The 87,507-nt window shown below is 35.3% G+C and carries 73 protein-coding genes, 6 tRNA genes, 1 riboswitch and 2 other annotated features; of the genes, 68 read left to right on the top strand and 11 right to left on the bottom strand.

Going from position 1 to position 87,507, the window contains the following annotated elements; translation table 11 throughout:
- Position 1: 1 nt before the first annotated feature.
- The 7 genes from NFR82_RS03890 (at position 2) to NFR82_RS03860 (ending at position 3,595) form a co-directional block, all read left to right on the top strand.
- Positions 2-74 (top strand) — tRNA-Asn (locus NFR82_RS03890).
- Between the two features lie 6 nt (positions 75-80).
- A tRNA-Ser gene (locus NFR82_RS03885) sits at positions 81-171 on the top strand.
- Positions 172-200: 29 nt separating this feature from the next.
- A tRNA-Val gene (locus tag NFR82_RS03880) sits at positions 201-273 on the top strand.
- 349 nt (positions 274-622) lie between these two features.
- A tRNA-Glu gene (locus NFR82_RS03875) sits at positions 623-694 on the top strand.
- Between the two features lie 4 nt (positions 695-698).
- Positions 699-771: transfer RNA gene (locus tag NFR82_RS03870), tRNA-Val, on the top strand.
- Between the two features lie 64 nt (positions 772-835).
- Positions 836-919, top strand: a riboswitch (SMK box riboswitch).
- On the top strand, positions 917-2,116 hold the full coding sequence (gene metK, locus NFR82_RS03865; RefSeq protein ID WP_251716976.1) for a methionine adenosyltransferase: 1,200 nt from the start codon (positions 917-919) through the stop codon (positions 2,114-2,116). Its footprint overlaps the riboswitch before it by 3 nt.
- A gap of 18 nt (positions 2,117-2,134) precedes the next feature.
- A complete protein-coding gene (locus tag NFR82_RS03860) occupies positions 2,135-3,595 on the top strand; it encodes an MDR family MFS transporter (protein WP_251716975.1) in 1,461 nt (486 codons plus the stop codon).
- 40 nt (positions 3,596-3,635) lie between these two features.
- Here NFR82_RS03860 and NFR82_RS03855 read toward each other — a convergent pair whose 3' ends face one another.
- A complete protein-coding gene (locus NFR82_RS03855) occupies positions 3,636-4,298 on the bottom strand; it encodes a phosphatase PAP2 family protein (RefSeq protein WP_251716974.1) in 663 nt (220 codons plus the stop codon).
- 296 nt (positions 4,299-4,594) lie between these two features.
- On the opposite strand from NFR82_RS03855, the gene leuS reads away from it, so the two are divergent.
- The 3 genes from leuS (at position 4,595) to NFR82_RS03840 (ending at position 10,261) form a co-directional block, all read left to right on the top strand.
- On the top strand, positions 4,595-7,009 hold the full coding sequence (gene leuS / locus NFR82_RS03850; protein ID WP_251716973.1) for a leucine--tRNA ligase: 2,415 nt from the start codon (positions 4,595-4,597) through the stop codon (positions 7,007-7,009).
- 96 nt (positions 7,010-7,105) lie between these two features.
- Positions 7,106-8,752 carry a putative polysaccharide biosynthesis protein gene (locus NFR82_RS03845; protein WP_251716979.1) on the top strand — a complete coding sequence of 549 codons (1,647 nt, stop codon included), beginning with the start codon at positions 7,106-7,108 and terminating at the stop codon, positions 8,750-8,752.
- Positions 8,753-9,394: 642 nt separating this feature from the next.
- Complete coding sequence (locus NFR82_RS03840; RefSeq protein ID WP_251716972.1) at positions 9,395-10,261, top strand: hypothetical protein; 867 nt, start codon at positions 9,395-9,397, stop codon at positions 10,259-10,261.
- 39 nt (positions 10,262-10,300) lie between these two features.
- Here NFR82_RS03840 and NFR82_RS03835 read toward each other — a convergent pair whose 3' ends face one another.
- Both NFR82_RS03835 and NFR82_RS03830 read right to left on the bottom strand, forming a co-directional pair.
- A complete protein-coding gene (locus NFR82_RS03835; RefSeq protein ID WP_251716971.1) occupies positions 10,301-10,531 on the bottom strand; it encodes a PspC domain-containing protein in 231 nt (76 codons plus the stop codon).
- A 159-nt stretch (positions 10,532-10,690) separates the two neighbouring features.
- Positions 10,691-10,774: transfer RNA gene (locus NFR82_RS03830), tRNA-Leu, on the bottom strand.
- 92 nt (positions 10,775-10,866) lie between these two features.
- Here NFR82_RS03830 and NFR82_RS03825 point away from each other — a divergent pair.
- The 5 genes from NFR82_RS03825 to NFR82_RS03805 all read left to right on the top strand — a co-directional run bounded on the left by NFR82_RS03825 (position 10,867) and on the right by NFR82_RS03805 (position 16,694).
- The gene (locus NFR82_RS03825; protein ID WP_251716970.1) at positions 10,867-12,168 is read left to right on the top strand and encodes a serine hydrolase; all 1,302 of its coding nucleotides are present in this window, start codon (positions 10,867-10,869) and stop codon (positions 12,166-12,168) included.
- 1 nt (position 12,169) lies between these two features.
- Entirely contained in the window at positions 12,170-13,012 is an 843-nt protein-coding gene (locus tag NFR82_RS03820) for an NAD(P)H-hydrate dehydratase (RefSeq protein WP_251716969.1), read from the top strand.
- Positions 13,013-13,064: 52 nt separating this feature from the next.
- Positions 13,065-13,724, top strand: a complete 660-nt coding sequence (locus tag NFR82_RS03815; protein ID WP_251716968.1) for a L,D-transpeptidase — start codon at positions 13,065-13,067, stop codon at positions 13,722-13,724.
- Positions 13,725-13,989: 265 nt separating this feature from the next.
- Positions 13,990-15,675, top strand: a complete 1,686-nt coding sequence (gene argS, locus NFR82_RS03810; protein WP_251716967.1) for an arginine--tRNA ligase — start codon at positions 13,990-13,992, stop codon at positions 15,673-15,675.
- A gap of 107 nt (positions 15,676-15,782) precedes the next feature.
- On the top strand, positions 15,783-16,694 hold the full coding sequence (locus NFR82_RS03805) for a class II fructose-bisphosphate aldolase (protein WP_251716966.1): 912 nt from the start codon (positions 15,783-15,785) through the stop codon (positions 16,692-16,694).
- A 57-nt stretch (positions 16,695-16,751) separates the two neighbouring features.
- On the opposite strand, the gene NFR82_RS03800 is transcribed toward NFR82_RS03805, so the two are convergent.
- Positions 16,752-17,591 (bottom strand): RluA family pseudouridine synthase, encoded by an 840-nt coding sequence (locus NFR82_RS03800; protein WP_251716965.1) that lies wholly within the window; start codon positions 17,589-17,591, stop codon positions 16,752-16,754.
- A gap of 88 nt (positions 17,592-17,679) precedes the next feature.
- Between NFR82_RS03800 and NFR82_RS03795 the strand changes: the two genes are divergently transcribed.
- The 5 genes from NFR82_RS03795 to NFR82_RS03775 are packed head-to-tail and all read left to right on the top strand — an operon-like array spanning position 17,680 to position 24,799.
- Positions 17,680-19,749: a PBP1A family penicillin-binding protein gene (locus NFR82_RS03795; protein WP_251716964.1), complete on the top strand. Its 2,070-nt coding sequence runs from the start codon at positions 17,680-17,682 to the stop codon at positions 19,747-19,749.
- Between the two features lie 14 nt (positions 19,750-19,763).
- The gene (locus NFR82_RS03790) at positions 19,764-20,114 is read left to right on the top strand and encodes a YlbF/YmcA family competence regulator (RefSeq protein WP_251716963.1); all 351 of its coding nucleotides are present in this window, start codon (positions 19,764-19,766) and stop codon (positions 20,112-20,114) included.
- Between the two features lie 9 nt (positions 20,115-20,123).
- A complete protein-coding gene (locus NFR82_RS03785) occupies positions 20,124-21,332 on the top strand; it encodes a metallophosphoesterase family protein (RefSeq protein ID WP_251716962.1) in 1,209 nt (402 codons plus the stop codon).
- Positions 21,322-23,829, top strand: a complete 2,508-nt coding sequence (locus tag NFR82_RS03780) for an ATP-binding protein (protein ID WP_251716961.1) — start codon at positions 21,322-21,324, stop codon at positions 23,827-23,829. Before NFR82_RS03785 ends, NFR82_RS03780 begins: the two co-directional genes overlap by 11 nt.
- Complete coding sequence (locus tag NFR82_RS03775; RefSeq protein WP_251716960.1) at positions 23,822-24,799, top strand: 3'-5' exoribonuclease YhaM family protein; 978 nt, start codon at positions 23,822-23,824, stop codon at positions 24,797-24,799. The genes NFR82_RS03780 and NFR82_RS03775 overlap by 8 nt, the downstream gene beginning before the upstream one ends.
- A gap of 43 nt (positions 24,800-24,842) precedes the next feature.
- On the opposite strand, the gene NFR82_RS03770 is transcribed toward NFR82_RS03775, so the two are convergent.
- The 3 genes from NFR82_RS03770 to NFR82_RS03760 form a co-directional block, all read right to left on the bottom strand.
- On the bottom strand, positions 24,843-25,745 hold the full coding sequence (locus tag NFR82_RS03770) for a peptidylprolyl isomerase PrsA (protein WP_251716959.1): 903 nt from the start codon (positions 25,743-25,745) through the stop codon (positions 24,843-24,845).
- Between the two features lie 111 nt (positions 25,746-25,856).
- The gene (locus tag NFR82_RS03765) at positions 25,857-26,192 is read right to left on the bottom strand and encodes a hypothetical protein (RefSeq protein WP_251716958.1); all 336 of its coding nucleotides are present in this window, start codon (positions 26,190-26,192) and stop codon (positions 25,857-25,859) included.
- Positions 26,193-26,201: 9 nt separating this feature from the next.
- On the bottom strand, positions 26,202-26,639 hold the full coding sequence (locus tag NFR82_RS03760; RefSeq protein ID WP_251716957.1) for an HIT family protein: 438 nt from the start codon (positions 26,637-26,639) through the stop codon (positions 26,202-26,204).
- A gap of 88 nt (positions 26,640-26,727) precedes the next feature.
- Between NFR82_RS03760 and NFR82_RS03755 the strand changes: the two genes are divergently transcribed.
- The 28 genes from NFR82_RS03755 (at position 26,728) to NFR82_RS03620 (ending at position 61,311) form a co-directional block, all read left to right on the top strand.
- Positions 26,728-27,471, top strand: a complete 744-nt coding sequence (locus NFR82_RS03755; protein ID WP_251716956.1) for an ABC transporter ATP-binding protein — start codon at positions 26,728-26,730, stop codon at positions 27,469-27,471.
- Complete coding sequence (locus tag NFR82_RS03750) at positions 27,464-28,660, top strand: ABC transporter permease (protein WP_338146993.1); 1,197 nt, start codon at positions 27,464-27,466, stop codon at positions 28,658-28,660. The genes NFR82_RS03755 and NFR82_RS03750 overlap by 8 nt, the downstream gene beginning before the upstream one ends.
- Before the next feature lie 12 nt (positions 28,661-28,672).
- Positions 28,673-29,323, top strand: a complete 651-nt coding sequence (gene trmB, locus NFR82_RS03745; RefSeq protein WP_251716954.1) for a tRNA (guanosine(46)-N7)-methyltransferase TrmB — start codon at positions 28,673-28,675, stop codon at positions 29,321-29,323.
- Positions 29,324-29,399: 76 nt separating this feature from the next.
- Positions 29,400-29,720: a thioredoxin family protein gene (locus NFR82_RS03740; protein ID WP_251716953.1), complete on the top strand. Its 321-nt coding sequence runs from the start codon at positions 29,400-29,402 to the stop codon at positions 29,718-29,720.
- A 17-nt stretch (positions 29,721-29,737) separates the two neighbouring features.
- Positions 29,738-30,385 (top strand): YtpR family tRNA-binding protein, encoded by a 648-nt coding sequence (gene ytpR, locus NFR82_RS03735; protein WP_251716952.1) that lies wholly within the window; start codon positions 29,738-29,740, stop codon positions 30,383-30,385.
- A gap of 90 nt (positions 30,386-30,475) precedes the next feature.
- Complete coding sequence (gene murC, locus NFR82_RS03730) at positions 30,476-31,789, top strand: UDP-N-acetylmuramate--L-alanine ligase (protein ID WP_251716951.1); 1,314 nt, start codon at positions 30,476-30,478, stop codon at positions 31,787-31,789.
- A gap of 142 nt (positions 31,790-31,931) precedes the next feature.
- Positions 31,932-34,595, top strand: coding sequence for a DNA polymerase I (gene polA, locus NFR82_RS03725; RefSeq protein WP_251716950.1), 2,664 nt, complete (start codon positions 31,932-31,934; stop codon positions 34,593-34,595).
- A gap of 8 nt (positions 34,596-34,603) precedes the next feature.
- A complete protein-coding gene (gene mutM, locus NFR82_RS03720) occupies positions 34,604-35,434 on the top strand; it encodes a bifunctional DNA-formamidopyrimidine glycosylase/DNA-(apurinic or apyrimidinic site) lyase (protein ID WP_251716949.1) in 831 nt (276 codons plus the stop codon).
- Positions 35,431-36,033: a dephospho-CoA kinase gene (coaE, locus tag NFR82_RS03715; RefSeq protein WP_251716948.1), complete on the top strand. Its 603-nt coding sequence runs from the start codon at positions 35,431-35,433 to the stop codon at positions 36,031-36,033. The genes mutM and coaE overlap by 4 nt, the downstream gene beginning before the upstream one ends.
- A 2-nt stretch (positions 36,034-36,035) precedes the next feature.
- Complete coding sequence (gene nrdR, locus NFR82_RS03710; RefSeq protein ID WP_251716947.1) at positions 36,036-36,506, top strand: transcriptional regulator NrdR; 471 nt, start codon at positions 36,036-36,038, stop codon at positions 36,504-36,506.
- Positions 36,506-37,852 (top strand): DnaD domain protein, encoded by a 1,347-nt coding sequence (locus NFR82_RS03705; protein WP_251716946.1) that lies wholly within the window; start codon positions 36,506-36,508, stop codon positions 37,850-37,852. Before nrdR ends, NFR82_RS03705 begins: the two co-directional genes overlap by 1 nt.
- 8 nt (positions 37,853-37,860) lie before the next feature.
- A complete protein-coding gene (gene dnaI / locus NFR82_RS03700) occupies positions 37,861-38,760 on the top strand; it encodes a primosomal protein DnaI (protein WP_251716945.1) in 900 nt (299 codons plus the stop codon).
- Between the two features lie 288 nt (positions 38,761-39,048).
- Positions 39,049-40,983 carry a threonine--tRNA ligase gene (gene thrS / locus NFR82_RS03695; protein ID WP_251716944.1) on the top strand — a complete coding sequence of 645 codons (1,935 nt, stop codon included), beginning with the start codon at positions 39,049-39,051 and terminating at the stop codon, positions 40,981-40,983.
- A gap of 223 nt (positions 40,984-41,206) precedes the next feature.
- On the top strand, positions 41,207-42,769 hold the full coding sequence (locus tag NFR82_RS03690) for a glycosyltransferase family 4 protein (RefSeq protein WP_251716943.1): 1,563 nt from the start codon (positions 41,207-41,209) through the stop codon (positions 42,767-42,769).
- Positions 42,766-44,253, top strand: a complete 1,488-nt coding sequence (locus tag NFR82_RS03685) for a glycosyltransferase (protein ID WP_251716942.1) — start codon at positions 42,766-42,768, stop codon at positions 44,251-44,253. The genes NFR82_RS03690 and NFR82_RS03685 overlap by 4 nt, the downstream gene beginning before the upstream one ends.
- 86 nt (positions 44,254-44,339) lie before the next feature.
- Positions 44,340-52,475, top strand: coding sequence for a YSIRK-type signal peptide-containing protein (locus tag NFR82_RS03680; RefSeq protein ID WP_251716941.1), 8,136 nt, complete (start codon positions 44,340-44,342; stop codon positions 52,473-52,475).
- A gap of 108 nt (positions 52,476-52,583) precedes the next feature.
- Positions 52,584-52,694 (top strand) — a sequence feature (ribosomal protein L20 leader region).
- Between the two features lie 25 nt (positions 52,695-52,719).
- Positions 52,720-53,253, top strand: coding sequence for a translation initiation factor IF-3 (infC, locus tag NFR82_RS03675; RefSeq protein ID WP_251716978.1), 534 nt, complete (start codon positions 52,720-52,722; stop codon positions 53,251-53,253).
- Between the two features lie 20 nt (positions 53,254-53,273).
- On the top strand, positions 53,274-53,474 hold the full coding sequence (rpmI, locus tag NFR82_RS03670) for a 50S ribosomal protein L35 (protein WP_251716940.1): 201 nt from the start codon (positions 53,274-53,276) through the stop codon (positions 53,472-53,474).
- A 45-nt stretch (positions 53,475-53,519) separates the two neighbouring features.
- The gene (rplT, locus tag NFR82_RS03665; protein ID WP_251716939.1) at positions 53,520-53,876 is read left to right on the top strand and encodes a 50S ribosomal protein L20; all 357 of its coding nucleotides are present in this window, start codon (positions 53,520-53,522) and stop codon (positions 53,874-53,876) included.
- A 104-nt stretch (positions 53,877-53,980) separates the two neighbouring features.
- Complete coding sequence (locus NFR82_RS03660; protein WP_251716938.1) at positions 53,981-54,505, top strand: YqeG family HAD IIIA-type phosphatase; 525 nt, start codon at positions 53,981-53,983, stop codon at positions 54,503-54,505.
- Positions 54,498-55,607, top strand: coding sequence for a ribosome biogenesis GTPase YqeH (gene yqeH / locus NFR82_RS03655; protein ID WP_251716937.1), 1,110 nt, complete (start codon positions 54,498-54,500; stop codon positions 55,605-55,607). Before NFR82_RS03660 ends, yqeH begins: the two co-directional genes overlap by 8 nt.
- An 8-nt stretch (positions 55,608-55,615) precedes the next feature.
- Positions 55,616-56,254, top strand: coding sequence for a nicotinate-nucleotide adenylyltransferase (locus NFR82_RS03650; RefSeq protein WP_251716977.1), 639 nt, complete (start codon positions 55,616-55,618; stop codon positions 56,252-56,254).
- Complete coding sequence (gene yqeK / locus NFR82_RS03645) at positions 56,247-56,840, top strand: bis(5'-nucleosyl)-tetraphosphatase (symmetrical) YqeK (RefSeq protein ID WP_251716936.1); 594 nt, start codon at positions 56,247-56,249, stop codon at positions 56,838-56,840. The genes NFR82_RS03650 and yqeK overlap by 8 nt, the downstream gene beginning before the upstream one ends.
- Before the next feature lie 12 nt (positions 56,841-56,852).
- Positions 56,853-57,200: a ribosome silencing factor gene (rsfS, locus tag NFR82_RS03640; RefSeq protein WP_251716935.1), complete on the top strand. Its 348-nt coding sequence runs from the start codon at positions 56,853-56,855 to the stop codon at positions 57,198-57,200.
- Between the two features lie 2 nt (positions 57,201-57,202).
- Positions 57,203-58,354 (top strand): nucleotidyltransferase, encoded by a 1,152-nt coding sequence (locus NFR82_RS03635; RefSeq protein ID WP_251716925.1) that lies wholly within the window; start codon positions 57,203-57,205, stop codon positions 58,352-58,354.
- A 2-nt stretch (positions 58,355-58,356) separates the two neighbouring features.
- Complete coding sequence (locus NFR82_RS03630) at positions 58,357-58,908, top strand: DUF177 domain-containing protein (RefSeq protein ID WP_251716923.1); 552 nt, start codon at positions 58,357-58,359, stop codon at positions 58,906-58,908.
- 143 nt (positions 58,909-59,051) lie between these two features.
- The gene (locus NFR82_RS03625) at positions 59,052-59,765 is read left to right on the top strand and encodes a response regulator transcription factor (RefSeq protein ID WP_251716922.1); all 714 of its coding nucleotides are present in this window, start codon (positions 59,052-59,054) and stop codon (positions 59,763-59,765) included.
- The gene (locus NFR82_RS03620) at positions 59,746-61,311 is read left to right on the top strand and encodes a HAMP domain-containing sensor histidine kinase (protein ID WP_251716920.1); all 1,566 of its coding nucleotides are present in this window, start codon (positions 59,746-59,748) and stop codon (positions 61,309-61,311) included. The genes NFR82_RS03625 and NFR82_RS03620 overlap by 20 nt, the downstream gene beginning before the upstream one ends.
- 43 nt (positions 61,312-61,354) lie before the next feature.
- Here NFR82_RS03620 and yidC read toward each other — a convergent pair whose 3' ends face one another.
- Together yidC and NFR82_RS03610 are read right to left on the bottom strand one after the other, a co-directional pair.
- Positions 61,355-62,323, bottom strand: coding sequence for a membrane protein insertase YidC (gene yidC / locus NFR82_RS03615; RefSeq protein WP_251716918.1), 969 nt, complete (start codon positions 62,321-62,323; stop codon positions 61,355-61,357).
- Positions 62,324-62,353: 30 nt separating this feature from the next.
- Positions 62,354-62,629: an acylphosphatase gene (locus tag NFR82_RS03610; RefSeq protein ID WP_251716916.1), complete on the bottom strand. Its 276-nt coding sequence runs from the start codon at positions 62,627-62,629 to the stop codon at positions 62,354-62,356.
- A gap of 109 nt (positions 62,630-62,738) precedes the next feature.
- Between NFR82_RS03610 and NFR82_RS03605 the strand changes: the two genes are divergently transcribed.
- The 6 genes from NFR82_RS03605 (at position 62,739) to NFR82_RS03580 (ending at position 69,203) form a co-directional block, all read left to right on the top strand.
- Entirely contained in the window at positions 62,739-63,506 is a 768-nt protein-coding gene (locus tag NFR82_RS03605; RefSeq protein ID WP_251716914.1) for a TrmH family RNA methyltransferase, read from the top strand.
- A gap of 78 nt (positions 63,507-63,584) precedes the next feature.
- On the top strand, positions 63,585-63,938 hold the full coding sequence (locus NFR82_RS03600; RefSeq protein ID WP_251716912.1) for a winged helix-turn-helix transcriptional regulator: 354 nt from the start codon (positions 63,585-63,587) through the stop codon (positions 63,936-63,938).
- 42 nt (positions 63,939-63,980) lie between these two features.
- Positions 63,981-64,186: a binding site (T-box leader), on the top strand.
- A 35-nt stretch (positions 64,187-64,221) separates the two neighbouring features.
- A complete protein-coding gene (pheS, locus tag NFR82_RS03595) occupies positions 64,222-65,271 on the top strand; it encodes a phenylalanine--tRNA ligase subunit alpha (protein WP_251716911.1) in 1,050 nt (349 codons plus the stop codon).
- On the top strand, positions 65,271-67,685 hold the full coding sequence (gene pheT / locus NFR82_RS03590; RefSeq protein ID WP_251716909.1) for a phenylalanine--tRNA ligase subunit beta: 2,415 nt from the start codon (positions 65,271-65,273) through the stop codon (positions 67,683-67,685). Before pheS ends, pheT begins: the two co-directional genes overlap by 1 nt.
- Before the next feature lie 81 nt (positions 67,686-67,766).
- Positions 67,767-68,243, top strand: a complete 477-nt coding sequence (gene greA, locus NFR82_RS03585) for a transcription elongation factor GreA (RefSeq protein WP_251716907.1) — start codon at positions 67,767-67,769, stop codon at positions 68,241-68,243.
- Positions 68,244-68,294: 51 nt separating this feature from the next.
- Entirely contained in the window at positions 68,295-69,203 is a 909-nt protein-coding gene (locus NFR82_RS03580) for an L-lactate dehydrogenase (RefSeq protein ID WP_251716905.1), read from the top strand.
- A 59-nt stretch (positions 69,204-69,262) separates the two neighbouring features.
- On the opposite strand, the gene NFR82_RS03575 is transcribed toward NFR82_RS03580, so the two are convergent.
- Together NFR82_RS03575 and NFR82_RS03570 are read right to left on the bottom strand one after the other, a co-directional pair.
- Complete coding sequence (locus NFR82_RS03575) at positions 69,263-70,186, bottom strand: N-acetylglucosamine kinase (RefSeq protein ID WP_251716903.1); 924 nt, start codon at positions 70,184-70,186, stop codon at positions 69,263-69,265.
- A 67-nt stretch (positions 70,187-70,253) separates the two neighbouring features.
- On the bottom strand, positions 70,254-72,845 hold the full coding sequence (locus tag NFR82_RS03570; protein ID WP_251716901.1) for a YfhO family protein: 2,592 nt from the start codon (positions 72,843-72,845) through the stop codon (positions 70,254-70,256).
- 155 nt (positions 72,846-73,000) lie between these two features.
- Between NFR82_RS03570 and NFR82_RS03565 the strand changes: the two genes are divergently transcribed.
- From NFR82_RS03565 to NFR82_RS03500, 14 genes are all read left to right on the top strand, one after another.
- The gene (locus NFR82_RS03565) at positions 73,001-75,034 is read left to right on the top strand and encodes a peptidoglycan D,D-transpeptidase FtsI family protein (protein WP_420908732.1); all 2,034 of its coding nucleotides are present in this window, start codon (positions 73,001-73,003) and stop codon (positions 75,032-75,034) included.
- Between the two features lie 75 nt (positions 75,035-75,109).
- Positions 75,110-75,259: a 50S ribosomal protein L33 gene (rpmG, locus tag NFR82_RS03560; protein ID WP_004046092.1), complete on the top strand. Its 150-nt coding sequence runs from the start codon at positions 75,110-75,112 to the stop codon at positions 75,257-75,259.
- A gap of 59 nt (positions 75,260-75,318) precedes the next feature.
- Positions 75,319-75,885 (top strand): 5-formyltetrahydrofolate cyclo-ligase, encoded by a 567-nt coding sequence (locus tag NFR82_RS03555; protein WP_251716898.1) that lies wholly within the window; start codon positions 75,319-75,321, stop codon positions 75,883-75,885.
- Between the two features lie 13 nt (positions 75,886-75,898).
- On the top strand, positions 75,899-76,579 hold the full coding sequence (locus NFR82_RS03550) for a rhomboid family intramembrane serine protease (RefSeq protein ID WP_251716890.1): 681 nt from the start codon (positions 75,899-75,901) through the stop codon (positions 76,577-76,579).
- Positions 76,579-76,797, top strand: a complete 219-nt coding sequence (locus NFR82_RS03545; RefSeq protein ID WP_251716888.1) for a YqgQ family protein — start codon at positions 76,579-76,581, stop codon at positions 76,795-76,797. The genes NFR82_RS03550 and NFR82_RS03545 overlap by 1 nt, the downstream gene beginning before the upstream one ends.
- Before the next feature lie 61 nt (positions 76,798-76,858).
- Positions 76,859-77,260, top strand: a complete 402-nt coding sequence (locus NFR82_RS03540) for a rhodanese-like domain-containing protein (RefSeq protein ID WP_251716886.1) — start codon at positions 76,859-76,861, stop codon at positions 77,258-77,260.
- A 64-nt stretch (positions 77,261-77,324) separates the two neighbouring features.
- Positions 77,325-78,245 carry a tRNA (adenosine(37)-N6)-dimethylallyltransferase MiaA gene (gene miaA / locus NFR82_RS03535; RefSeq protein WP_251716884.1) on the top strand — a complete coding sequence of 307 codons (921 nt, stop codon included), beginning with the start codon at positions 77,325-77,327 and terminating at the stop codon, positions 78,243-78,245.
- Between the two features lie 266 nt (positions 78,246-78,511).
- Positions 78,512-79,849: a type I glutamate--ammonia ligase gene (glnA, locus tag NFR82_RS03530; RefSeq protein WP_251716882.1), complete on the top strand. Its 1,338-nt coding sequence runs from the start codon at positions 78,512-78,514 to the stop codon at positions 79,847-79,849.
- Between the two features lie 206 nt (positions 79,850-80,055).
- A complete protein-coding gene (locus NFR82_RS03525; protein WP_251716880.1) occupies positions 80,056-83,271 on the top strand; it encodes an SEC10/PgrA surface exclusion domain-containing protein in 3,216 nt (1,071 codons plus the stop codon).
- 172 nt (positions 83,272-83,443) lie between these two features.
- Complete coding sequence (locus tag NFR82_RS03520) at positions 83,444-84,859, top strand: DHA2 family efflux MFS transporter permease subunit (protein WP_251716878.1); 1,416 nt, start codon at positions 83,444-83,446, stop codon at positions 84,857-84,859.
- Positions 84,860-85,047: 188 nt separating this feature from the next.
- A complete protein-coding gene (locus tag NFR82_RS03515) occupies positions 85,048-85,860 on the top strand; it encodes a Cof-type HAD-IIB family hydrolase (RefSeq protein ID WP_251716876.1) in 813 nt (270 codons plus the stop codon).
- A gap of 124 nt (positions 85,861-85,984) precedes the next feature.
- Positions 85,985-86,452: a DUF2798 domain-containing protein gene (locus tag NFR82_RS03510; RefSeq protein WP_251716874.1), complete on the top strand. Its 468-nt coding sequence runs from the start codon at positions 85,985-85,987 to the stop codon at positions 86,450-86,452.
- A gap of 87 nt (positions 86,453-86,539) precedes the next feature.
- On the top strand, positions 86,540-87,001 hold the full coding sequence (locus NFR82_RS03505) for a hypothetical protein (RefSeq protein WP_251716872.1): 462 nt from the start codon (positions 86,540-86,542) through the stop codon (positions 86,999-87,001).
- Between the two features lie 157 nt (positions 87,002-87,158).
- Complete coding sequence (locus NFR82_RS03500; protein ID WP_251716870.1) at positions 87,159-87,404, top strand: hypothetical protein; 246 nt, start codon at positions 87,159-87,161, stop codon at positions 87,402-87,404.
- The last annotated feature ends 103 nt before the right edge of the window (positions 87,405-87,507 follow it).

Raw genomic sequence — 87,507 nt, 5'->3', positions numbered from 1 at the left:
TTCCGGCTTAGCTCAGTTGGTAGAGCGCTTGACTGTTAATCAAGATGTCGTCAGTTCGAGTCTGACAGCCGGAGCTAGATGGAGTCTTGTCCGAGTGGCTTAAGGAGCATGATTGGAAATCATGTATACGGGTTTAAACCTGTATCGAGGGTTCAAATCCCTCAGACTCCGTTGAACTTTTAATAATATAAAAGTTAATTGGAGGATTAGCTCAGCTGGGAGAGCATCTGCCTTACAAGCAGGAGGTCACAGGTTCGAGCCCTGTATCCTCCATTTTTTATGGATTACCTATTGGGTGATCCTTTTTTGTTACATTAATTTCATAATATCGTATAAATTAGCATTCTTTTATTTGTGGTTTATAGCTCATTAATTTACATGTCTTTACATTATGAAAAGCTAACTAGTTCTATAATTAAGATGAAAAAAATTGTTCATAACGAACTAATTGACTGAAATAAAATTAATTTCAAAAAAGCTAAAAAATCACTTGCAATCTAAAAAGGTATCCTGTATTATTAATATCGTTGTCGGATGAATAGTTAAAGAAAACGACAAATAAAAAACGTCTTGACAAGATTTGATATTTAAGATATTATAATTAAGTCGTCAAATTTGTTATGACCCGTTGGTCAAGTGGTTAAGACACGGCCCTTTCACGGCCGTAACATGGGTTCAAATCCCGTACGGGTCACTATGGAGGATTAGCTCAGCTGGGAGAGCATCTGCCTTACAAGCAGGAGGTCACAGGTTCGAGCCCTGTATCCTCCATCGTTCTAAGACTACCGGTTATCGGTAGTCTTTTTTTATTTTAAAATTTAGAACGAATGTATAATATCGGTTCAGGTCCTGATAGGATTCATTATATGAAGATGCCTTGTAACCGAATAGCTATTGTCTATATAGGGGGACTATTATGGAAAAACGTTTATTTACTTCAGAATCTGTTTCTGAAGGACATCCAGATAAAGTTGCTGATCAAATTTCTGATGCAATTTTAGATGCAATGCTTGAAAAAGATCCAAATTCTCATGTTGCATGTGAGACAATTGTAACTACCGGAATGGTAATGGTATTTGGTGAAATTTCTACTAATGCATATGTTGATATTCAAAGTGTTGTAAGAGATACAGTTCTTAAAATTGGATATGATCGTCCAGAATTAGGCTTTGATGGTAACAACTGTGCTGTTCTAGTTGATATTGATGAACAATCTCCTGATATTGCTGAGGGTGTGGATAATTCATTAGAAGTAAGAGAGAATTCTTCTGATTCAGATACACTTGATCAAATTGGTGCAGGTGATCAGGGATTAATGTTTGGTTTTGCTATTAAAGAAACTCCAGAATTAATGCCACTTCCTATTTCTCTTGCGCATAGGTTAATGAGAAGAGTTGCAGCATTGAGAAAAGATGGAACTTTGGATTGGCTTCGTCCTGATGCAAAGGCACAGGTTACTGTTGAATATGATGAAAATAATCTTCCAAAGCGTGTTGATACCGTTGTTATTTCAACTCAAACGGATGATAAAGTATCAAATGAAGAAATTCGTCGCGCAATGATCGATTTAATTATCAAGGAAGTTATTCCTGCAAAATATCTTGATGATGAAACCAAATATTTAATCAACCCATCTGGTAGATTTGTTATTGGTGGACCTAAGGGAGATTCAGGATTAACTGGTAGAAAGATTATTGTTGATACTTACGGTGGTTATGCCCGTCATGGTGGTGGTGCTTTTTCAGGTAAGGATGCTACTAAGGTCGACCGTTCAGCTTCATACGCTGCTCGTTATGTAGCCAAAAATATCGTTGCTGCCGGATTAGCATATCGTTGTGAAGTTCAGCTTGCATATGCTATAGGTGTGGCTCACCCGGTCTCAGTGATGATTGATACTGCTGGTACAGGTAAAGTTTCTGATGAATTATTAGTTGAAGCAGTTCGTAACATTTTTGATTTACGTCCGGCTGGTATCATTGAAATGCTTGATTTACGTAAGCCTATTTATGAACAAACAGCTGCTTACGGACACTTTGGTAGAACAGACGTTGATTTGCCATGGGAAAGAACCGATAAAGTTAATGAATTAAAGAAATATGTAGAAGAACATCAATAATATGAGAGGGAGTAAGTAATGAAAAAAACAAACGTGCCATTTGTCACGCTTGCAATTTTTATGACAACTTTTATGACTGCTATTGAAGGGACAATTGTTTCTACTGCCATGCCAACAATTGTTGCTGATCTTGATGGATTAGAGATAATGAACTGGGTAGTTTCAGTGTTCCTTTTAATGACTGCAGTTTCGACTCCTTTATATGGAAAATTGGCTGATAGTATTGGACGAAAGCCAATTTTTTTATTTGGAATTGCATTGTTTGTCATTGGATCATCGTTATGTGGCCTAGCTCAAAATATGGTAGAACTAATCATTTTCAGAGTCATTCAAGGATTAGGTTCAGGAGCGGTTCAGCCGGTAGCTGTAACAATTATTGCTGATTTATATAAATTAGAAAAAAGAGCAAAAATGTTAGGACTTAACTCAAGTTTTTGGGGAGTGGCTTCGGTTATTGCGCCACTTTTAGGTGGTTTTATAGTCCAACATTTATCTTGGCATTGGGTTTTCTATATCAATGTGCCTATTGGAATTGTTGCTTTTTTACTTATAGTATTTTGTTTAAAAGAAAGCAAACATTCCTCAGAATCAAAATTAGACTTACAAGGTACTATTTGGTTAATGCTTTTTTTATTAACCTTAATGATCTTTTTGCAAAATTTAGATTCAAATACTAATTTCTTCATAACGACGCTCTTAATCATTTTTATTCTTTGCTCGGTAGTCTTATTCTTCAAGGCCGAAAAACGCGCTGAGGATCCAATAATGCCGCTCAGCATGTTAAAAAATAAAGAGTTCTTGGCAATAAACTTGATCACCTTGCTTATATCAGGAGTTGTAATTGGATTCGAATTCTATATTCCAACTTGGATGCAGGGAATTAATGGAACTAACGCTTCACTTGCTGGTTTTGCCGTAACGCCTAGTTCATTAATGTGGATAGTTGGTTCATTCCTAATTGGAGGAATGCTAGGAAGATGGGGGATAAAAAAGACGTATGATTATATGTTAATCATACTTTTGCTTGCTGATATGGCGCTGATTTTTGTCCCAATTTATACTTCTTTCTGGGTATTTTGTGTGATTGCAGCCTTTAACGGAACCGCATTTGGTTCAATTATGACTGCTTCACAAGTTCGATCACAACTTTTAGTGGATAAAACTGAAATTGGTGTAGCTACAAGTTTTAATACATTAATGAAATATTTGGGACAAACAATGATGGTTTCAATCTATGGAATTGTCTTTAATTCAATTATTGCTCAGGGATTAACTAAGAATCCGCAACTAACTCAATCGATGATGAATAAAATTGTTTCTGCTGAAAAGGCAAAGACATTACCAATTGAATTAATTCCGCAGCTTAGACAAGTTTTGTTAAGTAGTTTAAGAGGAGTTTATGTTGTATCGCTAGTTGTTATACTTGTATCTATCGTTCTAAATAGATTTTATAAAGACAATAAGAAATTAAAAATGTAAATGAAAAAGCCTAGGTTCAAAAATGAACTTAGGCTTTTTATCACGAATTATTTATCTCATACATTCTAGGTTCAATGTAGTAATGATAAAGAATTGAATAAGCAATTAAAACAAATGTAATTCCTTCAAGCCAACCACCAACAACATCTGATGGGTAATGAACATGAAGAAAGATTCTAGTATAACCAATTGTTAAGGGAAATAATGCCCAAATGATTACTAAGATTGCTTTAAGTGCTCCACTCCTTATTAGTAGTAGGGTCAAAATAATTAATACCCCAAAAAGACTTGCACTGCCAACTGAGTGTCCAGAAGGGAAGCTATACCCATCAGCGTAAACAAGATGATGGACAGTTGGACGAGGACGCTGAACAACATGTTTCAGTATCCAATTAAATCCATTTGCGGCTGCAATTGTTGCTGCAGTAAATAAAGCATATATATTTTGTCTAAAAATTAATAAAAGAACTACTAAAACGATGGTTTCAAATACTATTGTTTTGGTATTTCCTAATACAGTAAATGTCTTAGCAAAAGATATATTTGCAGGATTTCTATTGCAGACTAAATTGATGATAGTTTTATCAAAGGTTTGAATAAAATTAGATTGAATAGTAACCAAAATTATCCAAACTGAAAATATAAAAGTAAAGATAGCACCAGGAATTAGTGTATCTTTGGGTGGTCTTTTTGTATTTATCAAAATTACTTCTCCTCTTGTATTTTTTTGCATTTGTGGTAAATTATAATCATTATTGATTAGAAAATAAAGGTTAGGAAGTATTAACAAGGAATTTTTTTCAGAGAGAGGTCATTTGCTGTGAGACCTTAAAAAGGAATTGTGAACTCGTCCTAATATAGAAAACCTATCGTTTTGCTATCCGCGTTAAGGAGCAAATAAGTGTCACATTATGTGGAACTTAGGTGGTACCGCGATTATTCGTCCTATGATTAAAAATAAATCATAGGACTTTTTTATTTTTAGAAAGAGAGAAGTTTATGTACAACCACAAAGTTGTTGAAAAGAAATGGCAAGAATATTGGGCTAAGCATGATACTTTTAAAACTGGTAATGATCCAGAAAAGAAAAATTATTATGCCTTAGATATGTTCCCATTTCCTTCTGCTAAGGGACTTCACGTAGGTCACCCAGAAGGTTATACTGCAACAGATATTATGTCTAGAATGAAGCGCGCACAAGGTTACAACGTGCTTCACCCAATGGGTTGGGATGCATTTGGTCTTCCAACTGAACAATATGCTCTTAAGACCGGTCAAGATCCAGCTGTTGTGACTAAGGACAACATTGCTAATTTCAAAAAGCAACTTAACAAGCTGGGGTTCTCATACGACTGGGATCGTGAAGTTGCAACTAGTGATCCAAACTACTACAAGTGGACTCAATGGGTCTTTGAACAAATGTACAAAAAGGGACTTGCTTATGAAGCTGAAGTTCCTGTTAACTGGTCACCAGATTTGGGTACCGTTGTTGCTAACGAAGAAATCGTTGATGGTAAGACTGAGCGTGGTGGTTTCCCAGTATATCGTCGTAATATGAAGCAATGGATGCTCAAGATGACAGCATATGCTGATAGACTTTTGGAAGATTTAGATGATTTAGATTGGCCAGAACCTGTTAAGGAAATGCAACGTAACTGGATCGGCCGTTCTGAAGGTGCTCAAGTTACCTTTAATGTAAAGGGCAGCGACAAGACTTTTGATGTCTTTACTACTCGTCCAGATACTTTATTTGGCGTAAGCTACACTGTTCTTGCTCCAGAAAGTAAACTTGTTCAGGAAATTACTACACCTGAACAAAAAGAAGCAGTAGATGCATATATTAAGAAGATCGAATCAAAATCTGATCTTGAAAGAACTGATTTAAATAAGGATAAAACAGGTGTATTTACTGGTGCTTACGCAATTAACCCAGTAAATGGCAAGGAAGTTCCAATTTGGATTTCTGACTATGTTTTGGCAAGTTACGGTACTGGTGCTGTTATGGCGGCTCCAGCTGGAGACCAACGTGATTATGATTTTGCTAAAAAATATGACTTACCAATTATTCCTTTCATTGAAGGTGCTGATCTTTCTAAAGAAGCTTTTGGTGGTGATGGAAAACACATTAATTCCGACTTTTTAAATGGGCTTAACATTGAAGAAGCTAAGAAGAAAATGATTGCCTTCCTTGAAGAAAACGGATATGGTAAGCAAAAAGTCAACTATAAGCTTCGTGATTGGGACTTCAGTCGTCAAAGATACTGGGGTGAACCAATTCCAGTTATTCATTGGGAAGATGGCACAACTTCACTTGTCCCAGAAGACGAATTACCATTACGCTTACCACATGCAACTAATATTAAGCCATCTGGTACTCCAGAAAGCCCACTTGCTAACTTGACTGATTGGGTAAATGTGGTTGATGAAAACGGTAGAAAAGGTAAACGTGAAACTAACACTATGCCTAACTGGGCAGGTTCATCATGGTATTACCTTCGTTATGTTGATCCACACAATGATAAGGAATTAGCTGATTACGATCTTCTTAAGAAGTGGCTTCCAGTTGATCTTTACATTGGTGGGGCAGAACATGCAGTTCGTCACCTTCTTTATGCAAGATTCTGGCACAAGGTTCTTTATGATCTCGGTGTTGTTCCAACTAAAGAACCATTCCAAAGATTATACAACCAAGGTTTAATCTTGAAGGATCACGAAAAGATGTCTAAGTCACGTGGTAACGTGGTTAACCCAGATGACGTAATAGATGAATATGGTGCAGACTCACTTAGAATGTACGAAATGTTCATGGGTCCACTTGATGCCTCAATCGATTGGGATGATAACGGTCCAGCTTCAACTAAGAAGTTCCTTGATCGTGTATGGCGTATGATGGTTAACGATCTTGATTTACAGGCAATTCCTAATGAAAAGATTGTTGATGAAAATGATGGATCTCTTGACAAAGTTTATAACGAAACGGTTAAGAAAGTTACTGAAGATTTCGAAGCTCTTCACTTTAATACTGCAATTAGTCAAATGATGGTATTTGCAAATGCTGCTCAAAAGGCTAAAACAATTCCACGTGAATATGCTGAAGGATTTATCAAGTTACTAGCACCTGTTGCTCCTCACATGATGGAAGAAATTTGGTCAATTTTCGGCCACGATGAATCAATTTCATACGCTAAGTGGCCAGAATTTGATCCTGAAAAACTTGTTGAATCAACAGTTGAAATTATGGTTCAAGTTAACGGTAAACTTCGTGGTAAATTCCAGGCTGCCAAAGATACTGATAAAGATACTTTAGAAAAAGATGCTTTGGCACTTGATCACGTTCAAAAGTTCTTAGAAGGTAAGGACGTTAAAAAGGTCATCGTAATTCCTAATAAGATTGTTAACATTGTGGCCAAATAAGTTTAATTTTTCCTAAAAGAATAAGTTGATTGTTGTTTCTTATTCAGTAAAATATCAAAATGAATAAGTAATACTATAGTATAGGAAAATTAAATGATAGAAAATGAAAGTAATTTAGAGAATAGTAATACCCAAGATACCTTTATAAAGGGATCGGCGTGGATGACTTTTGGGTCGATTGCTTCACGTATTCTGGGTGCTTTATATATCATTCCCTGGTATGCCTGGATGGGAAATTATGGAAATATTGCAAATGCATTAACTGCAAGAAGTTATAACATCTACAGTATTTTTATTTTGATTTCTACTGCAGGAATTCCAGGTGCAATAGCAAAACAGGTTGCTAAATATAATGCTTTAAATGAGTATGGGATTGGTAGGAAGCTTTTTAGAAAAGGTTTGTTGCTGATGGCAATTCTTGGAATTGTTTCTGCAATGGTCATGTATTTTGCGGCACCGATCTTGGCTTCCAATGGTAGTCAAAGCGATCCTCGTCAAGTTGCAGTAATGAGAAGCTTGTCTTATGCAATTTTGATTATTCCAATTTTGAGTATTATTAGAGGATATTTTCAAGGTTACGCCGATATGATGCCATCAGCTGTTTCACAATTTGTTGAGCAGCTTGCAAGGGTTGTATGGATGCTTTTAACTGCTTTTGTAATTATGCAAATGCAACATGGCTCATATGTTCATGCAGTAATCCAATCAAATTTAGCTGCAGCTATTGGTGCTGTATTTGGAATTGGTGTTTTAGTGTGGTTTTTATTGGCGAGAAAAAATCAATTAGATTCACTTGTTGCAAATTCAAATAATGAAATTAATGTTTCAACAGGAAGCTTGTTTGCTGAAATTATTGAACAAGCTATTCCATTTATCATTATTGATTCAGGAATTCAATTATTCTATTTAGTAGATCAATATACGTTCCACCCAATGATTGCACAATTTGTTAGCGCTAGTTCGGATACAATAGAAGGCTGGTATGCTTTATTCTCATTAAATGCCAACAAATTAATTATGATCATTGTCTCCCTGGCAAGTGCGATGGCTGTTACAGCAATTCCGCTCTTATCGGCTGCACATACACAGGGTGATCATAAAAGCATTTCAAAACAAATTAGTAATACGATTGATTTGTTTTTATTCGTAATGGTTCCGGCGTCATTTGGAATGGCAGCTATTTCTACTCCAATTTATACAGTATTTTATAGCTATGATCCTTTAGGTTCCAGTGTGCTATATTTATCATCATTTACAGCAATAAGTTTAGGTTTATTTACTGTTTTGATGGCGATTTTGCAGGGGTTATCAGAAAATGGTCTTGCAATTAAATATTTAGTATTGGGTTTGATTTTAAAAGCTATTTTGCAATTCCCAATGATTTATTTATTTAAAGTTTATGGTCCATTAGTTGCCACAAACTTGGGAATGCTAGCAATAATCTATTTAGCAATTAAGCATTTAGAAACAAAATATCGTTTTAATTTGGCTAGAACAGGTAGAAGATTTTTAGGAATCACAGTATTCTCAATTGCAATGTTTTTAGTTGTTATGGGAGTAGAAAAGATTTTAATGATCTTTTTAAGTCCAGCCAGAAGATTTTCTGCTTTAGCTATCGTTGTCATAGCTGTAGTAATTGGCGGAATTTTATATGCATACTTAACCTTAAAGACTAAACTTGCTCAAAAAGTTTTAGGTCAAAAGGTCGAAAGTATATTGGCCAAATTACATATAAGGGTATAAAAAAGACTTCAGGATTTCCTGAAGTCTTTTTTATAATTAAATTAATTAATACAAGCTAATGCGAAAACACCAATTAGTTCAAGTGCTAAGAAGCTTCCGCCAATAATTGTTGCTAACATGATCATGCATCTCCTTCGAGATAATCAATCACCTTTCTTATACTTAAACTATAGCATATATTTCCAAATTAAGAAAGCGCTTACTATCAGAAATAAAAAATAAAAGTCGCTCAAATTTTCAGCTTAATTTGAGTAACTACATAGCACAGATACAAACTTATATAAGTTAATCAAGATGTTTTTTCCTTACACTAGTCACAGAAATGTAGAAAAATAAAGAGCAATATTGAGAAACCAAAAGATTATTTATTAACAGTTGATAGTAGTTGTGAAAAGTACGATTTATACTTATATGGTAGTAGTTCCACGGAATATAGCAATAGATTTTTATATTTGTAGGAAATGAAATCGATAACATAAGTAAATAAAGTACTTGAAAATTGTTTCTCGCGTTGTGGATATCTAGCGAATCACTGCTATTAAGGGATTTATAACAAATATTATATTTCAATTAAATATTTGGATTAATATTTCAAAATAAGTTATTATATAGCAGTAAGTTTAATAATAAGGACGGATTAATATGAAAAAGAAGAGTTTATTTACAGCTTTAGCTGCTGCTGTTTTATTAACTAGTGCTGGTACTGAAGTACTTGCTGGTGGAAGTACCGCCGTAACTCAAGCTGCAACTAAAAAAGCAAAGAAGACCACTAAGAAGACTAAGAAAGCTTCAAAGTATGCAACTATAAACATTAAAAGGGGAGCTCGTGTATACAAGATCGTTTTCAATAAAAGCGGTTCAAAAGTTAATAAAGTTACCCTTCTAAAGAATAAGCAGGGTAAACAAATGGCATTAAAAGGTGGTAAGGCATCAGCCATTTGGTCAACCAAGTACAAGGGTGTAACCTACTACTACATCGGTGGTGCTTCTTATGCTGTAAGAGCTAAGGATGCTAAGCGTACTAGCAAGAAGAAGGTTCCTTCACTTACATCACTCATTAAAGCTCGTAAGGCGAAAGTAGATGCCGCAAATAATGAACTTAAGGCTAAAGTTAATAGCTGGAAGGGTCAAATTGACGCAGCTATGCCAAAGAAATTTACTGGTACAGTAAATACTGAAACAGAGTACTTTAAAGTAGATGAAAATGGTAAGGTATCCAAGGCAACCGATAAGTTAGCTAAGGATACTAAGCTAACTGTTTTATTCAAGATGAATGATGTTTTGAGTAATGGAGATAGTAATATTCCAGCATACTTTGCTTTAACTAGCGATAATCAAGAAATTATTCTTGCTTCTCAAGTAGTAACCATTGATAATAATGCTGCTTCACAGATTCCTGACCAAAAGGGTTACGAAGATAGTGTTAAGAAGTACAATGATTTGAACACTCAGGCTAAGAATGATCTTGAACAAACTAAGAAAGATTTAGAAAACAAATTAGCTAACTAATAGATAATAAAAAAGAAGTTTCAAATGAAACTTCTTTTTTTACTCTTTTTTCTCAAATTTACCATCCATAGTAGGTGTTGAAGAACCGGAATCAGGCATTACTATTGCAGCAACTAAATATAATAATGATCCAGGAAAGAATCCGGTGAAAATAATAATTGCGGCTCCTATAATTCTCACAATAGCTGGATCTAAATCAAAATAGTCAGCAATCCCTCCGAAAACACCCGCTAAAATTTTATTACGTGATTTAGTTAGTCTCTTTTTCATAAAAATCACCTCATGTCTCTTATATCTCTATTATACAGTAATTGTTGAATCAAAAGAAAACTATTTGTGTACTATTCGTTTTTAATCTTACCAATAATAGATCTAATAATTATTGATATTACTTGACTTGAGGTACTAACCTAATAACTAGTTAAATGATGCCCCGGAAAAGGTTCGAACTTTCACTCAGTTGCCTGAACAGCGACCTGAACGCTGCGCGTCTGCCAATTCCGCCACCGGGGCAGGAATTTCAAATTCATGATTAATCATACCAAATATTTGGTAAAATGTAAGCATAAAATTCATTTTGTTAAATATCGAAAAAGGATGGTTTAATGTTTTTTACTAAAAAAATCAAAAAGGCGATAATTGCCGTTGTCGCTGCTGTTACGCTTGTTACATGTGGTGTTGGAATGTATGCAGCACCCGTTAATGCTGAGACTGTCAACTCTTATCAAGATCAAAATTTAAATCTTAATGTAAAGTCTGCTATTGCAATAGACAGTAATAGTGGACAAATTTTGTATGCTAAGAATGCCAATAAAGTTTTACCGATTGCTTCAATGACAAAGTTAGTTACTATTTATTTAACTTTAGAAGCAATTAAAAATAAACGTATTTCTTGGAATACTAAAGTTTCCCCAACAGCTAACATTGTAAAAATTTCAAATAATAAAGATTTTTCAAATGTTCCATTAAAAAAAGATCATACATATACTGTTAGACAACTTTATCAAGCAACTTTAATTGAATCTGCAAATGGTGCTGCCATGTGCTTAGCGCAAGTTATTGGCGGCAGTCAAAAGAATTTTGTCGATCAAATGCGTACACAATTAAAAAAGTGGAATATTAATGATGCAAAAATTTATACAGTATGTGGATTACCAAATGGTAGTTTAGGTAAAGATGCATATCCAGGCATTGGTAAAAATGCTGAAAATTCAATGTCTGCAGCCGATATGGCAATTGTTGGTCAACATTTGCTTAAAAAGTATCCAAGTGTAGTGAAGACTACTAAGTTGGCTCATAAAGCATTTAAAGATGAAAATGAAACTACAATGATGGATAACTTTAACTGGATGTTAAAAGGACTATCACAATATAATGCTAAGTATCCAGTAGACGGATTAAAAACAGGAACAACTGATGCTGCGGGTGCATGTTTTATCGGCACAATTAAGCATAATGGCGGCCGACTAATTACTGTTGTAATGGGAGCACAACATAAAGACGGTACTGATCCATCACGTTTTGTTCAAACTAAAAAACTTTTAAAATATCTTTTTAAATCATACACACCTGTTGTTTTAGAAAGTAAGGCAACTTTTAAAGGTGCAAATTCTGTCAGAGTTCCTGATGGTAAAAGTTTAACTACAAATGTTGGTTTGAAGAATAAAACAGTTATCTGGGATCCAGTAGATGGTAAACAACTAACAACCACCTTGAATAAAAAGACAGTTAATGCGCCAATTTCTAATGGAGAAACAATTAGTTCTTATACATTTAGTTCAGGAAAAGAAAAATTAATTTCAATTAATGACAACAATGGAATGAAAGTAGATGCTCAGGCACTTCAAAGTAACGGAAAAGCTAATTTCTTTGTAAGAGCATGGCGCTGGATTACTGGGGTAAAGTAAATTGATTGAAATTCAAGAAAATATTTTAACTAAGGTTATCGCTAAGAGAAAGAGTGACAGCCATAAAGGAAATTATGGACGTGTCCTATTAATTGGTGGTAATGAAAATTATGGTGGTGCCATTATTATGGCGACAGAAGGAACGATTAATTCTGGCACCGGTTTAACTGCAGTGGCAACACATTCAATAAATTTAACGGCTTTACATTCACGTGATCCTGAGGCAATGTATATAGACTGGCGTGATAGTAAGGGCTTAACAAATTTGATTCAAAAAGTCGATGTAATTGTTTGTGGTCCAGGTTTAGGATTAAATGATTTTGCTCGAAATATTCTTAACCTCCTTAAAGATAGCGTGACAGAGAAACAAACTGTTGTATTAGATGCTAGCGCATTAGATCTCATCAGTGAAAATCATGGGTTAATACCGCATAACGCTAAGCATATAATTTTGACGCCGCATCAAATGGAGTGGCAACGTGTAAGTCAAATTAGAATTCCATTTCAAGATGATAAAGCAAATAAAGCGGCTCTTGCGCAATTATTTCCCAGGAAAAATGTTAGTTTAGTTTTAAAATCGAATCAAACTCATATATATAATCAAGATCAGGTATATATCAATACAGCTGGCAATCCAGGTATGGCAACTGGTGGAATGGGTGATACTTTATCTGGAATTATTGCCGGTTTTGTAGCACAATTTGGTACTAATGTTGATTCAATTTTGGCTGCAGTATTTCTTCATTCTATGGCCGGAGATTTATTATATGAAAAGAATTATGTGGTAAAACCAACACAAATTTCTAAGATGTTACCTAGTTTGATGAAAAAATATGCTAACTAAAATAAAAAAATGATAAAATCTGATATGAGATTAACGGATTAGAGTGGTATTCATGAAAAAAGGCGTATTAAATGGAATTATAATTGCGGTTGTTTGTGTGTTTGCTTGTGTTGTCATAGCAAAGTTTTCCATCCCTAATAGCGAAGTAAGTCAAAGTAGCACAAAAACCGTTAAGGTTAAGAAAAAAGAACATAAAAAATCAGAGGCCGAATTGGCTAGACCTTATAAAGATCCATCTGACTTAAGAGCAGAGGGTAGTTGGACGAAGTCTAGTGAAAAAAAGCCATATCCAAAATTAACAAGCAAGAAAGGCTTAGAATTGCGGGTATCATTGAAGGGTAACCGAGTATATTTATTGAAAAATGGAAAAGTTATTTATACTATGCTTTCGACTGGTGGGATGTATCATAAGGGTAAATCATATACTCCAACTGGTACTTATGAGATTAGAGCAAGTAAAGGTGATAACTTTTTTAATCAAGGTCTTAACGAAGGTGCCAATAACTGGGTTAGTTGGGATCCAGACGATGCAAGTGTGTATTTATTTCACTCTGTTCCAACTAAAGCAGATGGTAGCTATGATAAAGTTGAAGCGAAAAAACTTGGTAAGACTCAAGGATCACATGGTTGTATTCGCTTAAGTGTCCCAGATTCAAAATGGTTGATGGGTAATATTCCAGTAGGTACAAAAGTTGTTATCAAAGATAAGTGATTTTTTCTAAAATATTATTAGCCAATTAAGAGAATACCTGCTATAATCATGCTAAGATTGCTAGAAGTAGTAAGAAATCTTTTCTTATAAGCGAATCTGAGTTGGTGGAAGTCAGATAGAAATGTTTCTGAAGGCGTGTCTAGCATATAAAAATAGATAATTAAATAAGCGGATACTTTGTATCAATTAGAGTGGTACCGCGGGTTATAACTCGTCTCTTTCTACGTTATGTAGGAAGAGACTTTTTTTGTGAAAAGGAGAAAAAATGGATTTTAAACATGAAGTTGTTGAACTTATTAAGACTCAAGTAGATCTTCCAGAAGATAAAATTGATGCTTTAATTGAACGCCCTAAAAATGCAAAAATGGGTGACTATGCTTTTCCATGCTTTGTTTTAGCAAAAACTTTGCATAAGAATCCTGCTGAAATCGCTAAAGAAATTGCTGAAAAACTTTCAAGTGATAATTTTGCAAGCATTCAAGCAGTTGGACCATATGTTAATTTTAGTATTAATCATGAAAAGCTTGTTTCTTCAACCTTGAAGGATGTTTTAAGTGAAGGTGAACATTATGGTGATCAAGAGTTAGGTCATGGTAATGTTCCGATTGATATGTCATCACCTAATATCGCTAAGCCAATGTCAATGGGACACCTTCGTTCAACTGTGATTGGAAATTCAATTGCTAAAACTATGCAAAAGGTTGGATATACTCCAATTAAGATTAATTATCTTGGTGACTACGGTACACAGTTTGGTAAACTTATCGCTGCTTATAAGCACTGGGGTAACGAAGAAGATGTTAAGAAGGACCCAATTATGAGTCTTTTCAAATACTACGTAAAATTCCACGAAGAGGCTGAAAAGGATCCTGAACTTGATGATGAAGGCCGTGCATGGTTTAAAAAGCTTGAAGATGGTGATCCAGAAGCTACAAAATTATGGACTTGGTTCCGTGAAGTTTCTCTCAAAGACTTCAACCGCATTTACAAGGAACTAGGCGTAACTTTTGATTCATATAATGGTGAGGCGTTCTTTAACGATAAGATGCAACCAGTAATTGATGAATTGAAGGAAAAAGGTCTTCTTCATGAATCACGTGGTGCACAAGTTGTTGATATGGGTGAAGATGAAAACCCAGCAATTATTGTTAAGTCTGATGGTACTTCAATTTACTTGACTCGTGATTTGGCTGCAGCTGAATGGAGAATGAAGGAATATGACTTTACCAAGATGATTTACGTTGTTGGTAATGAACAAGCTCAGCACTTCGTTGAACTTAAGACCGTCCTTAAGAAGATGGGTTACGACTGGGCAGATGAAATTTATCATGTACCATTTGGTTTGATTACTCAGGGAGGAAAGAAGCTTTCTACTAGAAAGGGTAATGTTGTCTTCCTTGATCAAGTATTGAAGGATGCTGTAAGTCTTGCTAAGAAACAAATTGAAGAAAAGAATCCAGATTTAGCAGATCAAGATCAAGTAGCACACGATGTTGGTGTTGGTGCGGTTATTTTCCACGATTTGAAGAATGATCGTCTTGATAACTTTGATTTCGACCTTGAAGAAGTAGTTCGCTTCGAAGGGGACACTGGTCCTTACGTTCAATACACTAATGCTCGTGCTCAAAGTGTGCTTAGAAAAGCTGCTGCAATGGGCAAGGAGCCTTCAAAAACTGATTTTGCACTTGATGATGAATGGGCATTCGCTGTCGCAAAGGATTTAGCGGATTTCCCAAGAATTATTGCAAGAAGTGCCGATAAATTTGAACCATCAGTAATTGCTAAGTTTTCACTTGATTTAGCCAAGAAATTTAACAAGTATTATGCAAATGTGAAGATTTTAACTGATGATGAAAAAATTGGTGCACGTCTTGCATTAGTTAAGGCGACATCGATTGTTTTGACTGAAGCATTAAGATTGTTGGGTGTTAATGCTCCAAAGGAAATGTAATCATTTCCATGAAAATAAAATAATAACGCTTACATTCCGCAGAAAGATTGTTCAAAACTTCATAAAAGGGTACAATGTGTCTGTAAGATATTTAGGAGGTATTTTTAATGGCTTATTTTGTAAACGGTAACGAAATCTTCAAAGAAGCTCGTAAACACCACTACGCAGTTGGTGCATACAACACTAACAACTTGGAATGGACTCGTGCAGAATTACGTGCTGCAGAAGAAACTAGAACCCCACTTTTGATTCAAGTTTCTACTGGTGCTGCTAAGTACATGGGTGGTTACAAGTTCGTTAAGGACATGGTTGAAGATCAAATGGATGCTATGAACATTTCTGTTCCAGTTATCTTGAACTTAGACCACGGTGACTTTGAATCAGCTAAGGAATGTATCGCTCTTGGATACTCATCAGTTATGTTCGATGGTCACGCACTTCCAACTGACGAAAACTTAGCTAAGACTAAGGAAATCATCAAGTTAGCTCACGAACGCGGTATTTCAGTTGAAGCTGAAATCGGTAAGATTGGTGAAAACCAAGGCGGTGGTGAATTAGCATCAGTTGAAGACGCTAAGGCATTCGTTGCTGCAGGTGTTGATAAGCTTGCTTGTGGTATTGGTAACATTCACGGTGTTTACCCAGCAGACTGGAAGGGTCTTAACTTCGATCGTTTGAAGGAAATTGCTGAAGCTGTTCCAGATACTCCACTTGTACTTCACGGTGGTTCAGGTATTCCTCAAGACCAAATCGAAAAGGCTATCCAACTTGGTATTGCTAAGATTAACATCAACACTGAATTCCAATTAGCATTCCAAGAAGCTACTCGTAAGTACTTCGAAGAAAAGAAGGACCTTGACAAGGCTAACAAGGGTTATGACCCACGTAAGTTGTTATTGCCAGGTACTGAAGCAATCACTGCTAAGATGAAGGAAATGATTTCTTGGATGGGTACCAAGACAATCGATGACGAACTTAAGGATGCTTCATTTGACCGTTCATCATTAAACGAAGAATAATCATTTATTCTTATAAATAAAAAACTCTAGGGAAACCTAGAGTTTTTTTATTTACGATTATAATTTAATGGTAATTTTATTGAAACTAAAAGGTTTGACTAATGACATCTGGTAGGCCATTAATTCTAATTGCTGCCCTTTATGAAAATTAGGATTATATAAAGGATCTCCAACAATTGGACTTCCTAAAGCCGCTAAATGAACTCGAATTTGATGAGTTCGTCCTGTTTCTAATGTTAATTTAACAAGTGCACGGTTATTGGATAAACTTTTTAATTTTTCATAATGGGTAATAGATTTAAGACCATCTTTACGTACCATTCTTTTACGTTGATCATCTGGATCTTGTCCAATGGCAAGATTAATTGTACCTTTACTATCAAGCTTATCTGCCTGATCAACAGTTGCTTGATATTCTCTATGAAAAGTTTTAGTTGACAATTCTCGATTTAAAATTGGAACTACAGCCGGATTTTTGGCTACTAATAATAGACCACCTGTAAGCATATCTAGTCTGTGAACGATGTAGGGGCTTGACTTTAAATATGTTGCACAGTCATTTAAAGCCGTATCAGTCTCGAAAAGATTAGGGTGAGTCTTTTGGCCCTTTCTTTTATTAATAACTAATAAATCATCGTCTTCATAAATTATCTTAGGAAGTTGTCCACTTGGAGGATAAGCCTGTTGATCACTTTCAACAAAGTCAATAAGTAGTTCAATTTCATCTTTCGGATAAATTAATTCGTTAAAATTTCTGTATTTATTATTAATTAATATTTGCCGTTTTATTCGCAATAAATGTTGCCATTTTCTTGGAATTAAAAGCATTTTTAATGTATCCCTTACTGAAGCGGGTTTTAATTTTTTTGGATAAATAAGTTTAAATTTATAAATCATAACCTTGAAATTTTCTAAAATATGTTCAAAATAAAATTTAATTCTTTCGTCTATGATAAAATACAAGTTGTTAAAAAAGGAGCATATTATGCCTAGATCAAGACAATCAGATTTTAATCAATCGAAAGATAGCCTATGGCATCGAATTGATCAACGCTATTTTATTGGACGTTGGATCATTTTAATTATTTTAACAATAATTTTGTTTATTTGTAGTTTTTATACAATAAAAGTTAAGACATCAAATATTTCTAATCTAAAAGCATCATTATCTACAACGACAACCATTTATGATTATAAAGGGAATAAAGCAGGTTCTTTATATTCCCAAAAAGGGTCATTTATTGAATATGATAAAATTTCCCCTTATATTAGGAATGCGGTTATTTCTACAGAAGATAGAACATTTTGGACTAACCCTGGTTTTAGTGTGAAGGGGATGGCAAGAGCTGGAGCAAGCCTAATAATCCATCATGGAGAAATTACAGGTGGTGGATCAACCTTAACTCAGCAATTAGCCAAAAATGCGTTACTTACGCAACAACAAACTTTTTCTCGTAAGTTAGAAGAACTATTTTTTGCAATTGAAATAAACAATGTATACTCCAAAAAGGATATCCTAACAATGTATCTTAATAATGCCTACTTTGGAAATGGTGTTTGGGGCGTACAAGATGCTAGCCGAAGATACTTTGGTAAGAATGCAAGTGACGTAACAATTGGGGAGGCCGCAACTTTAGCAGGTATTTTAAGAAATCCAGGCTTCTATAATCCCATAGACCATATGTCAAACGCACTTTCAAGACGGAATGTTGTTTTACAATTAATGGCAAATAATGGCAAAATTACAAAACAACAAGCAGAAGTCGAGTCTAAAAAAGGTTTGACTCTGCAAAATACCTTTAAGAATAAAGATGGTTATAAGTATCCATACTTCTTTGATTCCGTAGTAGATGAAGCTATTAATAAATATGGATTAAAAGAAGAAGATGTAATGAATAAGGGCCTAAAGATTTATACCACTTTAAATCAAAATTATCAGCAAAATATGCAAAATAGTTTTGATCAAGATTGGCTTTTCCCACAAAATGCTGCTGATACTACTCAGGTTCAAGGTGCAAGTGTAGCGATGGATCCATCCTCTGGTGCAGTGAGAGCCGTAGTTGGTGGAAGAGGAAACCATGTCTTTAGAGGCTACAATCGAGCAACTCAAATGAAGCGTCAGCCAGGTTCAACTATTAAGCCATTAGCGGTATATACACCAGCGTTACAAGCAGGTTATCATTATGATTCTATGCTATCTAATAAATTGCAAAAATTTGGTAAAAATGACTATGAGCCACATAATGTAGATAATGGATACTCAGATAAAATTCCAATGTATCAGGCTCTTGCAGAAAGTAAAAATGTTCCTGCAGTATGGCTTCTTGATAAAATTGGAGTTGATAAGGGTGTAAAATCAGTTGAGAATTTTGGTATTAATGTACCAAAGAAAGATCAAAATTTAGCTCTTGCTTTAGGTGGTTTATCAACTGGTGTATCTCCACTTCAAATGGCCAGAGCATATTCTGCGTTTGCTAATAATGGTAATTTACCAAACAATTCATATTTTATTACCAAAATTACTGATGCAAGTGGAAATGTATTGGTTGATAATACTAACCAAGGTAACCATAGAGTCATTTCATCAGATACAGCAAAAGAGATGACAACAATGATGCTTGGGGTATTTACAAGCGGAACTGGTAGAACCGCTCAGCCAAATGGATTTAGAGTAGCAGGTAAAACTGGTTCAACTGAAGTACCAAATTCTTATGGTTTTGGTACTAAGGACCAATGGATAGTTGGATATACACCTGATATTGTAGTATCGACATGGGTTGGGTTTGATAGGACAAATAAAGATCACTTCATGCATGGAATCTCTGAAACTGGTATTACTAGGTTATACAAATCTGAGATGGAAGGAATATTGCCTTATACCGCAAAGACAGAATTTACAGAAAAGGCACCAAATCAACTTATCAACAAAAATGGTTCGAATTCCGATTGGACCAATGGCCTGGGAGAAAAAATTCAAAAAGGTATAGGTTCTGCAGGAGAAAAGATAAATGAATGGTATAATAGCGTGAAAGGTTTTTTTGGTAATAAAATTTAGGAGGAAGATTAACTATGGTAAATATTTATGATTCAGCTAATCAATTAGCAGAAGATCTAAAGAAAACACCTGAATATGTAGAATTGCAAAATGCAGTTAAAGATATTCACGAAAATGAAGAAAGTGCAGCAATGTTTAAGAAGATGGATCAAATCCAAACTCAAATTATGACTGCACAACAAGCAGGCCAACCTTTGTCTGAAGAGATTCAAAAAGAATATAAAGAATTAAGTGAAAAGGTTCAAAAGGACGAAAATATTGTAAAACTTTTGACTGCAGAACAAGGTCTTTACAAGTTAATTGATGACGTACAAAAGACTTTCACCAATCCAATTAATGATCTTTACACAGATCTTAGAAAATAAGTAGGTAATATGAAATTTATTCATTTTGCTGATGCGCACTTAGATAGTCCTTTTCGTGGGCTATCTTTTTTGCCATCTAATGCATTTAATCAAATAGCCAGTTCAACTGATCAATCTTTAAGTAAAATAGTTGATATTGCATTAAATGAACAAGTAGACTTGGTTTTAATTGCTGGTGATACATTTGATAGTAATCATCCTAGTCCTCGTAGTCAGCTATTTTTTGCCAAAGAAATTAAAAGATTAACCGATGCTGAGATTCAAGTAGTTATGATTTTTGGAAATCATGATCATATGAGTGAAAAAGATTTATTGGTTAATCAAAGTCCATATTTTAAATTACTGGGACCGAACGAAAAAGTAGAATCAGCTTCATTCACCACTAAATCAGGGTTTAAATATGATGTGATTGGATTTTCTTATTTAAATAATCATATTTTAACTGACAAAATTGCTGAATTTCCTCAGAAATCTTCTAACTTTACCATTGGAATAATGCATGCTCAGGAAAAGACTGACCAGGCAGCTCATGATGTTTATGCTCCATTTGAGGTAAAAGATATTAAGGAATTAAATTACAATTATTTTGCTTTAGGTCATATTCACTTAAGACAAAATGTTAGTGAAAATCCTTGGATTGTTTATCCAGGTAATATTCAAGGGCGCCATATTAATGAATTAGGCGAAAAGGGATGCTATCTTGGGATAATAGATGAGAATAGTAATCAGGTTAAGCTTGAATTTAAAAAGACTGGCCCAATAGTTTGGAAAAGCCAAGAACTAATTTTGAATCATGAATTAAGTAAGTCAGACTTATCTGATTTAATTTTGCAAAATTTAAAAGCAACACAAACAACATATTTCAGCTTGCAAATTAATGGTGCTCAATTGTTAACAGAAGAAGAATTGGAATTAGTTCAAGATACAGATTTTTGGCAAAATATTTCAATGCAACTTGAAAATAATTCACAGCTAGTGAATGTCCGTTTGAAAATTAGTAGTAAATTGAGCTTAAATAGTAGTGATCAAGCTGCTTTTGACCAAGCTTTCAATGAAGTTTTTTCTGTAAATGAATTTGGTAAGTTTAGTAAAGATTGGCAAAAAAAGGATCGGCTTGCTGAAAAATTCGCTAATGATTCTGACTTTCTGAAGGAAGTTGAAAATTTGGCGAAGGTAAAAATGGGCAATGAATTGAAGGGAATAATAGATGAGACTTAAGAAAATTAAAATTATTAACTTTGGTCAACTCTCAAATTTAGAATTTGATTTGCCTAGTGATAATTTAAATTTATTCTTTGGAAAAAATGAGGCCGGAAAAAGTACAACAGTAGCTTTTATTAAACAAGTAATGTTTGGCTTTTATTTAAGATCAAGTTCTTCACCTTTTTTTGAGGATTACACTCCTCTTGCTCATGTTTCGCCAATGGGTGGATCATTATTTTTCGAATATAAAGAAGGATCAACTTTTGAACTTGAAAGATTATGGGCTAAGGGGGATAAGACTAAGCGTGGTATTTTAACTGTTAAAAAAGATGGTCAGCTTGTACCTGAAAGTCTATTTTTTGATCAGATTCAAAATATTAATGGTGAATTTTATGCTGATAGCTTTATTTTTAATCAAGATATGCTTGGGCAAGTGTCCAGCTTAAGCCAGACAGATTTGCTAGAACGAATTTATTATCTTGGTGCGGCGGATTCAAGCAAACTTCTAGAAATTCGTGATTCTTTTGAAAAAAATGCCAGCACTCTTTTTAAAAAGACAGGTAAGAAACCAGAAGTAAATCGGTTATTAAAAGAAATTTTAGATCAGCGTGAAAATTTAATTCAGGTAGAGAATCAGTATCAAGATTACGAAGAACTTGAACAAGAATATAAATCATATAAAAAAGAACTCGATGAGAATGATTCGAAGCTTAAAAAACTTAATGATAAACTCCATGAATATCAAGATCTTCAAAAACAATTAGAAAATTATCAGACACTGAAGAAGTTGGAAGCTCAGCAAAAGGAAGTAAATTTTGATAAAGAAGATTATCAAAATGCACAAAGTTTGCTTGCTCAAATCAAAAATTTGGCTGAAAGTATAGATAGTTTGCAAAATCAACTTGAACAATTAAACGCTTCTGTGGACATGGATTTTACTGTTGCCAGAGAATTGGTGCAAAAGCGTGCAAATGTATTACAGTGGCAGAGTGAATATCAAGCTTGTTTGCAAAAGGCTCAGCAATTTGAAAGCGAGAAACAACAAATTTTAGCGCTGAATCCGGAACTATCAAAATTAATTGATTTGAATTCAGAACAAATTAAACAGTTACAAAATGATTATGATAACTTGCCTCAAGAAGTAAGTTCAGAATTTATAGAACCAGCTGAAAATACAACTAAAATTTGGACAATATCTGGAATAATCGCTTTAGTAATTGGATTTGTTTGGGCATTTTCAAGTATTGTTCCTGGGGTAGCAGTAATTGTTGGTGGAATAGCTCTGCTGATTTATGGACTTACACAAAAAAGTAAATCTGATCAAGCAAGAAATGAACTCGCTATTCAGAATAAGAAAAGGGCAGAAAAGTATCAGCTGTTTATCCAAAAATATGGTTTTGATCCTCAAAAAGTAAATTTAAAAGATTTACTTATTCAATTGAGTCAGTATCAATTGAAAGAAAGCGCAATTAAGACCAATAATGACCAGATAGCCGATTTAAATTTGAATTTACAAGGATTTACCACAAAGGTTGAAAACACGCTGAAAAAGCAAATCTCGTCTGATTTTGACAGTGTCTTAAATGCAATTAATGTAATTGATAATATCGTTGATAAGCAGCGTCACTTAAATGATCGTAAACAAACTCTTCAAGCTGATCTTTCAAGTCAAAAGCAGAAGCAAAAGGAATTAAATTTAGAGTTGAAAGCAATTTTTGCAAAAGATAATTTAAAGGATATGTCTGATTTTGATCAGCAATATCAAGAATCTTTAAAACAAGCTGATTTGAAAACAAGAATTGATGCTTTGAAAGCAAGCCTGAAAGACCAACTGACAGAATTAGAAAAGTTTAATTCTAACTCAGATAATAAGAAGTTAGCTAAAATGAAATTAGAGGGAGAAATATCTGATCTTCAAAAAATAATTTCGGATGAACAAGCTCAACTTGCAGAAATTCAAGTGAAAATGAATAATCTGTCTGATTCAACTGCTGTCTTCAAAGCAAGACAAGAATTGGCAAATCTCGAAACTAAATTTGAAAATGCAAGTAAAGAATATTTAGCTAATCTTTTGGCCAGCAAATGGATTAATCGTGCCTTAGATATTGCGTCTAATGAGAGATTCCCTAAGATGCTTGCTGCAGCAAAAGAATATTTTAAGCTGTTAACAGGTGGACGATATACTGATCTTGCGTTAGATAAGAAAATTACAGTAATTAGAGCTGATGGTAAGAAACGAGATGTTAAATATTTATCACGTGGTACAGCTGAGCAATTATATTTTGCTTTAAAATTAGCCTTTGTGGAGCAGATTAAAGATAAAATCAATTTACCAATTTTAATCGATGATTCATTCGTAAACTTCGATGATCAAAGAGTAGAATATATTGAAGAGCTACTGAGAAAGATTAGTGAGAATAACCAAGTTTTAATATTTACTGCACAAAATAGTTTAATTAAGCAAATGGATATTTTGCCATTAACGTTTACGAAAGGAAATCTTGATGCTTAAGCGATTACTAGATTATAACGATGGCGAAGAATTTGATTTAGTCTTAATGATTAAAAGTTCACAACTACGCCATACAAAAAATGATAAATTATTCTTAGTTTTACAATTTAGCGATGGTTCAGGAGAAATTCGTGGTAATTATTGGGATGCTGCTGAATCTGATGCACAGATGTTTAGTGCTGGTTCAATCGTTGAAGTTAATGGAAAACGAGAAGAATATCAAGGTCGTCCACAGATTAAAATCTATTCGATGAGAGTTGTTGGGCCAGATGAAGGCTATGATTTGAGTCAATTTGTAAAGTCTGCACCCGAGAAAAAGGATGACATGGCAGAAGAAATCAATAAATATGTTTTTGAAATTCTGAATCCAACTTGGAATCGAATTGTCAGATTTTTATTAAAAAAATGGAATGACAGATTCTTTAATTACCCTGCGGGAAAGAGTAATCACCATGCTGTTCAAGGTGGACTTGCTTTCCATACGCTTTCAATGTTGAGAGATACAAAAGGGATTGCCGATAATTATTCGCAGATTAATCGTTCACTTCTTTATGCTGGATGTATTTTGCATGATATGGGGAAGGTCCTAGAGATGAGTGGTCCAATTGCAACTCAATATACCGCTGAAGGAAATTTAGTTGGACACTTAGTATTAATTGATGAACAAATTATGATGGCAGCACAAGAATTAAAGCTGGATTTGGCCTCAGAAGATTTATTACTTCTTCGTCACATGGTTTTGTCTCATCATGGAAAATATGAGTATGCATCCCCACGTTTGCCTCAACTTCTTGAAGCAGAAATTCTTCATCGAATTGATGATATGGATGCTGCAGTTTATGCAATTACTAATGCACTTCAACATACTAAGCCAGGTACTTTCACAGAACCTTTATTTAGCCAAGATGGTAAAAGATATTATCGTCCTAAAGAAGATGCAGCCTTAGACAATTCAAAAAAATTAGAGTAAAAAAAAATCGAGTTTTTAAACTCGATCTTTTTTATGATTAGAATTAATTCTTTAAATTATTAGTTGAAATGTATGAAGATAATACATTCTTAAGGTCGCTATCCTTGATTGAAATATCAGCACGCTTCAATACAGTAGAGATAACACTTCTCATAGTTTCTTGATCTTGAGCCATTGATGCGTAAATTTGATTATCGATAGCCTTCTTGTGTTCTTTGAAAGTACCCTTGGCTGGGTGGTCAATCATTTTAATTACGTGGTAACCAGATTGTGACTTAACTGGAGTTTCAGTGATTTCACCAGTCTTAAGCTTGAATGAAGCTTTCTTGAATGATGAATCTAAAGTGGTATCAGTTGAATCGAATGCTGGTAACTTACCGGCATCGTTCTTAGTAGAAGTATCAAGTGAGTACTTCTTAGCCAAACTAGCAAAACTCTTACCAGCCTTTAATTGCTTAATAATATTATTAGCAGTAGACTTCTTTGCAACTAAGATATGTTGAACTTTAACCTTAGGTTGGTAATTCTTCCAAGCTGATTCTTCTTGCTTCTTAGAAATCTTCTTAATATCCTTCAAAGCTGCTTCTGAAAGAAGGTTAGTCTTGATGTTTTGCTTGAAAGTTGATTGAGTCATACCATTTTGTTGCAAAACAGCACTAAATTGTGAACCGTATTGTTTCTTGTAATTGTTGAATTGCTTGTCAACTTCCTTTTGAGAAACTTTACTACCGTATTGTTCTTCAAGTGCACGATTAATGATCATGTTTGCTAAAGTTGATTGACCAGCTTGAGACTTCTTCATTTCATCGTAATATTGTTGTTGAGTAATCTTACCACCTTTGTAAGAAACAACTGTTGCATTATTGCCATTTGAACAAGCTGCAAGTGATACAGCAACTCCGGCTACAGCAAGTGCTGCGGCTGCTTTTTTCATATAACTCTTCATAAATTAAATTCTCCACATCCTTAATAAATTAAGTAACTGTCAATTAATATAACATAATTTTACTTGAAAGTTTTTCAAATTTTCAGAATTCACAGAAAAATCAAATTTTCTTTATTCTTTCTTAGTATCATTTTCAAACTTTTTGCTAATTTCTTCAGCGTCAGCTTGTAAATTTTTAATAGTTCTTTCTGTGTGAATTTGGTAGGTATTTACATCTTCGCTAATACCTTCGATTGCTTTTTCAGCTTCAGGTAAAGCAGCATTTAAATCTTGACTGGCTTTTTTTGCCTTGTTTAAACCGTCAACAAGATTGACTGACGCTTTTTGAAATTCATCAATATCTTCTTTAAGTGGTTTGCCTAAGCGATTACCGTTTTCATCTTTTAAAAGAGAAAGGGCAAAACCAGCAGCGGTGCCGATAATTACACCTAAACCGAAACGTTTCATATTAACTCCTTAAAATTGTTTCTTTATTTTGTCAGCAACTTCTTGATACTTGGCTTCATCATAGTTATCTGCATTATTGCGAGTCATAAGCTTGAGGCCATCACCTTCAAAACGAGGAATAAAGTGAATGTGTGAATGCATAACTACCTGACCGGCAACTTCACCATTATTAGTAGTAATGTTCATTCCTGTTACATTAGGGAAAGCTTTTTTAATTGCATTAGCGATTTCAGGGATGTATTGCAAATATTTTTTTGCATCTTCATTAGTGTAATCAAAAAGGTTTACGACATGTTTCTTTGGAATCATTAAAGTGTGACCAGGGTTTACTTGTGAGATGTCAAGAAATGCCTTAACATCATCATTTTCAAAAACAGTATAACTAGGGATTTCACCGCGAATAATCTTGCAAAATAGGCAATCTTCAACTAAATTTTCGTTTTTCATCAAAAAACCTCACATTCTAGTTCTTTAGTTCATTATAATATTCATGCTATCATAATAATGATAAATTACTGTAAAAAAGGTAGGAAAAATGAGTTTAAAAATTGAACATTTAACTGGAGGCTATACTGGCGTTCCAGTAATTAAAGATATCAACCTTAAAATAAAACCAGGTGAAGCCCTTGGATTAATTGGACTGAATGGTGCAGGTAAATCAACAACTATTAAACATATTTTGGGTTTACTTAGACCACAAAAGGGGAGCATTAGTTTGAATGATATTCCTCTACTTATGCGGCCAACTGAATTTAAAAAGCAAGTCGCATATATTCCAGAAACTCCGGTTTTATATCCAGAATTAACGCTTAAAGAGCATTTAGAGCTTACAATGCTAAGTTATGGCCTTGATGAAAATAAAGCCTGGAATAGAGCACACGAGCTTTTAAAAATGTTTAGATTAGACGACAAGCTTGATTGGCTTCCGATTCACTTTTCTAAAGGTATGAGACAAAAAGTGATGATTGTGTCCGCATTTTTGGCAGATACTAGTTTGCTTGTGATTGATGAACCTTTTACTGGACTTGATCCATTAGCTGTTGCCAACTTAATTGATTTGATTAAGGAAGCAATTAAAAATCAAAAAATGGTATTGATGACTACCCACGTTTTAGCTGATGCCCAACTTGCAATTTCTAACTATGCTGTTTTAAATAATGGAACGATTGAAATCATTGGCGATTTAGCTGAAATTAGAAGTCATTACGGCCTAGCTCCAGATGATCCTTTTGATAAGTTATATCTAGCTTTGAATAGAGAGGATAATGGCAATGCGTAATTTAGCTAAAAAGAGGCTAAATGAGAATTTAAAGCAATCAGTAAAGTATTTAACGCTGGTCTTTAATGATTTCTTTATCTTAGCCTTAATCTTCTTGTTTGGTGCTTTGATGTTTTGGTATGCTCAGGCAATGAAAACTATGCCCAGCAATCTGGTTTTCTATAAACCGTTAATCGCGGTGATTTTATGGTTACCGCTTCTTGTTGGAAGATTAGTTACTCTAATTCAAGAGGCTGATATGCAGTTTTTGTTTACACAAGATGAAAATATGGGGCAGTATCTCAGACCAATGTTTAATTATAGTTTGGTTGTGCCTTGTATTCTTGAAATCTTGCTTGCCGGGATCATCTTTCCATTTGCGACAATCAAGGCTGGATACAATGCAGCTCAATATGTGTTGATTGTGATTTCAATGTTGCTTATTAAATATGGCATGCTTGAGGTTGAACAGAAAAATTTGTATTTTGGTTCTCATGTCAGTCATCTTGCGACTTCAATTATTGCTTTAGTGGTTGCATTTCTTTGTATTTACATGCCACTGATTGGCTTTGTTTTTACAGTTTTATGGACGGTGTTCATGGAACCTGGTTTTAACAAGAAGCCAAAAATCTTTGATTGGCGATACGCTGTTGAAAGTGAAAAGGCCAGAAAAGATCGGATCTATTCTATCTTTAGTATGTTTACTGATGTTGCTGAAAAACAGGTGACTATTAAGAGAAGAAAATATCTAGATTTTCTTTTACCAAAATCATTGGTTAAGGAAAATCCAAATTTATTTTTATATCGTCGTTCACTTCTTAGAAATCCAGAATATTTAAATTTATTTGTTAGAATGACAATTTTTGCAATTTTGATTTCTTGGATTGTACAAGATACTTGGTGGGCATTAGGATTATCTGCATTGGTGATTTTCCTGACGGTTTACCAATTGTTACCGATGGCTAGTGAATTTGATTCAAATATTATGTATCGAGTTTATCCGATTGTTACAGAAAAGCGATCAAAAGATTTGATCAAAGTCTTGAACTTAGCTTTAATTTTGCAATGGTTCTTGATTTCAGTCTTTTGGTTAATTGTTTTGCCAATCAATTTCAACCTTTTGATTGCAGTTGCAGTACTTTTTATATTTACAATGATGACAAATTATGGTTATTTACCTTATAAAGTAAATAATAAAAATATCAGATAAGGAATTAAATAAATGAGATTAAGAAACAAACCTTGGGCTGTAAAGCTTGTAGATGAACATCCAGAAAGTGTGCTTCAAAATCCAAATCCTGAAGTAAAAATTGATTGGGCGGCTCGTTTTGGCAACGATCACCCAATTAGAATCGAAGTTGGTTCTGGTAAGGGTGGATTTATCACAACTTTGGCTAGAAACAATCCTGACATTAACTTTGTAGCGCTCGAACTTCAAACAACCGCTGCAGGAATTATCTTACGTACTAAACTTGAAGAAGGGTTAGATAATTTACAAATTTTGCGTGGAGATGCCGCTGATATTGATTGCTTCTTTGATGCAAATACTACTGATACAATTTATCTTAACTTCAGTGATCCATGGCCAAAGTCACGTCATGAAAAGCGTCGTTTGACTTATAAGTCATTTCTTGAAAAGTACAAGACAGTGTTAAAAGAAGACGGACATATCGAATTTAAGACTGATAATGCCGGACTTTATTCATATTCTGTTCAAAGTATGAATAATTTTGGGATGCACTTTGACTTTGTCAGTGTAGATTTACACCATGAAAAACCTGAAATTGTTGAAAAAAATGTAGAAACTGAGTATGAACAAAAATTTGCGGCTAAGGGTAATCCAATTTATGCCTTGCATGCAGATTTTAGATAGCCAAACTACTTGCAATTTTCTTGCTCCTTAATTAAAATACTTGTAAATAGTAAGTAATTATAGAGGTGGACAAAAAATGGAAAAGATCAAAGAATTAGATCATGAAGGTTTAGAAAAGATTATTAAGGATGGACGCGTTGTCCTAGAATTTTCTGCGGATTGGTGCCCAGACTGCCGCTTCTTAGATCCTTTTATGCCAGAGATCGAAAAGGATTTTCCAAATGCAAAATTCTATAATATTGACCGCGATGGTTCAATTGATATTGCAAAAGAATTAATGATTATGGGAATTCCTTCATTTGTTGTCTACCAAGATGGACAAGAAATTGGTAGACTAGTAAATAAGGACCGTAAAACAAAAGAACAAGTAGAAAATTTCTTGCGGTCACTTGACTAAAGAGGAGACAAAAAGAAATGATCACTAGCATTAATAAACAAGCTTATCCAAATACTTTAATTGTTATCTTGGCACAAGGTAAGGGTCAAAGTAAGTTTGAAGAAAAAGACGGTGTCACTCGCGTAACTGACGAAGATGGTAACGTAACTGGTTTTAATATCTTTGATGTTGATAAGATAATTGATTACGATAAGTTGCCTAACGGACAAGTTAAGCTTAATGATGAAGAACTTAATGCTTTGAACAAGAAGCTTGCAGATGCAGGCTTTGACGACAAGCTTGAATATGGCAAGCCAACTTTGGTATATGGTTATGTTAAGACTTGTGAATCACACCCAGATTCAGATCACCTTCACGTAACAACTGTTGAAGTTGGTGACGGTGAAGAACACCAAATCGTTTGTGGTGCACCAAATATTGCTCAAGGACAAAAAGTTGTTGTAGCTTTACCAGGTACTTTGATGCCAAATGGCCAACAAATTTGGCCAGGTGAACTTCGCGGTGTTGATTCATACGGTATGATTTGTTCAGCTCGCGAACTCGGTTTGCCACATGCACCTCAAAAGCGTGGTATTATGGTTGTTCCAGATGATTTCCAAGTTGGGGACGAATTTGAACCAACTAAATGCGATGAATTGATCGTTAGCGGAAAAATCACTTTATAATAAAATTGAGTCTCGAAATGAGACTCTTTTTTTGCCCAAAAATGGTAAAATGATAAGCGAGTATTTTGCGATATTTTGGAGAAAATTATTATGTTAGATAAAAATAAACAAATTTGGTTCATTGGTATCAAAGGTACAGGTATGGCTGCCTTAGCCTTAGTCTTACATGACCTTGGTTATAAAGTTGCCGGAAGTGATATTGAGAAGTACACTTTCACTCAAGTACCACTTGAAAAAGCTGGTATTGAAGTTAAAAACTTTAGTGCAAATAATATCAAGAGTAATGATGAACAAGTAATTGTTAAAGGTAATGCATTTAAGCAAGATAATGTTGAAGTTGCTGCTTGTATGGATAAAGGTGTTGAATGGCAATCATATCCAGATACTGTTGAAGAAATTGTGCAAATGCACACTAGTATCGGTGTTGCCGGAACTCACGGTAAGACTTCAACTACTAGTCTTTTAGCTCACGTTCTTGGTGAAATTGCACCAACTTCATATCTTATCGGTGATGGTCGCGGTAAGGGAGTTGAAGGGTCACGCTTTTTTGTCTACGAAGCAGATGAATACCGTCGTCACTTTTTAGCATATCACCCAGATTATCAAATCATGACCAACATTGACTTTGATCACCCTGATTACTTTAAGGATCAAGATGATTACACCAGCGCATTCCAAACCGCTGCTGATCAAACTAAGAAGGGACTCTTTGTTTGGGGCGATGATAAGCGTCTTCAAAGCCTTAAAACAGATATTCCTAAATACACTTATGGTTTCAGTGATACAGATGATTTTCAAGCTGTTAAGATTGAAAAGACAACAACTGGTTCAAGTTTTAATGTTGTAACTCATGGTGAGGATTTAGGTAGATTTGAAATTCCATTATTTGGTGATCACAGTATTTTAAATGCTACAGCCGTAATTGCGGTCGCATATACTGAAAAAGTACCAATGGAAGATATTAAGAAGGGACTTTTGACATTTAAGGGTGCCAAGAGAAGATTCAGTGAAAAAGACTTTGGCGATATTGCAGTTATCGATGACTATGCACACCACCCAACTGAAATGAAGGCTACAATTCAAGCAGCTCGTCAGAAGTTCCCAGATAAAGAATTGGTTGTTGTTTTCCAACCTCATACATTCTCTAGAACTAAGAAATATCAAAAGGACTTTGAAGAAATTTTGCGTGGGGTAGATAAAGCATATATCACTCCAATCTATGCTTCAGCTCGTGAAGCAAATGGTGATATCTCTAGTGAAGACTTAACTGCTAATATTCCTGATTCAGAAGTAATCGACCTCGATAATATTGCAGATTTGACTAAGCATAAGAATGCCGTTGTTGTATTCATGGGAGCTGGAGATATCCCTAAGTATGAAGATGCATACGAAAAGTTACTTTAATTAACAATTTTATCTTATAAGGATGCCAAGAGTTTCTTGGTGTCCTTATTTTTGCTTTTATATTAAGAAACTGAAACCATAGATTAAAACTGGTAAAATAGTTAATAGAGAAATTTTCAATTGAAAAAATAGAGGAGATATTATGGCACAAAAGAAATTACTTTTAATTGACGGAAATTCAGTGGCCTTTCGTGCCTTTTATGCGTTATACCGTCAACTTGATCGCTTTACTAGTCCAGACGGTTTGCATACCAATGCAATTTATACTTTTAAGAACATGCTTGACGAAATTTTAAAGCAAGTCAAGCCAACTAATATCTTGGTAGCTTTTGATGCAGGTAAAGTTACATTTAGAACGAAGATGTACCAAGATTACAAGGGAGGTCGCCAAAAAACTCCAAGTGAGCTTCTTGAACAAATGCCAATTATCAAGGAATTACTTGCCGATTTAGGAATTAAAAGTTATGAATTAAAGAATTATGAAGCAGATGACATTATTGGTACTTTATCAAAAATGGGTGAAGAGGCCGGATATGATGTTGATATCGTAACCGGGGATCGTGACCTAACTCAACTTGCTTCAGATAAGGTTACAGTTTTAATCACTAAAAACGGTGTTGGTGACACAGAAGCTTATACTCCAGAACACATGAAAGAAGTAAATGGTGTTACACCAACTGAATTCATTGATATGAAGGCTTTGATGGGTGATAGTTCAGATAACTATCCTGGCGTTACTAAGGTTGGACCAAAGACTGCTTCCAAACTTATTCAAAAGTATGGTTCAGTTGAAGGGCTGTATGAGCACGTTGATGAAATGAAGAAGTCCAAACTTAAGGAAAATCTGATTAATGATAAGGATAAGGCCTTCTTAGCTAAAAAGTTAGCAACAATTGATCGTGATTCACCAGTAGAAGTAACTTTAGCTGATACTAAGATTAAAGACGTTGACTATGAAAAACTAAGAACTTTATATGAAAAGCTAGGTTTTAAGAAGTTTTTAGCCCAACTTGATCAAGATCCAGATGCTGAAGAAGAAAGTACTGGAACAGAAAATTATAAATATATTGAATTAACTACAGATAATTTAGCCGATCTTGAAAATCTTTCAACTAAAGAAATTGCCTTTTATTTAGAAATGTTAGGTGATAATTATCATCTTGCGCCATTTGTCGGCTTTAGTCTTAAGGTTAATGACAAGGTTTATGTTTCTAAAGATTTAGCACTTTTAAATGAGCAACCTTTAAGGGGAATTCTTGAAAATAAGACAATCAAAAAGAATGTTTTTGATCTTAAGCGTACTTTCGTTGGGATGCACCGACTTGATGTTGAAGTAGGTGGAATCGACTACGATATGCTTCTTGCATCTTATCTTGTAAATAACGAAAACAATCCTAATGATGTTGGTGAAGTTGCTCACCTTTATGATGATTACTCAGTTAAGACCGATATTGAAGTTTATGGAAAAGGTAAAAAGCAAGCTATTCCAGAAGATGAAGAATTGTATCGCCATTTAGCTGCTAAAGTTAGTGTTATTGATAAATTAAAGCCAGAACTTTTGAAGAAGTTGAAAGATCATGAACAAGATGACTTATATGACGCAATTGAAATTCCGGTAGCTTTTGTATTGGCAAAAATGGAAATCACCGGTATGAAGGTTCTTCCAAGTACACTTAAGCAACTTGAAAATGACTTTGCAGTTCGTTTAACTGAACTTGAAAATAAGATTTATCGACAAGCTGGAGAAGAATTTAACATTAATTCGCCTAAGCAATTGGGACATATTTTATTTGAAAAGTTAAATCTCCCACCAATTAAGAAAACTAAAACAGGTTACTCTACTTCTGTAGAAGTTTTAGATAAATTAAAGACGCAAAGTCCAATTGTTAGCGAGATTCTTGACTATCGTCAAATTGCTAAGATTCAATCAACTTACGTTAAAGGGCTTCTTGATGTAATTCAATCAGATGGTCGTGTTCATACTCGTTATCTCCAAACACTTACAGCAACAGGAAGATTATCATCTGTTGATCCAAACTTACAAAATATCCCTACCAGAACCGAAGAAGGCAAGCAGATTCGTAAGGCATTTGTACCAACTGAATCAGATGGCTATATTTTCTCATGTGATTACTCACAAATTGAGCTACGTGTTCTTGCGCATGTTTCAGGTGATAAGAATATGCAAGAAGCATTTAGGACTGGTTACGATATTCACTCACATACTGCAATGAGAATTTTTAATTTAGATTCACCAGATGAAGTAACTCCACTTATGCGTCGACACGCTAAGGCTGTTAACTTTGGAATCGTTTATGGGATTTCTGATTATGGTTTGGCCAAAAATCTTGGCATTTCAAGAAAGCAGGCCAAGGAATTTATTGACAATTACTTTGAACAATATCCAGAAATTAGAACATATATGGATAAGGCAGTTAAAGAAGCGCGTGAAAAAGGCTATGCAGAAACTATTATGCATAGAAGAAGATATCTTCCAGATATTCACGCTAAGAACTTCAATGTAAGATCATTTGCCGAAAGAACAGCGATTAATTCACCAATTCAAGGTTCAGCTGCTGATATTATCAAGATTGCGATGATTAATATGCAAAAGAAGCTTGATGAGATGCATTTGAAGTCTAAGATGGTCTTGCAAGTACACGATGAATTAATTTTTGATGTACCAAAAGATGAATTGGAAACAATGAAAAAGATCGTTCCGGAAGTAATGCAATCAGCAGTTAAATTGGATGTTCCGTTAGTTGCCGATTCAGGTTGGGGTCATACTTGGTACGATGCAAAGTAGGTGATTAGATGCCAGAAATGCCAGAGGTTGAAACAGTAAGACGAAGTTTAATCCCTTTAGTTAAAGGAAAAATAATTAAAAAAGTTACTCTATGGTATCCAAATATTGTAACTGGCGACCGTGATAAATTTGTTTCCGAATTAAAAGGAAAAAAAATCATTGATGTTGACCGTTACGCCAAATTTTTGCTGATTCGATTGAGTGATAACTTAACTATTGTTTCTCATTTAAGAATGGAAGGTAAGTATCATTTAGTTTTGAGTGATGCACCAAAGGATAAGCACGACCATGTCGAGTTTGAATTTACTGATGGAACAGCTCTAAGGTATAATGACGTGAGGAAGTTTGGCCGTATGCAGCTAATTGATACAGGTACAGAGCGTCAAACAACTGGAATTGGGAAGTTGGGAGTTGAACCAAATTCCGCAGAGTTTACAGATCAATACTTCATTAGTGAACTTAAAAAGAAAAAGAAAAATATCAAAAATACTTTACTTGATCAGACTATAATTGCAGGTTTAGGCAATATTTATGTTGATGAAGTTTTATGGAAAAGTAAAATTCATCCGTTAAGTATTGCCAATAAAATTCCTGATGATAAAATTTCTGAATTAAGAAAAGTTATCAATAAAGAAATAAAACTGGCTATAGAAAAGCATGGTACAACTGTTCATACTTATTTAGATGCAAATGGGGAAGCTGGTGGCTTTCAAAATTATCTTGAAGTATATGGCCATGGTGGTGAAGAGTGTCCTGTCTGTGGCAATACCCTTGAAAAGATCAAAGTAAATGGCCGAGGTACCGTATTTTGTCCAACATGTCAGGTGATTTATAAATGACGTTAATTTTAGGCTTAACTGGCGGTATTGCTACTGGAAAAAGTACAGCTGATCATTTTTTAAAACAAAAAGGAATTCCCATTATCGATGCAGATCAAATAGCTCATGATTTATATCAAGTTGGAAAACCTGCATGGAAGGAGATTAAAGATCAATTTGGTCGAGAATATTTAAATTCTGATCAAACCATTAATCGAAAGAAACTGGGACAACTAGTTTTTAATGATCAAAATGAGTTAGAGCTTTTAAATAAGATAACTCATCCATTGGTTCATGAAGAAATTAATAGGCAAATCAAGCAAGAGATTTCAAAAAAGAGTAGACTAGTTATCTTAGATATTCCTCTATTATTTGAAAGTCATGCTGAAAAGATGTGTGATCAAGTTCTAGTAATTACTCTTCCAGAAAAGATGCAGATAACTCGCTTAATGGAAAGAAATAATTTGACTAAAGAGCAAGCAATAGCTAGAATTCATAGTCAAATGCCATTATCAGAAAAAGAAGTGAAAGCTACATATGTTATTTCTAATAGTGGTACAGTAAATGATTTATATGAAAAGTTAGATAATTTATTAAATAAGATCGAAGCCGAGGTTTAATTATGGAATGCCCAAATTGTCATCAAAATGCTTCACGAGTAATTGATTCACGTCCAAGTGATGAAAATCGTGCAATTAGACGTCGTAGAGAATGTGAAAATTGTGGTTTTCGTTTTACAACTTTTGAAAGAGTAGAAACCGCACCTCTATTAGTTATAAAAAATGATGGAACTCGTGAACCATTTAGTCGGAAAAAGATTATGCACGGAGTCATGGCCGCTGGTCAAAAACGTCCAATTTCTAGTGAACAATTTGAACGCTTAGTTGATGATGTTGAAAATAAAATTAGAAAACAAGGCGTGAGCGAAATTTCATCCAAAAAGATTGGTCAATTTGTCATGGATGACTTAGCCGAAATTGATGATGTTGCATATATTCGTTTTGCTTCTATTTATCGTGAATTTAAGGATATGTCTAGTTTTATGAAGACAATGGAAGATATGATGGCTAAAAGAGAGAAGGGTAATAATTAATGTTTGAGATAACGGATCCCAAACAACCTTTTTCTGTATCTAATCGAGTAGAAATTTTTCCGCAAGATTTAGAAATTTTGATTAAGCTATATCAGCCGTTAGTTGGAGCAACTGGAATAGCTTTATACCAAACTTTAATTCAAGATTTTGATCCTACTGCAATTCTATCTGATTCAAAGGGAATATATTCTCTTCAAGAGCAAATTGATTGTGGATTAAAAGATTTATCTGCATCTTTACATAAGCTAGAAGGAGTGGGCCTGGTTAAAACTTATTTAGTTGAAAATACAGTCAACCAAATTGTTGTTTTTCAACTTTTGAAGGTTCCAAGTGCAAAGGAGTTTTTTGCAACTCCTCTTCTTGCTAGTTTGTTGAAAGAAAAAGTTGGTATTGGTGAATTTCATGATCTTAGTCATTATTTTGCAAAGAAGGCCAAACAAAATCAAAAGCCATTTAGAAATGCAAAAGATGTCTCAGCCTCCTTTTTAGATGTATTTCGTTTGCCAGGGGATGAGGCAATTAGTCCATCAATGGATGTTCAAAATGCTGCTGTAGAGAATAACATTCAAGATGTTGCACAAGCTAAGATTAATGAAAACGATAATGTCGACTGGGACTTTATGAAAGATCAATTTGAAATGTATCAAATCTCCCCTAAAGAAGTTGAACAGAATAAAAATCAAATTCTTGGTTTGATGCAGATCTATGGCCTGAATGAGCAGGAATTTATTAACGAAACTTTACCAAGTCTTCATGGAAAAAATGAACTTGATATTCGTGAAATTGAACGTTTAATTGCTGATAATTATCGTTCGGATAAGACGCGTCAGAATATTCAGTCCAATTTGCAGAAAAATAAAGAACCAGTTAAGGTTCCTAATAATCTTTCTCAAGATAATCAGACTCTGTTAAAAAATGCGAACAGCTTGGCTCCAGCAGAATTTTTGTATCGCTTGAAAGAACGGAAGGGCGGCTTTGCAACAGCTGCAGAAAAGCAAATATTAAATAATTTAGGTAATCAATATGGCTTACCTTCAGATATGATTAATGTTTTGACTTATGCATGCTTACGTTATGATTCTGTTTTAACGCCAAGTTTAGCTTACAAGATTGCCAATGATTGGCTTCAGCATGGTGTGACTAATTCAGTGACAGCATTACAATATTTAGAGAAAAGAAATCAAGATGCTAAACGCCCCAAGCGCTATTACGGCAATACAAAACCTAAGCGAGTTGAACAAGGAACAGATTGGAGCAAGAAAAAGGCTAAGATTGACAATAAGGTTAACTCAGAAGATTTGAAGAATTTCTTCAAGAATTTAGAAGATCAAAGTGGAATGAAGTAGGTGATTAAATGGAATCGATTGGTGCGGTTATCAATAAAATTCTAAAAGATCGTAATTTAGGTGATAAGAATGAAATTATTACTGAAGTGTTAAACGATCCTAATGTACGCGAATTTTTATCAAAAAATCAGGCCAAAATTGATAAAAAAATGATTACCTCGAGTATTACCAACTTATTCGAATATCATATGCAGCTAATTTCTAAAAATAAGGTTATGGATGGCTATCAACCTGAATTGTTTATTAATGGAAATGTGATTGATGTTCGCTACCGTCCTACTGAAGAAAAGATAGATCGAGACCGTGAACTTTCAACTAAAAGACATTTAGAATTGATCGATCTTCCTGAAAGACTTCATGATGTTAAGCTAAGTGAAATTGACTTTAGTGATGAAAGAAAGTCTGTAATGGCAGATATTCAAACGTTCTTAGCTAAATACACAAAGAATCCACATCAGCAAGGTTTATATTTATCTGGTAATTTTGGTGTTGGTAAAACTTACATTTTAGCAGGTTTAGCTAATCAAATTGCTGCGATGGGCAAGCAAGTAATTTTCTTGCATGTTCCAACTTTTATTGCAGGTTTAACCAGTCACTTTGAAGATAATAGTCTGCAAAAAGAGATTCGCCGAGTTTCTGACTGTGATTTATTAATTTTAGATGATATTGGTGCAGAAAGCTTAAGTCAATGGTCACGTGATGATGTATTAGGGGTAATTTTGCAGGCAAGAATGGATAATTCTTTGCCAACTTTCTTCTCTTCAAATTTTGATTTTGAAAGATTGGAAGAACACTTTGCTGAAACTAGAAATGCAATTGATCCAGTTAAAGCAGCAAGACTGATGCAAAGAGTGCGATATCTTGCAAAAGAAGTTGTGGTATCAGGACCAAATAGAAGAGAATTTTAAAATTCTTCTTGCATCAATTTCAAGAGAGGGTATAATAGCAGTTAATGAAGGAGACATGATTCCTTTTAACTCAGAGAGAAAGATCTAGTTCTGGAAGTCTTTCATCAAAAGGAACCCCACCTTCTTCACCCAAATTATATTTGTCCATATTAGGTTAGATTCCGTTATAGATCTATTAAAGAGACTTAAATTATTAAATTAAACGAGTCTAAATTTGGGTGGAACCACGCTATTTAACGTCCCAGTGCTGTTGAGCACTGGGATTTTTTTGTTTTGGAGGTAACTTTTATGAGTTTTGCAATTACTTTGCCAGATGGCTCAAAAAAAGAATTTAAAGATAGTTTAACTGTTGCTGAAGTTGCACATAGTATTGCCACTTCACTTGGTAAGGCAGCAATTGCCGGTAAGGTTGACGGCGTTATTAAGCCACTTGATTATAAAATCGATAAGGATAGTGAAGTAGCAATCCTTACTGATAAGGATGAAGAAGCTGCTGATGTTTTACGTGCAACTGCTGCATTTATTTTTGAAGCTGTTGCAAAACGTAAATACCCAGAACTTAAGTTGGGTGACCATGTAGCTGACGATGGCGGCTTTTACGTAGATACTGATAAAGAAGACCAAATCAAGATTACTGAATTACCAGAACTTGAAAAGGCAATGCAAAAAGTTGTTAAGAATGGCGAAAAGATCGAACACGTTTTAATTGCTAAGTCAGAACTTGAAGAAGAATTCAAAGATGACGATTACAAGATGGCTCTTCTTGAAAAAGAAGGTGAAATGGTTGATGCCTACAAGCTTGGTGACTTTATTGACTTTGGCTTTGACGCATTGATGCTTAACACTGGTAAAGTTAAGCACTTTAAGCTTTTGTCAGTTGCTGGTGCTTACTGGATGGGTAAGTCATCAAACCCAATGCTTCAAAGAATTTTCGGTACAGCATTCTTTAAAGAAGTTGATTTAAAGGCTGATCTTAAGCGTCGTCAAGAAATTAAAGAACGTGACCACAGAACTATTGGCCGTGATCTTGATCTCTTCTTCGTTGATCCAAAAGTTGGTGCAGGTCTTCCATACTGGATGCCAAAGGGTGCAACCATTCGTCGTGTTGTAGAACGCTACATCGTTGATAAAGAAGTTGCCGATGGCTACGAACACGTATACACTCCAGTACTTATGAATGTTGATGCATACAAGACTTCAGGTCACTGGGCACACTACCGTGATGATATGTTCCCACCAATGGACATGGGTGACGGCGAAATGCTTGAACTTCGTCCAATGAATTGTCCTTCACATATCCAAATTTATAAGCACCACATTCGTTCATACCGTGAATTACCAATCCGTATCGCCGAACTTGGTATGATGCACAGATACGAAAAATCAGGTGCTTTGTCAGGTCTTCAACGTGTACGTGAAATGACTTTGAATGATGGTCACACTTTCGTTGCTCTTGATCAAATTCGTAAAGAATTTGCTAAGGTATTGAAGTTAATCATGGACGTATACAAGGACTTTGATATTACCGATTACTACTTCAGACTTTCATACCGTGATCCAAAGAACACCGACAAGTACTACGCAAATGACGAAATGTGGGAAACTTCACAATCAATGCTTAAGGCAGCCATGGATGATCTTGGTCTTGATTACGTTGAAGCAGAAGGTGAAGCAGCATTCTACGGTCCTAAGCTTGATATTCAAACTAAGACTGCTCTTGGAAATGATGAAACTATGTCAACTATCCAACTTGACTTCATGCTTCCAGAAAGATTCGGTTTGACTTACGTAGGTAAAGATGGTGAAGAACACCGTCCAGTTATGATTCACCGTGGTATTGTTGGTACTATGGAAAGATTCATTGCTTACCTTACTGAAATTTACAAGGGTGCCTTCCCAACTTGGCTTGCTCCAGTTCAAGCTAAGATTATCCCAGTTAACAATGAAGCTCATGGCGAATACGCTGAAAAGGTAAGAGCTGAACTTGCTAAGCGTGGATTTAGAGTTGAAGTTGATGATAGAAACGAAAAACTTGGTTACAAGATTCGTGAATCACAAACTCAAAAGGTACCATATACTTTAGTATTAGGTGATGAAGAAATGAAGTCAAATAACGTTAACGTACGTCGTTACGGTACTGACGAAGAAATATCTAAGAGTTTAGATGACTTTATCAATGAAATTGATTCTGATGTTAAGTCCTACTCACGTAAGAATAACTAAATGATAATTTAAATGATTAAAAGTAGTTCTCTGTCAGAGAACTACTTTTTTTGGTTGTATTTTGTTCAAACGCATATATTTTGCATTTAACTTTTAATATCGGTAAAATATAAGTTAGTGTAAATTAAATAAAATAGGGTTACTATAAATTAATACAATTGAACTAATTACACATCTTTATGTTTAAGCTGAATCAAGAACAATAGATGTTAGGAGAGAGAAAATGATATATTTTATTAATTTTGGAATGCCAGATCATAAGTCTGGGATTGAACATGCAGAGATAAAAAGATTGAATTTATTTAAAAATCATAATCAACCAGCTAAAGTTATTGCACGTGATTGGAATCGTACTCTTCACCAAACTGCAAATGCATCTGGGGTAGATGATGATAGCTTATTAGGAATGTTTGATTATTTCCAAGATGCAACTAAGGTATCTGCCAAGAACTTAACAGTTGATGATTTGGATTTTGGCGTTGTTAATACCAACCGAGAAGATGAAACAGATAAAAATCGTTATTTAGTTACCAATGCAGCTAATGGGAAATTAGTTGCTCGTGTGAATTATGATCCAGTTCATGATCGTCAAGTAGTATCAACTGAATTGTTTGATGAATACGGCAATCTTTACCGCGTTGATCATTATGATTCACGTGGATTTAGATCATTAGTTCAGTGGTATACACCCGATAATAAAATTGGTAATGAAGAATGGTTAACTCCTGATGGTCGTACTGTAGTTAGAACATTCAATAAGTTTGATATTCACCACAAGTTAGTTAAAACCGGTTGGTGGTTGCAAGAAAAGAATGGTGAAATTCATACTTTTGATACCATTGATGAATTATTCGAACATTTCCTAAATCGAATTAATGAAAAAGGTAATAATATCTTTATCCTTGACCGTTCGCTTTTGGCAGATGGTGCTTTAACTAGATTGAAGAAACCAGCTTATACAGTTATGCACTTACATAATTCACAAGCGGGGGATGCCCAAGATCCACTTCATTCAATTGTTAATAATAACTATGAATATGCTTTGGCAAATCTTGATCGTTATTCTTCTGTGGTTTCAGCAACTCAACGTCAAACAAATGATGTGATTGAAAGATTCAAACCTAAGGCCAAAATGTTTACCATCCCAGTTGGGATTGTTGATAATGAAACCTTAAATGAAGACCACGTTGCTATGGATAAACGTACTTTTGGTAAAGTAATCGCCGTTGCCCGAATTGCCTATGAAAAACGTTTAGATGATTTAGTCCGGGCAGTTAAAATTGTTCATGATCAAGTTCCAGAAGTAACTTTAGATCTTTATGGTTATGCCGATTCTTCAAATAATTATGGTGAAAAACGCAAGATTGAAAAGTTAATCAAGGAATTAAATCTTGAAGACGTTGTAACTTTTAAGGGCTATACCAATGATATTGCCAAGGTTGAAAAAGATGCTCAAGTCTTTGGTTTAACTTCTAGAATGGAAGGATTTAACTTAGCAGTTATGGAAGCCTTATCACATGGTGTAATCGGTGTAACTTATGACGTTAACTATGGTCCAAATGATATCGTCGTTGATGGCAAAAATGGTTACATTGTTGACTTTGGTGACTACAAGGCTTTGGCTGAGAAGATGCTCAAGATCTTTAAGGATAAGAAGTTAATGCAAGAACTTAGCGATGGCTCATATGAAACTAGTGAACGATTCTCAGATGAGAATGTGTGGAATGCATGGCAAGATTTAATTAAAGATGCAGAAAAGACATTGGGAGGCGCAGTAAGAAAATGATTTATTTAGTAGGAGAAAACGTATTTACTTTTAATTCAGGAACTGAATTCTCTCAATTTGAAAGATTGAATGCTTTTAATAATAATGACAAGCGCGCTGTCTTATTACTGCGTAACTATAACCGCATGCTCAGCAATGAAATTAAGAAGCATGGCTTAAGACAAAAAGATGTAATCAACATGTATGATTACTTCCAAGGCACAGTTAAAACTAGACGCAAGGAACAATCCTTACGTTTGCTTGATAGTATTCCACTCACTGATTACCACATTGTTGGAGTAGATAATAACTATTCTAATATCGAATATAAAGGTAAAAAAATTGGTGAAATTCGCGTTATGCCAGCTACTGTTGGACTAGTTGGATCGATTGAATATTATGATTCACTTGGCCAAACTGCAGTCAAAGAATATTGGGACTGGCGTGGATTTAAGTCAATGGTCGAAACTTACCATCCAGATGGTTCAGTTGCAATGCAGCAATACTTACGCCAAGATGGTAGCCCAGCAATTGAAGTAACCCATATGTACATTGGTGATAAAGTACTACCAACCATGTGGAAGTTAATTAATTATAAGGGAAGAGATTGGCAATTTAGAACTGAAGATCAACTCTTTACCTTCTTCCTTAATGAAATTAACAACCAAGAACCGGGTACATTTATTTCTGACCGTCGAACTTTAGATAGTTCAGTCTTAAATGTTGAAAATGCGGACAAGAAAATTTCTTATCTTCACAGTGTGCCATTTAAGGACTATAACCGTCCACAACAAGGGTTAATGGATGTTTACGAACGCGCAGTGAATGGTGAAAATGGTAAAGAATTTGATTATGTAATTTTGCCTACACAAGATCAAGCTGATGAAGTAGCCAAATTAACGACTGCGCAAAGTCAAGTGGTATCTGCTCCTGATAGCTATGTCAAAACTGGTAAGGCAAAAGAATTAAGCCAAGAAATTAATTTAGTATATGTTGGTCGTTTGGCTGTTGAAAAGCATACCGACGATGTGATCAAGGCCTTTAAACATATCAGTAATAAGTTGCCTGAAGCTAAGCTGAAATTACAAGGATATTTTGGCAGTGGTGAATATGAAAAAGAACTCAAAGATCTAGTTAAAAAGTTAGATTTAACTGATAAAGTTGAGTTTGTAGCCTATGATCCAGCTAAGCAAGTTTTACAAGATGGAACTTTATTCTTAAATGCTAGTCGTAGTGAAGGTTTCGGAATGAATATGCTTGAAGCTTTAGCAAGCGGTATTCCAGTTGTAACTTATGCTGCTAACTACACTAGAAATAACTTAGTTAAAGATGGAGTAAATGGCTTTAATGTGGTTAAGACAACACCAGTTGGTTTGGCTAATAAAGTTTTAGAGCTTTTGGGTGATAGTAAAGAATACGCAAGTCTTTCTCAAGGAGCAATTCAGACAGCTAAAGAAAATTCTGAAGCTAACTTCATGAAGCAATGGAATAAATTTATAGACTAAATATTTTATTTTTAGTTGTTGAATATGTTAATTTATTTTAGATAGATAAATAAATTTACTTAAGATAAAGAACAGGGGAAATTTTGATGTCTAGAAGAGACTTACATAAAAAAGAGATTTTCTCTTTACGAAAATTATCTGTTGGTTTAGCCAGCGTGATGATTAGTTCATTTTTCTTTTTATCTCATGATACCGACTTGGTACATGCTGATGAAGTGAAAGAACCAGAATCAGCTGCTGTAGACCAAGCTACGCTTGATGCTGCAGGAGAACTAGCCAACGACTCACACATAACTGATCAAATTTCACATGCTAGTGAAGGTACTGTTGCTAGTGAAGCTGCTACACCTCAAAGTGCAAATTCAGTGGCTAATGAAGAAGTAAGTGCTGCTAATGCAAGTGCAGATAGTCAATCTGCCGCTCCAGCTAGTCAAAATAGCGATACAGATGAATTAGCACATAAAGAAGTAGCAAAGAATACTGAAACTGAAACTACTGCTGCTACTAGTACAGATACAAATAAGACGGCTGAAGCTACAACTCAAACTAATTCGTTTGAAGTAAAAACTGCTAGTCTTCTTACTGATAATAATAACTTAGCAAATAGTGATCAAATAGGCGAATCAAAAGCTGAAACCACTGATTTTTCACAATATGTTGATAATGCTAAATCGATGGCATCAATTGCTACAAGTTATGCAACTCAAGCAGATTTATCTAGTGCTACGACTGCATTGTCTAATGCTACTAGTGTAGCTAATTCAATTTCTAGTTTTGATCAAGAAATTACAAACTCACTTTCTACGATTGGACCAGATTCAAGCTATACTTTAACCGGATTTCCACCAGCTACAGTTCAAGATGATATGGCATCTTTAGCCGATCTTTATAATGAAAGTGAAGACGACGACGGAAATCCAATAACAATTGCGGATTATATTAATGATTCATTGGCAAGTGCAGCTGCAGCAGCAAGTAGTGCAAGTAGCCTCGCTACAAGTATTGCCAGTGCCGTTGATAAATATAATAATGAGACAAATGTAGATTCAAAAGCGAGTTTGGCACAAAGTTTAAGTGCAAGTCTTGATAGTGCGATGGCTTTAGTTGCGAGTTACGCAAAAGATACTATTAGCTTTGTCCAAAGTGCTCAAAGTCAGTATCTTTCAGCTGCAAGTACTGCAACTAGTTTAACGGCAGACATTATTAGTGAAACAGCTACTGCTCTAGATTCTATCGCAAGTGTGGCTACCAGCAATGCACCAGTAGCGACTTCAGTAGCTAATGAATTGAGCAGCTACAGTAGTAGCTATCCAAATGGTATTACAGTTTCTGGATATCCAATTGGTGCTGCCGCTTCTGTAAAGCCTGCGGAAACTAAGGTAGATTCCTTGTCTAGTGCAGCCGACAGTGTTGCTAGTTTGGCTGTAGGTCTCTCCAATGTTGCCAGTTCAGCTCGTGAAACAGCCGCACAGTTAAGTTATGCAGCTATTGATGAAAGTACTATGCATAGTGCTACCAGTGCAGCAACTCAAAAGGCTAGTGATTTAACTGCTGCTATTGAAGCTTTAAGCCAGAATAATACTAGTGAGGCGGATGCAAGTTTGAGTGCCGCTGCAAGCAGTAATACTGATTTTGCAAATATTAATAATCAAATTAATAATATGGCACCAATTCTTGATAAAACTAGCACTTCAAGCCCAATTGGGGTAGCTCAAAGTCTTGCTAATGAAGCAAGTGCACTTGCAGGAATTGGTGAAGCTGCAAGCGCATTTGCAAAGAAGGAAGGGTTAGTTGCTGCGCAAATCCTGCTCTTTGAAGTTCAAGTGGCAGCTGCTAAGGAAACAATTACAAGTGCTGCAAGTGCTGCAAGTAGTGCTCAAACTGCTGCTTCTAGTGCTACCGCTTCAGTAGCTACTAAAAGTAATGCAATTAGTCAATTAGTTGATCAGTATCCAGATCAATTAGCCTCTTATGCTAATGAAGCAAGTAGTGCATATAACATCTCATCTACTGCAACTGGAGATGTTCCCAGTCAGGGGGCAAAAATTAATGCAGCTTCAAGTGGTGTTGCAAGGGCAACAAGGGTAGTACTTCCAGGTAATAATAGCAGAAATGGTGCTATTACAAACGCTGCAAATGTTCTCGCTGGGAATGTTAATATGGCGCATTTAATGTATAATATGGCCTCTGATACAGCAGTTGCAATGCAAACGCCTTATTATCAAACTTTATATAACTCCATGGCAAGTCTGCCTCAACAGCTAGCATCTTATGCTAGTGAGGTAAATGCCGTAACCAGTAGTGCTGCTGCCGCTCAGCTTGCAGCTTCAACTGCTGAATCTGATGCGCAAAGAGCTCAACAAGCAGTTGCTGATATTGATTTAGCTTATGCCAGCGCTGCATCTGCCTACATTGATCTTAAGTCAGAAGCTGCTACAAGTGCTGCATCAAGTGCAACTAGTTCAGCTAATGCGGCAAGTAGCGCAACCAGTAATGCTCAATCTAACCAAGCAGTAACAAGTTCAGCAGCTTCAAGTGCAAAGGACAGTGTATCTAGCGCAAATACTGAAATTGCTAGCGCAGCAACTGATTTAACTAGTCTCACTAATTTGTCAAGTGCAAATGCGGATAATAAAGTTGTAGCTGACAATTTAACCAAAGCTACAACAGCTAAATCTAATGCAGATAGCTATGCTAAGGTAATTGCAGATAATAGTGATCTTGCAAGTTCGGCTGCAAATACCGCGGCTCTTCAAGCAAGTAGTGCGGCAGCCGCAAGTACTGCAGCTTCAACTGCAGCTAGTGCAGCTGCAAGTTACGCAGCTATTGTGGATACTGCAAAAGCAACTGGTGATACTTCACTAGCAAGTAGTGCTGCATCTCAAGCCCAAGCTCAAATTGCCAAGGCTAGTCAGGCAAACAGTGAAGCTCAAAGTGCTGCAACTGCTGCAAGCTTAGCTCAATCAACTGCTAATGCAGCATTAGCTTCAATTGCAAGTGCTCAAACTTCACTTACCAGTGAAGCAAACAAGATTGTGGATTACTTAAGTGCAGCTCAAACTAATGTAGAACAAGCTAGTGCAGCAAGTTTAGCTGCCAGTCAAGCAAATTCAGGAGCAGTTGCTGACAAGACAAATACTGATCAAACTCAAACAGACATTAATAGTGCAGCCAGTGATATTAAGACTGCAAGTAGTGCTGCAGACTCAAGTGCAAGTGAAGCTGATTCATATTCTTCAAGTGCCGCAAGTCAAGCAGATTCATTAGGTACTGATCTTACTTCTTACTCAGATAATCCAATTGTAGTTAGTGCCGCAAGTAGTGCAAAGAGTTTAGCTGGAGTATCAAGTACAGCTGCAAGTAATGCAGCTACTCAAGCTCAATCAGCTAAAGATTTAGCTTCAACTGCTGATTCATTAACAAGTGCTGCAAGTAATGCAGCAACTAAGGCAAGTAGTGCCGCCAGCGCTGCAAGTAGTGCTAGTGCAGCCGCAAGTAGTTATGCCGCTTTAGGTGATATCGCTAATGCTCAATCAGCTGCAAGTGCAGCAAGTGTAGCTAGTCAAGCTGCCAGTGAAGCTGCAAGCACTGCTGCAAGTTTATTATCAGATGCTAAGAAGACTTCTGAAAGTGCATCTAGCGCAGCTAGTGCTGCAGATTCTTATGCTAGTGCTGCAAAGGTAGCCAGTGTAGCGGCTTCAGTTGCTGCCAGTGATGCTGATCAAGCAATTTTAGCAGAAAGCTATGCAAGTAATGCTGCAAGTCAAGCTAGCCAAGCTCAATCGAGTGCCGCAAGTACAGCTGCTACTTCAACTGCTGTTTCATCAAGTGCATCAGAAGCTCTTGATGCAAACAGTAAAGCTTCAAATAATGCTAATAGTGCAGGCATCAACTCTGATTTAGCGTCATCTACCGCTAGTGATGTCGCTTCAATGGCTAGTGCTCACCCAACCAACTCCTTAGCAAGTAGTGCAGCAACTAGAACTAATAATGATTCCCAAGCTGCAAGTAGTGCCGCTACTAGGGCAAGCAGTGCCGCAGATGTAGCAAGCTCAGCTGCTCAAGATGCTGCTACTCAAAGTGAGGCTGCAAATGCTGCCAGTGAAACTGCAAGTAGTGCAGCCGCAAAAGCCTCAAGTGCCGCAAGTGATGCAGCAAGTTTTGCTAAAGAAGGAAATGCTAGTGCTGCAAGTAGTGCAGCCAGCGTCGCTTCAACTGCTAACTCAGATGCCGCAAAAGCCTCAAGTGCCGCAAGTGTAGCTAGTGAAGCTGCAAGCCTTGCTAACTCAATCGCTTCAAGTGCTGCCAGTGAAGCTGCTTCATATCAAGCTATTGCCTCAAGTGCAGCCAGCGACGCAGAAGTGGCTAAGAGTGAAGCTAGTGAAGCAATTGTTGGTGAAAGTGCCGCCAGTGCTGCCAGTGAAGCTGCTAAATCTGCTTCTGCTGCCTCAACTGCAGTTAACTCATACGAAGTAGTTGCAAGTAGCGCAGCTAGTGTAGCAAGAGATTACAATAGTAATGCAAATAGCGCATCTACTTCAGTTGCTCATACTGCTGAAGATACTAAGGCTATTGCCGATCAAGTAGCCTCAATGGCAAGTGAATATGCAAGTAATGAAGTAGTTTCAAGCGCAGCCGCAAAAGCTTCAAGTGCAGCAACTGCTGCAAGTTCAGCCGCAAGTAGTGCTGCAAGTCTAGCATCTTATGTAAGCTCAGTTACTAGTGATGCCGCAACTCAACGTTCAATTGCTGCTGACCAAGATCATATTGCAAGTGAACAAGCAAAACTTGCCAATAGTGCTGCTAGCGCTGCTGATGTTGCATATAAGGCAAGTAATGCAAGTGCAGCTGTCAGTTTAGCTGCTGTAGCTAGTGCGGCTAATAGTGCAGCACAAAGTGCTGAAGCAGTAGCTTCAAGTGCTGCCAGTCAGGCTCTTGTAGATGAAAGTGAAGCAAATAAATCAATTGCAACTCTCAATAGCTATGCGCAAGATGCTTTGAACTTTGAAAGTCAAGCAAGTGCCGCTAAGAGTGAAGCAATTAATAACATTTTGGAGAATGTGGTCGATGATGCAATTGCTAGTGGTGCCGCAAGTGCCGCTGATTCTTCAGCTGTAAAGACTAAATCTTATGCAAGTCAAGCTTCGAGTTCAGCTAAGGAAGCGAACAGCTCAAGTACTGTAACTAGTGAAAATACTAATTCAGCAGCCAGTCAAGCAAGTGCTGCTAGTGATACAGCTACTGAAGTATCTTCAATGTCTGATGCTCATCCAACTAATTCCTTAGTATCAAGCGCTGCAGTCAAGGCTAATAGTGCCGCAAAGCGTGCAAGTAGTGCCGCTAGTGCAGCAAATGTAGCTAAAACTAATGCAGATTCAGCAAGTAGCATTGCTAGTGAAGCTTATGATGCTGCAAAAGTTGCTGATGATTTAGCAAGTAGTGCCGCTAATGCCGCAAATATAGCCAAAAGTGCAGCTGATTCAGCTGCTGCTGATGGTAACACTGCTATAGCAAGTAGTGCGGCAAGCGTAGCTAGAAGTGAAGCAGCTGTAGCTAAGAGTGCAGAAAGTACTGCTCAAAGTGCTGCAAGAAGGGCAAGCAGTGCTGCAAGTATTGCCAGTCAGGCCGCCAGTGCTGCAAGTTCAATGGCCGAAATTGCAAGCCAAGCAAACAGCACAGCTGATATTGCCAAGAGTGAAGCTAGCGATGCTATTAGAGGTGAAATCGCTGCAAGTAACGCAAGTCAAGCCGCAAGTAATGCCGCTGATGCACATACAAACGCCACTTCAGATGAATCAGCCGCAAGTAGTGCAGCCAGTGCTGCCGGAAGTTACAGTCAAAGCGCTGCTGATCTTTCAAGTACAGCTACTGGTCAAGTAAGTGATGCTCAAAGTAATGCAGATGATGTAGCAAGCTTAGCTAGTGAACATCCAACTAATAGTGTGGTAGCAAGTGCCGCTGATAAGGCTAATAGTGCTGCAAGTAACGCTAAGTCAGCTGCCAGTGCCGCAAGTAGTGCTGCAGTAGTATCTTCAACTGCAGCAAGCAGTGCAGTTGTTGAACATTCTACTGCCAGTGAACAAAATAGTATTGCCAGTGAAGCCGCAAGTAATGCTGATGATTTAGCAAGTAAGGCTGATAGTGCCTACAAGGCTAGTGAAGCTTCAATGGCTGAAAGTCTTGCTAGTGAAGCTTCAAGTGCTGCTTCTCTTGCAAGCAGTGCTGCGACTGCTGCTTCAAGTGCTGCAAGTCAAGCAATTATTGACGAAGAAACTGCTAAAACTCATGCCGAGCTTGCTTCAAGTGCTGCTCGTGATGCATTTAATTTTGATAGTGAAGCAAGTGCTGCTAAGAGTGAAGCAGAAGATAACTTAAGTCAAGCTAGTGATGCTGTAGATAAGGCATCGAGTGCATCAAGTGCTACAAGTAGTTCAGCAATTCAAACTAGTTCATATGCAAGTATTGCAAGTAGCGCCGCTAAGTCAGCAAGTTCAGATGAAAGTGCTGCATCAGACTCAACAAGTGCAGCAAGTTCATCAGCAAGTCAAGCTAGTGAAACAGCTAGCGAAGCAGCTTCAATGGCAAGTGACCATCCAAGTAATTCACTCGTATCAAGTGCTGCAGACAAAGCATCAAATGCTGCAAGTACTGCTAAGAGTGCTGCGACTGCTGCTTCAAGTGCAACTAGTGCCGCTTCAGAAGCAGCAAGTTTAGCAAGTGACGAATACAAGAATGCAAGTTCAGCTGACGCAATAGCTAAGAATGCTGCCGATCTTGCTTCAAATGCCAAGAGTGAAGCAGAAAGTGCTGCATCTGCAGGTGATACAAGCGTAGCAAGTAGCGCAGCTGCTAAAGCAAGCAGCGCTGCCAGTGCCGCTAAGAGTGCAGAAAGTGCTGCAAGTACTGCTGCATCCATAGCGCAAAGTCATGCCAGTGTGGCAAGTAGTGCTGCCAGTGTAGCAAGTTCAATGGCTGAAATTGCTAGTCAAGCAAGTAGCACAGCTGAAGTGGCTAAGAGTGAAGCTAGCGATGCAATTAGAGGTGAAATTGCTGCAAGTTCAGCAAGTCAAGCCGCAAGTAGTGCCGCTGACGCACATACTAATACAAGTTCAGCTGAATCAGCAGCAAGCAGTGCAGCCAGTGCTGCTGGCAGTTACAGTCAAAGTGCAGCTGATCTTTCAAGTACTGCTGCAAGTCAATCAAGTTCAGCTCAAAGTAATGCCGACGATGTAGCAAGTTTAGCTAGTGAGCATCCAACTAATAGTGTTGTTGCTAGTGCAGCCGAAAAAGCAAATAGTGCCGCAAGTAATGCTAAATCAGCAGCTAGTGTAGCAAGCAGTGCCGCAAGTGTATCTTCAAGTGCTGCCAGTGATGCTGTAACTCAACGATCAACGGCTAGTGAACAAAATAGTATTGCTAGTGAACAAGCAAGTATTGCTGGTGATTTAGCAAGTAAAGCTGATAGTGCCTACAAGGCTAGTGAAGCTTCAATGGCTGAAAGTCTTGCTAGTGAAGCTTCAAGTGCTGCTTCTCTTGCAAGCAGTGCTGCGACTGCTGCTTCAATAGCTGCAAGTCAAGCAATTATTGACGAAGAAACTTCTAAAACTCATGCCGACCTTGCTTCAAGTGCTGCCAGTGATTCCTTTAATTTTGATAGTGAGGCAAGCGCAGCAAAGAGTGAAGCAGAAGATAACTTAAGTTCAGCATCAAGTGAAGGATCATCGTCAGATGACTCAGGCGCTTCAAGTTCAGCATCAAGTGAGGGATCATCATCAGCTGATTCAAGCGCTTCAAGTTCGGCATCAAGCGAAGGCTCATCATCAGCTGACTCAAGTGCTTCAAGTTCAGCATCAAGCGAAGGATCATCATCAAGTGCTGCTTCTAGCGCAACTTCGGAATCTTCATCAAGTGTTGCAAGTAGTGCTGCTTCTAGTGCAACTTCTAAGCCAAATTGTCCAGCAAATACAGGTTCTGATATTATTTCCCCTGAAAAACGTACTGACAATACCGCTCAACCTAATGCTGAAGATATTTACGCTCATGCTGCTGGCATTCAAGTTCCTAACGCCAATGAGAATTCTCTTGCCGATAAAGCAAAACGTTTACCACAAACTGGTGAATCGAATACTAATTCAGCTGGAATGTTTGGATTATTAATTGCAAGTATTGGTAGTTTATTAGGTCTAGCAGGAGCTAAACGCCGCAAAAAAGATGAAAAATAACTAAATTGCGTAAAATGAGAAAAGGAGATCACACAAAATTATTGTGATCTCCTTTTTCTTTTAATTTGTCTTGACGTTATCAGAATGAGCAGGTATAATATCATAGTTGAGAACAAGAAGAAGCGCCCGCTTCTCGCCTAAGTTAAGTTAACCTCTAGGCTGATCGATATTTTCTGTTGATTAAAGGCGGGGCTACTTATCCCGCCTTTTTCTTGTCCTCAAATTAACACGGAGGTGAAGAGTCATACCAAGGAATTTAATTTTAAACGAAAGAATTCGTGCAAACGAAGTTCGTTTAATTGATGCAGATGGTGAGCAAGTTGGTGTTGTAACTAAGAGCGAAGCTTTACGTCGTGCAAGCGATGAAGGTCTGGATTTAGTCTTAATTTCACCCAACGCTAAGCCACCAGTAGCTCGTATAATGGATTACGGTAAATATCGCTTCGAACAACAGAAGAAGCTTAAAGAATCCCGTAAGAAATCTAAGACGGTTAGTGTCAAAGAAATTCGTTTAAGTCCAACTATTGAAGGAAACGACTTTGATACTAAGTTGAAACATGTTCAAAAGTTCCTTACTAAAGAAGGCGCTAAAGTTCGTGTTTCAATCCGCTTTAGAGGTAGAGCAATCACTCATAAGGAATTAGGTCAACAAGTACTTGAAAAGATGGCTGAAGCTACTTCAGATATTGCTACAGTAACTAGCAAGCCTAAGATGGAAGGTCGTTCAATGTTCTTAATGCTTGCACCTAAGAGTGATAAGGACAAAAAAAGTAAGTAGTTAATTGGAGGAATTTGAAAATGCCTAAAATGAGAACACACCGCGCTTCTGCTAAGCGTTTTAAGAGAACTGCTAATGGTGGTTTGAAGCGTCATCACGCATTTACTGGTCACCGTTTCCACGGTAAGACTAAGAAGCAACGTCGTCATTTGAGAAAGCCTGCTATGGTTTCACGTAGCGATATGAAGCGCATCAAACAGATGGTTTCTCAAATGCGTTAATTAAAGAATTCAAAAACGTTAAAACGATAGTAGGAGGAATTTCTGATGCCAAGAGTTAAAGGTGGAACAGTAACACGTAGACGTCGTAAGAAGGTTATGAAGCTTGCCAAGGGTTACCGTGGCGCAAAGCATATGCAATTTAAGGCAGCAAGCACTCAATTGTTTGTTTCCTACAAGTACGCATTCCGTGACCGTAGAAAGCGTAAGAGCGAATTTAGAAAGTTATGGATTGCTCGTATTAATGCAGCAGCAAGACAAAACGACATTTCTTACTCTAAGTTAATGCACGGTTTGAAGTTAGCTGGTGTTGAAATGAACCGTAAGATGTTAGCTGATATTGCTTACAACGATTCAGAAACTTTTGCTAAGTTAGCTGAAACTGCTAAAAAAGCTTTAAACTAATAAAAAGACGCGTCATGTGCGCGTTTTTTTTATACCTAAATTTATCATTTTGGGCAATTTTCTGATAAGATTAAATTAATATAAATAATGAAAGGGAATGGGGCATGTTATTTCGACCCAAATATACGATTGATACAATTTATCATTTAGATACCGATAAATTGCATGAAATGAACATTAAGGCAGTATTTTCAGATTTAGATAATACCTTGCTCGCATGGAATAAATTTGAAACTGCTAAAGAAATGGATAAACTTAATCAACGTCTTGCTGCAGCTGGAATTAAATTAGTGGTTATTTCCAATAATAATGCAGAAAGAGTTGGAAAAGTTTTAGATCCATATCATATTGCTTTTGTTGCAAAAGCTAGAAAACCGTTACCTTTTGCAATTAATGCAGAACGTGAGCGTCTTAATTTGAAGAAAGATCAAGTTATGATGGTTGGTGATCAGCTAATTACAGATATTCAGGCTGCTAATTTGGCGGGCGTTGAATCAGTTTTAGTTAAGCCGCTGGTTGAGACCGATAAATGGAATACAAGAATTAATCGTTTCTTTGAAAAGATTATCTTTTTCTTCTTATCAATTTCACACCGAGTTACTTTTAAGGAGACTTTGAAAAATGGATGATGAAATTATTTGTATAGGTTGTGGTGCAATCCTTCAATCAGATGATCCCAAAGCAGCTGGGTATTTACCGGCTAGTGCACTTGAAAAGGCAATTAATGGTGATACAGATGATGTATATTGCCAAAGATGTTTTCGTTTGCGTCATTACAATGAAATAATGCCAGTTGATCTCAACAATGATGACTTTTTAGCTTTGCTTAATTCACTTTCAAGTAAAAAAGCGTTAATTGTTAATGTAGTTGATTTATTCGACTTTTCAAATTCACTTCTTTCATCACTTAAAAGATTTGTTGGTGATAATGAATTCATTTTGGTGGGAAATAAGTTTGACCTTTTTCCATTAAACACTCGTCAAAGTAAAATTAAAGATTGGATGAGACAAGAAGCTAATCGTATGGGCCTCCATCCAAAGAAAATTTTCTTAATTAGTGCTGCAAGACAAAAATATTTAGATGATTTGATTGAATACTTGAATAAGGCATCTCAAGATCGTGATGTTTATTTTGTTGGAATGACTAATGTCGGTAAATCAACTTTAATCAACGCAATTATCGACAAAATGGGTGATATTAAGAATTTGATTACCACTTCACGTTTTCCAGGTACAACTCTTGATAGAATTGAGATTCCACTTGAAAATGGCCACTTTTTAGTTGATACACCGGGAATTATGAGTGATAGCCAGATTGCAACTCGCTTGAAACCCAAGGATTTGGAAATAGTCTCACCTAAGAAACCATTAAAGCCAGCTACTTTCCAATTATTGCCTGGCAATACTATCTTTTTGGGTGGTCTTGGTAGAATCGATTATGTTAAGGGTGAATCAACAAGCTTTACTGTTTATGTTGCTCGTGGAGTTAAACTTCATAGAACCAAAACAGCAAAGGCCGATGAATTCTTTAAAAATCATGTTGGTGAATTATTAACACCACCAACAGGTGAAAATTATTTAGGTGAATTAAAAGGTCAAGAATTTAAGACCAAATATAAGAGTGACCTATTGTTTGGTGGTATTGGATTTGTGACAGTTCCTGAAGGTTGTGTCGTAAAAACTTATACACCTGATAAAATAGGTTTAGGTATTCGTCGTGCTTTAATTTAAGGAGTGAGATCATGGATGCTAAGTGTATTGAAAAAATTCCAGAAGCAAAAGTAGAACTTGATTTACAAGCAGATGATAAGGGACGTCAAATTGGTATAATGGGTGGGACCTTTAATCCGGTACATATTGCTCACTTAGTTGCAGCTGAACAAGCAATGACTAAACTTCGACTTGATGAAGTATGGTTCATTCCAGATAATATTCCACCTCATAAAAATGCTCCTTTGACTTCAGCCAAAGATAGAGCAACTATGCTTGATTTGGCAACACGCGATAATCCTAAATTCCGCGTTAAGTTACTTGAACTGTTCCGTGGAGGAGTTTCATATACTGTTGATACAATACGCTATTTAAAGGAAAAAGCCCCTCAAAATAATTATTATTTGATTATGGGCAGTGATCAGGTTAACAGCTTTCATACCTGGAAAGAGGCATCAGAACTTGCAAAGATGGTAACTTTGGTAGGTATCCGTCGCCCTGGTTATCCTCAAGATCCGCAGTATCCAATGATATGGGTAGATGCACCTGATATTCGGCTTTCTTCAACGGCTATCCGTCGATCAGTCGCAACCGGTACATCAATTCGCTACTTAGTTCCAGAATCAGTAAGACAATATATTGAAGAAAAGGGGCTTTATCGTGACTAAGTTGTTTTTTAAGGAGACTTATTCACCATTATCAAGTGATGAAATTATTGCTAAAGAAAGAGCTAACATGGATGATAAAAGATTCCAGCATTGTGTAAGAGTTAGTGAAACTTCACGTAAGTTAGCCAAGCTAAATAATTATGATGAAGATAAGGCCGCTCTTGCTGGGTTTGTTCATGATTATGCTAAACAAGTTCCAGTTGAAGAATATATTGAAGCTATTAAGACACAGGGATTTGATCCTGATTTACTAAATTGGAATCGGGCAATTTGGCATGGTATTGTTGGTACATATTTTATTAAGCGAGATTTAAAGATCACTGATCCAGAAATTTTACAAGCTGTATGGCGTCATACAACGGCCGACGTGGAAATGACTACACTTGATAAAATTGTATTTATGGCCGATTTTATTGAACCGGGAAGAGACTTTCCTGGCGTTGAAGAAGCTCGCAAGATTACTTATGATAATTTGGATGCAGGTGTAGGCTATCAACTTGCTCATACCTTAGAATTTTTAATTAGTAAGAGAAATAAGATTTATCCACGCACGCTTTTGGCTTATAACGTGTGGAGTGTAAAATAAAGGAGAAAAATATTGAGTAGTAAAGAAGTTTTAGATTTTACCCTTAAAGCAATTAGTGACCGTCACGGAGAAGATACTGAAGCATATGACATGGAAGGTATCAGTATTTTAGCTGACTACTATGTTGTAACTAGTGCAGGTTCAAACCGTCAACTTCATGCGATCGCTAATTCAATTGTTGAAGAAGCTCATGAAAACAAGTACACGGATTACCGTATTGAAGGTACTCGTGATTCAAATTGGCTTTTAATCGATTTAGGTGACGTTGTAGTAAACATTTTCACCAAGGATGCCCGTGAATTCTATAATCTTGAAAAGCTTTGGGCTAACGGTAAACAATTAGAAATTAAGGAAGACTAATTATGAGTGTTGTTGGGATTATAGCTGAATACAATCCCTTTCATAGTGGTCATGAATTTCTTTTGAATCAGGCGCGTCTAATTGCTGGAAATGATCCAATTATTGTGGTTATGTCTGGTAATTATGTTCAACGTGGTGAAATGGCGATTATGGATAAATGGGCCAGGGCAAAGGCGGCTCTTCAATCTGGAGCTGATTTAGTATTTGAATTACCATTTTCTACTGCTGTACAATCAGCAGATTTATTTGCCTTGGGAAGTATTAATGTTTTAAATGAATTAGGTGTTAAAAGTTTAGTCTTCGGAGCAGAAGATGCTAATTTAAACTTTGAATATTTGGGAAAGCAAATCGCTGAAATTCCACGTAGTAAGATGGATTTTAAAGATTATAGTCAAACTTACTCAACTCAATATAACCAAATGGTTTCAAGAGAAGTAGGTTATGAAGTTAATGAGCCAAATTCAATTTTGGGCTTAGCTTATGCTGTTGCTAACTATAATTTGAATTCCCCAATGTCACTTCATCCAGTTAATCGAATTGGCGTTAAACACGATGATTTGTTAAAGCGCAATGGTACTGTTCAAAGTGCAAGCGCGATTCGAAATTTACTTTTACATGGTGAAGATACAGATCAACTTAAAGAATGGCTTCCAAAAGAAGAGGCCAAGCAGCTTGCAAAGCAAACAATTTATCCGAATTGGAATCTCTTATATCCATTTTTAAAATATAAAATTGAATCAACTTCAGTAGCGGATCTTAGAAAAATTTACCAAATGAGCGAAGGTCTTGAATATAAAATGAAACAAGAAATTCATTTGAGTAAGGACTTTGCTGAATTTTTGCGTCATATTAAATCAAAAAGATATACTTATGCTCGCTTGCGTCGTTTATGTTTATATACATTACTTAATGTGACACAAGACGATATGTTAGCAAGCTTTAACCATGAATCATTAATGCTTTTAGGCTTTAGTAAAATTGGCCGTCAATATTTAAAAGATAATCGGAGTGAATTTGCTCTTGATATCGTGTCAAAAGTTGATAAGAAAAATTCGAAGGATGGATCTATGAATTTGCAAGTTCGATTAGATCGCCTTTTTGAACAAATAATGCAGGTTGACCAAAATTTTGGTCGCCGACCAATCGAGGTGTAAATATGCTTTCACTTAATTTTTCAAGAATTAAAAATAGTGGTATGCCACTAACTCACATTGATCAAGAAGTTGAAGTAAGACCAGAATTTCTTGAACGAGCAAAGAATTTATTATTTGAGGTTAAAAATATTCACGTAACAGGTGACCTATTTTACGATGAACCGTATGTGACTGGTAATTTTCAAGTTAGTGCAGACCTAGTTGTTCCTTCAAGTAGAAGTTTAAAACCAGTACCTTATCATGAAGAATTTACTTTTACTGAAAATTATTCTAGGGATACTCCTTCGAAAGATGAGCTGGAAGAAAATCCTGATCCAATTGTAAAAGTTGAAAACGATACAATTGATTTACAAACAGCAGTAGAAGATAATATTTTACTTAACATACCAGCTACAATTTTGACTGAGAAAGAATCAAAAGATAATATTTATCCAGAAGGAAATGGTTGGGAAGTTATTTCTCAAGCTGCGTTTGATGAAGGAAAGAAGAATCAAATTAATCCTGCTTTTGAAAAGTTAAAGGACTTATTCCCAGATCAAGACAAAGATAAATAATGAGTTATGAAGTAATCAATTTTTAAAAAGTTGGTTACTTTTTATCTTGTGTTTGTAGCTTTTTTAAAGTATCCTTTAATTATGAAACATTTATTAATTAAAAGATAAATTTATAAATTATATGGACAGGATAGAATAAAATAATGGCAAAAATTCTTATTATTGAAGATGAAAAAAATCTAGCTCGTTTTGTTCAGCTTGAATTACAACACGAGAACTATGAAACAGTAGTTGAGAATAATGGACGTAAAGGTTTAGATGATGCATTAAATGATAATTTTGATGCTATCTTGCTTGATTTAATGTTACCTGATTTAAATGGTCTTGAAATTGCTCGTAGAGTTCGTCAAACTAAGACAACCCCAATTATTATGATGACTGCGCGTGATTCAGTAATTGACCGTGTATCAGGCCTGGATCATGGTGCAGATGACTATATTGTAAAACCATTTGCCATTGAAGAATTATTAGCTCGTTTACGTGCTGTACTTCGTCGTGTAAAGATTGAAAAGGATGCTCAAAATACTACAGTATCTAAACAACAAATTGTTAAGTTTAAAGATTTAACAATTGAAACAGCTAATCGTATTGTTCATCGCGGTGATGGTAAGGCAATTGATTTAACTAAGCGTGAATATAACTTATTAATGACTTTAATCGAAAATAAGAATAATGTTGTTAGTCGCGATCAGCTTTTAAATAAAATTTGGGGACCCGAATCAAATATCGAAACTAACGTTGTAGAAGTTTATGTTCGTTACTTACGTAATAAAATCGATGCTTCAGGGCAACCTTCATATATCAAAACAGTTCGTGGAACTGGGTACATGGTAAGAGATGAAGATGATGACAGATAATCTAAAAAAAACAAAAAAAGAGACTAAACGTTCATCGCTTATTTGGCGCTGGGTAAGTGTCCTTGCGTTGACGATCGTAGTCTCTTTTGTTGTATTTTCAGTAATTATTTATTCAACTGTTAGCCAACAGACATTGACTCAACAAGAAGAAGTTTCTAACCGAGTTATTCAAACTTTAGATCAACAGTTGAGTCCGATTTCAGGAGAGTTAGAAATTTCTAATGTGGTTCCTGCTTTGTCGCCCAGCACCAGAAGAATTTTAAATGGTGGTCCTAATATTAAGGATGATAGTGTTTCGTCGGGGAGCGCTTTTAGTGATGATTTGATTTCATCAATTTCTAATCCAGATATTAACGTTGCTGTTTATAATAAACATAATGAGATAGTTTTCTCAAATGGTGACACAGCTCCGACTTTCCATCCTTTCCAAGGAAAGACAAAAGTAGAAAAATCGATAACGAAACATGGAACTGTTTTGAATACGTATCATAAAATAGTTTCGAATAAGACAAAAAAGGTTACCGGATATATTGTAGTAACTAATAGTATGACTTATTACAACCATATCATGAAGTATCTATTGCGTTGGATGCTAATGATATCGGCTGTTGCAATAATTGTCTTTACGCTTATCTCATTCCTAATTGTTAGGGATGTCGTTAAACCGATTAAAGAAATTTCTAAAGTTGCTAGAGAAGTTAATGAAGATCCTAACAGTACTGTAAGAATTACCGATTATCACCGAAACGATGAGTTAGGTGATTTAGTAAATTCATTTAATCAGATGCTAGATCGAATGCAGCGATATATTGATCAACAAAAAGAATTTGTAAGTGATGTGTCGCACGAATTGAGAACCCCAGTAGCTGTGATTGAGGGGCATTTAAATATGCTTGAAAGATGGGGTAAAGAAGATCCTGAGATTTTGGAAGAATCAATTAAAGCATCTTTACAAGAAGCTGATAGGATGAAGCACTTAATTCAAGAAATGCTCGATTTAACTAGGGCTGAACAGATCAATGTGCAATATCCTAATGCAATAACAAATGTTAATGATGTACTAAAACGTGTAACTAGTGATATGGCAATGGTCCATCCTGATTTCAATATTCAGCTTGATATCGATGATTTACCAGCAGATACAAAAATTCAAATTTACCAAGGTCACTTAGAACAGATTTTAGTGATTTTGATCGATAATGGAATTAAATATTCAACAGATCGTAAACAAATTAATGTTTCGGCTGGAGTTACTGAAGATAAAATTCATATTATTGTTCAGGACTTTGGTGAGGGTATTTCAAAAGAAGACCAAGATAAAATCTTTAATCGTTTCTACCGTGTTGATAAGGCAAGAACACGTGAAAAGGGTGGTAACGGTTTGGGATTATCAATTGCTCAAAAGTTGGTTGAAAGCTATCATGGAGAAATTAGCGTTGACTCAGTAGTAGGACAGGGTAGTCAATTTAATATTGTCTTTCCAGTTTTATCTGCTCAAGATATTAAACGCCTAGAAGAAAAAAGCAATCAAAATGAAGATAAATAAAAAGAGAATTGGCTTGGCCAATTCTCTTTTTTGATTAAATTTACTATTTATTTTTTCTTTGTTGCTTACCTTTGTTGCGGTTTCGAAGATTATCATGCAAAGTCTTTTCTTCTGAGTTTTCTTTTGCAGAAACATTCGCATTAAATAAATTATCAATGTCTTCTTTAGTTACAACTTCAACAGTTGGATTGTCTTTTAATTCTTTATCAATTCTTGCCTTTTCTCTTGGAGTAATAATAAATGTAACAATTAATTGCTGAATAATCATCACGAAGTTACCAGCAGCCCAGTATAATGCTAAGGCACCTGAGAATGAAAGACTAAAGAATAATGTCATAATTGGATTCATGAACATCATTGATTGCATAGTCTTCTTTTGCTCTGGGGCAACACCAATTAATGATAAATATCCTTGAATAACGGCAAAGACAGTGGCGATAATTGCCAAAATCAATGACTTGCTACTCAATGAAATTCCAAAGAATGTGGCGTGTTTCAAAACGCTTGAGAAAGCAACTGCTTGGTAAATACCAATCATGATTGGCATTTGGATAAGAAGTGGTAAACATCCAATTCCACCAGTTAATGAGACATTATTTTTAGAATAAAGTTCACGTTGCCAAGTTGAGAGCTGCATTTGTTGTTCTGGTGTAATTGGTTTATGACGCATACCTTCTTGAATTAATTTCATTTGAGGTTGAAGGCGAGACATTTTTTCTTGCTGGGTAACGCTCTTTTTTTGTTGCATGAGCATTAGAGGTAAAAGAATTAATCTAATTACTAAAGTAATGATCACAATTCCCCAACCTGCACCGTTAGCACCACCGATTGCGTGAGCGGTGTGAAGCATAACGTTTTGAAGAGGTAAACCAATCCACTGGAAAATCCAGCCATAAAGCCCACCATGAGGAGGGGTGCTTGAATTAACATCCCCGCCTGAACAACCAGTTAATGTAATTGCCACAAGGGCAACTAGAGTTAGTAAAGCAAAGTATTTTCTATATTTTTTCATTAAATCACCCAATATTTGATAGTTTCTAATTTAATATAATACATGAAAACCATGCATTTTATCTACCTCTGGGAGCATTTCTATATCGAAATTTTCAATATGAGCAAATGGAGATAGATGATCAGGCAATTCTTTTAAAAAGTGTGTAGCTTCTTGTTTGCTTGCTTGAAGCATGATTGTGACTGTCATATCAGGATTGTTTTTAACAGTTCCGTTTAGTCCAAGTGATTGAGCATAATTCATAACACTCCAGCGAAATCCCACGCCTTGAACTCGACCTGAAACAATTATTTTCCATGTTTTCATGATAAAGACCTTTCTCTTTAATATTAATGGCTTTAGTCTAACTTTGATTTTACCATGTTAATTTTACTTAATCTCATTTAAAATAGAATCAATGAAAAGAGGAATTTACATGCAACAAATTACTTCAGTAAATAATAAACTAATTAAAGATTTGAGTAAGCTAAATAAGAAAAAATATCGTGAAGAAACAGGCTTATATATCATCGAAGGATTTCATTTGGTTGAAGAAGCCTTAAAATCAGGGCGAAAATTTCAATATCTACTTGGAACAGATGAAGCTCTTGCTGAAGCTGAAACAAGCTACAATGTTGATTTAGATCAAAAAAATGTCATTATGATCAATAAGGCAATTTCACGTCATCTTAGTTCAACTAAAAACCCGCAAAATATTTATATGATTTTAAAAATTGCGCAACCTCGAGAATTTAATTTTAACTATGGAAAATGGGTTTTGCTCGATAATTTAGCAGATCCAGGTAATGTAGGGACTATTATTAGAACTGCAGATGCGGCCGGCTTTGATGGCGTTATTTTATCACCAGAAAGTGTTGATTTATATAATCCAAAAACTCAGCGCGCAATGCAAGGAAGTCAGTTCCATATTGATCTGATTGTTCATGATTTAGTTGATGCCATTAATCAATTTGAATCTGTTGATATTCCAGTTTACGCAAGTATGCTAGATAAAAATGCCAAAAAATTAAATGAATTTGATCTTGTTCCTCAACTTGGCTTAGTTATTGGAAATGAAGCCCATGGTGTAAGTGAGTTTATTGCTAATTTAAGTAATGAAAAATTGTATATTCCAATTATTGGACAAGCCGAATCATTGAATGCTGCAGTTGCCGCAGGTATTATGATATATCACTTTTTATAAAACACTTGTATTAAGTAAGTGATTTGCATATAATAAAGTTACATAAAATAATAATTTAAAGTTGTGAGGGGATCTATAATGACTCAAGCTGTAAAAGATAAACAGAAAGAAGGCTGTAAAAAGCCTGAAAATTATGAACTTTGTGGTCACTTTATAAGTGCTTTTCAAATTATTGGTAAAAAGTGGAATGGTTTAATTATTAGCTCATTATGTGATACTGAGGATATGAGATTTAAGGATTTGGCTCGCTGCATTACTGCATGCTCTGATCGTGTCCTTGTTGAACGTTTAAAAGAACTTGAGAATGAAGATATTGTTAAGCGTTCTGTTAATAAAGAAACTGGGATTATTTCTTATGGTTTAACTAAAAAAGGCGCTGATTTAAAGCCAGTTTTTGACAGCGTTCATAGTTGGGCAGATAAGTGGGTTTAAAAAAGACCTTGCAAGTTAAAATAAAAAGGCTTATTCTATTTATAAATTACTAAGATCAAGACTAGTAACAATTAAATGTTTCAAAAGAGAGTTCTTTTTACTAGCTGAAAGAAAGAATGTTACATAGATTGTGAATTTCATCTTGGGAGTAGAATCTAATCAGTTCCGGTATTTCACCGTTATCGAAAACTTAAGTGTGGATGCAGTGCGTCCAAACTAGGGTGGTACCGCGAAGCTTCGTCCCTTTTGGGGATGAAGCTTTTTTGTTTGAAAGGAAAGAAATATGGACTTGTTTGATAAATTAAAAGAGCTCCGTCAAAATGGGCTTGATGAAATCAAAAAGGCTTCTGATGAGAAGAAATTAAATGAAGTTCGAGTAGAACTTGTTGGTAAAAAAAGTGAACTTACTAACATTTTGCACTCAATGAAAGAAGTTGCTCCAGAACAACGTCGTGAAGTTGGGCAAAAAGTTAACGAAATTCGTGATCTTTTCAATAGTCATTTAAATGCTGCTAAGGACGAAATCCTTGCAAAGGTTATTGCAAAAAAGATGGAAGAAGAACGAATTGATGTCACTCTTCCAGGTCGTAAAGGCCATTTAGGTTCTAAGCATCCGATTAATATTATTTTAGATGATTTAGAGAACTTCTTCATTGGTATGGGTTATAAGGTTGTTCAAGGTCCAGAAGTTGAAACAGATCACTATGTTTTCGAAATGATGAACTTGCCAAAGGATCACCCAGCTCGTGATATGCAGGCTACATTCTATATTGATGACGAAAACCTTTTAAGAAGTCAAACTTCTGGTGATCAGGCCCGTGTCCTTGAAAAACATGATTTTTCAAAGGGTCCACTTAAGATGGTGGGTCCTGGTAAGGTATACCGTCGTGATGATGACGATGCTACTCACTCTCACCAATTCATGCAAATGGAAGGTTTAGTAATTGATAAAAATATTACTATGAGTGATTTAAAGGGAACTTTGGAATTAATTGCTAAGCATGTCTTTGGTCAAGATCGTGAAATTAGACTTCGTCCAAGTTATTTCCCATTTACCGAACCATCTGTTGAAATGGACGTTTCTTGTTTCAAATGTAATGGTAAGGGATGCGCAATCTGTAAATATACTGGCTGGATTGAAGTTTTAGGTGCCGGTATGGTTCACCCTAATGTTCTTGAAAATGCTGGAGTTGATAGCAATGTCTATGGTGGTTTCGCATTTGGTTTAGGACTTGATCGTTTCGCTATTCTTAAATATGGTGTAACTGATATTCGTGATTTTTACACAAATGATGTTCGTTTCTTAGAACAATTCCGTAAGGAGGAAGATTAATGCTAGTTTCATACAATTGGTTAAAAGATTTTCTTAATATTGATGAAGATCCAAAAGATTTAGCAGAAAAGATTACTCGTACAGGTGTAGAAATTGAATCTGTTATTCATCCAGAAGAAGGTTTAAAGAAAATTGTAGTTGGTCACGTTGTTGACTGTGAAGATATTGAAGGAACTCACCTTCATCTAACCCATGTTGATGTTGGCGAAGATGAACCATTACAAATTGTTTGTGGTGCTCCTAATGTTGCCGCAGGACAAGATGTAATTGTTGCCCTTCATGGTGCAAGAATTGCTGGAAATGAAAAGATTAAGAAGGGTAAAATTCGCGGTATCCAATCTTTTGGTATGATTTGTGGAATGCAAGAAATTGGATTCTCAGATAGTGTTGTTCCTCAAAAATACGTTGATGGAATCTTTGTTTTCCCTGAAGATGCTGATGTAAAACCTGGTCAAGATGTTTATGAAGCTCTTGGCATGGATGACTACATTCTTGATTTTGATATTACTCCAAATCGTGCTGACACCTTATCAATGGAAGGTGCAGCTTACGAAGTAGGTGCAATTGTAGATCAAAAACCAAAGATTGAAGAAGTTGTACTTAAGGCTGATGGCCCTGAATGGACTAATGATTTTGAAGCTAAGGTTGACGAAAAATTAGCCCCTAAGTTTTACTTGAGAAAGGTTTCGGGAGTTAAGATCGCTGAAAGTCCACTTTGGTTGCAAACTCGTCTTTGGAATGCCGGAATTCGTCCAATTAATAATGTTGTTGACGCAACTAATTATGTAATGCTTTTAACTGGTCAACCAATGCATGCTTACGATGCAAGAGCTTTTGCTGATGGTAAACTTGAAGTTAGAAAAGCAAATCAAGGCGAAAAGCTTACTTTATTAAACGATAAAGAAGTAGAACTTGATCCTAATGATATTGTAATTACTGATGGCAAGACTCCAGTGATGATGGCTGGTGTCATGGGTGGAAAGAATTCTGAAGTTGAAGATGATACTACTGATGTAATTCTTGAATCTGCTATTTTTGATGGTACTTTAGTTCGTAAATCAGCCCTGCGTCATGCTAACCGTACCGAAGCTTCAAGTCGTTTTGAAAAAGGCGTTAACTGGGATAATACTCAAAAGGCCCTTGATATGGCAGCAATTTTACTTAGAAATGATGCTAACGGTAATATCAATGAAGGTGAAATTAAAGCAACTGATAAAGATAGAAAACCAGCTGTAGTTAAGACAACTATTTCATACATTAATAAGGTTCTTGGTACTGAATTATCTAGTGATGAAGTGGTTAAGATTTTTGATCGTTTAAACTTTGAAACAGAAGTAAATGGTGATGACTTAACTGTTACTGTTCCAAATAGAAGATGGGATATTGAAATTCCAGCTGACTTAGTTGAAGAAGTTGGTAGAATTTACGGTTATGATAATTTGAAGTCAACTCAACCAGTTTTGCCAACAACTCAAGGTGGATATTCAGAAGATGAAATGAAGATGCGCCGTATTAAGAATATTGTTGAAGGTCAAGGAATGATGGAAGCAATTTCCTATTCATTAACCTCTCCAGAAAAAGCTGTTCGCTATACTTTGAATCCAAAGGCTTTAGTTGAAGTTCAATGGCCACTTAATTCTTCACGTAGTGCTATGCGTCAAAACTTAATGACTGGACTTGTTGATGCAGCTAGTTATAATATGGCTCGTAAACAAAAACAATTGGCACTTTATGAACAGGGTCGCGTATATGATCATGATGGTGGCAATTTCAATGAACATGAACATTTAGCTACTTTATATGCGGGTAATACATTCTCAGATAATTGGCAACATTTAACTCAAAAGATTGATTTCTACTTTGTTAAAGGTCAACTTGAAAACTTATTTACTGCGGTTGGAATTAATCCAGAAGATGTAGAATATCGTGCTACTGAAATTGATGGAATGCACCCAACAAGAACTGCAGCTATGTATCTTGACAATGAATATATTGGTATGATCGGTATGATTGCTCATGCAGTAACTTTAGCAGAAAAAGCTTTACGCGGTGCAGAATTGTACGGCTATGAATTAGATCTTGATGTGCTTGATGAACACCTTCAAAAGGGTATGACTGCTAAGGCTGCACCTAAGTTCCCATCAATTGAACGTGACTTATCAATTTTAGTAAAATCTGATGTTACAAACCAAGAAGTTGAAAATGTTATTAAGTCAAATGCGGGTAAATATTTGAACGATTTACATGTAATTGATGTATATTCAGGTAGTCATATTGAAGAGGGTAAGAAGAGTCTTGCTTACAATTTGGTATTCTTGAATGAAAATGATACTTTGACTGATGACGTTGTTAATAAAGCAATGGAAAAGGTTACAGAAGCACTTCAAGAAGATTTAGAAGCAAAAATTCGTTAATAGTTGACTTTGCCCCAAGAAAACAATATTATGTTTCAGTGCATATAAGTTAAGTAAATATTAAATAAGGAGTTATCTAGAATGGCAGAAAAATCATTTCCAATGACTGCTGAAGGTAAAAAGAAGCTTGAAGCAGAATTAAAGGACTTAAAGTTAGTTAAGCGTCCAGAAGTTATTCAAAGAATAAAGGTTGCACGTTCATTTGGTGACTTGTCAGAAAACTCAGAATACGATGCAGCAAAAGATGAACAAAGTCATTTAGAAGACAGAATTGCGCAAGTTGAAGAAATGCTTAAATATGCGCAAGTTGTTGATGCAGAAGCAGTTGATCCTAATGAAGTATCAGTTGGTAAAACTGTCACTTATACTGAAGTAGGTGAAGATGATCCAGAAACTTACACTATTGTAGGTAGTGATGAATCAGATCCATTAAATGGTAAGATTTCTAATGATTCACCAATTGCACAAGCTTTACTTGGTAAGAAAAAGGGTGAAACAGTTACAATCAATACTCCTGGTGGAAAATTTGATGTCGTAATCAACGAAGTTAAAGCTTAAGAAAAGATCAGGAGGAATATCCTGATCTTTTTTGCTAGAAAGGTTTTTATTATGAGAAAAGTCGGAATAATCGGTATGGGTCATGTTGGTGCAACAGTTGCCTTTACTTTGTTTACTCATGGAATTGCTGATGAATTGGTTTTAATTGATCAGAATGAAAATAAGGTTAATGCAGAATACAATGATCTTCATGACACATTAGCAAGAAACAATACATATGTTAATGTGATTGAACAAGACTGGGATGCCCTAAAAGATGCAGATATTATTGTAACTGCATTTGGTGATATTGCTGCATCAGTTAAAACAGGGGATCGTTTTGCAGAAGTTCCAATTAATGTAAAGAATGCTAAGGAAGTTGGAAAGAAGATTAAAGAAACTGGCTTTGATGGGGTCATTATTAACATTTCTAACCCATGTGATGTTGTTTCTCAAATTTTGCAAGAGGCTACTGGTTTAAAGAAAAATAGAGTATTTGGTACAGGAACATTTCTTGATACTGCCAGAATGCAAAGAATCGTTGGTGAAAAACTAGGTCAAGATCCACGTAACGTAGAAGGATTTGTTCTCGGTGAACATGGTTCATCACAATTTACTGCTTGGTCAACTGTTAGAGTAAATAATAAGATTGCCATGCAATTATTCGATGAAAAGCATCAAGAAGAAATTAGTGAACAATCAAATAAGAATGCATTTATCGTTGCTAAGGGTAAGGGCTACACGAGCTATGCAATTGCTACTTGTGCAGTTCGTTTAATTCAAGCAGTATTTAGTGACGCACGCTTATACTGCCCAGTATCAACATATAATCCTGAATTCAGAACTTATATTGGATATCCCGCTATTGTTGGACGTGATGGAATTGAAGAATTGATCGAACTTAATTTGACAAGTGAAGAACATGAAAAGCTTGAAAGTTCAGCTGAAAAAATTAAAGAAACTGTTGATAAGAATAGATAAATAAAAACAAAAAATGACGAGGAAATTTTTCCTCGTCATTTTTATTTTGGCTAAAATTATTATCTATCTTCGTGATTAGTGAAGTAACGGTAGTCCTTACTCTTGTCGTAGATAACACCGCGAGCGTTTTCACCGTTTGAAACTGAGAAAACAGCATCTGGATATTTATTCTTAACTTCGTCTTCGATTAAGCCACGCATCATTTTATTGTTTGCTAAAACAGAACCAGTTAAAGCAATCTTCATTGGTTTAGGATCTTCATAGCGATCAAGACCAATGATAATATCACGAGCTAAAAGATGAGCTTGATCTTTAATAACTGCTGTAGCATGTTTATCACCGCTATCTGCAAGCTTAGCAACGTGAACAGCCATACCAGCAACATCTGGATTTTCCATCTTGTAGAACTTAGCGTTACATTCGTCCATATGTTCAACGCCAAAAAGCTTAGTGAACATAGGAATAAGTCCGTTTTCTTCACGCTTGTCCCAGCTAAGAAGAGCAGATTTCATTGCAGCAACAGAGATTGCATAACCTGAACCTTCATCGCCTAAGATATTACCGTAACCACCAACGGCTATTAAATGTCCATCTTGCAAACCGTTGTAAACAGAACCAGTACCTGCGATTACTAAAGCACCATCATCACCTTCAAGACCACTGTAAAGGGCTAAAAGTGAGTCGGTAATTGCTCTAGTAGGTAAGTTATTGATTCTTGATGAAATTGTTGCAGCAACTTCTGGAGCATTACCAACAACTGATAAACCAGCAATTCCGACTAAAACACGCATACAGTCGCCATCAATCTTGTCTAATAATTCATTGATAACTTCTGAAATATTGTTAATTCCGCCTTCGTAATTAGCATTGATTTGACCTGGGCCACCTTCAGCGCGACCAAGTTCATTGCCATTCATATCATATGCGATTGCAGTGGAGTGAGTACCACCAGCATCGACACCAATTTGGTATTTAAGAGCCATTGTCTACTCTTCTTTCTATTTAAATTTTGTTAACGATTTCATTTTATTACAAATGCATAGACCTAGTCTAGTGCCAAAATAATTTTAGAAATACTAAACTCATTAATGATATCAAAATTCCTAGTAGTAATGCAAATGGAATGTATATGAAGATTAATTGATGAGATCCCTTTTGCAATTTGGCACTTAAAAAAGTATTTGCGAAAAGACCTTTATGAAGTAAATTTCCATTATCAAAAATCAGCCAATTTTTGCTATATGGAATTGTAGTATTTAAAATTTTAGTTTCCTTAGTTGAAAAGCTATTTGTTCTAAGTAACAGTGGATTAACTTGATGAGTAATGGGTTGATTTTGATTAAAACGTGTTAGAACTTTATCCATTTCATTAAGATTAAGTTGCCATAATTTTAAGTCGCTTAAATCTAGATTAGTCGCCTTTAGAACGAATTTAATTTTTAAATGAGAACTTGTTTGATAGTTACTAATATTGATTAAACGTGTTTGATCATCACGCATTGATAGGTCATATTCTTGATTATTGATGTAGAGACTAACTGAATTTTCATTTAAACTAGCAGGCAATTGCAAATAATATGAGTCATTTCTGTTAGCTTGATAATTGAATGTAATGTTTGGATTATTAGCATTCTTCTTCCAGTTATATAGCTGACGATTATTAGGTAAGAAAGATACTCCAGAAGTTTTGGGAGAATTTAAAGTAATTTCTTTAAAAAGACTAGAAGTTGAACCCGTAATTTTCTTAAATAGAAGTTCCTGATTGTAAATAGGATCATCAGCCATCCAATTAAGTGAAGATGAAGATATATTACTCAAGAATGCTAAGGGTAAGGAAGTATTATTTTTATTTAAAATGAGCTGAGAAAAATCTTTTACAATTGGATATTTATTGGTATCAGGTCTTTGGTTGTTATTATTAAACTGCATTTTGGCCTTTTCGTTGATATTATCTCGAATATAATTTGGCTTAAGATAATATTTGATCCCCAGTAAAGAATCTGTCAATAAAGTCCCACCATTATTGGTTACCGAGTTACTATTATGAATATATCCAAGTGAAGAAAGTAACTTTAAACTTTTAGCATCCGTAATCGAATTAAAACTTGTTATACCGTTGTAGTTACTAGTAAAAGGATCGTCATCCGAACGATAGAAAGTTTTTTCAACTCGGTAAAAATTTTTATCTTTTTTATTTAGATAATTGGTAGTTTCAGAACTATTAATTAAGTAATTTTGATAGTCGCGATTTTCTTGGTAAGAAAGATTATTTAATGAAAAAATTAAATTTGCAACCATTTCTACACATACAATTGTGTATAAAAAGACACCCGCAAATTTATTTTTGGTAAAGATAAAAAGTAAAAAGAGTAGACCTCCGAAAATGAAGGCGGCTGAAATGATAATATTTGTATCGTTGATAAATGTAAAGTCGTTTTGAAAGAAAATCCAGTAAAGAATTAATCCAAGACCAATCAAAGATAAGATAATATTAGAAATCCAAGATAAATCTTCTTCAGTAGATAGAAAATTAATTACTAAATTTAGGGCAAAGAAAATCAGTACAAAGCTAAAGCGAGCAGGATACCAGATAGGAAATTGTCCCATGTGCCATAACAAAACTAATGGTGAGAAAATTGTAGATAGTAGCAAAAATAGCAATAAAATACCATTGGCCATTTTATTTTTCCAATTGATTTTTTTGGAGAAGAAATAGGCAATAGTTAATAAAGTTAATGGCAAGGAAATGAAAATGTTTGGTAGTCCTTTTTCCATTTCATGAAAGTTATAAGAACCATCAATTAATTTGCTTAATTCATCAAATGGTTGATATTGTAAAGAAAAGTCCCAGGTAGCTCCGCCACTAACCTTGCCTGCTAATAATTCAAAAAAGACAGGTAATAAAATAAATGCCGCTAGAAATGAGGCCAAGATACTATTTAAAAGATATCTCTTAATGAGTGGGAAACGATCTTTTGAAGGAAAAAAGAAAATTTTGCTTAAAAAATATAAAAATCCAAAGAGTAAAGCCATGTAACCTGTATAAAAATTAGTTATCCAAAGAGCAAAGGTTACTAAAATTAAATGATTTTTCTTTTTAGCCAATGTTTGATCAATTGCATCAATTAAAAGAGGTAACAAAATTAATGAATCGAGCCACATCAAATTAATATGGTTGGCAATTACATATCCTGACAAGGCATAGGCAATACTTGCAGTTAAGGCATAAGTATTTTTAACTGATCCATGCCTTTTCCAATAATAAAAAGAACTTAGTCCAATACTTCCGATCTTTAAAGAAATCAATAATAAGATAGCAAAGGGAAGATATTTAATTGGAAATAAAAATAGAATTAAATTAAAGGGACTAAAAAGGTAGTATGCATCAACTCCGATCATTGAATTACCTAAACCGTTACTAAAACTATAAATTAGGTTTAGAGAATCGGTGAAAAGATTTTTTCTTAAAAAAGCCAATAAATCAACATATTGCTGTCCAAGATCAACCGTTAAGATGTTAAAATTGTTACATGCAAAATAAAGATAGAATACTGCCATTGGAATAATAAAACTAATCCAATATGGCCATGAATTTTTATTGAAGAATTTTTGGATGAATTTTTTAAAATTTATTTGTATCATCTTAAAATTTCTCAAAGCTCCTTTCACAAGCATAGAATTAAAGCTTGCTTTTTGTTAAAATAGTTGCAGTTTAGTGAGGGACGATATACGTGAATAATTTTTTTAGAAAAAACAGTGGTACTGGCTCTAATAAGCAGTCCTCTACACCAATTAGAATGAGAATCATCCTTGGGATAATTTTTGTATTGTTTGCGCTGCTAATTGCTCAATTGGCTTATTTGCAGCTTGCATATGGTTCACGCTTTAAAGCTGAAGTTGCAAAAAGTGATTCCAATGTGGTTTCAAATCAAGTGCCTCGAGGGGTAATGTATGACGCTAAAGGGCGAGTCCTAGTTGGAAATAAGGCCAATAACGCGATTACTTACACCAAGAGTACGGGAACTAGCACCAGTCAGATTTATAAGATCTCAAATGCTTTAAGTAATTATATTAGCATTACTGATGAGAAGCCGACTGAAGAACAATTAGCTGAATACTATTTAGCAGATCAAGCTAATTCTACTAAAATCACCAATAAATTGCCAAAGTCAAAGACAAATAGTCAAATTTTAACTACTCAGGAAATTAATCAGAATATGATTGATGAAGTTAAAAAAGAAAATATTAAGTTTACGGCTCGTCAAAAGACTGCGGCCTTAATCTTTAATAAGATCTCAGGTGCCTATACTTTGTCAACGATTTATGTTAAGAATAAGGATTTAACCGACAGAGAAATTGCTCAAGTTGGTGAACACTTATCTGAACTTCCTGGCGTTGGTATTGGTACTGACTGGGAAAGATCATATCCTAACGGATCATCAATCCAAAGTATTATCGGTTCAGTTTCAACTGAAAAATCTGGTTTACCAAGTGATAACTTGCAATACTATTTGTCACAAGGATATTCTCGTAACGATCGTGTTGGTACATCATATCTTGAAAAAGAATATGAACCTCTATTAAAGGGTAGTAAATCAACTAGCGAAGTTACGACAAAGAGTAATGGTGATATCCAGCAAACCAAGACAGTTTATAAAGGTGAAGCTGGAGCGAGTTTGATGTTAACAATTGATGCTAAGTATCAAAAAGAAGTTCAAGCAAGTTTAAAGCGAATTTATAACAATGCAGTTGCAGCAGGTGCCGCTCGTTACTCAAATGGAGCCTACGCTGTTGCAATGGATCCAAAAACTGGAGCCTTGCGTGCAGTTGCTGGTTTGAGTCGTAATCCAAAGACTAATAAGATTGTTGATAATGCCTTAGGCGTAATTAATCAATCATACGTAATGGGATCTGTTGTTAAGGGGGCAACTGTATCTGGTGGTTTGATGAACAATGTCATTACGCCAACTAACAACACTTTACCAGATACACCAATTTACTTACCAGGTTCAGCGGTTAAAAAATCTGTTTATCCAATTGGAACTTTCGGCTCATTGGATGCAGAAAGTGCTTTGGAAGTTTCAAGTAACATTTATATGATGCAACTTGCTTTAAAATGGGTACATGCAAAATACGTCCCTAAGCAATTTATTTCAATGCCGAATGATTCATTTGATGTTTTACGTCGAAACTTTAGTATGTTTGGTTTAGGTCAAAAGACTGGAGTAGACTTACCGGGAGAAGTTTCAGGTATTGAAGGTCAAAGTTTTGATGATCAAGGTAGAATTCGTTCAGGTTCACTTCTTGACTTGGCATATGGTAACTTTGATGCTTATACACCAATTCAATTAGTTCAATATGTTTCAACAATTGCTAATGGTGGATACCGTATGCAACCATATATTGTTCAATCAGTTGGTAAAACTGGTAGGGATGGTAAGAAGATTTATATTAATTACAATAAGAGGCCAAATGTTCAACAACAAATTCCATGGACTAAGGCTGAACTTAATGTAGTTCAAGAAGGTTTCTGGAGAGTTGTGCATGGTACTAATGGTTGGGGTACTGCCCACCCTCTTAAGAATGTGAAACCTTCAATTTCAGGTAAGACTGGTACTGCTCAGACTTTCTACTATGATCCTGATCATCCTAACCGTAAGAATCCACCTGAATTAATTAACGCTACCTTTGTTGGTTATGCTCCATCTAAGAATCCACAACTTGCAATTGCAGTTGTTTTCCCAGGTTTAGATCCTGATTTAGAAGGTACATATACTTTGCAAGTAGCCAAGGAAATGGTTCAAGATTACTTTAAACTACACAAGTATTAAAAAGTACTGGTCAAATGGCTTGAAAAATGCTATTCTAATACAGTCAGAATATAAAAAATGTAGGTGGTGAAAGAAATGGCAGATAACATCATTTTGGAATGCACCGAATGTGGCGATAGAAGTTACTTATCTAAGAAGAACAAGCGTAAGCATCCGGAACGTTTAAGTTTAAAGAAGTATTGCCCTGTTGAAAGACACGTAACACTTCACCGTGAAACTAAGTAATAACTTTAAGATAGCAGGTTGATGCCTGCTATTTTTTTGTATCAACCGATAAATTTAAAATGCAAGAAAAGATAGAATTTAGAAAAAATCAAAAAGAGTTATTGAAGGCTTTTTCGTTAACAGAAAAAAAGAAAATTGAAGATAGGCTTATAACCGAAAAGTTAATGGCCACAAATGCCATAGCTGAGAGTCAAACAATTGGTATTACTTCTTCTTTACCGATTGAAGTTGACACTTCAGAAATAATTGCGAGTTTGTGGGATGCAGGAAAAGAAGTTTACCTTGCAAGAGCAAATTCTGATCATAGTCAAGATTTCTTGAAATATACTTATCGATCAAAAATTGTTAAATCAAAATTTGGCGTTGAAGAAATTGGCGATAAAAATGCAGAGATTAATAATGATCTTGATTTGATTATTGTACCTGGATTAGCTTTTTCAATTGAAGGCCATGAAAGATTAGGCTTTGGTGGTGGCCATTATGATCGTTTTTTAGCTAAGCATCCGAATTCCAAAACGATTGCTCTTGCCAATTCAAGAATGATTTATGAAAAGCCGGTCTGGCCGATTGAAAAGACTGATATTCCGATTCAAGCAATTGTAACAACAAGTAAAATATATTATTAGAAAAGAGGCTACTATGAATAGAAGAATTAAATTCTCAGATGCTTATATGACATTTGGAATCTTAATTGTCTTATTGGCAGTATTTATTGCAGAAATATTTTTAGGTGGATCAGAAAATACTGCCACGCTTTATAAAATGGGAGCTATGAGTAACTATACTGTTGTTGCTGGTGGACAATGGTGGAGACTGTTTACAGCTCAATTTGTACATATTGGTGTTTTACATTTGGTTTCAAATGCTGTGATCATTTATTACATGGGAATGTACATGGAGCCGTTACTTGGTCACTTTAAGTTTTTGGTAATTTATCTTTTGTCAGGTGTAGGCGGCAATTTGTTGAGTCTAGCATTTGGTAGCGATGCAGCAATTAGTGCAGGTGCTTCGACAGCTTTATTTGGGCTCTTTGGTGCAATGACTGTGGTAGGGATTAGAAACCGTAATAATCCAGTTATTGCTTATTTGGGTCGTCAAGCATTTGTTTTGGCCCTGATCAATATTGCATTTGACTTATTTATGCCAGGTATTGATATTCAAGGACACATTGGTGGATTCGTTGCTGGATTCTTATTGGAATTTGTATTAGGTGATGCTATTAAAAATGAATATAATATCAAATGGCGAGTATTAGCCGGTGTAGCATTAATCATATATGTTGTTTTAACAGTAAGACGTGGAATGGTAATTAGTTTCTAATGAAGACTTTATATGATGTTCAACAACTTTTAAAAAAATATGGAATTTTTGTTCATGTTGGAAAAAGAATTTGGGATATTGAGTTAATGGCTCTTGAACTCGACAATATTGATAAAGCGGGTTTAATCGATAAGCATGATTACTTAGTTGCTAAACTCATTTTGAAACATGAGCATGAAATCGAGGAACAAAACCAAAAAGATGGGAAAAATGAATAGCGTCAAAATTATTTTAGCGGTATCATTATTACTATCGTAAGTTTTTAGAGGGGCGTTATTTATGTCAAATTTTTTAATTATCTTAGATGTTATTTTACTCGCAATTATTTTAGTATTTGCTGGTATTTGGCTTTGGAATAGAATCCAAGCCAAGAGGATTGGTGGTCAGCTAAGCAATGAAGAATTTAAGCAAGGGATGAGAAAGGCCCAAATCGTCGATTTAAGAGAAAAAGAACCTTTCAAGCGTAAACATATTGATGGTGCGCGTAATTTGCCTTATACGATGCTTAAGTATCAATTCAATGAACTTCGTCCAGACTTGCCAGTTTACCTTTACTCTGATTCATTAACTGTGACCTTACGTGCAGCAAGACTATTGAAAAAGAATGGTTTTAGTTCAATTCACTACTTAAAAAATGGATTTGAACAATGGGATGGACGTACTAAGGCTTCTAAATATTAATAAAAAAGCTTGAGTAGAAATACCCAAGCTTTTTGTCTATTTTTAGCAATAAAGGAAAGAAAATATGCAAAAAGTATTAGCGATTGTTGGTCCGACAGCTGTGGGAAAAACGAGTTTAGGAATTGATTTGGCAAAAAAATTAAATGCTGAGATTGTTTCTGGAGATTCCATGCAGGTTTACCAAGAAGTATCAATCGGAACAGCAAAGGCGACAGAGGATGAAAGAGCTCAAGTTAAGCATTACATGGTTGATACGCGATCAATTTTTGAAGAATATTCTGTAAAAGATTTTGTTGATCAAGCAACTGAGGCAATTACTGAAATCGGTCAGAAAAATAAATTGCCAATTATTGTAGGAGGTACCGGTTTTTACGTTAATGCTTTACTGAATAAAATGCAGCTAGGTGAAAAGACCCCAGAAGAGACAAGTGTTACCAAAAAGTGGGAAGATTTTCTTCAAGAGAACGGTCCTCAAAAAATTTGGGAAGTATTAAATGAAAAAGATCCAGCAGCAGCAGAGAAGATACCGGTTGCTAATGCCAGAAGAACGTTAAGGGCATTGACTGTAATTGATCGAACAGGTAAAAAGTTTTCTGAGCAACAAGAAAAAATTGAACCGAGATATGATTATTTGATTATTGGTTTAAATTCTAATCGGGATGAAATATACGACCGCATTAATTTAAGAGTTGATCAAATGATGGAGCAAGGCCTGCTTGATGAAGCCAAATATGTTTATGAAAATAAAGATCGCGCACATCAGGCGCTACAAGCAATTGCTTACAAAGAATTCTTTCCGTATTTTGAAAAAGAGGAAACTTTAGAAGAAAGCGTAAATCAATTAAAAACAGCATCGCGTCGCTACGCTAAAAGACAGTTAACGTATTTTAGAAATAAGTTACCGGTTAAATGGTTTGATCCCTTACATGATGAAAATTGTGAGGAAAAAATTTTGAAAACTGTAAATAATTGGTTAGGTAAGTAATTATGGTGTGGTCTAGACTATGCCTATATGAAAAACATAAATGATAATAAATTAATAAATTTAGAATATAATTCCGCTAATTTGCTTTAGGAACAGGTTTTTGCGCCCAAAAATAAAAAGATTAAATAAGTATAAAGAAAGATATTTTCTCTTAGACCAATTTGACAACTTCTAATTGGTCTGCTATCATGATGAAAGTTCTATGAAAGAATAATTTAATCTAGAACGATTTAATTAATAGTTATTTGATTTTTTAGGTGGAAACTATGAGTAAAACAGTTACAGCAGAAGATATTAGAAAAAGTGTTGAAGATAATGATGTGCGCTTTTTAAGATTAAGCTTTACTGACATCGATGGTAAGCTTAAAGCAGTTGAAGTGCCAAAGAGTCAACTTGATAAAGTCTTGACTAATGATATTCGTTTCGATGGTTCTTCAATCGATGGCTTTGTAAGAATTGAAGAAAGTGACATGGTTTTATATCCAGACTTTTCAACTTGGTCAGTATTACCATGGTCTGATAATCGTGGCGGCAAGATTGGTCGCTTGACTTGTTCAGTTCACAAGACTAATGGTGAACCTTTTGAAGGTGATCCAAGAAATAACTTGAAGCGTGTACTTAAAGAAATGAAAGATATGGGCTTCAGTGATTTTGAAATTGGTTTTGAAGCAGAATTCCATTTATTCAAGCTTGATGAAAATGGTAATTGGACTACTGAAGTTCCTGATGAAGCCTCATACTTCGATATGCCATCAGATGATGAAGGTGCAAGATGTCGTCGTGATATTGTTGAAACTTTAGAAAGTATTGGTTTTGAAGTTGAAGCGGCTCACCATGAAGTTGGTCGCGGTCAACAAGAAATTGACTTTAAGTTTGATGATGCTTTAACTACCGCAGACCGTGTCCAAGTATTCAAGATGGTTGTTCGTGAAGTTGCTAGAAAGCATGGCTTATATGCAACATTTATGGCTAAACCACTTCAAGGTGAAGCTGGTAACGGAATGCACAACAACATGTCACTCTTCAAAGATGGCAAGAATGCATTTTACTCAAAGGATGGCGAATACCACCTTTCAGATACAGCTTTGTACTTCTTAAATGGTATTTTGGAACATGCTCGTGCAATTACAGCAATTGCCAACCCAACTGTTAACTCATACAAGAGACTTATTCCTGGTTTTGAAGCTCCTGTTTACATTTCATGGGCAACTAAGAACCGTTCACCACTTGTTCGTATTCCAGATGCTAATGAAGTTGGTACTCGTCTTGAAATGCGTTCTGCTGATCCAACTGCTAACCCATATCTACTTCTTGCCGCATGCTTAACTGCTGGTTTACAAGGTATCAAGGAAGCCAAGATGCCAATGGATCCAATTACTTCAAATGTCTTTGAAATGACAGAAGAAGAAAGAGCTAAGCACGGCATTAAGCCACTTCCTTCAACTCTTCACAACGCTGTTAAGGCATTTAAGGAAGATGAATTGATTCAAAGTGCTTTGGGTGAACACTTAACTAAGAGCTTCATTGAATCAAAGAATTTAGAATGGGCACAATACAACCAATCCGTTTCCGATTGGGAAAGAAATCGTTACATGGGTTATTAATTTAAAGAATTTTAAGCACAAAGAGATGGTCTATATTTATAGATCATCTCTTTTTTTTGCTGTGAATTTAAATGAAAAAATAATATTCAAATACGAATATTTAACCATTTCTTCTTAAATTATATGCACAATATGAGTCGAGATGATTCTGTTTATTATTTTTAATAACAGTATCAATTTTGTAATAGGGAACATGGGAGTTTAGAATGAAGAAAAATTTCAAAATTACAAGTTTAACCGCTGCTGCATTAGCATCAGTTGTATTAGCTAATACAAATTTCAATAATAACGTTAAGGCTGCAGATGCTGCTCAAAGTGAAAAGACTGTAGCTGCTAAGAAGGAACAATCACCTGAAGAACAAGCTAAGTCAAATATCGATAACGCACAAAAGGAAGTTAATGATACACAAAAAAGTGTTGATTTTTCAAAGGCTGGTTTAGAAAAGGCTAAGGCGGAAGTCGTAAAGCCGGATCAAACATATCAAGATCAAAAGACTAAGACTGATAAGGCTAATGATGATGCTAAAAATAAGAAAAATGCCTGGGATGAAGCTGTCAAGAAGCAAAATGATGCCCAAAAGTTAGATGATGAAGCTACTCCAGAAGCGATTGATAAGGCAAAGCAAGCCGTAACTGATAAAAATTCTGAAATTAGCAAAAAACAGCAAGATGTAGAGAAAGCTCAAGCAAAGCAAGGTGCGGCGCAAAAAGCTGTTGATGATGCTGAAGCCGATGTAAGTAAGAAGCAAGCAGCTGTGACTGATGCACAAAATGCTAAAAAGAATGCGGATACGCAAGTTGCAAATGCTCAAGATGCTTTGAAAGGTACAGGTATTAATGAAGCAGCAAAAAAATTAAAAGATGCCAATACATCGGTTAAAAATGATGAAGATGCTATTTCTAATATTAAGAAAGATATAGCAACTAAAACTGCAGATAAAACAGCTAAGTCAGATGCTAAATCAAATGCCGAAGAGGCAAAGCAAACTGCTGAGCAAGATAAGCAAAGTGCTCAAAAAGACTATGATTCAAAGAAAAGTATTAGTGATAAAGCTAACACTGCAGTAAAGGCAAAGCAAGAAGAAATTGATAAAGTAAAAAGTAAGCTAAATTCGTTAAAAGAATTAAGTCAAAATACTATTAATATTGGTGATAAAGATGCATTCTTGCAAGCATTTGTTGATTATGGTGTTGATAATAAGTTATCTGACAAAGATATAGCTAACATTAATAGAGTTCGTAGCTTAAATAGATTTATTCATTCGGAATCTGATAAACATGAGAAAGTAGATTTAAATAACCTTACTGATCAACAGTTACAAGAAATATCTTTATTCACCTCAGACATTTTATCTAAAGTTAGAAATCAGCTGGGGTTAAATGTTGCTGATGACCAAGTGACAGATGGATCTATAGATATCGCTAAAAAGATAGCACAAAGATATCAAGATGACTTTAAAGCTGGAAAATGGCAAGGTGATTGGCATGATTCTTATGGTATAAATGATGTTGCTAATAAAAATGGATTGAGACCTAATAAGGCTAGTGATGGAACTTTAGATTCAGTTGATCAACCATTAGAAGATATGTCTAGTGCATATTATCGGGATAAAGTAATTACAATGGATAGATTGAAAGGAGATATTTATGATTCTCTTTTAAATATGATATTATCAGCAGGCAATGGTATTACTCATCCAGGTGGAACTTCAACTTATGAAATGGAACATTCGGCAGGATTATTAGGATTTACTATTCCGAGCGTTGAAAGTATTAATAATGAGAAAGAAACTTATGAATTTTTCTTAAATACAACGAAAAATGAAAAGCCGACATATCCTGGAGGTCAGTTAATATATTATGAGGATGGAAATAAGTATACTAAGGATGAATATATTGATTTTTTAAATAGTAAAATAAGAAAATTAGATACTAAACTTCAACAGGTAGAAAACAAAACTTATCGTCCTCAAAAAGATGACATTGAAAATATTCAGTATGTAGCTGTAATACCAACTTATTTCAATGGTGCCGACTTATTTACGGAGTTTCACTTTATTAATATTTCATCAGATCAAATATTAAAGAATAAAGATTCTTATGAAAAGTCAATTCCATCATATAAGGATCAAATAGTAACGGCTACTAATCAGATAACTTCTTTATCCAATAACCTTGAGAAGCTAACTGCTGATGCTCAAGAAAAGCAACAGCAAACTGATCTTGCTAAGTCTGCACTAGATCAAAAGAATCAAATAGCTCAGGATAAACTAGAGAAATTTACCCAGGCAAATACAGATTATCAAGCTGCAGTGAATGCTTTACAAAGCGCTATTAATCATGAACAAGAATTACAAGATGCTTATAAGCAACATCAAAGTATTCAACAAGAAGCACAAAAAAGATATAAAAAGTTAACGGCTTCTAACGAAGAAAAAGCCAAAAACTTGGAAACTGCAAAAGAAGTACAAACTAAGGCTGCTCAAGAAGTTGAAGCTGCAAAGACAGCCTTAGATACCGCTAAGGATAGTTTAGCCAGTGCTAAAAAGGCCCAATTAGATTTAGCTACCGATATTGCTAATAAACAAAAAGCAGTTGGCAATGCTCAAACTGAATTAGTAAAATTACAAGCTCGTCAATCTCAACTTGAGGGTGCTCATCAAGCATTAGCTGATGCTAAAATTACTACTCAAAAAGCTAAAAAGGACTATGATACTGCAAATAAAGTAGCAGATGAAGCCAAGACTCAACTTGATGCACTTAAACCAGCTAAGGATGCTGCTGATGCGAAAGTAAAGGATGCAGAAGGTAAATATGATCAGGCTGTAGCTAAATTAAATACTGCCAAAGATAAATTAGATCATGCTAAGCAAGTTCTTTACGACCTTGAACATCCAGCTATCTATTTAGATGACGCTTCTGAAGTTCAAAAGCCTCAAACTCAAAAGACCGTCAACACTTTAAATAATGAAGTTGAAAAGACTACTCCGACTATCAAGAAGTCAACTTCAGTTAAGATTGAATTTATTCATAATTCTTACGTTTATACGCTTCAAGGTAAGATTGTAAAGCGTCACGGCAAGAGATACTTGATTAGAAAAGGTCACAAGGCTGTAGCTCTTCACAATGCCAAGATTGTCAAGATTAACGGTAAGAAGTTCTACCAAATTGCTAAGAACGAATACGTTAAGGTTGTTAATACAGTAACTGCAACTAAGAAGATTAATGTTAAGGCTGTAGTTAAGGGTAAGAAGAACCACAAGTTAAGAACTTATTCATCAATGGGTAAGCTTAGTCGCCATTACGTATATGGTCAAAGAACTTACAAGTTTACTGCTAAGAAGGAAATTAAAGGTAGGACTTACTACAAGGTATCTGGTAAGAATGAATGGGTACCAGCAAGCAAGTTAACTTTGAAATAATTTGAATAGCTTAAATAATTAATCATGAAAAGAAGATCTATATGCGAATATAATCGTACATAAGATCTTCTTTTTTATTTGTGATCGTTTACATTAAAAATTTTTACTTACGAAGAGGAAGTTTTTCTGGTATAGTGATCAACGTCGCTAAAAAAGGGAGGAATTTTCTTTAATGAGTAATACACAAAAAAGTGGAATGAGAGCTCGTGTCGATGTAAAGAATCCATGGCTCGCAATTCTTCCGTTATTGTTGGGGTCATTTGTAGGTATGTTTAGTGAAACAGCCTTAAATGTTGCTTTACCTCAACTTATGAAGGCCTTACATGTAGGTGAAGGTTCAGTTCAATGGCTAGTTACAGGTTACATGCTTGTTATCGGTATTGTTTTACCTCTTTCTGGCCTGCTTACTAGATGGTTTTCAACTAGAAAATTAGTTATTTTTGGTTTGTGTGCCTTTATCGTGGGTTCACTTATTTCAGGCTTCGGAGTTAACTTCGCTATGGTATTAGTGGGGAGAATGATCCAAGGTATCGGAACCGGGATTATCTTACCACTTATGTTTACTGTTGCAATGCTTATTTTTCCACCTAATAAGTTGGGAACAGTTAACGGTATCTTAGCTTTAGTTATTATGTTTGCGCCAGCCATTGGTCCGGTAGTTACTGGATTTATCTTGGCTGCAGGTTCTTGGAATGCTGTATTCTTCTCATTCGTAGTATTATTGGTTATTGCTTTAATATTGGCTATTCCATTTGTGAAGAATGTAAACCAACTAACTAAGACTAAAATTGATTTTCTTTCAATTCTTCTTTCAGTTGTCGCCTTTTCGGGTCTTATTGCAGGAACAAGCTTTGCTAGTCATTCAGGCTGGACTTCCCCAAAAGTACTAATCACTCTTTTAGTAGGTGTATTAGCTCTTATTTGGTATGTTAGAAGACAGCTTACAATCGACAATCCAGTTTTAAATTTACGTGTGTTTAGATACCGTAACTTTATGTTGGGTGCAATTTTAATTATGATTGACTTCGGTATGAATTTGTCTGTAATGTACTTGTTGCCTCAATATTTGCAAAATGGTTTGTTAGTATCTGTAGCGCTAACAGGAATTATTATGTTACCTGGTGGTTTGGTAACTGCCGCAACTTCAGCTGTAGCAGGAAGATTATACGACAACTTTGGTGCTAAATGGCCTGCAAGATTGGGATTCTTAATTGCTGCAGTAGGTGCAGTATTATTTGCATTTGTTACTACCGACAGTCCAATTTGGTATGTAATCTTAGCTCATATTATCGTGATGATTGGTGCTCCACTTGCTTTATCACCATCACAAACATCAGCTTTGAACTCACTTAAAGGCATTGAATCAGCCGATGGTTCAGCTATTTTGAATACTATTCAACAAATTGTTGGTGCCTTGATTACTGCAATTGTTACTAGTTTTTTAACTATCGGAAAGAATTCAGTAAGTGGTTCAATGGCATTTAAGTTTACTAATGGTATTCATTACGGTATTTACTTTACCATTGCTTTAGCAATTATGGGCTTTATCGTTGCTTTATTTGTTAAAGATGATGGTAAAGAAGATTAAAAAGATTGACTTTATTGTAGAGTATTAAATATAACCGTAATAACTTAGATCAAAATAAATAAGGATGAGTGCATAAACTCATCCTTTTTACTTGGCAAATTTTGTTAAAACATTTCTTATAAGATATTTACATCGACTGAAATAAAGCATTAAATATTATAAGGAAGTATTAGAGGAGGAAACAAACAATGACATTACCTTTTAAAGCGGTGGCCGTTGATATGGATGGAACTTTCTTAGATGATCGTAAACAATATAACCATGAACAGTTTGATAAGTTGTTAACTGAATTTGAAAAAAGAGGAGTTCACTTTATTGTCGCTTCAGGACGTCCTTATGCCCGTCTTAAAGAGGATTTCAAAGACTTTGCTGATCGAATGGACTTCGTAACTGCAAATGGTTCAAGACTTATTCTTGAAGGTAAAGAAGCTGCTGTTTATCCATTTAAGCGAGAAGATATGCTTGAATTAATTGCACAAGTTCAAGCCAAGTATGGGAAAATGGCAACTATGGTCTTTGAAAGAGAAATGGCATACCTCCATAGTGAAGTTGCTAAGCAAGAAAGAGACTTTTTGGCTTATTTTGCCGGTGCAAGCACAGTAATCGATGATTGGAATGATTTACCAAAGGATGATATTATTCAAGTTACTTTTGGGATGGATAGTAATCATGCAAAGGACATTGAAAAAGCATTTAATGATACTCATTCAAATAAGATAGTTGCTTTTGCTTCTGCTAATATGGCAATTGACGTGAATGTTGCAGGGGTTAATAAGGGTTCAGGATTAAAGAGACTTTTAGAAAAGCTTGACATGACTGGTGACGATTTAATTGCCTTTGGTGATGGTGGTAATGATATTGATATGCTTGACTTTGCTAAATATTCATATGCTATGGATAATGGTATGGATGAAGTGAAAAAGCATGCAAGCTACATTGCTCCTGCTAACACCGAAAATGGAGTATTTAGAGTACTTCAAAAGTATTTAGATGAAAATTAATTGAGTAACTGCCGATTTTTCGACAGTTTTTATTTTGAATTCGTTTGCATAAAAATTTTTACTTACGAAAAAAATTTATTTCTGGTATTGTAATCATTGTCGTGAAAAGGAGAAGGAGAATTACATGCCAACTAATAAAAAAGAAGGACTTATTTTTACTTGTTTAATGTGCTCAATGATGGTGCTCGGAATGAGTGCTTGGAACTTATTTATCAATAATGCTTTTGAATGGTCACACTTAGCATTAGGATTCTTGCCGGGATTCATCGTTGCCGGTTTGCTTGATATTTTACTTGTTGGACCAATCGCTAAGAAGATCGCATTTTCAGTTTTACCAGAAAATATTGAAAGAAAGATTTTTATTGCATTAACTATTTCTGGTTTGATGGTTTTAGGAATGGTTTCTTTCATGTCTATTTATGGAATCGTAGTAAATGGCGCAGAATTCACTATTTCAAATTATGCTAGAACTTGGGGAATGAACTTTATCATGGCTTTACCACTCAATTTGATTATTGTAGGACCAATTTCTCGAGCAATTTTAGGCAAAGTTCAAGCTAACTCAGTTCCAGTTGAGGCTTCAGCTGAATAAAATTAAGTATGATGCTATTTAGCATCGTATTTTTTTACTTAAAAATGTACAATAGTAATAAGAAGTTATTTGAAAGAAGGATAAATAATGGCAGACGAAATTACTGTTAACTTTCAAGCTAAGAACCCAAGTGGAATTAAACTCTTGAATCGTTTGTACGATGCTCACTTAGTATTAAATGATATTGGCGTTCGCTTAGATGACGAAATTACTAATGAAAAAGAATTAACTGTACCAAATCAAGAAGATGTTAATAACTTAAATGATGTTTTTGGAAAGTCAGTTCAAACTTTCACTGATATTACTGATGCTTATGGTGATGTTAATCAATTCGCCGATAACTTTGGTGATGAAACTAAGAACTTTGCAGAAAAGTTACTAACTGAAATGATTGACTTTAACAATGGTATTGCTGATATTGGCGATACTGAAGGCGGACTTGCTGCTTACGATGATGACAAGTTAAATGATTGGGTAAATCAAATGATGGGTGATATTGTAGCAACAAACGAAAGCTTTAGTAATCTTATTAAAGATAATAAAGATTAATAGGTAATATTCAATACATGGACCTTCAGGCAGGGATGCTTGGAGGTCTTTTTGAATTTGATATCAAAAGTGGGCAAATATGATGGAATTATTCATAATGAGTAAAAATATGATATTATATCTCAGATTGTAATTGTGATGGAAGAGGTATTAAATAATGAAAATCAAAAAGGTTCTTTTAGGTTTAGTTTTTGTGTTGGGTGTTGTGGCTGTTTTTACGGTTATGCTCAAGCAAGTGAATGCAGCATCTGATGAACAAACTGTTGCAGTGATCGGTGAATCTAATGTCAATATAGAAAAGTATATTGAAAATAATCCATTTATTAATTTTTTCAATGAAATACCAAGAAAAAAGAACGGTTTACGATATTACTATAATAAATGGAGTCACAGGAAAAATTAAAAAATAAGGGTGACAAGCTTGATTCTGAGACTGTCAAATCTTTTGTGTAAATAGTTCTTTCTCGCAAATTGATTTTTTAATTATTTATTTAATCAAAATAGGA

The sequence above is a fragment of the Lactobacillus agrestimuris genome (genome assembly GCF_943193025.1).
Taxonomy (GTDB): domain Bacteria; phylum Bacillota; class Bacilli; order Lactobacillales; family Lactobacillaceae; genus Lactobacillus; species Lactobacillus agrestimuris.
Note: the sequence above shows the minus strand (reverse complement) of the source record. Positions and strands in the feature narration are given on the sequence as shown.

Coding starts and splice junctions, on each gene's coding strand:
- metK (WP_251716976.1), top strand. CDS start 917: ATGGAAAAACGTTTATTTACTTCAGAATCTGTTTCTGAAGGACATCCA.
- NFR82_RS03860 (WP_251716975.1), top strand. CDS start 2,135: ATGAAAAAAACAAACGTGCCATTTGTCACGCTTGCAATTTTTATGACA.
- leuS (WP_251716973.1), top strand. CDS start 4,595: ATGTACAACCACAAAGTTGTTGAAAAGAAATGGCAAGAATATTGGGCT.
- NFR82_RS03840 (WP_251716972.1), top strand. CDS start 9,395: ATGAAAAAGAAGAGTTTATTTACAGCTTTAGCTGCTGCTGTTTTATTA.
- NFR82_RS03835 (WP_251716971.1), bottom strand. CDS start 10,531: ATGAAAAAGAGACTAACTAAATCACGTAATAAAATTTTAGCGGGTGTT.
- NFR82_RS03825 (WP_251716970.1), top strand. CDS start 10,867: ATGTTTTTTACTAAAAAAATCAAAAAGGCGATAATTGCCGTTGTCGCT.
- NFR82_RS03815 (WP_251716968.1), top strand. CDS start 13,065: ATGAAAAAAGGCGTATTAAATGGAATTATAATTGCGGTTGTTTGTGTG.
- argS (WP_251716967.1), top strand. CDS start 13,990: ATGGATTTTAAACATGAAGTTGTTGAACTTATTAAGACTCAAGTAGAT.
- NFR82_RS03805 (WP_251716966.1), top strand. CDS start 15,783: ATGGCTTATTTTGTAAACGGTAACGAAATCTTCAAAGAAGCTCGTAAA.
- NFR82_RS03800 (WP_251716965.1), bottom strand. CDS start 17,591: ATGATTTATAAATTTAAACTTATTTATCCAAAAAAATTAAAACCCGCT.
- NFR82_RS03795 (WP_251716964.1), top strand. CDS start 17,680: ATGCCTAGATCAAGACAATCAGATTTTAATCAATCGAAAGATAGCCTA.
- NFR82_RS03790 (WP_251716963.1), top strand. CDS start 19,764: ATGGTAAATATTTATGATTCAGCTAATCAATTAGCAGAAGATCTAAAG.
- NFR82_RS03785 (WP_251716962.1), top strand. CDS start 20,124: ATGAAATTTATTCATTTTGCTGATGCGCACTTAGATAGTCCTTTTCGT.
- NFR82_RS03780 (WP_251716961.1), top strand. CDS start 21,322: ATGAGACTTAAGAAAATTAAAATTATTAACTTTGGTCAACTCTCAAAT.
- NFR82_RS03775 (WP_251716960.1), top strand. CDS start 23,822: ATGCTTAAGCGATTACTAGATTATAACGATGGCGAAGAATTTGATTTA.
- NFR82_RS03770 (WP_251716959.1), bottom strand. CDS start 25,745: ATGAAGAGTTATATGAAAAAAGCAGCCGCAGCACTTGCTGTAGCCGGA.
- NFR82_RS03765 (WP_251716958.1), bottom strand. CDS start 26,192: ATGAAACGTTTCGGTTTAGGTGTAATTATCGGCACCGCTGCTGGTTTT.
- NFR82_RS03760 (WP_251716957.1), bottom strand. CDS start 26,639: ATGAAAAACGAAAATTTAGTTGAAGATTGCCTATTTTGCAAGATTATT.
- NFR82_RS03755 (WP_251716956.1), top strand. CDS start 26,728: ATGAGTTTAAAAATTGAACATTTAACTGGAGGCTATACTGGCGTTCCA.
- NFR82_RS03750 (WP_338146993.1), top strand. CDS start 27,464: ATGCGTAATTTAGCTAAAAAGAGGCTAAATGAGAATTTAAAGCAATCA.
- trmB (WP_251716954.1), top strand. CDS start 28,673: ATGAGATTAAGAAACAAACCTTGGGCTGTAAAGCTTGTAGATGAACAT.
- NFR82_RS03740 (WP_251716953.1), top strand. CDS start 29,400: ATGGAAAAGATCAAAGAATTAGATCATGAAGGTTTAGAAAAGATTATT.
- ytpR (WP_251716952.1), top strand. CDS start 29,738: ATGATCACTAGCATTAATAAACAAGCTTATCCAAATACTTTAATTGTT.
- murC (WP_251716951.1), top strand. CDS start 30,476: ATGTTAGATAAAAATAAACAAATTTGGTTCATTGGTATCAAAGGTACA.
- polA (WP_251716950.1), top strand. CDS start 31,932: ATGGCACAAAAGAAATTACTTTTAATTGACGGAAATTCAGTGGCCTTT.
- mutM (WP_251716949.1), top strand. CDS start 34,604: ATGCCAGAAATGCCAGAGGTTGAAACAGTAAGACGAAGTTTAATCCCT.
- coaE (WP_251716948.1), top strand. CDS start 35,431: ATGACGTTAATTTTAGGCTTAACTGGCGGTATTGCTACTGGAAAAAGT.
- nrdR (WP_251716947.1), top strand. CDS start 36,036: ATGGAATGCCCAAATTGTCATCAAAATGCTTCACGAGTAATTGATTCA.
- NFR82_RS03705 (WP_251716946.1), top strand. CDS start 36,506: ATGTTTGAGATAACGGATCCCAAACAACCTTTTTCTGTATCTAATCGA.
- dnaI (WP_251716945.1), top strand. CDS start 37,861: ATGGAATCGATTGGTGCGGTTATCAATAAAATTCTAAAAGATCGTAAT.
- thrS (WP_251716944.1), top strand. CDS start 39,049: ATGAGTTTTGCAATTACTTTGCCAGATGGCTCAAAAAAAGAATTTAAA.
- NFR82_RS03690 (WP_251716943.1), top strand. CDS start 41,207: ATGATATATTTTATTAATTTTGGAATGCCAGATCATAAGTCTGGGATT.
- NFR82_RS03685 (WP_251716942.1), top strand. CDS start 42,766: ATGATTTATTTAGTAGGAGAAAACGTATTTACTTTTAATTCAGGAACT.
- NFR82_RS03680 (WP_251716941.1), top strand. CDS start 44,340: ATGTCTAGAAGAGACTTACATAAAAAAGAGATTTTCTCTTTACGAAAA.
- rpmI (WP_251716940.1), top strand. CDS start 53,274: ATGCCTAAAATGAGAACACACCGCGCTTCTGCTAAGCGTTTTAAGAGA.
- rplT (WP_251716939.1), top strand. CDS start 53,520: ATGCCAAGAGTTAAAGGTGGAACAGTAACACGTAGACGTCGTAAGAAG.
- NFR82_RS03660 (WP_251716938.1), top strand. CDS start 53,981: ATGTTATTTCGACCCAAATATACGATTGATACAATTTATCATTTAGAT.
- yqeH (WP_251716937.1), top strand. CDS start 54,498: ATGGATGATGAAATTATTTGTATAGGTTGTGGTGCAATCCTTCAATCA.
- NFR82_RS03635 (WP_251716925.1), top strand. CDS start 57,203: ATGAGTGTTGTTGGGATTATAGCTGAATACAATCCCTTTCATAGTGGT.
- NFR82_RS03630 (WP_251716923.1), top strand. CDS start 58,357: ATGCTTTCACTTAATTTTTCAAGAATTAAAAATAGTGGTATGCCACTA.
- NFR82_RS03625 (WP_251716922.1), top strand. CDS start 59,052: ATGGCAAAAATTCTTATTATTGAAGATGAAAAAAATCTAGCTCGTTTT.
- NFR82_RS03620 (WP_251716920.1), top strand. CDS start 59,746: ATGAAGATGATGACAGATAATCTAAAAAAAACAAAAAAAGAGACTAAA.
- yidC (WP_251716918.1), bottom strand. CDS start 62,323: ATGAAAAAATATAGAAAATACTTTGCTTTACTAACTCTAGTTGCCCTT.
- NFR82_RS03610 (WP_251716916.1), bottom strand. CDS start 62,629: ATGAAAACATGGAAAATAATTGTTTCAGGTCGAGTTCAAGGCGTGGGA.
- NFR82_RS03605 (WP_251716914.1), top strand. CDS start 62,739: ATGCAACAAATTACTTCAGTAAATAATAAACTAATTAAAGATTTGAGT.
- NFR82_RS03600 (WP_251716912.1), top strand. CDS start 63,585: ATGACTCAAGCTGTAAAAGATAAACAGAAAGAAGGCTGTAAAAAGCCT.
- pheS (WP_251716911.1), top strand. CDS start 64,222: ATGGACTTGTTTGATAAATTAAAAGAGCTCCGTCAAAATGGGCTTGAT.
- pheT (WP_251716909.1), top strand. CDS start 65,271: ATGCTAGTTTCATACAATTGGTTAAAAGATTTTCTTAATATTGATGAA.
- greA (WP_251716907.1), top strand. CDS start 67,767: ATGGCAGAAAAATCATTTCCAATGACTGCTGAAGGTAAAAAGAAGCTT.
- NFR82_RS03580 (WP_251716905.1), top strand. CDS start 68,295: ATGAGAAAAGTCGGAATAATCGGTATGGGTCATGTTGGTGCAACAGTT.
- NFR82_RS03575 (WP_251716903.1), bottom strand. CDS start 70,186: ATGGCTCTTAAATACCAAATTGGTGTCGATGCTGGTGGTACTCACTCC.
- NFR82_RS03570 (WP_251716901.1), bottom strand. CDS start 72,845: ATGATACAAATAAATTTTAAAAAATTCATCCAAAAATTCTTCAATAAA.
- NFR82_RS03565 (WP_420908732.1), top strand. CDS start 73,001: ATGAGAATCATCCTTGGGATAATTTTTGTATTGTTTGCGCTGCTAATT.
- rpmG (WP_004046092.1), top strand. CDS start 75,110: ATGGCAGATAACATCATTTTGGAATGCACCGAATGTGGCGATAGAAGT.
- NFR82_RS03555 (WP_251716898.1), top strand. CDS start 75,319: ATGCAAGAAAAGATAGAATTTAGAAAAAATCAAAAAGAGTTATTGAAG.
- NFR82_RS03550 (WP_251716890.1), top strand. CDS start 75,899: ATGAATAGAAGAATTAAATTCTCAGATGCTTATATGACATTTGGAATC.
- NFR82_RS03545 (WP_251716888.1), top strand. CDS start 76,579: ATGAAGACTTTATATGATGTTCAACAACTTTTAAAAAAATATGGAATT.
- NFR82_RS03540 (WP_251716886.1), top strand. CDS start 76,859: ATGTCAAATTTTTTAATTATCTTAGATGTTATTTTACTCGCAATTATT.
- miaA (WP_251716884.1), top strand. CDS start 77,325: ATGCAAAAAGTATTAGCGATTGTTGGTCCGACAGCTGTGGGAAAAACG.
- glnA (WP_251716882.1), top strand. CDS start 78,512: ATGAGTAAAACAGTTACAGCAGAAGATATTAGAAAAAGTGTTGAAGAT.
- NFR82_RS03525 (WP_251716880.1), top strand. CDS start 80,056: ATGAAGAAAAATTTCAAAATTACAAGTTTAACCGCTGCTGCATTAGCA.
- NFR82_RS03520 (WP_251716878.1), top strand. CDS start 83,444: ATGAGTAATACACAAAAAAGTGGAATGAGAGCTCGTGTCGATGTAAAG.
- NFR82_RS03515 (WP_251716876.1), top strand. CDS start 85,048: ATGACATTACCTTTTAAAGCGGTGGCCGTTGATATGGATGGAACTTTC.
- NFR82_RS03510 (WP_251716874.1), top strand. CDS start 85,985: ATGCCAACTAATAAAAAAGAAGGACTTATTTTTACTTGTTTAATGTGC.
- NFR82_RS03505 (WP_251716872.1), top strand. CDS start 86,540: ATGGCAGACGAAATTACTGTTAACTTTCAAGCTAAGAACCCAAGTGGA.
- NFR82_RS03500 (WP_251716870.1), top strand. CDS start 87,159: ATGAAAATCAAAAAGGTTCTTTTAGGTTTAGTTTTTGTGTTGGGTGTT.